Source organism: Thauera butanivorans NBRC 103042, from assembly GCF_001591165.1.
Classification (GTDB): domain Bacteria; phylum Pseudomonadota; class Gammaproteobacteria; order Burkholderiales; family Rhodocyclaceae; genus Thauera; species Thauera butanivorans.
The window spans coordinates 1-115,343 of the sequence record NZ_BCUG01000011.1 but is presented as its reverse complement, the minus strand read 5'-3'; the positions used below and the strand labels follow the sequence as shown (position 1 = coordinate 115,343).

General features: G+C 65.7%; 96 protein-coding genes and 1 pseudogene (1 of these 97 running past the window's edge). 42 read left to right on the top strand and 55 right to left on the bottom strand.

The annotated features are described in order from the left end of the window. On the bottom strand, positions 1-471 hold the 5' portion of the coding sequence (locus TBU01S_RS05905; protein ID WP_068635733.1) for a thiazole synthase. It extends 327 nt beyond the left edge of the window; only the first 471 of its 798 coding nucleotides appear in the window; its start codon is at positions 469-471; the stop codon falls past the left edge of the window. A gap of 109 nt (positions 472-580) precedes the next feature. Continuing rightward, positions 581-784, bottom strand: coding sequence for a sulfur carrier protein ThiS (gene thiS, locus TBU01S_RS05900; RefSeq protein ID WP_068635707.1), 204 nt, complete (start codon positions 782-784; stop codon positions 581-583). Between the two features lie 197 nt (positions 785-981). Between thiS and metX the strand changes: the two genes are divergently transcribed. After that, positions 982-2,109 carry a homoserine O-succinyltransferase MetX gene (gene metX, locus TBU01S_RS05895; protein WP_068635706.1) on the top strand — a complete coding sequence of 376 codons (1,128 nt, stop codon included), beginning with the start codon at positions 982-984 and terminating at the stop codon, positions 2,107-2,109. 1 nt (position 2,110) lies between these two features. Then, positions 2,111-2,701: a methionine biosynthesis protein MetW gene (gene metW, locus TBU01S_RS05890; protein WP_068635705.1), complete on the top strand. Its 591-nt coding sequence runs from the start codon at positions 2,111-2,113 to the stop codon at positions 2,699-2,701. 170 nt (positions 2,702-2,871) lie between these two features. Here metW and TBU01S_RS05885 read toward each other — a convergent pair whose 3' ends face one another. Beyond that, positions 2,872-3,189, bottom strand: coding sequence for a hypothetical protein (locus tag TBU01S_RS05885; protein ID WP_068635704.1), 318 nt, complete (start codon positions 3,187-3,189; stop codon positions 2,872-2,874). Positions 3,190-3,382: 193 nt separating this feature from the next. Between TBU01S_RS05885 and TBU01S_RS05880 the strand changes: the two genes are divergently transcribed. The 4 genes from TBU01S_RS05880 (at position 3,383) to TBU01S_RS05865 (ending at position 6,838) form a co-directional block, all read left to right on the top strand. Further along, a complete protein-coding gene (locus tag TBU01S_RS05880; RefSeq protein WP_068635703.1) occupies positions 3,383-4,912 on the top strand; it encodes an AmpG family muropeptide MFS transporter in 1,530 nt (509 codons plus the stop codon). Beyond that, positions 4,912-5,658, top strand: a complete 747-nt coding sequence (locus TBU01S_RS05875; RefSeq protein WP_068635702.1) for an AzlC family ABC transporter permease — start codon at positions 4,912-4,914, stop codon at positions 5,656-5,658. The genes TBU01S_RS05880 and TBU01S_RS05875 overlap by 1 nt, the downstream gene beginning before the upstream one ends. After that, positions 5,655-5,981, top strand: coding sequence for an AzlD domain-containing protein (locus TBU01S_RS05870; protein WP_068635701.1), 327 nt, complete (start codon positions 5,655-5,657; stop codon positions 5,979-5,981). Before TBU01S_RS05875 ends, TBU01S_RS05870 begins: the two co-directional genes overlap by 4 nt. A 92-nt stretch (positions 5,982-6,073) precedes the next feature. Further along, positions 6,074-6,838 (top strand): uracil-DNA glycosylase family protein, encoded by a 765-nt coding sequence (locus tag TBU01S_RS05865; RefSeq protein WP_068635700.1) that lies wholly within the window; start codon positions 6,074-6,076, stop codon positions 6,836-6,838. Positions 6,839-6,900: 62 nt separating this feature from the next. Here the strand turns inward: TBU01S_RS05865 and TBU01S_RS05860 are convergent, their stop codons facing one another. The 4 genes from TBU01S_RS05860 to TBU01S_RS23780 all read right to left on the bottom strand — a co-directional run bounded on the left by TBU01S_RS05860 (position 6,901) and on the right by TBU01S_RS23780 (position 9,694). Further along, positions 6,901-7,425 carry a GNAT family N-acetyltransferase gene (locus TBU01S_RS05860; protein WP_068635699.1) on the bottom strand — a complete coding sequence of 175 codons (525 nt, stop codon included), beginning with the start codon at positions 7,423-7,425 and terminating at the stop codon, positions 6,901-6,903. Then, positions 7,413-7,712 carry a type II toxin-antitoxin system TacA family antitoxin gene (locus TBU01S_RS05855; RefSeq protein WP_068635698.1) on the bottom strand — a complete coding sequence of 100 codons (300 nt, stop codon included), beginning with the start codon at positions 7,710-7,712 and terminating at the stop codon, positions 7,413-7,415. Before TBU01S_RS05855 ends, TBU01S_RS05860 begins: the two co-directional genes overlap by 13 nt. Before the next feature lie 389 nt (positions 7,713-8,101). Further along, positions 8,102-8,827, bottom strand: coding sequence for an NYN domain-containing protein (locus tag TBU01S_RS22950; RefSeq protein ID WP_083953484.1), 726 nt, complete (start codon positions 8,825-8,827; stop codon positions 8,102-8,104). A 93-nt stretch (positions 8,828-8,920) separates the two neighbouring features. Next, positions 8,921-9,694 carry a hypothetical protein gene (locus TBU01S_RS23780; RefSeq protein ID WP_157659102.1) on the bottom strand — a complete coding sequence of 258 codons (774 nt, stop codon included), beginning with the start codon at positions 9,692-9,694 and terminating at the stop codon, positions 8,921-8,923. Between the two features lie 412 nt (positions 9,695-10,106). Here TBU01S_RS23780 and can point away from each other — a divergent pair, with 412 nt between their 5' ends. From can to TBU01S_RS05825, 6 genes are all read left to right on the top strand, one after another. Beyond that, entirely contained in the window at positions 10,107-10,754 is a 648-nt protein-coding gene (can, locus tag TBU01S_RS05850; RefSeq protein WP_068635697.1) for a carbonate dehydratase, read from the top strand. A 12-nt stretch (positions 10,755-10,766) separates the two neighbouring features. Further along, positions 10,767-11,660: an ROK family protein gene (locus TBU01S_RS05845; RefSeq protein WP_068635696.1), complete on the top strand. Its 894-nt coding sequence runs from the start codon at positions 10,767-10,769 to the stop codon at positions 11,658-11,660. 379 nt (positions 11,661-12,039) lie between these two features. Further along, on the top strand, positions 12,040-13,317 hold the full coding sequence (locus TBU01S_RS05840) for an MdtA/MuxA family multidrug efflux RND transporter periplasmic adaptor subunit (RefSeq protein WP_083953483.1): 1,278 nt from the start codon (positions 12,040-12,042) through the stop codon (positions 13,315-13,317). 14 nt (positions 13,318-13,331) lie between these two features. Beyond that, a complete protein-coding gene (locus TBU01S_RS05835) occupies positions 13,332-16,457 on the top strand; it encodes an efflux RND transporter permease subunit (protein ID WP_068635695.1) in 3,126 nt (1,041 codons plus the stop codon). Next, positions 16,454-19,543: an efflux RND transporter permease subunit gene (locus TBU01S_RS05830; RefSeq protein WP_083953482.1), complete on the top strand. Its 3,090-nt coding sequence runs from the start codon at positions 16,454-16,456 to the stop codon at positions 19,541-19,543. The genes TBU01S_RS05835 and TBU01S_RS05830 overlap by 4 nt, the downstream gene beginning before the upstream one ends. A 136-nt stretch (positions 19,544-19,679) precedes the next feature. Further along, on the top strand, positions 19,680-21,062 hold the full coding sequence (locus TBU01S_RS05825) for an efflux transporter outer membrane subunit (RefSeq protein ID WP_068635694.1): 1,383 nt from the start codon (positions 19,680-19,682) through the stop codon (positions 21,060-21,062). Between the two features lie 83 nt (positions 21,063-21,145). On the opposite strand, the gene TBU01S_RS05820 is transcribed toward TBU01S_RS05825, so the two are convergent. From TBU01S_RS05820 to TBU01S_RS05775, 10 genes are all read right to left on the bottom strand, one after another. Beyond that, the gene (locus TBU01S_RS05820; protein ID WP_068635693.1) at positions 21,146-23,323 is read right to left on the bottom strand and encodes a primosomal protein N'; all 2,178 of its coding nucleotides are present in this window, start codon (positions 23,321-23,323) and stop codon (positions 21,146-21,148) included. A 483-nt stretch (positions 23,324-23,806) separates the two neighbouring features. Beyond that, entirely contained in the window at positions 23,807-24,877 is a 1,071-nt protein-coding gene (gene hemE / locus TBU01S_RS05815) for a uroporphyrinogen decarboxylase (protein ID WP_068635692.1), read from the bottom strand. A gap of 99 nt (positions 24,878-24,976) precedes the next feature. Further along, positions 24,977-26,434 carry a TrkH family potassium uptake protein gene (locus tag TBU01S_RS05810; protein ID WP_068635691.1) on the bottom strand — a complete coding sequence of 486 codons (1,458 nt, stop codon included), beginning with the start codon at positions 26,432-26,434 and terminating at the stop codon, positions 24,977-24,979. 15 nt (positions 26,435-26,449) lie between these two features. Then, positions 26,450-27,853, bottom strand: a complete 1,404-nt coding sequence (gene trkA, locus TBU01S_RS05805; protein WP_068635690.1) for a Trk system potassium transporter TrkA — start codon at positions 27,851-27,853, stop codon at positions 26,450-26,452. Between the two features lie 92 nt (positions 27,854-27,945). After that, positions 27,946-29,193 carry a sigma-54-dependent transcriptional regulator gene (locus TBU01S_RS05800; protein ID WP_068635689.1) on the bottom strand — a complete coding sequence of 416 codons (1,248 nt, stop codon included), beginning with the start codon at positions 29,191-29,193 and terminating at the stop codon, positions 27,946-27,948. Positions 29,194-29,198: 5 nt separating this feature from the next. After that, positions 29,199-31,319 carry a sensor histidine kinase gene (locus TBU01S_RS05795; protein ID WP_068635688.1) on the bottom strand — a complete coding sequence of 707 codons (2,121 nt, stop codon included), beginning with the start codon at positions 31,317-31,319 and terminating at the stop codon, positions 29,199-29,201. Next, positions 31,316-31,930 (bottom strand): DUF4390 domain-containing protein, encoded by a 615-nt coding sequence (locus TBU01S_RS05790; RefSeq protein ID WP_068635731.1) that lies wholly within the window; start codon positions 31,928-31,930, stop codon positions 31,316-31,318. Before TBU01S_RS05790 ends, TBU01S_RS05795 begins: the two co-directional genes overlap by 4 nt. Beyond that, positions 31,881-33,131 (bottom strand): 16S rRNA (cytosine(967)-C(5))-methyltransferase RsmB, encoded by a 1,251-nt coding sequence (gene rsmB, locus TBU01S_RS05785; RefSeq protein WP_068635730.1) that lies wholly within the window; start codon positions 33,129-33,131, stop codon positions 31,881-31,883. Before rsmB ends, TBU01S_RS05790 begins: the two co-directional genes overlap by 50 nt. 186 nt (positions 33,132-33,317) lie before the next feature. Beyond that, positions 33,318-34,202 carry a polyamine aminopropyltransferase gene (gene speE, locus TBU01S_RS05780; protein ID WP_068635687.1) on the bottom strand — a complete coding sequence of 295 codons (885 nt, stop codon included), beginning with the start codon at positions 34,200-34,202 and terminating at the stop codon, positions 33,318-33,320. 122 nt (positions 34,203-34,324) lie between these two features. Beyond that, positions 34,325-35,095 (bottom strand): TSUP family transporter, encoded by a 771-nt coding sequence (locus TBU01S_RS05775; RefSeq protein ID WP_068635686.1) that lies wholly within the window; start codon positions 35,093-35,095, stop codon positions 34,325-34,327. A 620-nt stretch (positions 35,096-35,715) separates the two neighbouring features. On the opposite strand from TBU01S_RS05775, the gene TBU01S_RS05770 reads away from it, so the two are divergent. After that, complete coding sequence (locus TBU01S_RS05770; protein WP_068635729.1) at positions 35,716-36,813, top strand: carboxynorspermidine decarboxylase; 1,098 nt, start codon at positions 35,716-35,718, stop codon at positions 36,811-36,813. A 36-nt stretch (positions 36,814-36,849) separates the two neighbouring features. Continuing rightward, the gene (locus tag TBU01S_RS05765; RefSeq protein ID WP_068635685.1) at positions 36,850-38,109 is read left to right on the top strand and encodes a saccharopine dehydrogenase family protein; all 1,260 of its coding nucleotides are present in this window, start codon (positions 36,850-36,852) and stop codon (positions 38,107-38,109) included. 24 nt (positions 38,110-38,133) lie between these two features. Here TBU01S_RS05765 and TBU01S_RS05760 read toward each other — a convergent pair whose 3' ends face one another. The 4 genes and pseudogenes from TBU01S_RS05760 to TBU01S_RS25080 all read right to left on the bottom strand — a co-directional run. Then, positions 38,134-40,446 carry a 2OG-Fe(II) oxygenase gene (locus tag TBU01S_RS05760; protein WP_217999575.1) on the bottom strand — a complete coding sequence of 771 codons (2,313 nt, stop codon included), beginning with the start codon at positions 40,444-40,446 and terminating at the stop codon, positions 38,134-38,136. Positions 40,447-40,466: 20 nt separating this feature from the next. Next, on the bottom strand, positions 40,467-41,126 hold the full coding sequence (locus tag TBU01S_RS24460) for an ATP-binding protein (protein ID WP_217999574.1): 660 nt from the start codon (positions 41,124-41,126) through the stop codon (positions 40,467-40,469). 87 nt (positions 41,127-41,213) lie between these two features. Beyond that, on the bottom strand, positions 41,214-41,396 hold the full coding sequence (locus tag TBU01S_RS24725) for a hypothetical protein (RefSeq protein WP_245650858.1): 183 nt from the start codon (positions 41,394-41,396) through the stop codon (positions 41,214-41,216). A 124-nt stretch (positions 41,397-41,520) separates the two neighbouring features. Continuing rightward, a pseudogene (locus TBU01S_RS25080) lies at positions 41,521-41,634 on the bottom strand (hypothetical protein); the annotation flags it as partial. Positions 41,635-41,961: 327 nt separating this feature from the next. On the opposite strand from TBU01S_RS25080, the gene TBU01S_RS05750 reads away from it, so the two are divergent. Next, positions 41,962-43,011 (top strand): Fic family protein, encoded by a 1,050-nt coding sequence (locus tag TBU01S_RS05750; protein WP_068635684.1) that lies wholly within the window; start codon positions 41,962-41,964, stop codon positions 43,009-43,011. On the opposite strand, the gene TBU01S_RS24450 is transcribed toward TBU01S_RS05750, so the two are convergent. The 6 genes from TBU01S_RS24450 to rpmH all read right to left on the bottom strand — a co-directional run bounded on the left by TBU01S_RS24450 (position 42,926) and on the right by rpmH (position 47,606). Next, positions 42,926-43,693 carry a tyrosine-type recombinase/integrase gene (locus TBU01S_RS24450; RefSeq protein ID WP_068635683.1) on the bottom strand — a complete coding sequence of 256 codons (768 nt, stop codon included), beginning with the start codon at positions 43,691-43,693 and terminating at the stop codon, positions 42,926-42,928. The genes TBU01S_RS05750 and TBU01S_RS24450 overlap by 86 nt on opposite strands. A 184-nt stretch (positions 43,694-43,877) precedes the next feature. Continuing rightward, positions 43,878-45,257, bottom strand: coding sequence for a tRNA uridine-5-carboxymethylaminomethyl(34) synthesis GTPase MnmE (mnmE, locus tag TBU01S_RS05740; protein ID WP_068635682.1), 1,380 nt, complete (start codon positions 45,255-45,257; stop codon positions 43,878-43,880). Continuing rightward, positions 45,229-46,881 (bottom strand): membrane protein insertase YidC, encoded by a 1,653-nt coding sequence (gene yidC / locus TBU01S_RS05735; RefSeq protein ID WP_068635681.1) that lies wholly within the window; start codon positions 46,879-46,881, stop codon positions 45,229-45,231. The genes mnmE and yidC overlap by 29 nt, the downstream gene beginning before the upstream one ends. A gap of 20 nt (positions 46,882-46,901) precedes the next feature. Beyond that, positions 46,902-47,111 carry a membrane protein insertion efficiency factor YidD gene (gene yidD, locus TBU01S_RS05730; protein ID WP_068635680.1) on the bottom strand — a complete coding sequence of 70 codons (210 nt, stop codon included), beginning with the start codon at positions 47,109-47,111 and terminating at the stop codon, positions 46,902-46,904. Further along, entirely contained in the window at positions 47,108-47,470 is a 363-nt protein-coding gene (rnpA, locus tag TBU01S_RS05725; RefSeq protein ID WP_088178839.1) for a ribonuclease P protein component, read from the bottom strand. The genes yidD and rnpA overlap by 4 nt, the downstream gene beginning before the upstream one ends. Before the next feature lies 1 nt (position 47,471). Next, positions 47,472-47,606 (bottom strand): 50S ribosomal protein L34, encoded by a 135-nt coding sequence (rpmH, locus tag TBU01S_RS22940; protein ID WP_002926183.1) that lies wholly within the window; start codon positions 47,604-47,606, stop codon positions 47,472-47,474. A gap of 288 nt (positions 47,607-47,894) precedes the next feature. On the opposite strand from rpmH, the gene dnaA reads away from it, so the two are divergent. The 3 genes from dnaA (at position 47,895) to gyrB (ending at position 53,312) form a co-directional block, all read left to right on the top strand. Next, positions 47,895-49,361, top strand: coding sequence for a chromosomal replication initiator protein DnaA (dnaA, locus tag TBU01S_RS05720; protein WP_068635679.1), 1,467 nt, complete (start codon positions 47,895-47,897; stop codon positions 49,359-49,361). 50 nt (positions 49,362-49,411) lie between these two features. Next, the gene (gene dnaN, locus TBU01S_RS05715) at positions 49,412-50,521 is read left to right on the top strand and encodes a DNA polymerase III subunit beta (protein ID WP_068635678.1); all 1,110 of its coding nucleotides are present in this window, start codon (positions 49,412-49,414) and stop codon (positions 50,519-50,521) included. Positions 50,522-50,816: 295 nt separating this feature from the next. Continuing rightward, on the top strand, positions 50,817-53,312 hold the full coding sequence (gene gyrB, locus TBU01S_RS05710; protein WP_068635726.1) for a DNA topoisomerase (ATP-hydrolyzing) subunit B: 2,496 nt from the start codon (positions 50,817-50,819) through the stop codon (positions 53,310-53,312). Between the two features lie 246 nt (positions 53,313-53,558). Here the strand turns inward: gyrB and TBU01S_RS23775 are convergent, their stop codons facing one another. Continuing rightward, positions 53,559-53,768, bottom strand: a complete 210-nt coding sequence (locus TBU01S_RS23775) for a hypothetical protein (RefSeq protein ID WP_157659100.1) — start codon at positions 53,766-53,768, stop codon at positions 53,559-53,561. Between the two features lie 32 nt (positions 53,769-53,800). Then, entirely contained in the window at positions 53,801-54,451 is a 651-nt protein-coding gene (locus tag TBU01S_RS05705) for an acyl carrier protein phosphodiesterase (RefSeq protein WP_068635677.1), read from the bottom strand. A gap of 169 nt (positions 54,452-54,620) precedes the next feature. Here TBU01S_RS05705 and TBU01S_RS05700 point away from each other — a divergent pair, with 169 nt between their 5' ends. After that, complete coding sequence (locus tag TBU01S_RS05700) at positions 54,621-55,148, top strand: DUF3016 domain-containing protein (protein ID WP_068635676.1); 528 nt, start codon at positions 54,621-54,623, stop codon at positions 55,146-55,148. A gap of 57 nt (positions 55,149-55,205) precedes the next feature. Here TBU01S_RS05700 and TBU01S_RS05695 read toward each other — a convergent pair whose 3' ends face one another. After that, positions 55,206-56,513, bottom strand: a complete 1,308-nt coding sequence (locus tag TBU01S_RS05695; RefSeq protein WP_369404196.1) for an MFS transporter — start codon at positions 56,511-56,513, stop codon at positions 55,206-55,208. Between the two features lie 41 nt (positions 56,514-56,554). Here TBU01S_RS05695 and TBU01S_RS05690 point away from each other — a divergent pair, with 41 nt between their 5' ends. Beyond that, positions 56,555-57,556 carry a DUF72 domain-containing protein gene (locus tag TBU01S_RS05690; protein WP_068635674.1) on the top strand — a complete coding sequence of 334 codons (1,002 nt, stop codon included), beginning with the start codon at positions 56,555-56,557 and terminating at the stop codon, positions 57,554-57,556. Positions 57,557-57,577: 21 nt separating this feature from the next. Here TBU01S_RS05690 and TBU01S_RS05685 read toward each other — a convergent pair whose 3' ends face one another. The 7 genes from TBU01S_RS05685 to TBU01S_RS05655 all read right to left on the bottom strand — a co-directional run bounded on the left by TBU01S_RS05685 (position 57,578) and on the right by TBU01S_RS05655 (position 63,374). Then, positions 57,578-58,795 carry a GGDEF domain-containing protein gene (locus TBU01S_RS05685; RefSeq protein WP_068635673.1) on the bottom strand — a complete coding sequence of 406 codons (1,218 nt, stop codon included), beginning with the start codon at positions 58,793-58,795 and terminating at the stop codon, positions 57,578-57,580. After that, positions 58,792-59,664 (bottom strand): amino acid ABC transporter substrate-binding protein, encoded by an 873-nt coding sequence (locus TBU01S_RS05680; protein WP_245650856.1) that lies wholly within the window; start codon positions 59,662-59,664, stop codon positions 58,792-58,794. The genes TBU01S_RS05685 and TBU01S_RS05680 overlap by 4 nt, the downstream gene beginning before the upstream one ends. 2 nt (positions 59,665-59,666) lie before the next feature. Continuing rightward, a complete protein-coding gene (locus tag TBU01S_RS05675; RefSeq protein ID WP_068635672.1) occupies positions 59,667-60,050 on the bottom strand; it encodes a hypothetical protein in 384 nt (127 codons plus the stop codon). A 49-nt stretch (positions 60,051-60,099) separates the two neighbouring features. Further along, a complete protein-coding gene (locus TBU01S_RS05670; protein ID WP_068635671.1) occupies positions 60,100-60,963 on the bottom strand; it encodes an SPFH domain-containing protein in 864 nt (287 codons plus the stop codon). Between the two features lie 27 nt (positions 60,964-60,990). Further along, positions 60,991-61,446: an NfeD family protein gene (locus TBU01S_RS05665; protein ID WP_068635670.1), complete on the bottom strand. Its 456-nt coding sequence runs from the start codon at positions 61,444-61,446 to the stop codon at positions 60,991-60,993. 392 nt (positions 61,447-61,838) lie between these two features. Next, entirely contained in the window at positions 61,839-62,831 is a 993-nt protein-coding gene (locus TBU01S_RS05660) for a recombination-associated protein RdgC (protein WP_068635669.1), read from the bottom strand. 69 nt (positions 62,832-62,900) lie between these two features. After that, on the bottom strand, positions 62,901-63,374 hold the full coding sequence (locus TBU01S_RS05655; protein WP_068635724.1) for an SRPBCC family protein: 474 nt from the start codon (positions 63,372-63,374) through the stop codon (positions 62,901-62,903). Positions 63,375-63,435: 61 nt separating this feature from the next. Between TBU01S_RS05655 and TBU01S_RS05650 the strand changes: the two genes are divergently transcribed. Beyond that, the gene (locus TBU01S_RS05650; RefSeq protein WP_068635668.1) at positions 63,436-64,170 is read left to right on the top strand and encodes a 16S rRNA pseudouridine(516) synthase; all 735 of its coding nucleotides are present in this window, start codon (positions 63,436-63,438) and stop codon (positions 64,168-64,170) included. A gap of 36 nt (positions 64,171-64,206) precedes the next feature. On the opposite strand, the gene TBU01S_RS05645 is transcribed toward TBU01S_RS05650, so the two are convergent. Continuing rightward, complete coding sequence (locus TBU01S_RS05645) at positions 64,207-65,049, bottom strand: hypothetical protein (protein WP_068635667.1); 843 nt, start codon at positions 65,047-65,049, stop codon at positions 64,207-64,209. Positions 65,050-65,241: 192 nt separating this feature from the next. After that, positions 65,242-65,454 (bottom strand): hypothetical protein, encoded by a 213-nt coding sequence (locus TBU01S_RS23770; RefSeq protein ID WP_157659099.1) that lies wholly within the window; start codon positions 65,452-65,454, stop codon positions 65,242-65,244. A 75-nt stretch (positions 65,455-65,529) separates the two neighbouring features. Between TBU01S_RS23770 and earP the strand changes: the two genes are divergently transcribed. Beyond that, complete coding sequence (earP, locus tag TBU01S_RS05640; protein WP_068635666.1) at positions 65,530-66,705, top strand: elongation factor P maturation arginine rhamnosyltransferase EarP; 1,176 nt, start codon at positions 65,530-65,532, stop codon at positions 66,703-66,705. 67 nt (positions 66,706-66,772) lie between these two features. Beyond that, entirely contained in the window at positions 66,773-67,330 is a 558-nt protein-coding gene (efp, locus tag TBU01S_RS05635) for an elongation factor P (protein ID WP_068635665.1), read from the top strand. Between the two features lie 387 nt (positions 67,331-67,717). On the opposite strand, the gene TBU01S_RS05630 is transcribed toward efp, so the two are convergent. Beyond that, positions 67,718-69,400 (bottom strand): magnesium transporter CorA family protein, encoded by a 1,683-nt coding sequence (locus tag TBU01S_RS05630; protein WP_068635664.1) that lies wholly within the window; start codon positions 69,398-69,400, stop codon positions 67,718-67,720. 157 nt (positions 69,401-69,557) lie between these two features. Between TBU01S_RS05630 and uvrA the strand changes: the two genes are divergently transcribed. Continuing rightward, positions 69,558-75,251, top strand: coding sequence for an excinuclease ABC subunit UvrA (uvrA, locus tag TBU01S_RS05625; protein ID WP_174524508.1), 5,694 nt, complete (start codon positions 69,558-69,560; stop codon positions 75,249-75,251). 71 nt (positions 75,252-75,322) lie between these two features. On the opposite strand, the gene TBU01S_RS05620 is transcribed toward uvrA, so the two are convergent. After that, positions 75,323-76,300 (bottom strand): SdiA-regulated domain-containing protein, encoded by a 978-nt coding sequence (locus TBU01S_RS05620; RefSeq protein ID WP_068635662.1) that lies wholly within the window; start codon positions 76,298-76,300, stop codon positions 75,323-75,325. Between the two features lie 189 nt (positions 76,301-76,489). Here TBU01S_RS05620 and TBU01S_RS05615 point away from each other — a divergent pair, with 189 nt between their 5' ends. Beyond that, the gene (locus TBU01S_RS05615; protein ID WP_068635661.1) at positions 76,490-77,185 is read left to right on the top strand and encodes a cytochrome b/b6 domain-containing protein; all 696 of its coding nucleotides are present in this window, start codon (positions 76,490-76,492) and stop codon (positions 77,183-77,185) included. Between the two features lie 106 nt (positions 77,186-77,291). Here the strand turns inward: TBU01S_RS05615 and TBU01S_RS05610 are convergent, their stop codons facing one another. Further along, complete coding sequence (locus TBU01S_RS05610; RefSeq protein WP_068635660.1) at positions 77,292-77,744, bottom strand: c-type cytochrome; 453 nt, start codon at positions 77,742-77,744, stop codon at positions 77,292-77,294. A gap of 271 nt (positions 77,745-78,015) precedes the next feature. Here TBU01S_RS05610 and TBU01S_RS05605 point away from each other — a divergent pair, with 271 nt between their 5' ends. Further along, positions 78,016-79,638: a methyl-accepting chemotaxis protein gene (locus TBU01S_RS05605; RefSeq protein ID WP_174524509.1), complete on the top strand. Its 1,623-nt coding sequence runs from the start codon at positions 78,016-78,018 to the stop codon at positions 79,636-79,638. A gap of 57 nt (positions 79,639-79,695) precedes the next feature. Here the strand turns inward: TBU01S_RS05605 and TBU01S_RS05600 are convergent, their stop codons facing one another. Next, positions 79,696-81,162: a DegQ family serine endoprotease gene (locus tag TBU01S_RS05600; RefSeq protein WP_068635658.1), complete on the bottom strand. Its 1,467-nt coding sequence runs from the start codon at positions 81,160-81,162 to the stop codon at positions 79,696-79,698. A 153-nt stretch (positions 81,163-81,315) separates the two neighbouring features. Further along, positions 81,316-83,418: a TonB-dependent receptor plug domain-containing protein gene (locus tag TBU01S_RS05595; RefSeq protein ID WP_068635657.1), complete on the bottom strand. Its 2,103-nt coding sequence runs from the start codon at positions 83,416-83,418 to the stop codon at positions 81,316-81,318. A 132-nt stretch (positions 83,419-83,550) separates the two neighbouring features. On the opposite strand from TBU01S_RS05595, the gene TBU01S_RS05590 reads away from it, so the two are divergent. Further along, positions 83,551-84,489, top strand: a complete 939-nt coding sequence (locus tag TBU01S_RS05590) for a hydrogen peroxide-inducible genes activator (protein ID WP_068635656.1) — start codon at positions 83,551-83,553, stop codon at positions 84,487-84,489. 104 nt (positions 84,490-84,593) lie between these two features. Here TBU01S_RS05590 and TBU01S_RS05585 read toward each other — a convergent pair whose 3' ends face one another. From TBU01S_RS05585 to TBU01S_RS05570, 4 genes are all read right to left on the bottom strand, one after another. Next, positions 84,594-87,191: a DNA topoisomerase III gene (locus tag TBU01S_RS05585; protein WP_068635655.1), complete on the bottom strand. Its 2,598-nt coding sequence runs from the start codon at positions 87,189-87,191 to the stop codon at positions 84,594-84,596. Positions 87,192-87,310: 119 nt separating this feature from the next. Continuing rightward, complete coding sequence (locus TBU01S_RS05580) at positions 87,311-87,781, bottom strand: Smg family protein (RefSeq protein ID WP_068635654.1); 471 nt, start codon at positions 87,779-87,781, stop codon at positions 87,311-87,313. Between the two features lie 86 nt (positions 87,782-87,867). After that, the gene (gene dprA / locus TBU01S_RS05575) at positions 87,868-88,992 is read right to left on the bottom strand and encodes a DNA-processing protein DprA (RefSeq protein WP_068635653.1); all 1,125 of its coding nucleotides are present in this window, start codon (positions 88,990-88,992) and stop codon (positions 87,868-87,870) included. Positions 88,993-89,009: 17 nt separating this feature from the next. After that, positions 89,010-90,038, bottom strand: coding sequence for a LysM peptidoglycan-binding domain-containing protein (locus TBU01S_RS05570; protein WP_068635652.1), 1,029 nt, complete (start codon positions 90,036-90,038; stop codon positions 89,010-89,012). 191 nt (positions 90,039-90,229) lie between these two features. Here TBU01S_RS05570 and def point away from each other — a divergent pair, with 191 nt between their 5' ends. The 8 genes from def to TBU01S_RS05530 all read left to right on the top strand — a co-directional run bounded on the left by def (position 90,230) and on the right by TBU01S_RS05530 (position 100,075). Further along, a complete protein-coding gene (gene def, locus TBU01S_RS05565) occupies positions 90,230-90,733 on the top strand; it encodes a peptide deformylase (RefSeq protein WP_068635651.1) in 504 nt (167 codons plus the stop codon). Then, positions 90,733-91,683, top strand: coding sequence for a methionyl-tRNA formyltransferase (gene fmt, locus TBU01S_RS05560; RefSeq protein ID WP_068635650.1), 951 nt, complete (start codon positions 90,733-90,735; stop codon positions 91,681-91,683). The genes def and fmt overlap by 1 nt, the downstream gene beginning before the upstream one ends. Positions 91,684-91,743: 60 nt before the next feature. After that, positions 91,744-92,589 (top strand): zinc metalloprotease HtpX, encoded by an 846-nt coding sequence (gene htpX / locus TBU01S_RS05555; protein ID WP_068635649.1) that lies wholly within the window; start codon positions 91,744-91,746, stop codon positions 92,587-92,589. Positions 92,590-92,789: 200 nt separating this feature from the next. Then, positions 92,790-93,290: a sigma-70 family RNA polymerase sigma factor gene (locus tag TBU01S_RS05550; protein ID WP_068635648.1), complete on the top strand. Its 501-nt coding sequence runs from the start codon at positions 92,790-92,792 to the stop codon at positions 93,288-93,290. Positions 93,291-93,297: 7 nt separating this feature from the next. Then, entirely contained in the window at positions 93,298-94,266 is a 969-nt protein-coding gene (locus TBU01S_RS05545) for a FecR domain-containing protein (RefSeq protein WP_068635647.1), read from the top strand. Between the two features lie 98 nt (positions 94,267-94,364). Further along, positions 94,365-96,848: a TonB-dependent siderophore receptor gene (locus tag TBU01S_RS05540; protein ID WP_068635646.1), complete on the top strand. Its 2,484-nt coding sequence runs from the start codon at positions 94,365-94,367 to the stop codon at positions 96,846-96,848. A 109-nt stretch (positions 96,849-96,957) separates the two neighbouring features. Then, positions 96,958-97,494, top strand: a complete 537-nt coding sequence (locus TBU01S_RS05535) for a tellurite resistance TerB family protein (RefSeq protein ID WP_083953477.1) — start codon at positions 96,958-96,960, stop codon at positions 97,492-97,494. A gap of 337 nt (positions 97,495-97,831) precedes the next feature. Next, complete coding sequence (locus TBU01S_RS05530) at positions 97,832-100,075, top strand: OsmC domain/YcaO domain-containing protein (protein ID WP_068635645.1); 2,244 nt, start codon at positions 97,832-97,834, stop codon at positions 100,073-100,075. 97 nt (positions 100,076-100,172) lie between these two features. On the opposite strand, the gene TBU01S_RS05525 is transcribed toward TBU01S_RS05530, so the two are convergent. Further along, on the bottom strand, positions 100,173-101,054 hold the full coding sequence (locus TBU01S_RS05525) for a LysR family transcriptional regulator (RefSeq protein ID WP_068635644.1): 882 nt from the start codon (positions 101,052-101,054) through the stop codon (positions 100,173-100,175). 104 nt (positions 101,055-101,158) lie between these two features. Between TBU01S_RS05525 and TBU01S_RS05520 the strand changes: the two genes are divergently transcribed. The 3 genes from TBU01S_RS05520 (at position 101,159) to TBU01S_RS05510 (ending at position 105,460) form a co-directional block, all read left to right on the top strand. Next, a complete protein-coding gene (locus TBU01S_RS05520) occupies positions 101,159-102,367 on the top strand; it encodes a YbfB/YjiJ family MFS transporter (RefSeq protein WP_068635643.1) in 1,209 nt (402 codons plus the stop codon). Positions 102,368-102,560: 193 nt separating this feature from the next. Continuing rightward, entirely contained in the window at positions 102,561-104,798 is a 2,238-nt protein-coding gene (locus TBU01S_RS05515) for an NADP-dependent isocitrate dehydrogenase (protein WP_068635642.1), read from the top strand. Between the two features lie 203 nt (positions 104,799-105,001). Then, positions 105,002-105,460 (top strand): bacteriohemerythrin, encoded by a 459-nt coding sequence (locus tag TBU01S_RS05510; RefSeq protein WP_217999572.1) that lies wholly within the window; start codon positions 105,002-105,004, stop codon positions 105,458-105,460. Positions 105,461-105,490: 30 nt separating this feature from the next. Here TBU01S_RS05510 and TBU01S_RS05505 read toward each other — a convergent pair whose 3' ends face one another. From TBU01S_RS05505 to TBU01S_RS05490, 4 genes are all read right to left on the bottom strand, one after another. Next, positions 105,491-105,874, bottom strand: a complete 384-nt coding sequence (locus TBU01S_RS05505) for a hypothetical protein (protein ID WP_418647653.1) — start codon at positions 105,872-105,874, stop codon at positions 105,491-105,493. Further along, on the bottom strand, positions 105,871-107,520 hold the full coding sequence (gpmI, locus tag TBU01S_RS05500) for a 2,3-bisphosphoglycerate-independent phosphoglycerate mutase (protein WP_068635640.1): 1,650 nt from the start codon (positions 107,518-107,520) through the stop codon (positions 105,871-105,873). The genes TBU01S_RS05505 and gpmI overlap by 4 nt, the downstream gene beginning before the upstream one ends. A 143-nt stretch (positions 107,521-107,663) precedes the next feature. After that, the gene (locus TBU01S_RS05495; RefSeq protein WP_068635639.1) at positions 107,664-108,140 is read right to left on the bottom strand and encodes a c-type cytochrome; all 477 of its coding nucleotides are present in this window, start codon (positions 108,138-108,140) and stop codon (positions 107,664-107,666) included. A gap of 103 nt (positions 108,141-108,243) precedes the next feature. Further along, on the bottom strand, positions 108,244-109,338 hold the full coding sequence (locus tag TBU01S_RS05490) for an FUSC family protein (protein ID WP_068635638.1): 1,095 nt from the start codon (positions 109,336-109,338) through the stop codon (positions 108,244-108,246). A 95-nt stretch (positions 109,339-109,433) separates the two neighbouring features. On the opposite strand from TBU01S_RS05490, the gene parA reads away from it, so the two are divergent. Both parA and TBU01S_RS05480 read left to right on the top strand, forming a co-directional pair. Next, complete coding sequence (parA, locus tag TBU01S_RS05485; RefSeq protein WP_068635637.1) at positions 109,434-110,093, top strand: ParA family partition ATPase; 660 nt, start codon at positions 109,434-109,436, stop codon at positions 110,091-110,093. A 3-nt stretch (positions 110,094-110,096) separates the two neighbouring features. Further along, entirely contained in the window at positions 110,097-110,657 is a 561-nt protein-coding gene (locus tag TBU01S_RS05480; protein ID WP_068635636.1) for a hypothetical protein, read from the top strand. Positions 110,658-110,692: 35 nt separating this feature from the next. Here the strand turns inward: TBU01S_RS05480 and TBU01S_RS05475 are convergent, their stop codons facing one another. After that, complete coding sequence (locus tag TBU01S_RS05475; RefSeq protein WP_068635635.1) at positions 110,693-111,616, bottom strand: bestrophin family protein; 924 nt, start codon at positions 111,614-111,616, stop codon at positions 110,693-110,695. Between the two features lie 298 nt (positions 111,617-111,914). On the opposite strand from TBU01S_RS05475, the gene katG reads away from it, so the two are divergent. Next, the gene (gene katG, locus TBU01S_RS05470) at positions 111,915-114,089 is read left to right on the top strand and encodes a catalase/peroxidase HPI (protein WP_068635634.1); all 2,175 of its coding nucleotides are present in this window, start codon (positions 111,915-111,917) and stop codon (positions 114,087-114,089) included. Positions 114,090-114,165: 76 nt separating this feature from the next. Beyond that, entirely contained in the window at positions 114,166-114,840 is a 675-nt protein-coding gene (locus tag TBU01S_RS05465; protein WP_068635633.1) for an alpha/beta hydrolase, read from the top strand. A 106-nt stretch (positions 114,841-114,946) separates the two neighbouring features. Here the strand turns inward: TBU01S_RS05465 and TBU01S_RS05460 are convergent. Then, the coding region (locus tag TBU01S_RS05460) for an FAD-binding protein (protein ID WP_217999571.1) at positions 114,947-115,343 on the bottom strand (397 nt) is incomplete at its 5' end.

Below are 115,343 nucleotides of genomic sequence, written 5' to 3'. Positions count from 1 at the left end.
CGCGGCGCAGCCGATGTCTTCCAGCATGCGGGCCTGGATGGGGTCGTCGGCACAGTAGACCATGACGTCGAAGCCGTCCTTGACCAGGATCTCGGCCGCCTTCAGCGTCTCAGGCATGTTGGGGAACAGGTTGCTCGGGTCGCCCAGCACTTCGAGCTTGCACAGATCATGCCGTCGAGCCTCGGTTGACAACAACTCGCGCGCCAGGCGCAGCGTGCGCACCGCGTCGTCGGCGGTGTAGCAGCCGGCGGTGTTGGGCAGGATGGTGAAGCGGTCCGGCGGCAGCACGTCGAGCAGGTTGGGCTCGTCCGGGTTCTGGCCGATGTTGGTGCGGCGGATGGCGACGGTGACGATCTCGGCGCCGCTGGCGTCGATGGCCCCGCGGGTCTCGGCGAAATCCTTGTACTTGCCGGTGCCGACCAGCAGGCGCGAGCCATAGGTCTTGCCGGCGATGACCAGGGGGTCGTTCATGGTGTGAAAGCCTGTGTTGTTCTCGATGATGGGGTGGAGCTTGCGCCGATGCATGCGCTTGCGCGAAGGCGGATTCAGCGGCCGGATCTACGGCCGGCGTGCGGCGGACTCAGCCGCCGCCGACGGCGACGACGATCTCGACCCGGTCGCCCTCGGCGAGCTGCACTTCGGCATGGCGCGCCTTGGGCACGATGTCGCCGTTGCGCTCGACCGCCAGGCGCTTGCCGACGAGGCCGCGCGCTTCGAGCAGGCCGAGGACGGTGAGACCGGGCGCCAGCGCTTGGGGCTGGCCATTGACGATGACCTGGATCATGACGGTACCGATTGGTGATGCGGAGGAAAATCTTATCATGCCGCGAGGTTTGACTTTTCCCGCGGCGGGCGCTAAGTTCGCCCGACCTAGCGCCGATTTGATCAACAGCTTGCGGGCGCTCAACAAATACGGCTAAAGCGAGGGCACCCAGTCCGCTGCTTCAGCCGGCTGGGTTTTTCGTTTTTAACGGCACGAACATGATCCAAGCTCAATCCGTCGGGGTCGTCGCACCGCAGCGGGCGGACTTCGCCGAGCCGCTCAAGCTGCGCAGCGGCGGGCAGCTCGACAACTACCATCTGGTCTACGAGACCTACGGCACGCTCAATGCCGAGCGCAGCAACGCGGTGCTGGTCTGCCACGCGCTGTCGGGCTCGCACCACCTTGCCGGCCACTATGCGGACGATCCGCACAACGTCGGCTGGTGGGACAACCTGATCGGCCCGGGCAAACCGCTGGACACGCGCAAGTTCTTCGTCATCGGGGTGAACAACCTCGGCGGCTGCTACGGCTCGTCCGGCCCCAACCAGACCAATCCGGCCACCGGCAAGCTGTGGGGCGCCGACTTCCCCTTCGTCACCGTCGAGGACTGGGTCGAATCGCAGGCGCGGCTGGCCGACCGGCTCGGCATAGCACGCTTCGCCGCGGTCGTCGGCGGCAGCCTGGGCGGCATGCAGGCGCTGTCGTGGTCGCTGCAGTTTCCCGAGCGCGTCGGCCACGTCGCGGTGATCGCCGCCGCGCCCAAGCTCACCGCGCAGAATATCGCCTTCAACGAAGTGGCGCGCCAGGCCATCCTGACCGACCCCGAGTTCCACGGCGGCCACTACTACGAGCACGGCGTGGTGCCGGCGCGCGGCCTCAAGCTGGCGCGCATGGTGGGCCACATCACCTACCTGTCCGACGATTCGATGGCGGAGAAATTCGGCCGCAGCCTGCGCCACGGCCGCAACACCTACAGCTACGACGTCGAGTTCGAGATCGAGTCCTACCTGCGCTACCAGGGCGACAAGTTCGCCGGCTACTTCGACGCCAACACCTACCTGCTGACGACCAAGGCGCTGGACTACTTCGACCCCGCCTTCGACTACGGCGGCAGCCTGCCGGCCGCGCTGGCGCGTGCCAGCGCCGATTTCCTGGTGATCTCCTTCACCACCGACTGGCGCTTCTCGCCCGAACGCTCGCGCGAGATCGTCTATGCGCTGCTGCACAACAAGCGCAACGTCAGCTACGCGGACATCGACTGCCCCGCCGGCCACGACTCATTCCTGCTCGACGAAACGCGCTACCACGCGCTGCTGTCGGCCTGGTTCGACCGCATCGAGGTATGACATGACCGCCTACCGTTACGACCATGAAGTGATCGCGCAATGGATCGAGCCCGGCGAAAAGGTGCTCGACCTCGGCTGCGGCGACGGCACGCTGCTCAGACACCTGATGGAGGTGCGCCAGGTGCAGGGCTACGGCGTCGAGAACGATCCCGACAAGCTGCAGGCCAGCGTCAGGAACGGCATCAACGTGATCCAGATGGACCTGGAGAAAGGCCTCGTCGGCCTGGAGGACGGCTTCTTCGACCACGTCATCATGAGCCTGTCGCTGCAGGCCATGCACAACACCCAGGGCATCCTGCACGAGATGCTGCGGGTCGGCCGCGAAGCGGTGGTGAGCTTTCCGAACTTCGGCTACTGGCGCCACCGCCAGAGTATCCTCAACGGCCGCATGCCGGTGTCCGAGAGCCTGCCGCACCAGTGGTTCAACACCCCCAACGTGCGCTTCTTCACCATCGCCGACTTCGACGTGCTGTGCGAGATGAACGGCATCGCGGTACGCGAGCGGCTGGCGTTCGACGAAGGCAAGCTGGTACTGGAAGAGCCGAACTTCCTTGCCAGCGTGGCGGTGTACCGCCTCGGCCGCGCCGGGTAGGATGGGTAGAGTCGACGGCGAAACCCATCAACCCCGGCCCCAGCCAAGCAGGACGGGGCCGGCCGCACAGGTAGCGCCGCAACCCATTGACCCCAACCCCGGAGTCCCCCCTGAAACGGTGGATGTCACCTGCGGCTCCACCCACCCTACCCCGCTACGAGGTTCGGAAATCAGCCGACGGTAAACGCCGCCACGTCGACGCGGACAGCCGGGCGATCGAGCGCGGCCGCCGTCACCAGCGCGAACTTCTTCGCCCACTCGCTCGCCTGCTCGAAGCGGCTCTCGCCGCCATACTTTGCGACGTTGAGGATCATGTCCAGCACCAGCACCTTGCCCATCGGGTTGGACGGGGTGCATTCGAGTTCCTCGAATTCCTGCGCCAGCCAGCTGCGCGCCTGTTCCTTGGTCGTGCCCGCCACAGCGGATTCATGCAGCGCAAATTCGTACTCGCGGTTGCCGCCGAATACCACGGTCACTGTGTACGACATGAAGGACTCCCTCCTCGAAGCTGGAAATTCTGCAGCCGAACTCGGCTGAATGGCGGCATTGTTGAGGCATCCGCCCGCGGACGCAAGCAACGTATCGAATTGTGTAGACTCGCCATACCGCTCCGTATCTGCCGGCGGGGCCTGGCCGATCTGCGATAATGCGCCGTTCCGCCACGCCGCCCGCCCACGCCTCTTGCCCGCCTCTCATCCCCTCGCTTTCGCTCGTACCTGGCGCCTGTCCGCCATCCTGGTGCTCGGCTTTGCTTCCGGCCTGCCGCTGGCGCTGACCGGCCAGGCAATGCAGGCCTGGCTGACGGTCGACGGCGTCGATCTCGCCACCATCGGCTTCTTCGGCCTGGTCGGCGTGCCCTACACCTTCAAGTTCCTGTGGGCGCCGCTGATGGACCGCTTCGAGCCGCCCTGGCTCGGCCGCCGCCGCGGCTGGCTGGCGCTGACCCAGTTCGCGCTCGCGGCGCTGCTGTGGTGGATGGCGAGCCTGTCGCCGACCACCACGCCCGGCCTGTTCGCCGCCGCCGCGGTGCTGGTCGCGTTCCTGTCGGCCTCGCAGGACGTGGTCGTCGACGCCTACCGCACCGACCTGCTGCCCGAGGACGAACGCGGCCTGGGCGCCTCGGTGCACGTCTTCGCCTACCGCCTGGCGATGATCCTGTCCGGCGGCATCGCGCTGATCTGGGCCGGCCAGTGGGCCTCGTGGCCACGGGTGTACCAGACCATGGCGCTGCTGATGCTGGGCTGCGGCATCGTCTCGCTGCTGGCGCTGCCGCGGGTGTCGGCGGCGCTGAAACCGCTCGATTCCGACCCCAGGCGCGAACTGATCGGCTTCGCCGCGATGCTGTGCGGCGTCGCCGCCGGCTACTGGATCGCCCGCCAGGCGCTGATCCTGCTCGGGCTCGACCCCGACGACGCCAACCGCTGGATCCAGCTGCTGTTCGTCCTCGCCGAGATCGCGCTGGCTCTGCCACTGGCCTGGTGGGCCGCACGCCGTGCCGGCTTCGAAACCCTGAACCGCTCGCTGTCGAGCTACTTCGCCCAACAGGGCGCGGCCGCCTTCCTGGCGCTGATCATCCTCTACAAGCTCGGCGACGCCTTCGCCGGCAGCCTGACCACGCCCTTCCTGATCAAGGGCATGGGCTTCTCGCAGGAAGAAGTCGGCATCGCCAACAAGGTCATCGGCATCTGGCTCACCATCCTCGGCGCCTTCATCGGCGGGCTGATCATGACGCGGCTGGCGCTGTACCGCTCGCTGCTGCTGTTCGGCGTGCTGCAACTGGTGTCGAACTTCGGCTTCTACCTGCTTGCGCAGCTCGGCAAAGGCGCCTGGGGCGCGGTGATGGTGCCGGCCTTCGACTGGGGCATCGTCTCGCTGGACGCCCCCGCGGCGCTCGACTTGCTGCTGCTGGCGGTGATCGCCGGCGAGAACATCAGCGGCGGCATGGGCACGGTCGCTTTCGTCGCGCTGCTGATGGGCCTGTGCAACCAGCACTTCAGCGCCACCCACTACGCCATGCTGTCGGCCTTCGCCGCGGTCGGCCGCATCTACGTCAGCCCGCTGTCCGGCGTGCTGTCGCAAAGCATCGGCTGGCCGGCCTTCTTCATCTTCTCCATCATCGTCGCCGTGCCCGGCGTGGCGATGGTATGGTGGCTGCGCGACGCGCTCCAGCGCCTGGGGCGGCCGAAGGTCGATCCGGCGATGGACGACTGATGGCAGGGAAGGCCACAAGCGCGAGCGGCGAATTCCTCGCCGGCTGCCGCGGCGAAGCACCGCTGCTGCTGGGCGTCATCCCCTTCGGCATGATCTACGGCATCGCCGCGCTCGCCGCCGGCGTACCGGCCTGGGTCGCGCAGTTGGCGTCGGCCATGGTCTTCGCCGGTGCGGCCCAGCTCGTCATCGTGCAGATGCTGGCGGCCGGTGCCGGTGCGCTGCCGATCGCACTTACTTCCGGCCTGCTCAACCTGCGCCACGTGCTGTACAGCGCCTCGATGGCCGAATACGTCCGCCACCTGCCCCGCCGCTGGCGCCTGCTGCTCGCCTATTTGCTGACCGACGAAGCCTACGCCGTGGCCGTGCTGCGCTACCAGCGGCACGCGGCCGACACCGCCCAGCGTGATGACGGCGCCGATCTGCGCCACTGGTACTTCTTCGGCGCCGGCTTCACGCTGTGGGCCGGCTGGCAGCTCTCCACCGCTGCCGGGCTGCTGTTCGGCGCCACCATCCCTGCCGAGTGGGAGCTGGACTTCGCCGTGCCGCTGACCTTCATCGCCCTGCTCACCCTGCTGTTGCGCGAACGCGCCGGCCGCGCCGCGGCACTGGTCGCCGGCCTGGGTGCGCTAGCCTTCGCCGGCCTGCCCTACAAGCTCGGCCTGGTTGCAGCGATCCTGCTCGGCCTGCTCGCCGGCGTATGGACGGTGCGCCGGCTGGAGCGCGTGAAGCAGGAGTCCGCCGCATGAGCACACCCATACTGCTCGCCCTGCTGGTCGTCGTCGGCATCCTGACCTTCCTGTACCGCTACGCGATGATCGGTTTCTTCGCCAAACACGCGTTGCCGGGCTGGCTGCATGCGCTGTGCCGACACATCGCCCCGGCCAGCTTCGCTGCGCTGACCGCCAGCGCGCTGTTCGTGCACGGCGGCGACGTCCAGTTCGCCTTCGACACGCCCCGCCCCTGGGCCGCGCTCGCCGCCGTCATCGTCGCCTGGCGCACCCGCAACGTGCTGGCGACCATCGCCGCCGGCATGGCGACGCTGTATCTGCTGAAGTTCCTGCTCCCCTGAATCGGCCACCGTCCTCATCGCTGGCCCATGGCACGCAGCGATGGGCAGTCCGCTAAACTCGACCCTTCTGCCGGCCTCCCGTTCCGATCTTCATGACTTCAAGCACCCACACCGCCCCCATCCTCATCGACGCCGCCCGCAAACTGTCGGCCGAAGTCGACGCGATGCGCTTCTCGGCGCCCGTCACCCACGTCTACAACCCGCTCGACTACGCCTGGGAAGTGCATCGCCGCTACCTGGAGCGCTACGGCGAAGGGCGCAAGCGCGTGGTCTTCGTCGGCATGAACCCGGGGCCCTTCGGCATGGCGCAGATCGGCGTGCCTTTCGGCGAGATCGCCAGCGCGCGCGACTGGCTGGAGTTGGAAGGCCCGGTCGGCCAGCCGCGCGAGACCAACCCCAAGCGCCCGGTCGAAGGCTTCGCCTGCACCCGCTCCGAAGTCAGCGGCCAACGCCTGTGGGGCCTGTTCCGCGAACGCTTCGGCACGCCGGAAGCCTTCTTCGCCGAACACTTCGTCGCCAACTACTGCCCGCTGATGTTCTTCGAAGGCGGACGCAATCTCACGCCGGACAAGCTGCTTGCGGCCGAGCAGCGTCCGCTGCTGGCCGCCTGCGACATCCACCTGCGCACGCTGATCGATGCCTTGCAGCCGGAATGGGTGATCGGCATCGGCAACTGGGCCGAGAAGCGTGCCATGGAGGCGTTGAGCGGTGCGGCGGGTATCAAGTTTGGGCGTGTGCTGCACCCGAGTCCGGCCAGCCCGGCGGCGAATCGCGGCTGGGCCGAGGCGGCGACGAAACAGCTCGTCGAACTAGGGGTGTGGCCGGATCAAGCTCCAGACGGAGCCCAATGGATGTGACGCCGGCCAGGCCTTACGGCTTCAGCGCCACACGGGACAACCCACGGTTTTCCAGCCCCGGCTCACGACAATATGCCCCGTACCGTTTCGATGGGCATCAAGAGGACATGTTCGCCCAGCGGCGAGAGGATGAAACCGTGCGCCAGATAGAACGCAGCGGCAGTGGTGTCGATCGCATGCACGATGACACCACGCACCCCGGCGATTTCGGATGCAGCAAGGCAGCGGCGCAACGCATCCGCGAGCAGCGCCGACCCCACCCCCCGGCCTTGCCATTCGGTATCGACGGCCAGCCGGGCGATGAGCAGGAGCGGCACGCGCTCCGGCATGTTCTGGCGCAATTTGGCGGAAGGTAGCGCGTTGCGCTGCTCCAGCGCGGTGGCGATGGAGAAATAGCCGACCACGCGGTCTGGTTCGGCCAGCGGGCAGACGACGTAGCTTCGGGCCGACAAACCTTCGCTGCGCCGCGCCTGATCGTGCAGCCAGTGGTCAAGCGAGGGATGACGGCCGTTGCCGAAGCGCGAAACGTCGTGATGCAGAGCAAGCGGCTCCGGCCTGCCGAGCACAGGCGCGTTTACGCTTCCCACGGTGCCTTGCGTTGCAGCCGTCGTGCCGCGTCGGCGGAAAGGGCGGGCGGAGCGTCGAGCAAGTCCAGAAAACGCGCATGGGCAGCTTCGTCGAGAAAGAAGGTGCGCTGGTCGAGCAAGGTTGCCTCGGCCTGGCGGTAGGCGCAGTCGAGCATGAATTCGGAAAGCTTCTGCCCGCGCAGGGCCGCCGCCTGGCCGAACAGCGCCTTGGCCTGCCTGGGGGCGCGAATCTGGATGACTTCGTCCTTTGTCGCGGCCTTATGCACCGCGGAGCGGGGGAGCGGCATGGCGAACCTCGTAGCCTGGAAAGGAGGTCAGTCTAGTATTTGTAGCGATATTGTCAATACACGCTCCCCGCGAATAACTACAAAGGGACTTCCCACTTCCGCCAGTACAAGCCCGAGGCGTGGCGCCAGTGGGGGTGAAGTGGCCGAGAAAGCGGTGGCCGCGCCGACGAGTGATTGAGGCCAGCCGGAGCGGTTAGTCGCATGGCCCCGGCACGTGTGTGCCGAACAAGGCCGATTGAGGAAAGGCAGTCTGTTTTGTCCTTGTCCATTGCGATGCTGGCAGTCAAGAAGCGGTCACGCCCAGGCGTGATCAGCCAGAGAAGAAGATGCGTGCATGATTAACGGTGCTGTCTGCAGAAAACAGTGACGGGAAGCCCCTTGGGGAATTGTTAGCCATTTTTGCGCCGGACATAAATATGTACGTTCGGAGAGCCATCGCCAACAGGAATGGATTTGGTTTCCAGATAAGTCTGCGCGCGCACCAACTCGCCTAGCTTCTGATAGCCATAGTTTCTAGGGTCAAACGATGGATTTGCCTTCATGATAAGAGAACCAACCGCAGATAGAGCGGCCCATCTGTCCTCACGGGCTGCTCCATTGATAGCAGAAGTGAGTAGTGGCTGAAGCGGTTCCTCTGAAGCCGGAGGTGACGCAGATTCAATGTCTTTTACTTGTGGTCGAAGGATCTCCGTAAAGACGAATTTATCACAAGCTGCAACAAAAGGGCGAGGGGTCTTTTTTTCGCCGAATCCATATACAGAGAATCCTGCTTCTCGGATTCTCGTTGCAAGACGAGTGAAATCGCTGTCGGAGGATACCAAGCAGAAACCATCTACGGTTCCGCTATGAAGGAGATCCATGGCATCGATGATTAGAGCGGAATCTGTTGCATTCTTCCCAACAGTGAATCTGAACTGCTGCACTGGCTGGATGGCGTGATTGTGAAGTGTTTCTTTCCAGCCAACTAGATTTTGAGTAGTCCAGTCGCCGTAAGCTCTTTTCACCGTCGCTGTACCGTACTGAGAAATTTCCGCTAGGAGCTCAGGCGCAATGCTTGCCTGAGCGTTATCAGCATCTATGAGAACAGCAAGTTTGTCTGATGTTTGAGATGTCATAGGACTTTGTAGGTGGCTAACGCCCGGCTCACGCGCCGGTTTGGAGCCGCGAAAGCGGCGGAAAAACGGTCGCTGTGCAGCCGATTGTTATATTCATTCTTCCGATGCCGAGCCAGATTGCGACCAGCTTTCGATAGCCAAGTTTAATTGCGAAAGTTCATTTGCAATTCTTTCTAGCTCTGAATGCGGGTATACCCCTGATACATTAAGTGAGTCAAACCCATTATTAATGGCAGCCACCATTTCATTGATATCTTCAGAAGACTGCTCTGCCTGTACCTTTTGAAACGAATAAACTTGGTATCCGTTATATATACCCATTACCCCAATTAAGAACGTTACGGCGATAGCTGACCAAGTAGTACGCTGCTGCCTTATAAATCGTAGCTCTTCGTCCGACCGGAAATCATTTTTCTCTAAATGACGAAGAGAAGGAGCTGGAACGATTTCTTTATTAACATATTCCGCGAGAAGCTTGATCAATGTTGCGTCGTTAATTGCCATTGAGAACGAAGGCATATTTACAGCCCCTGCCCCAAATTCTATTACATTCTGGTTATTCTGTGCTGGCTCAAAAAATGTTGCGAGTTCCTCTTTCTCTAGGTGCCTCAACAGAACCAAATGCACTATAAGCTTTTCGATGATGTCTTGATGCTCTTTTATTGCATACTGAATCTCACCACTAGTCGGCTGAGAACTCTGGCACTCAAATAACAATTCTGCGGACATAGATGCTTTGTTAACCTTCACTCGCACATGTGGAAGGTTCTTTATGCTCTCAAAGATGTTAATCAGGTTTCTAGCAAAGCCGTCACCGGTATTAATCTTCCGAATTATTTTCTTTTCTTCGTCTCCGAATATTCGCATCAATCGCCTCGTGGAATATAACAGTTGTAGTAGACGGAACGGGCCAGTAAATGAGTAGACAGAATCCACATATCATCCTGCTCACACTAATACTGCAGCATCCCATCTCCGTAAATTCAGCATCGTCACCAACGATGCCAATCCAGGCCCGTGACCTTCTCAAGCCATTCCGGCACGACCGTCCGTTTCCGGCATAAGTATCGAGCTATGCCTATCGAATCAGGTGTGAAGAAGTTGGCAGTGCGGCGGCTGGGGCCACATCATGGTCCTGCATTCGAGACAAAGCACGGCGCTCAGCGCCAGCATGGGATGCAGGCTTTCCGCGCGGCCGCAACACCCTGCCCACTGTTCCGATCCCGGGTTGTCCTTCACAATCGCGCCTACTGCGCAAGCGCGCGATCCAAGGATTTTCATGCCTCAATCCATCGAACACCTCTTCGCCAACAACAAGGCCTGGTCCGAACGCATGCAGGCCGAGGACCCGGAGTTCTTCTCCCGCCTGGTCAACCAGCAGTCGCCCGAGTATCTGTGGATCGGCTGTTCCGACAGCCGCGTGCCGGCGAACCAGATCATCGGGCTGGCGCCGGGCGAGGTCTTCGTCCATCGCAACGTCGCCAACGTCGTCGTCCATACTGATCTCAACGCCCTGTCGGTGATCCACTACGCGGTCGAGATGCTGCGCGTGAAGCACATCCTGGTGGTCGGCCACTACGGCTGCGGCGGGGTCAAGGCGGCGCTCAACGACAACCGCACCGGCCTTACCGACAACTGGCTGCGCCACGTACAGGACGTGCGCGACCGCCACACCGAGCGCCTGGCGCAGATCGACGACGCCGACGTCCGGCTCGACCGGCTGTGCGAACTCAATGCCATCCACCAGGTGGTCAATGTGTGCCAGACCTCGGTGCTGCGCGAAGCCTGGCAGCGCGGCCAGAACGTGACCGTGCATGCGTGGTGCTACAGCCTGGACAACGGCCTGGTGAACAACCTCGGCCTTAGCGCCGGCAGCCGCGACGAAGCGCTGGAGCTGTATCGCAGCGCGGTCGAACGGCTGATCTGAGCGCTGCGCGCCATGCGCGTCGGCATCGATCTGGGCGGCACCAAGATCGAGCTCGTCGCCCTCGACGAGCGCGGCTGCGAACGCTTTCGCCGCCGCGTGCCGACGCCGCAGGGCGACTATCCCGCCACGCTGCAGGCCATCACCGATCTGGTCAGTGAAGCCGAAGCGCACGTCGGCATGAGCGCCACGGTGGGCATCGGCACGCCGGGTTCGGCCTCACCGCGCAGCGGCCGCATGCGCAACGCCAATTCCACCTGCCTGAACGGCCAGCCGCTGCAGCAGGACCTCGAAGCCCTGCTCGGCCGCCCGATACGCATGGCCAACGACGCCAACTGCCTGGCGATGTCCGAGGCCGCCGATGGCGCCGGCGCGGGTGCGGAGGTGGTGTTCGCGGTGATCCTGGGCACCGGCGTGGGCGGCGGCATCGTCGTCCGCGGCGGGCTGCTGAATGGCGTGAACGGCGTCGCCGGCGAATGGGGGCACAACCCGCTGCCGCTGCCCACCGCCGACGAACTGCCGCTACCCGCCTGCTATTGCGGTCGCAGCGGCTGCATCGAAACCTGGCTGTCCGGCCCCGGCATGGCGGCCGACCACGCCCGGCGCCACGGCGATACGCTCGGCGCCGCCGCGATCGTCGCCGCGGCGAACCACGACCCCGACTGCGACGCCACCCTGCGGCGCTACGAACAGCGCCTGGCGCGTGCGCTGGCCGGGGTGATCAACCTGCTCGATCCGGATGTGATCGTGCTCGGCGGCGGCCTGTCGCGCATCGAGCGCCTGTATACGAACGTCCCCGCGCTGTGGGCGCCCTTCGTCTTTTCCGACTGCATCGCCACGCGGCTGGTGCCGGCCCGGCATGGCGACGCCTCGGGCGTGCGCGGCGCGGCGTGGCTGTGGCCGGCATGAAGCCATGAGATGGGTTTCGCGTTGCTCTACCCATCCTACCAACCCACGAATCGGTGACGGCAGAACGCGTTGGGTCGCGCAGGTGGAACGTGGCGAAACCCGTCAACCGCCTGACGCAGTAAGAACGGTCTGATTGAAGACCGGCTCAATAGAAAATCCCGGCTGCAAGGGAATCCGGTCACAGAAATCGCGTCAAACCCCCCGTTCAGCTTGAGAGGACGCGCCGCCCCTTTTATACTTGAGAACGAATCTCACTTGAAATCCCAATCAATTCCTTTTCAGGCAATTCCGGCGCTCCGTTCCGGGAACGCCGCCGCGCAGCACGCGCTTTCCCGAACCCATGCCTTCCACTTCGTCACCCAAGGGGCGATCGCGCCTCTTGCTGCTGGCCGCAGTCGTCGCGGCGGCCACGGCCACCTGGTACTTCCTGCGCCCCGCGGCGCAAACCTCCGCCCCTTCGGGGCCGCCACGGCCGATGATGGGCTGGGGCGGTCCGGTGCCGGTCAAGACCGTACCCGCCGAACGCGGTGAACTGGACGTGCGCCTGCGCGCGATCGGCACGGTCACGCCGCTGGCCAGCGTCACGGTGCGCAGCCGCGTCGATGGCGAGCTGATCAGGCTGGCCTTCAACGAAGGCGACCGGGTGCGCAAGGGGGCGCTGCTGGCCGAGATCGACCCCGCGCCCTACCGCGTCGGCCTCGCCCAGGCCGAAGGCCAGTTGCAGCAGAACCAGGCCCAGCTCAAGAACGCCGAAACCGAGCTCGCCCGCTACCGCCTGCTGTTCGAGCAGGATTCGATCGCCCGCCAGCAGGTCGAAGCCCAGGAAGCGCTGGTCAATCAGCTGCGCGGCACGCTGAAGTCGAACCAGGCCCAGGTCGACGATGCCCGCCTGAAGCTCGGCTGGACCCGCATCGAGGCGCCGATCGAAGGCCGCGTCGGCCTGCGCCGGGTCGATGCCGGCAACCTGATTTCCAGCGGCGACAGCGAGGGTATCGTCAGCATCGTCCAGACCCGCCCGATCGCGGTGATGTTCACCGTGCCCGAGCGCGACCTGGCGACGGTGCGCGAGGAAATGGCGCGCGGCCGCAGCCTGGAAGTGGAAGCCTGGGACCGCGACGACCGCAAGCCGATCGCCAGCGGCGTGCTGCGCACCTTCGACAACCAGATCGACACCGCCACCGGCACGGTGCGGCTGAAAGCCGAATTCGCCAATGCCGACGACGCCCTGTTCCCGAACCAGTTCGTCAATGTCCGCCTCGCGGTGCGCAGCATCCAGGATGCGGTGACGATCCCCGCCGATTCGGTGCAGTTCGGCTCCAGGGGCAGCTACGTCTACGTCATCAACGGGGGCAAGGCCAACATCCGCCCGGTGGCGCTGGGCGCCTCGGACGGCGTCAAGGTGGTGGTGGAAGACGGCCTCGAAGGCGGCGAGCAGGTCGTGCTCGAGGGGCTGGACCGCCTGCGCGAAGGCAGCAACGTGATCCTGGCCGACAGTGACGGCAGCATGGAAGGCGGCATACGGGCACCCGGCGCACCGGGAGCCGGCGGGCCGGCTGCGGGCACGAGACCATCGGGCGCACCCTCTGCTGGTGCTGGAGCCCCCGGAACGCCGGCCGCCAGCTCTGGCTCCCCCGGCGGCCCGCGCCCGGGCGGCTGAACGACTCTCCAGCGATGAACATCTCCCGCCCCTTCATCGAGCGGCCAGTGGCGACCACGCTGCTGATGCTCGCGCTCGTCATCTCCGGCCTGCTGGCGTGGCGGCTGCTGCCGGTGGCGGCGCTGCCCCAGGTCGATTACCCGATCATCCAGGTGTTCACCTTCCACCCGGGCGCCAGTCCCGAGGTGACGGCCCGCACCATCACCGCGCCGCTGGAGCGCCGCCTGGGGCAGATCCCGGGGCTCAAGCAGATGAGCTCGACCAGCTCCGGCGGCGCCTCGGCGATCACCCTGCAGTTCGGCCTCAGCGTCGATCTGGGCGTGGCCGAGCAGGAAGTGCAGGCGGCGATCAACACCGCCGCCAACCTGCTGCCGAGCGACCTGCCGACGCCGCCGATCTACCGCAAGGTCAATCCCGCCGACGCGCCGATCGTGACGCTGGCGGTGTCCTCGGCGGCGCTGCCGCTGCCCGAGGTGTACGACATGGTCGACACCCGCATGGCGCAGAAGCTGGCGCAGTTGCCCGGCGTCGGCATGGTCAGCCTGGCCGGCGGCCAGCGCCCGGCGCTGCGGGTGCAGGTCAATCCGCAGGCGCTCGCCGCCCACGGCCTGAGCATGGAGGACATCCGCAGCACGCTGGTGGCGGCCAACTCCACCCAACCCAAGGGCAGCCTGGACGGCCCGCACCGCTTCGTCATGGTCGAAGCCAACGACCAGATCAAGTCGGTCGAGGAATATCGCAATCTGATCGTCACCTGGTCGAACGGCGCGCCACTGCGCCTGGGCGACATCGCCACCATCGAACAGGGCGCGGAAGACCGCTTCCTCGCCGCCTGGGCCGGATACTGCCTGGCCAGCGATGCAGACGGCGCCTGCGCCGAACCGGTCGATGCACCGGCGGTGCTGGTCAACATCCAGCGCCAGCCGGGCGCCAACGTCATCGAAGTGGCCGACCGCGTGCGCGAGCTGCTGCCGCAGCTCACCGCGACGCTGCCGGCGGCGGTCGATGTGGCGATGCTGACCGACCGGACGCTGTCCATCCGCGCCTCGGTGCGCGACGTGCAGAAGGAGCTGGTGTTCGCCGTCGGCCTGGTGGTGCTGGTGACCTTCCTGTTCCTGCGCCGCGCGAGCGCGACGCTGATCCCGAGCGTGGCGGTGCCGCTGTCGCTGGTGGGCACTTTCGGCGTCATGTATCTCGCCGGCTTCTCGGTGAACAACCTCAGCCTGATGGCGCTGACCATCGCCACCGGCTTCGTCGTCGACGACGCCATCGTGATGCTGGAGAATATCGCCCGCCACCGCGAGGCCGGCGCCTCGCCGATGCAGGCCGCGCTGAAGGGCGCTGCCGAGATCGGCTTCACGCTGGTGTCGCTGACCATCTCGCTGATCGCGGTGCTGATCCCGCTGCTGTTCATGGGCGACGTGGTCGGCCGGCTGTTCCACGAGTTCGCCGTGACGCTGGCGGTGGCGATCATGATCTCGCTGGTGGTATCGCTGACGCTGACGCCGATGATGAGCGCGCGCATGCTCGGCGACACGGCAGGACATGAGGAAAGCGGCAATGGCTTCCTCGACCGCGTCATCGACCGCTATGCGGTATGGCTCGACTGGGTGCTGCGCCACCAGACCGCCACCTTGCTGGTCACGCTCGGCACGCTGGCGCTGACCGCACTGCTCTACGTCACCGTGCCCAAGGGCTTCTTCCCGGTGCAGGACAGCGGCGTGATCCAGGTCGTCACCGAGGCGCCGCAGACCGTGTCCTTCAGCGCCATGGCCGAACGCCAGCAGGCGCTGGCGCGGGTGGCGATGGCCGATCCGCAGGTGCAGAGCCTGTCGTCCTTCATCGGCGTCGACGGCAGCAACACCACGCTCAACAGCGGGCGCATGCTGATCAACCTGCACCCGCACGGCGAGCGCGACGGCGTGGCGGAGATCATGCAGCGGCTGGCGGAGCGCTTCACCGCAGTCGAAGGCATCGAAGCCTGGATGCAGCCGGTGCAGGAACTGTCGATCGAGGACCGCATCAGCCGCACCCAGTACCAGTTCACGCTGTCCACGCCGGACGAGGACGAACTGGCGGCCTGGGTCGACGCCATGGTGACGGCACTGCGCCAGCGCCCGGAGCTGGCTGACGTCGCTTCCGACCTGCAGCGCGGCGGCGTGCAGGCCCGGGTCGAGATCGACCGCGACGCCGCGACCCGCCTGGGCGTCAGCGCCGCGCAGGTGATCGGTGCGCTGCACACCGCCTACGGCCAGCGCCAGATCGCCACGCTGTTCACCCACGCCAACCAGTACCGCATCGTGCTCGAGGTCGATCCGCGCCACGCGGTCGGCCCCGAGGCGCTGGAGCGCACCTACATCCCGGCCGCCGGCGGGCCGGTGCCGCTGTCGACGGTGGCGCGCATCTCGCTGCGCCCGGCGGTGCTGGCGATCTCGCACCAGGGCCAGTTCCCGGCGGCGACGCTGTCCTTCAACCTGGCGCCGGGCGCCTCGCTCGGCGAAGCGGTGGCGGCGATCGAAACGGTGCGCGGCGAAATCGACCTGCCGATGGCGGTGGAAATGCGCTTCCAGGGCGCGGCCGAAGCCTTCCGCGCCTCGCTCGGCAACACCTTGTGGCTGATCCTGGCGGCGGTGGTGACGATGTACATCGTGCTCGGCGTGCTGTACGAAAGCACCATCCACCCGATCACCATCCTGTCCACGCTGCCCTCGGCCACCGTCGGCGCGCTCGCCGCGCTGCACCTGTCGGGCCGGCCGCTCGACCTGGTGGCGGTGATCGGCATCGTGCTGCTGATCGGCCTGGTCAAGAAGAACGGCATCATGATGGTCGACTTCGCCCTCGATGCGCAGCGCAAGCTCGGCATGGCGCCGCACGACGCCATCCGCCGCGCCGCGCTGCTGCGCTTCCGCCCCATCCTGATGACCACGCTGGCGGCGCTGGTCGGCGCGCTGCCGCTGATGCTGGCCGGCGGCTCGGGCGCCGAACTGCGCCAGCCGCTCGGCGTCGTCATGGTCGGCGGCCTGCTGGTCAGCCAGGTGCTGACGCTGTTCACCACGCCGGTGGTCTATCTGTTCTTCGACCGCCTGACCGGCGGACGCGCGGCACAGCCGGACACGGCCGCCGCGGACGCGCGCGCATGAACCTGGCGCGCGCCTTCATCCGCCGGCCGGTGGCGAGTTGCCTGCTCGCGATCGCGCTGGTGCTGTGCGGCCTGCTCGCCTACCGGCTGCTGCCGGTGGCGCCGCTGCCCGAGGTGGAGTTCCCGCAGATCGAGGTCACCGCCAACCTGCCCGGCGCCAGCCCGGAAAGCATGGCGGCGAACGTGGCGACACCGCTCGAACGCGCGCTCGGCAGCATCGCCGGCGTCACCGAGCTCACCTCGTCCAGCAGCCAGGGCGCCAGCCGGGTGCGGCTGCGCTTCGACCTCGACCGCGACATCAATGCCGCCGCGCGCGACGTGCAGGCGGCGATCAACGCGGTGCGCGGCCAGCTGCCGGCCGGCATGCCGGGCAACCCCGGCTACCGCAAGGTCAACTCGACCCGCTCGCCGGTGATGGTGATCGCGCTGTCCTCGCCCAGCCTGTCGCCCGGCCGGCTGTACGACCTGGCGGCGACCATCATCGCGCAGAAGATCGCCCAGATCGAAGGCGTCGGCGAAGTCGCCGTCGGCGGCTCGGCGCTGCCGGCGGTGCGAGTGCAGCTCAATCCCGGCATGCTCGCCCATCACGGCATCGCGCTCGACGACATCCGCACGGCGATCTCCGCCGCCAACGCGCTGGAGCCGCTCGGCGTGCTCGAAGAGGGTGATCTGCGCTGGCGCGTCGGCACCAGCGACAGCCTGCGCACCGCCGACGACTACCGCGAACTGATCGTGCGCTACCGCGACGGCGCAGTGCTGCGGCTGGGCGACGTCGCCACCGTCAGCGACAGCACCGAGAACCGCTACAGCAGCGGCTTCCACAACCACGACCCGGCGGTGCTGCTGCAGGTCTATCGCCAGCCCGACGCCAACATCGTCGCCACTGTCGACACCATCCGCGCACAGATGCCGATGCTGCAGGCGCTGCTGCCGGCCGACACGGCGATGCGGGTGGTGGTCGATCGCAGCCCCGGCATCCGCGCCACGCTGGCCGAAGCGCAGTTCACGCTGCTGATCGCCGCCGGACTGGTGATCGCGGTGGTGTGGGCCTTCCTCGGCGACGGCCGCGCCGCGCTGATCCCGAGCCTGGCGGTGCCGGTGTCGCTGATCGGCGCCTTCGTGGCGATGTACTTCTACGGCTTCTCGCTCAACAACCTGTCGCTGATGGCGCTGATCGTCGCCGCCGGCCTGGTGGTGGACGACGCCATCGTCGTGCTGGAGAACATCGAGCGCCACATCGCCGACGGCATGCGCCCCTACCGCGCGGCGCTGAAAGGCGCGGGCGAAGTCGGCTTCACGCTGCTGGCGATGAACGTCTCGCTGGTGGTGGTGTTCCTGTCGGTGCTGTTCATGGGCGGCGTGCTCGAGCGCCTGTTCCGCGAGTTCGTCGTCACCCTCGCCGCCGCGATCCTGGTGTCGCTCGCCGTGTCGCTGACGTTGACGCCCAGCCTGTGCGCCCATCTGCTGCGCCCGCGCGAGGAACGCGGCGGCGGGCGCCTGGCGGCCCTCAGCAGCCGCCTGTCGGCCACCCTGCAGCGCGGCTACGCGGCCAGCCTGGGCTGGGCGCTGCGCCACGGCGTCATCGTGCTGCTGCTGCTGAGCGCGGTGATCGCCTGCAACGTCTGGCTGTACGTCGCCATTCCCAAGGGCACGCTGCCGGAACAGGACACCGGCCAGCTGCGCGGCATGGTGCGCGGCGACGACGGCTTCTCCTTCCAGTTGATGCAGCCCAAGATCGACGTCTACCGCCAGCACATCCTGTCCGACCCGGCGGTCGAGGACGTCGTCGGCACCAGCGGCGGCACCGGCGGCATCAGCAACTCCTGGCTGATGGTCAAGCTCAAGCCGCGCGCCGAGCGCGACGCCAGCGCCCGCGAGGTCATCGACCGCCTGCGCGCCAGCGCGCCCAAGGTGCCGGGCGGCATGCTGTTCATGCACGTCGACCAGGACATCCAGCTCAATCCGCCCTTCAACACCAGCGACTACACGGTGCTGCTGATGTCGCCCGAGACCGAGATGCTGAAGCAGTGGGCGGTTCGCCTGACCCGGGCGATGGAGGATCTGCCCGAGCTCGTCGACGTCAACGGCTACCGCGACGAAGGCACGCAGCAGCTGAGCATCGACGTCGACCGCGAAGCCGCCCAGCGCCTGGGCGTGGACATGCGCATGATCGGCTCGGTGCTCAACAACTCCTTCTCGCAGCGCCAGGTCGCGACGCTGTACGACAGCCTCAACCAGTACCGCGTGGTGATGGAACTCGACCCGCGCTACACCGAGCACGCCGGCGTGCTCGACGAGCTGCAGGTGGTGACCGCCGACGGCCAGCGCGTGCCGCTGTCGGCCTTCACCCGCTACCGCCACAGCCTCAGCAACGACCGCGTGTCGCACAAGGAGCAGTACGCCGTCGAAGGCGTCGACTACGCGCTGGCACCCGGCGTCGGCCCGGAACAGGCGATGCAGGCGATCGACGAGGCGGTGGCGAAGCTGATGATGCCGTCCGCGCTGTTCGTCCGCCACGGCGGCTCGGCCCAGACCCTGGGGCAGACCAGCCAGTCGCAGCCGCTGCTGATCCTGGCGGTGCTGGTGACGGTGTATTTCGTCCTCGGCATCCTGTACGAAAGCACGCTGCATCCGCTGACGATCCTGTCCACGCTGCCCTCGGCCGGCATCGGCGCGTTGCTGGCGCTGATGCTGTCGGGCACCGAGTTCAGCCTGATCGCGCTGCTCGGCCTGTTCCTGCTGATCGGCGTGGTGATGAAGAACGCCATCCTGATGATCGATTTCGCCATCGACGGCGAGCGCCGGCTCGGCCTGTCGCCGCGCGCCTCGATCGAGCGCGCCGCGCTGCTGCGCCTGCGCCCCATCCTGATGACCAACCTCGCCGCCCTGCTCGGCGCCCTGCCGCTGCTGCTCGGCGTCGGCGAAGGCTCGGAGCTGCGCCAGCCGCTCGGCATCGCCATCGTCGGCGGCCTGGCGGTCAGCCAGTTGCTGACGCTGTACACCACGCCGGTGGTCTACCTCGGCCTCGACCGCCTGCGGCTGCGCGTGCTGCGCAAGCGCGCTGCGGTCGGGACGGTAACGCCATGAAGAACAGCAGCCTTTCCCGCTCCAGCCGCCTCCTCTCCCTTGGCCGGGCGCCCGACAAGGGACGCCCGGCCAAGGGGGGCGGGCGTTTCGCCGTCGCTGCCTCGGACCGCTCATCCCTTCCTCCGCCTTTCCCGCCATGCGCCTGACCACGCTCTGCTCCCTCTCCGCCGCCTTCGTCCTGACCGGCTGCGCAGTCGGGCCCGACTACCGCGCGCCGGAACTGCCCGCGATGCCGCAGACCTTCAAGCACGACGCCGGCTGGCAGACGGTGCGGACTCCGCTGCTCGAAGACGGCAACTGGTGGAAAGCCTACGGCGACGACACGCTGGACGCCCTGATCGCCGAGCTGGAAGCCGCCAATCCGGGAATGGCGCAGGCCGCCGCGCGTCTGCGCCAGGCCGAAGCCGCCTTGCGCGGCGCCCGCGCCGGCTTTTCACCGACGGTGGGCGCCGAGCTCTCGGCCCGGCGCAGCGGCACGGCCGACGGCGTGGCCAACAGCTACGACGGCGGCCTGTCGGTGAGCTGGATCCCCGACCTGTGGGGACGGGTGCGGCGCGCGGTCGAAGCCGGCGAAGCCGAACTGGCCGGCTCGGCCGCCGACCTGGCCGCGCTGCGGTTGTCGCTGCAGGCCAGCCTGGCTCAGTCCTACATCCGCCTGCGGGTGCTCGACCTGCAGCGCGAGCTGCTGCTGCAGACCGAGGCGGCCTACACCCGCTCGCTGCAGCTCACGCAGAACCAGTACGAGGCCGGCATGATCGCGCGCGCCGACGTGGTGCAGGCCGAAAACCAGCTCGAAGGCGTGCGCGCCCAGTTGCTCGAACTCGTCGACCAGCGCGCGATGGCCGAGAACGCCATCGCGGTGCTCGCCGGCCAGCCGCCCTCCAGCTTCGGCATCGAAGCCGACGGCAGCCTGCTGGCGCTACCCGCCGTGCCGTCGGCACTGCCGGGCGAACTGCTCGCCCGCCGCCCCGACCTGGTGGTGGCCGAGCGCCGCGTCGCCGCGGCCAACGCCCGCATCGGCGTCGCCCAGGCGGCCTGGCTGCCCGACCTGACCCTGGGCCTGTCCGGCGGCTACCGCTCCGGCTCCTTCGCCGACTGGTTCGAGGCGCCCAACCGGGTCTGGGCGCTCGGCCCAACGCTGGCGGCGACGCTGTTCGACGGCGGCGCCCGCGCGGCGACGCTGGACGACGCCCGCGCCGCGCACGACGCCGCCGCCGAAGCCTGGCGCGAAGCGGTGCTGGCCGCGCTGCAGGAAACCGAGGACGCCTTCGCCAGCCTGCGCGCCCTCGAGGCCCGCGCCGCCCAGCAGGCCCGCGTGGTGGCGCTGGCCGAGGAAAACGAACGCCTGGTGACCAACCGCTACCGCGCCGGCCAGGTGTCCTTCCTCGAGGTGGTGGTGGCGCAGAACGGCACCCTCGCCGCCCGCCGCAACGCGCTGGACATCACCCGCGACAGGCTGCAGGCCAGCGTGCAACTGGTTGCTGCGCTCGGCGGCGGGTGGTCGGTGCCGGCGGAGTAGCCGGCCGAACACTGGCAGATCGGATGCAGCACCCGATTTACGGGTGGTTTATGGGTGCTCCATCCACCCGTTCCGGATTGGCGTCACACTTCCAGCGGATCCACATCCAGTTGCCAGCGCAGCTCGCGCGCAGTGCGCTGGCGGTAGAGCAGTGCCATCCAGTCGGTGAGGAAAGCCTGCAGCAGGCTGCGCTGGTCGGCTTCGAGCAGTAGCTGGGCGCGTTCGCGCCGGGCCAGCCGGGTCATGCGCATCGGCACCGGGTCGTAGATGCGCAGGCCGTCCGGGGCATGCTCGGCGGCGAGGCGGCGGGCGTGGCGCAGGAACTCGACGGCGTCGTCCAGCGCCGGCGCATCGGCGCGCAGCATGGCCTGGTGGCTGAAGGGCGGAAAGCCGGCGCTGCGCCGCGCCTGCAGCTCCATGCGGGCGAAGGCGTCGAAGTCGTGGCGGGCGAGGTGCCGGTAGAGCGGATGCTCCGGGTATTCGGTCTGGATCAGTACTTCGCCGGGCAGCGCGCCCCGCCCGGCGCGGCCGCCGACCTGCATCAATTGCTGGAACAGGCGCTCGGGGGCGCGGAAGTCGGCGGCGTGCAGCGAGGCGTCGGCGCCGACGACGCCGACCAGGGTCAGGTTCGGGAAGTCGTGCCCCTTGGCCATCATCTGGGTGCCGACCAGGATGTCGGCGCCGCCTGCGGCGATGGTGTCGAGCAGCGCCTCCCATTGCCTGCGCGTGCGCGCGGCATCGCGATCGACCCGCAGCACCCGCGCCTGCGGATACAGCTCGGCCAGGCGCGCTTCGATGCGCTGCGTGCCGCGGCCGAAGGGCTTGATGTCCTGGTCGCCGCAGCTCGGGCAGGCGTGCGGGATGCCGCCCTCGCAGCCGCAGTGGTGGCAGCGCAGGCGACGGTCGGCGAGGTGGACGACGAGGTTGGCCGAACAGTGCGGGCAGCGACTGACCCAGCCGCAGGACGGGCAGGACAGTACCGGCGCGTAGCCGCGGCGGTTGAGGAACACCAGGCTCTGCTCGCCGCGTTCCAGCCGTTGTGCGATCGCCGCCTGCAGGCCGGGGCTGAGCCCTTCGTCCAGCTTCAGGCGGCGCACGTCGATACAGCGCACCGTCGGCATCGTGGCCGCCACCGCGCGCTGTTTCAGCACCTGCAGCGCGTAGCGTTCGCTGCGGGCGTGGTACCAGGTTTCCAGCGACGGCGTGGCCGAACCCAGCACCACCGGCACGCCGCGCTGGCGGGCGCGCCACACGGCGACGTCGCGTGCCGAGTAGCGCACACCTTCCTGCTGCTTGTAGGAAGCGTCGTGTTCCTCATCGACCAGGATCAGGCCCAGCCGCGGCAGCGGCGCGAACACCGCGAGCCGGGTGCCGAGCACGATGTCGGCACGGCCGCTCAGGGCCTGGACGAAGCCGCGCGAACGCGCGCCATCGGCCAGACCGGAATGCAGGCTGACGATGCGGGCCGCGGCGAAACGCTGGGCGACGCGCTGTTCGAGCTGCGGCGTCAGCGCGATCTCGGGCACCAGCATCAGCACCTGCCTGCCCCGTGCCAGCATGCGGGCGGCCAGGCGCAGATAGACCTCGGTCTTGCCGCTGCCGGTGACGCCGTGCAGCAGCCAGCTGCGGAAACCCTCGCCGGCGTCCAGGATGGCCTTCACCGTGCCGTCCTGCTCCGTGGTCAGTTCCGGCAGGACGCCGGACGCGGCGCGGCCCGGAGTATCGAGCGCGGCCTCGACCAGCCAGCCGCGGCGCAGCAGGTCGCCGACCGCTTCGCCCCCCTCTCGCTCGCGCACCGCGTTTCGCCGCCACGGCGGCGTGTCCTGCGCCAGTGCCTGCAGCAGGGCAAGCGCCTTGCTCGGGCGTCGGCCGGCCTGCAAGGCTTCGGTGCCGGCCGGGCCGATGTCGAGCAGGGGATCGTCTTCGTCGCCGCTGACGCCGTCGGCGCGGCGCAGCCCCGGCGGCAGCGCGAGCGCGACGACTTCGCCGATCGGTGCGTGGTAGTAGCGGGCGACGAAAGCGGCCAGTTCCAGCCAGTCCGGCGGCAGCGGCGGCACGTCGCGCTGGATGTGATGCACGGCCTTGAGCCGCGCCGGGTCGACGTCGGCCTCGGCAGCCAGGGCGACGATCAGGCCGTTGCGCTCGCCACGCCCGAACGGCACCTTGACGCAGCGCCCGACGTCGGCTTCGGAGGCATCCGGGGCAAGATAATCAAACACTTGCGGCAGCGGAACCGGCAGGGCGGCACGGACGATGGGCATGCGACAGCAGTGAGGATCCGAAAAATCGTTGTGCTTCAGTAGCTTGAGTATGGTTCGTGAGAATGAACCACGAAAATGCCGGGCAAACCATTGGCGGGAAAACCAGCCTTGCGCTTGTCCACAAAACCTGTGGATAAGTTTGTGGGAAAGATGGGTGAATCGGCCTCAAACCGGCGCCAGATCAGGCTTTCCGTCACATTGCCTTAACATTGTGCTTTTTGAATTTTCTTTGTTTTCAATTACTTATGAAAACAGCGAAATAAAACCGAAATCTGATGCTCATCCGCCCGGCGGAACGAGGCGATGTGTATAAGTCAAGCCTCCGAATGCTGATTTAATGCTTGACAGCACGCGGCGGCGGCCATCCTCTTGGCCCCACTGCTGTCCATTTCCCTCTTGGCGTAGGAGCGGCTTCAGCCGCGAAGTGCTTTTCGCGGCTGAAGCCGCTCCTACGTGCTCAAACGAACGGTATTGCCCTTACCCTTAGCCCTGCGCGCGCAGCTTGCGGCTGTGCTCGTGCACGGTATCGACCAGCACCGTGACGTTGTCGGGCGGGGTGAACTGCGAGATGCCGTGGCCGAGGTTGAAGATGTGGCCCGGATGATTGCCGAAGGAATCCAGCACGCGACGGGTTTCGGCGGCCACGGTCTCGGGCGGGGCGAACAGCACGTTGGGGTCGAGATTGCCCTGCAGCGCGACCTTGTCGCCCACGAGCTGGCGGGCGCGGCCGATGTCCATGGTCCAGTCCAGGCCGACCGCGTCGCAGCCGATGGCGGCGATGGATTCCAGCCACAAGCCGCCGCCCTTGGTGAACACGATGCTGGGCACGCACTGGCCGTCGCGCTCGCGGATCAGGCCGGCCACCACCTGCTCCAGGTAGCGCAGCGAGAACTCGCGGTAGGCCGCTTCGGACAGCACGCCACCCCAGGAGTCGAACACCATCACCGCCTGGGCGCCGGCTTCGATCTGGGCGTTGAGGTACTTCACCACCGCCTGCGCGGTGACGTCGAGGATGTGGTGCATCAGGTCGGGGCGGCTGTAGGCCAGGCTCTTGACCTTGCGGTAGTCGCTCGACGAACCGCCTTCGACCATGTAGCAGGCCAGCGTCCATGGGCTGCCGGAGAAGCCGATCAGCGGCACGCTGCCGTCGAGCGCGCGGCGGATCTCGCTGACGGCGTCCATGACGTACTGCAACTCGGCGTGCGGATCGGGCGCGCTGAGATTGCGGATCTCCCATTCGTCCTTCAGCGGGCGCTCGAAGCGCGGCCCCTCGCCTTCGGCGAAGTACAGGCCGAGGCCCATCGCGTCCGGCACGGTGAGGATGTCGGAGAACAGGATCGCGGCGTCGAGCTCGTAGCGCGCCAGCGGCTGCAGCGTGACTTCGCAGGCCATCGCCGGGCTCTTGCACAGCTGCAGGAAGCTGCCGGCGCGCTTGCGCGTCTCGCAGTATTCCGGCAGGTAGCGGCCGGCCTGGCGCATCAGCCAGACGGGGGTGTATTCGGTGGGCTGGCGCAGCAGAGCGCGCAGGAAGGTGTCGTTCTTGAGACGGCTCACGTCGAGTCCTCATGGCGGTCGTTCGGGCACAAGCCGCGATTATCGCCCGTCGACCGCCCGGATGGGCTTGTTGCGTGTCAAACAGGCAGGGGAATCGCCTCAGCGCCGCCAGAAAGCCGGTGTCAGCACCACCAGCACGGTGAAGATCTCGAGCCGGCCGAGGATCATCGTGAACGCCAGCACCCATTTGTGGAACATCGACAGGGCCTGGTAGTTGCCGCCCGGCCCGACCGCTTCCAGGCCGGGGCCGGTGTTGTTGAGGCAGGCGATCACGGCCGAGAAGGCGGTGAGCAGTTCCAGCCCGGTGGCGGAGAGGATCAGCGTCAGGCAGGCGATCGACACCATGTAGGTGAAGCTGAAGCCGAGAATGGCGTGCAGGATGTTGTCGGGCACGGACTGCTTGCCGATGCGCACCGGCTGCACCGCGTTGGGATGCAGCGAGCGCACGATCTCGCGCAGCACCTGCTTGTACAGGATGATCGCCCGCATCATCTTGATGCCGCCGCCGGTGGAGCCGGAACAGGCGATGAAGCTGCCGAGGAACAGCATCCAGACCTGGGCGAACATCGGCCAGGCGGAATAGTCCTCGATCACCAGGCCGAGCGAAGTCGAGATCGACACCACGTGGAAAGCCACGCTGCGCAGGGTGTGGAGCGGATCGTCGTGGCTCTGCCAGTACAGCAGGTAGATCGTCAGCATCGCGATGCTGAACGCCAGCGCGCCGAAGTAGAACGGAATCTCCGGATCGCGCGAGTAGGGCCGCAGCGAACCGCGCACCAGGGCAAGATAGTGGGTGGCGTAGTTGAGGCCGGCCAGCAGCGCGAACAGCATCGCCACGAGCTCGACGTTCAGGTTGGCGAAATGGCCGAGCGAGGCGTCCTTGCTCGAGAAGCCGCCCAGGCCGGTGATCGAGAAGGCATGGATCAGCGCATCCCAGCCGTCCATCCCTGCCCCCCACAGGCTGAAGCCGCAGGCGACGGTCAGCAGCATGTAGGTCAGCCACAGCCCCTTGGCGGTCTCGGTGATGCGCGGCGTGAGGCTGGAGTCCTTCATCGGCGTCGGCACTTCGGCCTTGTAGACCTGCCGGCCGCCGATGCCCAGCAGCGGCAGGATCGCCACCACCAGCACGATGATGCCCATGCCGCCGATCCAGTGCATCTGGGTGCGCCAGACGTTGATCGATATCGGCAGGTCGTCGACGCCGGACAGCACCGTCGCGCCGGTGGCGGTGAGCCCGGACACCGCCTCGAAGTAGGCATCGGTGAAACCCAGCGCCGGCATGTAGCCCATCAGCGGCAGCGCGCCGAACAGCGGCAGGATCACCCAGGTGGCGACGACGAGGAAGAAGCCGTCATGCACCCGCAGGTCGCGGCGCACGCCGCGCGTGGCCAGCCACAGTGCCAGCCCGGCGGCGACGGTGACCAGGATCGCCTTGTCGTAGGCCAGCGCCGCGCCGTCGTCGAGCCACAGCGAGACGCCGAGCGGGAAGCCCATCAACAGGCCGAAGATCATGATGATCAGGCCGAGCGCGTTCAGCGCGGGACGGTAGGCGCGCATGCCGGATCACCCTTGTCAGAGGAAGTGGAAGCCCACCTGGAAGACCTTCTCGACCTTGCGCACCAGGTTCTTGTGGGTACAGAACACGATGACGTGGTCGTTCTCCTCGATCACGGTGTCGTGGTGCGGCATGATCACCTCGCGCCGCAGCAGGCGGCCGTCGTCGCGCCTGACGTCGCGCACGATGGCGCCGATGGTCGCGCCCTTGGGGAAGGGAATCTCTTCGATCGGCCGCCCCACCACCTTGGAGTCCTTGCGGCTGCCGTGGGCGATGATCTCCAGCGCTTCGGCGGCGCCGCGCCGCAGGCTGTGCACCGCCACCACGTCGCCGCGGCGCACGTGCGCGAGCAGGGTACCGATCGAGGTGTGGGCAGGCGAGATGGCGATGTCGATCGGCCCGCCCTGTACCAGGTCGACGTAGCTCCGGCGGTTGATCAGCGCCAGCGTGCGGCGCGCGCCCATGCGCTTGGCGAGCGAGGCCGACATGATGTTGTCTTCCTCGTCGTTGGTCAGGGCGACGAACAGGTCGGTCTCGTCGATACCTTCGTTCTCGAGCAGCTTCTCGTCGGTCGAATCGCCGCGCAGCACCAGCGCGCGCGAAAGCTGGCCGGCCAGCAGTTCGGCACGCTCCTGCCGCGTCTCGATGATCTTGACGTGGTAGTTTTCCTCGATCGACTGCGCCAGGCGGAAGCCGATGTTGCCGCCGCCGGCGATGATGATCCGGCGCATCGGCTTGTCCGAACGGCGCAGCTCACGCATCACCTGGCGCACATGCACGGTGGCGGCGAGGCAGAAGACTTCGTCGTCCGGCACGATGATGGTATCGCCCTGCGGAATGATCGGCACGCCGTTGCGATAGATCGCGGCGATGCGGACTTCGACGTTGGGCAGGTGGAACTTGAGCGCCTTCAGCGGATGCCCCACCAGCGGTCCACCTTCGAAGGCGCGCACGCAGATCAGGCTGAGCACGCCGTCGGCGAATTCCAGCACCTGCAATGCCTCGGGGAAGGCGATCAGGCGCTCGATGTAGTCGGTGACGACCTGCTCGGGGCAGATCGAGAAATCGACGGCGAAATTGTCCTCGTCGAGCAGTTCGGGGTGATCGACGTAATCGGTCGAGCGCAGCCGCGCGATGCGCGTCGGCAGGTTGAACAGCGCCTTGGCGATGCGACAGGCGCACAGGTTGGTCTGGTCGGACTGGGTGACGGCGATCAGCAGGTCGGCATCGTCGGCGCCGGCTTCGCGCAGCACCCTGGGTGATGCTGCATTGCCGCACACGGTACGCACCTCGAGCCGGTCGCGCAGCACCCCGAGGCTATCGGGGCTGGTGTCGACGAGGGTGATGTCGTTGGCTTCGGAAGCCAGGTTTTCCGCCACCGAGGCGCCAACCTGGCCGGCACCGAGAATGATGATCTTCACCGCACGCTTCCGCAGGACGTATCGGCGGGGATTCTACGCTGCTCTGCACAATCGCGGAACAGGATTGTTGCAGCGCAGCATCCGCTGGCGGCTCAGTTCTCCTCGTGCCGTCGCCCCGCCTGCAGGCCGAGTTGCTTGAGTTTGCGGTAGAGGTGGGTGCGTTCCAGCCCGGTCTTCTCGGCCAGGCGCGTCATGTTGCCGGCCTCCAGCCGCAGGTGGTGCTCGAAATACAGGCGCTCGAATGCTTCGCGCGCCTCGCGCAGCGGCTGGTCGAACGATACCCCGATCGAACTGGCCGCGGCATCGGGCGGCAGCAGGCGGCGCACGTCGCCGGCACCGATCTCCTCTTCCAGCGTGCCGAGCGCGAGCGACTTCACTGCGGCGCGCAGCTCGGCATAACCGCCCGGCCACTGCAGGTTGCGCATCTGGTTGAGCGCGGCGGTGGAGAAGTTGCGCAGCGGCACTTCGCCGCCTTCGACCAGGTGCAGCAGGATCTGGCTGGCGAGTTCGGGCAGGTCATCGCGTACGTCGGCAATCGACGGCGGCGCCAGGCTGACTTCGAACAGCCGCGACACCAGCGCTTCTTCCCAGCCTTCGGCGAGCAGCGCTTCGGCACTGCGGTCGGTGGCGGCCACCAGGCGCAGATCGTAGCGGTCGAGCCGATCGACGGCGAAAGCCAGGTTCTTCTGCTGTGCGCGCGACAGGCGTGCCAGTTCGCCGACGAACAGCACGCCGCCCTGGGTCGCCTGCAGTTGGCTGATGTCGAGCGGCGCCGAGATCGCGGCGAGGTCGAGCCAGGCGGCCCGGCCGTTGTTGACGCTGCGCGCGACCAGTTCGGCGAGGCTGCCCGCGCCCACCCGCAGCAGCAGCAGGCGCGAGCTGCTGGCGATCTGTTCCACGCGGCGGCGCAGTTCGCGCAGCGGCACCGAGCGGGTGAAGGCGGCCAGCGTCAGCGGCGCCGGCGCGCCGGGCGCGAGCGGACGCTGCAGCCCGCGCTTGACCGCAGCCAGCAGCTTCTGCAGCGCAATCGGCTTTTCCAGGTAGTCGATCGCGCCGATGCGCGTCGCTTCGACCGCAGTGTCGATGGTACCGTGGCCCGACATCATCACCACCGGCATGTTGAGCTGGCCGTTCGCCGCCCATTCCTTCAGCAGCGTGATGCCATCGGTATCAGGCATCCAGATGTCGAGCAGCACGATGTCGGGCCGTCCGGCATTGCGCATCGCCCGCGCCACCGTGGCATTCTCGGCGAGCAGGATGTCGTAGCCCTCGTCGCGCAGGATCTCCGACAGGAGTTCGCGGATGCCGATTTCGTCGTCAACGATGAGTATCTTTGCCATTGTGTTCAGTCTTCGTCATTCGTTTCGGCCGGGCGCAGCCGGATGCGGATCTCCGCCCCGCCGCCGTCGAGATTGGCCAGGCGGACATCGCCGCCGTGTTCATCCACGATCTTCTTGACCATCGCCAGGCCCAGCCCGGTGCCGCGCGACTTGGTGGTGAAATAGGGCTCGAAGGCATGCGCCAGCACTTCGGCCGGGAAGCCCGGGCCATTGTCGCGGAACATCAGCACCACGCGCTCGCCCTCGCGCCGGGTGATCACCCTCACCTTGCCGCCATCGACGCCGGCCAGCGCATCCTGCGCATTCTGCAGCAAGTTGTGGATGACCTGCCGGAGCTGGCTGGCATCGCCGCGCACGCGCGGCAGGTCGGCAGCCAGCTGCGGCCGGATCAGCGACGCGGCGCTCTCGTACAGGTGCAGCACCTCGCGGATCAGCGCATTGAGGTCGATCATCGCCAGCTGCGGCGCCGGCAGGCGCGCATAGTCGCGGAAGGCGTTGACCAGGTTCTTCATCGCCTCGACCTGGTTGACGATCGTCGTCGTGCCGCGCTCCAGCATCTCGCGGCCGCTGTCGTCGAGCTTGTCGGCGAGCTTGAAGGCCAGCCGCTCGGCCGAGAGCTGGATCGGCGTCAGCGGGTTCTTGATCTCGTGCGCCAGGCGCCGCGCCACTTCGCCCCAGGCCGCGGTGCGCTGCGCGGCGATCAGGTGCGAGATGTCGTCGAACACCACCACCAGCCCGCCGCCACTGCCCTCGGGCAGGCGCGAGCCATGGATCAGCAGCGTCAGCGGCGTGCTGTCCTTCACCGGCAATTCGATCTGTGCCTGCCAGTCGCTCTCGTGGGCGGCAAAACCATCGAGCAAGGCATCGCGGAAGCGTTCCAGGCGCGGCCATTCGGCCAGCGTGATGTCCTCGAAGCCGGCCAGGGCGTCGTCCAGGATCTGCTCCGCGCCATGGTTGGCCGCCCGCAGCCTGCCGTCGGGAGAAAAGGCGAGCACGCCGGTCGACAGGTTGGCGAGCACGCTTTCCAGGTAGGCACGTGCCGACTCCACCGCGGCGCGGTTGCGTTCGGCCGCCTCCCGGGCTTCTTCGAGCTGGCGCGTCATGCGGTTGAAGGACTGGGTCAGCACCCCGAGCTCGTCGCGCGCCGGCAGCGCCTGGCGCGGGCTGAAGTCACCCTGCGCCACCGCCTGCGTGCCTTCGGCCAGGATCAGCAGCGGCGCCGCCAGGCGGCGGGCAATGATGAAGGCGGCAGCCACCGCCGTCAGCAGTGCCAGCAGCAGCGTCATCGTCAGGGTCAGGGTGTAGATGCGGTTCAGGCCCTCGCGGCCGAGCGTGAGCTGCTGGTATTCGCGGTAAGCGTCCTGCACCGCCTCGGCGTGACGGCCGAAAGTCTCGGGCACGGCCTGAGTCAGTTGCAGCAGCTTTGGTTCCCCCGCCAGCGTGCGCAGCGGAATCTGCGTGATCACGCGAATCACCAGGCGGCCGTCGGGCTGGCTCTCGACGGCATGGAACACGCGCACTCCGCGCGCCTGGCGCAACTGGTTGGCGCTGGGCAGGTCGGGGATCAACCCGGCCGAGGCATCGGCCGCCATCGCCAGGATCTGGCCGTTGGCCGTCAGCACGGTGGCACCACCGACCACCGCCCGTTCGCGCAGGCGGTTCAGCAGCGCCGGCGAAACCCGCTCCACGCCTTCCAGTTCCAGCACCATGTCGGACGCCTTGTCGCTGACCTGGCCGACGAGATAGTCGAGCGCGTTCTGGCCGAGCGCGATGCCGCCTTCCAGCGCGGACTCCACCCGCACGTCGAACCAGCTCTGGATGCTGCGCACGACGAACTGCAGCGATACCGCATACACGACCACGCCGGGCACCACGCCCATCAGCGCGAACATCAGCACCAGGCGGTACTTGAGCCGTGAGCCGAACTGGCGCGTGCGGTACTCGCGCCACAGCTGGCGCAACTGCACGCCGACCAGGCCGGCCAGGGAGACGACCAGCACGCCGTTGAGCGCGAACAGATAGGGATAGCTGCTGACGAAGAGTTCGGTGTTCGAACTGGCCGAGGTCAGCAGGAAGAGCGAGATCGCAGCCAGTGCTGCCGCAACGATGAGCAGGAAGCGCTTCATCGCTGGCCCGCCACCCCGGGCAGGAAGGTCCAGGTGGCCCAATCCGTGCCCAGGTTCCAGTCGCGGCCGCCGATCACCGTCACCTGGAAAGGCTTGGGCAACTGGCTGGTATCGAGCCGGAAGCGCAGTGCCACCTCGTGCGACTGGCCGGCAGCAAGCTGCGAGGTGTCGGCGATCTGCCAGTTGCGCACGCGCTGCATGGTGCGCACGGCGGCGTCGAGGTCGTCGAAGCTCTGGTGGAAGCTGCCGATCGACAGCCGGTAGCTGCGGGTGATCGCATGATAGGACAGGCGGTAGTGCAGGCTGCGATCGACGACGACTTCGTTCAGCCAGTACCAGCGTGGCCGCTCGATGCGCAGCTCGGTGACGAAGTACAGCGACACGCCGCGCGCCACCGCATCGGCGAGGCGGGAGTTGAGCTCGATGTCGATGTCGGCATTGAGCACGTAGCCGCCGTCGCCTCGCACGATCTCCGCACTGCGGATGCGGGCGTCGTCGGCATGCACGGCGGGCACGAAGGCGAGCAGCACCAGCAGCGTGCAGCAGGCACGCAGCAGGCGCTCAAGCCTTCTTGCGCAGGCGGGCGAAATAGAAGCCGTCATGATCGGCATCGGGCAGCAACTGGCAATCGGGAAAACCGTCGATGGGATCGGATTCGGCATCGGCGTGGTGGCGGAGGAAAGCGGCAAGCTGCGCAGCGTTCTCCTGCCCGAACACCGAGCACGTGACGTAGAGCATTGTGCCACCCGGAGCCAGGGTATGCCAAAGCGCATCGACGATGCGGGCCTGCTGGGCGGCGAAGCCGGCGATGTCCTCGTCGCGGCGCAGCCACTTGATGTCGGGATGGCGGCGCACCACGCCCGACGCCGAGCACGGCACGTCGGCCAGGATGCGGTCGAACGGACGCCCGTCCCACCAGGTCTCCAGCCTGGCGCAGTCGGCCACCTGGATGCGCGCCTCCAGGCCGAGGCGGTCGAGGTTGGCGCGGATGCGCTGGGCACGCAGCGGGTCGAGCTCGAGCGCCGACAGCTCGATGTCGGCCAGTTCCAGCAGATGGGCCGTCTTGCCGCCGGGCGCGGCGCAGGCGTCGAGCACCCGCTCGCCGGCCTGCGGCGCCAGCAGCAAGGCAGCGCGCTGGGCACCGGCATCCTGCACCGACACCCTGCCCTCGGCGAAGCCCGGCAGGCGCGCGACCGGCAGCGGCTGGGCCAGCAGCACGGTCTGACCGCTGACCGCCCGCAGCGCGATGCCTGCTGCTTCCAGCTCGGCGACGACCGCGTCCACCTCCGCCCGCCGCCGATTCACCCGCAGCGCCATCGGCGGACGCTGCCTGCCTGCTTCCAGGATGGAACGCCAATGCTCGGAATGATCCGCCCTCACCCGCGTGATCCACCAGCGCGGATGCGTGTGGCGCGCCTCCTCGTCCGCTTCGACCCAGGATGTCCATAGCTGTCGCTGGCGCAGGGCGTTGCGCAGCACGCCGTTGACCATGCCCTTCAGCCCCGGCATCGCCACCGCCGCGGCCTGCACCGTCTGGTCCACGACAGTGTGTGCCTGTTCGGGCCGCTGTTCGAGCCGCGTCAGCGCGACCAGCAGCAAACCATGGATGAGCACGGCCGGCGGACTGTGCAGGAACTGCTGCAGGACGGCATCGCCCGTCCCGTAGTCCCTCAGCGTCGACCAGGCCAGATCGCGCACCGCACCGCGGGTGGCATCCGGCCACGCGGCGTGATCTGCAGCCATACGTTCGAAAGCATCGGTCAGATTGCCGCCTTCCATCACGCCGGCAACGAGTTCGGCCGCGCGCAGCATGGCGTAGCCGAGGCTGTCTTCGGGCAGCACCGGGCGTGGAGCGGGAGCGCTACTGCGCCCCGACGAAGAAGGATGGGCATTGGCCGTACTGCGGGGGCGGGAATGCGGGGGCGCCGCACGCGAGCGCCTGGACGGGGGAGAACTCACTGGATGTCGAAGCCTTGCGGCGCGCGGCGCCGGCCTTCGTCAGGCCAGCAATGCGCGCAGATGATTGGGGAGCGCGAACTGCGCGTGATGTACCGCGCCATTGTAATGTTGAAGCCCGCCGATTCGCCGCTTCACGATGCGGCGATCGATCTCATCGGCATTCACTGAAAGCGGATCGAGCCGATCGGAAGCGGTCGCCAATCCCCACAGACTGCCATACAAGGGAATGTGGACGAAATAAGGCCGCACGCAGGCAAATACCTGTCTCAGGCGCCGTACCAGGCTGCCGACCCGTTCGGACTGGAAGAAAGCTGCGCCCAGATGCAGGCTGAGCGCGCCATCTTCTGCGAGCAAGGCACGGCAAGCACGGAAGAAGTCCTCGCCATACAGCGCTTCGGCCAGGCCTTCCGGATCGGTCAGGTCGAGCACGATCAGATCGTAGCGACCGGCGATCGCAGAAGCGTCGATGGTGACGTAGCGCAGACCATCACCAATGCAGAGTTCGACGCGCGGATCGTCGAGAGCGCCGTGATGCACGTCCTGCAGGTAGCGGCGCGAGATGTCGACGACCTTTTCGTCCAGTTCGACGATCTTCACATGCTCGATCGTCGGGTGCTTCAGCAACTCCTCGGCCGAGCCACCGTCGCCGCCACCGATGACCAGCGCCCGGCGCAAGCCATCGTGTGCCATGCCCGGCACGTGTATCAGGTTTTCGTGGTAAAGGAACTCGTCGCGCTCCGAACTCATGAAACAGCCGTCGAGCCGGAACAAACGACCGAGGCGCGGAGTTTCCCAGACTTCGTAGTGCTGGAAACGAGATTCGCCCGCCTCCAGCAGGCGTCCAGCCTTGAGGAAATATCCGGCGTCCTCGCTCAACCACTCGGATAACAGCCCTGCCGGCAGCAGAGGTTTCGTATCAGTCATGCTGCTGATCTCCCCGGCGCTCGGCCAATCACACGAGCGCCCGATGTCATCGATCCGAAGGCAGCCAATCCGAGCATTCTCGGGTAGCTGCCATCACTTGTTCCACGTGAAACAAAGTGCTGTCAGCGAAGGAAGGTATCGTAGGCAAGCCGCGCGATCAGCACCGTCACCACCGCCAGGAACATCCTGCGCACGAAGCCGGAGCCACGCTTCAGTGCCATGCGCGAACCGATCAAGGCACCGCAAAGATTGCACAGCGCCATCACCAAGCCCAGCTTCCACATCAATTCGACCGTGCTGGCAAAGTAGGCGATCGCCGCGAGATTGGTCGATACATTCAGGACTTTCGCCGATACCGAAGCCCGCAGGAAGTCCATGCCCAGCAGGCGGATGAACAGGAAGATCAGGAAACTGCCCGTCCCCGGCCCGAAGAAGCCGTCGTAGAAACCGATCACCGCGCCGATGCCCAGCGCCAGCGCAATCGAGCGCCGGCCATGCGCCGGTTCGGTGGAAACCGTACCCAGATCCTTGCGCACGAAGGTATAGAGCGCAACGAGGATCAGCAACACCAGTATCAGCGGCCGCAGCACAGCCGGATCGAGAAACACCACCGCCTTGGCGCCGTACCAGGAACCCAGCAGCGCTGCGGCTGCTCCCGGTCCGACCACCCGCCAGGGTATCTCCACTCGCCGGCTGTACTGGACTGCCGCACTCGTGGTGCCGACGATGCTGGCGATCTTGTTGGTGCCGAACAGGTTTGCCGGTGCGCTGGCGGGGAAAGCCGCGAGCAAGGCAGGTATCTGGATCAGCCCGCCACCGCCGACGACTGCATCCACGAAGCCGGCAAACATGGCGGCAAGGCCCAGCGCTACGAAAAGAAGTTCGGTATCCATCATTTGTTTCACGTGGAACACATCGGAGTGTCGGCAATGCGAGGATGCCGGCACGCAACGCAAGCGCCCGTTTCTCCTTCGGCAGTTGCGCTACCAGGGCGCTTGAACATGCGTCGCGCGCAGCGATCTTACCCGGAACGGCAGCTTCCGCACGCCGTGCGTGCACACCCTCGGGGCCATCTGTGGATATCACACAGAGAGCCAATGGAAACAATGGCTTGAGACTCCGGGGCAGTTGACTTAGAATGGCGCGTCCGGCACCCCGCCGGGCCATCTGCTGGTTGGAGAGGACGCCATGTCAATAGACGCCCTGTTCCAATTGGGGATCGTATCAGTTCGTCTGAACACCTCCCAAACGGAAAACAGCCCAAGACCGCGATCATCGCAAGGGTCTGGGCAGCGCCTGCCCGTCGTGCGCATCAGTTGTCATCGCACGCCGCTCGATCTCAGGCCATTCAGTCGCAGACCTTGCCAGGCTCTGCACCACCGCCGAATACCCCATTGAATCTGGCCTTTTCGGCCAGTGCCTCTACGACACACCCGCGGCATGGCACAGCACGCCGCGGCCCGATTCATTTGCACCCGGCTTTGGATAGGTGCAGTTTGGCCATTGCGACATCGTGATTCAGACACCCTACTACCTGATCGACAAATCCCGCCTGCTACAGAATCTGCAGCGCATCGACCTCGTCCGCAAGCAGTCCGGCGCCAAGATCCTGCTCGCGCTCAAGTGCTTCGCGACCTGGTCGGTCTTCGATCTGATGCGTGAATACATGGACGGCACCACCTCGTCCTCGCTGTACGAAGTGCGGCTCGGGCACGAGAAGTTTGGCGGTGAAACCCACGCCTACAGCGTGGCCTACGCCGACCATGAAATTAACGAAGTCGTCTCCCATGCCGACAAGATCATCTTCAACAGCCTGAGCCAGTTCGAACGCCACGCCGGTCGCGCCGCCGGCAAGCCAATCGGCCTGCGCCTGAATCCGGGCGTCAGCAGCTCCGGCTACGATCTCGCCGATCCGGCCCGGCCCTTCAGCCGCCTGGGCGAAGTCGATCCTGCGCGCGTCGCGCCCTTCATCGGCCAGATCAGCGGCTTCATGATCCACAACAACTGCGAGAACCGCGACTTTGCCCGTTTCGACGCCCTGCTCGGCGAAATCGAAACGCGCTTCGGCGCCCTGCTCCCGCAGGTCGAATGGGTGAGCCTGGGCGGCGGCATCCACTTCACCGCCGACGACTACCCGCTGGACGCCTTCTGCGCCCGCCTGCGCAGCTTCTCGGAACGCTACGGCGTGCAGGTCTACCTGGAGCCGGGCGAGGCCGCGATCAGCGACAGCGCCAGCCTGGAAGTCAGCGTGCTCGATACCTTGTACAACGGCAAGCAACTGGCCGTGGTGGACGCCTCGATCGAGGCCCACATGCTGGACCTCCTGATCTACCGGCTGCAGGCCCGCGTCGAACCCAATGCGGGCCCGCACCGCTACCTGATCTACGGAAAGTCCTGCCTGGCCGGCGACATCTTCGGCGAATTCGATTTCCCACAAGCACTCGAAATCGGCCAGCGGCTGTCGATCCGCGATGCCGCCGGCTACACGATGGTCAAGAAGAACTGGTTCAACGGTCTGACCATGCCCTCCATCGCCGTGCGCGAGCTCGACGGCACGGAACGGGTGGTACGCCAGTTCGGCTACCACGACTACGCAGACAGCCTGTCCTGAGCGCAAGCCAGGCATTCCATCGCAAGGAGCTGACAGATGAAACCCAATGTCCTCATCATCGGTGCCGGCGGCGTGGCCCATGTGGTCGCGCACAAATGCGCACAGAGCAACAAGCAGTTCGGCGACATCCACCTCGCCTCCCGCACGCTCGGCAAATGCCAGGCGATCATCGATTCGGTACACGCCAAGGGGAGCCTGCAACGCCCCGGTGCGCTGCACGCCCATGCGCTCGATGCGCTGGATGTGGCCGCCACCGAGGCACTGATCCGCGACACCGATGCCCGCATCGTCATCAACGTCGGTTCGGCCTTCCTGAACATGTCGGTGCTGCAAGCCTGCCTGCAGACCGGCGCGGCCTACATCGACACCGCCATCCACGAGGAGCCGGACAAGATCTGCGAAGCGCCCCCGTGGTACGGCAACTACGAATGGAAACGGCGTGAGGCCTGCGAAGCGGCCGGCGTGACGGCGATCCTGGGCGCCGGCTTCGACCCCGGCGTGGTCAACGCCTACGCCCGCCTGGCCTGCGACGAATACTTCGACCGCGTCGACGCCATCGACATCATCGACATCAACGCCGGCCGCCACGACCGCTACTTCGCCACCAACTTCGACCCCGAAGTGAATTTCCGCGAATTCACCGGCACCGTCTGGTCCTGGCAGGACAAGCAATGGACGCCCTCGAAGATGTTCGAGTACCGCAAGGACTGGAACCTGCCCGTGGTCGGCAAGCAGACCGCCTACCTCACCGGCCACGACGAGCTGCACTCGCTGTCGCAGAACCTCGACGTGCCCAACATCCGCTTCTGGATGGGCTTCAGCGAGCATTACATCAACGTGTTCACCGTGCTCAAGAACATCGGCATGCTGTCTGAAAAGCCGGTGCGCACCGCCGAAGGCCAGGAAGTCATCCCCCTCAAGGTGCTCAAGGCCGTCCTCCCCGACCCCGCCTCACTCGCCCCCGCCTACACCGGCAAGACCTGCATCGGCAACATGATGCGCGGTGAAAAGGACGGCAGGGAACGCACGGTATTCATCTACAACATCTGCGATCATGCAGAGAACTACCGCGAAATCGGCAGCCAGGCGATCTCCTACACCGCCGGCGTCCCCGCTGTCGCCGCCGCGCTGCTGATCGCCGACGGCACCTGGGACGTGCGCCGCATGGTCAACGTCGAAGAACTGCCGCCCCGCCCCTTCCTCGCGCTGATGGCGAAGATGGGCTTGACGACCTGGGTGCGGGAAGGGGAACGCGACGTGCTGCTGGAGGAGCAGGCGGAGACGGTGGGGGTGTAGGGTCGAGCCCGGACATGGACAGCTTCACTGGACGAAGCTGTCCTCCACCTGCCGCAGCCAGGCCAGATCCTTTGCCCATTGTTTTCGCGCTGCAGCTTCGCGCTCGAACAAGGCCTTGGTCTTTTCCAGCACCAGGGTGTAAGGCCGGCCGATACGCCGGGTTTCGTACCTGACCGGCAACTCGTGGCGGCCGATGAATTGCTCGACGAGCTGGCGCTTCTCCTGGGCCAGCGGCCACTCCAGGCTTTGCTGCGACGAGGATTCCAGGAAGTTCGCCAGGTTCTTGCCCAAGTCGCCCGCAAAAATCGCGGGCATCAGGATGGCCCAATCGCCCCTCGCACGCTCGGGCAGCGCCAGGCTTGCGGCCAGCAGTTGCAGGCAGCGCGCATGCACCGGCCCCAAGCCGAGACCGGGCACGTCCGCCAGCCCGGCAGCAGCCGCGCGCAGTACCCCAAGCGGCACCGCCACGGGCAAGTCAGCGGACAGCAAGGTATCGATGATCGGCTGCCGCAGATCCGGGCGGCAGCCATCGCGGCTGCCCCGGATCAATGCCAGCAAGGCCGGGCCGGTTTTTTCCAGCGCCCGCATCCTGGCGCTGCCGGTACTGTGCGCCAGCACTTGTCCGATATGCTTCTGCAGCCAGTTCCAGCGCTCCTCCACCAAAGCAGCGGCCAGCGCCGGACCATTCATGTTCGCCGCCGCACCGAAGGCCGCGGTCAATCCCGGCAGCGTATGCGCCAGCCAGGCGAGCTGGCAGTCGGGATCCTGATACGGCGCGGCCCACTGGCGCAGGCGCCCGGCACACCAGGCCAGGCCATGCCGTTTCATCAGCCGCAACAGGCACGGCGCCATTTGTCGCGTCAGCTCCCGCAAGGAGAATGGCGCCAGCAACATGTCGGCAATGTCCGCGTCCTCGATCAGCGCCGCCACCGGCAAAGTGGCGTCGAGCAAGGCAGCATCGGCCCTGTGTGCCGCCCGCTTCCAGAAAGGCTGCAGGCGCCGCGCCCACACCAATGCCTGTGCTGCATCGCCGGCTTCCAGCCTGTCGGCGATCTGCTCGATGGCCCAGTGCGGCGACTGCCGGGCACGGATGACAAACGCGTTCTCGCGCGACCACATCACCACGGCAGCACGGTGGTACCAGCGATCGAGCGTGTTGCCGTAGTTGCCCATGTAGCCCTGATACTCGGACTCGAACGGCGTGCAGTCGGACGATGGACGGGTGAAACATAGCTCATGGCGGGCAACGAAGCTGGCCTCGGAGTCCAGTTCGCTGCCATCGAGGGCAAGCCAGTGGCGCAGTTCGATGTCGCTGTCGATCAGTTCCCCCAGAACCGGCTCGGCAGCGACATCGTCGTCGTCGGCCATTTCTTCTTCATCGTCCGCGTAGTCCCAATGCCCGTATTCCCCGGGGTCGTCCTCGGCCGACCAGATTTCGTGCACATCGGCCAAAGCCAGAAAGATCTCCGCATCCAGTCGTTCCGCCACCTTGCGCAGAGCGGCCACACGCACCGCATCCGCCCCCTTCAGCCGTGTCCAGGACAGGCCGCTCTGCGTGTATTCGTGGTCGAGCAGATAGACCAGCCGGTCCGGCGGCTCGCTCTCGTCATCATCCCCCCGGCCTGGCTGCGGCGGCTGCCAGAAGGCGTTCACAGCATCGGCCAGCGCGGCGAGCGTCTGCGCCGACACCTCGGCCGGCTTCGCGCCGCCTCGCGCGATCAGGTTCCAGGTCAGCACGACACGGTAGCCCTGCTTCACCGGACGGACTTCATGGTGGCAATCGGCGTAGAAGGCGACCATGCTCAGCCGACTGGCCGAGCCGCGTGCACGCAGCGTCCGGCCCTGGTGGGAGACCACGAAATCACCCCCGGTGAAACGCGACGGCAGCGTCACGACCAGCGTACCCAGCATTCCATCCGTCTTTTCCGAATCCTGATGCACGGCGAAGAACTGGCCCGGCGCATACACCAGCAGGTTGTGCAGCTCGGCGTCGAGCTGAACGTCGGACGGCAGCCCCAGCTCGCGGGCAATGCGCGCCAGCGCGCGGCCGAGCACGGATGGCCATTGCCACGAATCGAAGCGGATGGCGCTGGCGGGAATCTCCCAGGTGTCGCGCACGCGCGGATCGAGCCGCGTCTGATCCTTGTAGCCGTGATGCGCCGGTCGCGCCACCGCGCACAGGCGATGCGCGCTGTGGATCGTCACCGGCAAGGGCACATCGCCCACGCCTTCGACATGCAACTGCGGATCGGCTTCGACGGTGAAGCGCGTGGCGAAATCGCCGCTGCTGCCAAGCTCGGCCAGCAATAGCGAGAGTGTCTCGGCGGTAGTGCGCATCCGGAATATCCCTTCATTCATCAGGCATCGCCCGCCCCCACCCAATGCACTACCGGCTGCACCACGAAATCCACTTCATGCTTGCGTTCGCGCCAGTAATGCAGGGAGCAATCATCCGCCATCGCGGCATTGGCCAAGTCTACTGCATCCCACTCCATCAGCTTGAGGTCGTGAAACAGTCGGGCAAGATGCTCGTTACGGCGTACGGTCGTGTGCAGGACGTTCTGCGGTGTGACACCCAAGGGAAGCAAGCCGGGATTGACGACTTCAAGCCGGTCGGGGTGCAGGTTCAAGAAGATGTCGCCCCGCTGAGTGTGGGGGCGATGCGCAAGGGCATTGACCAGCAGTTCACGCACCACGATCTCATCGAATGCGGGCAGGTTCTGGCGATACAGGTTATCGGGCAATCCGTAACGCTCACGAAAATCGGGCACGTCCTGCCAAACGGCTTCGATCAGTTCCATCGGGTTCAAGGTATGGTCGTCCCAGACCAGCTTGTTGACCTTCTGGGCATGCTCGTCGTATTTGATGAACTGGATGACCGGAGCGGTCGCCAGTTGCGCCCGGCGCTGCTGCTTGCCGATGCAGAGGAGACCAAGATGGGTCAGGTACTGGCCCTGGGCAAGCTGGTAGTGATCAAGCAGTTCCTCGTCATCCTTTTCCTTGACGGACGCCTTCACACGGTCGGATGCGCGCAGGGCGTCCAGCAGGCGGTGGAGCTTGCCGGAGTCGCGCTCCGTGCGTGAGATATGCAGGGTTGTCTGGGTCTACCAGGGCAGCGCACTGCGCTCGGTAGCCAGACGCATCACCTCGTCACCAGTGACCGGTTTGCTCTGGTCTGCGACGCGCAGAAAGTAGCGGCCATCGGTGATCGAAGCGACAGCCGTGGCACGCGGAATGCTCAGGTCGATGTATTGGCCGCCATTGGCGGCCGTCAGAATGTTGGGCAACACCACCCACATTGACCGTACGCTCGGCAAGCTTGCGCCGCAATGTGTCCGGCAGGTCGACAGGAATCTGCTGATCCGCAGGCGGAATGCTGTGATCATCTTCGATACCGATCAGAAGATGGCCGCCCGTCGCGTTCGCGAAGGCCACACAATCCTTGACCAGTTCTCCCCAATCGGCTGTCTTGCCCAACACGGCACGCAGCGATTTCCTGTCGAGCAGCTGTCCCTCCTGGCTCATCGGCAGGATCTCCTCATATCTGTGGCCATCAACAAACCGAAGTCGCACCAACCGCAAAATTACCTGACGACACAGGTTGTGATCGACTCACTTCCCGATACAGAAGGGTTGATTGAGTCGTATCTTATTGACTTATAAGTATTTATTGTGACCGCCTAGTGTCGCTTGGGCCTATTCTTGGACCCTTCAGTGCATCCCTCGCCGGACTTCCAGGGCACGCGGCCCTTAGCTTTGGAGCACTATGCCTGCTCTGACAGAAATGGGTGTAAATGGGGGTGAGAATGGCTGGAATTATAATTGGGTGTAAATGGGTGTACTATTGGTTCCATGATCCGCACAGACTCCCTCCAGATCACCACCGACATCCTGGGCCTGATCGCCGGGATAGACGAATTCAAGGGCGCGTGGCGTGCACTTGGCACGCTGGCACCGGATCGGCTGTCGGCACTTCGGCGGGTGGCCACGATCGAGAGCATCGGCTCCTCGACCCGTATCGAGGGCAGCAAGCTGTCGGATCGCGAAGTCGAGCGCTTGTTGTCCAACCTGCAGATCAAGCCGTTCGAGACGCGCGATGAGCAGGAAGTCGCTGGTTATGCCGAAATCATGGAACTGGTGTTTACGTCTTGGCAAGACATCTCGCTGACTGAAAACCACATCCGGCAATTGCACCGCGACCTGCTGACCTACAGCGAAAAGGATGCCTGGCATCGCGGCAATTACAAGACCACCAGCAACAGCGTGGCTGCCTTCGATGAACACGGCAAGCCGTTGGGCGTTGTCTTCGAGACTGCCACGCCTTTCGATACACCACATCTGATGACCGAATTGGTAACTTGGTTCAACGAGGAGCGCAGTCACGGACGCTTGCATCCACTGCTACTCATCGGCATCTGGGTGGTGGTGTTTCTGGAGATTCACCCTTTCCAAGATGGCAACGGTCGCCTGAGCCGGGTGTTGACCACGTTGCTGCTGTTGCAGGCCGGCTATGCCTACGTGCCCTACAGCTCGCTGGAAAGCGTGATCGAGCAGAACAAGGAAGCCTACTACCTGGCGCTGCGCCAGACACAAGGCAGCATCCGCACCGATGCGCCGAATTGGCAGCCTTGGCTGGTGTTCTTCCTGCGCGCGCTGTCCCAGCAGGTACGTCGCCTGGAACGCAAGGTCGAGCGCGAGAAGCTGGTGCTAGCCAAGCTGCCGGACCTGGCGCTGCAGATCGTCGAATTCACGCGCGAGCATGGCAGAATCACCATGGCCGAAGCCATTCGCCTGACCGGCGGCAACCGCAATACGCTCAAACAGCACTTCCGTACGCTGGTGGAACAGGGGCATTTGGTCCAGCAGGGGGGCGGGCGTGGGACGTGGTACGAGTTGCGCTAGTGGTGGGCAACGGGTGGGGTGAGCCTGCACGCGTGGAGACAGTATGACGGACCACCGCGATGAGATCGCCCGCCTTCGTGCCGAGAATGCCCGTCTGGTCGGCCTGCTCGAAGCGCACGGCATCGTTTGGCAAACACCTGCCCCAGCTCCCAAGTCTCCGGCAACTTTTGCGCACGCGGAACTCGGAAAACAGCGGCTCATCGCCGACGTTGTCGAGCACAAACGCCTGCTCCCGCCCGAATTGCCGCCACAGCATGCGCTGCCACTCACGGACCGGCTTGCTGCCGATGTGCGGCAGGATGTCCTTTTCCAAGTAGCGGCGCGGCATGGTCACGTCCTTGCGATCGCGTGACTGGATGTCCTTGAAGAAGCGTTCGGCGAAGTCGGCCACGGTGGCGTCTTCTGCCCCAGCCACTTTTTCCTGCTGCTTCTTCTTTGCCGGCGACTCCCCCATCGCCACCTGGTGGGCCGCCTCGTCCCGCTTCAGGCGGGCGTTCTTCAGCGTCAGTGCGGGGTACTTGCCCAGCGTCAGCTTCTCGTACTTGCCATTCAGCCAGTAGCGGTAGCGCCAGACGACGCCACCGGTGGGGAAGACCTCCACATACAGCCCCCGATCATCGGTGACCGTATAGGTCTTGTCCTTGGGCTTGAGTGCCTTGAGAGCAGTGTCGGTCAGTGCCATCTCATCCTCCGTATGTCCAATTAGAGGGATGGAAGACAAGAATCCAGCTACTTGGAACCAAACTTGGACATAAAAACGAGTGGCTTTGACTGTATCACCGAATCACTCTGTAGACAAAAACTCCTTTATTTACAATATATTCTGTCAAATCAGAAGACATCAGTGGATGTCCCTGGACTCCACATCACTTCCCGATGCAAAACCTCGAAAAGATCACCCCCAGTAGATCGTCCGCCGTGAACTCCCCGGTGATCTCCCCCAGGCTTTCCTGCGCCAGGCGCAGTTCCTCGGCGAAGAGTTCGAGCGCAGCCGATTGAGCGGCGGCGGATTCGACGTGGGCGAGGGCGGCGCGCAGGGCGTGGAGGTGGCGTTCGCGGGCGAGGATGACGTCTTCGCCGTGGGCGTGCCAGCCGGCGATGCGCAGCAGTTCGGCGCGGACGAGGTCGATGCCGGTGCCGCGCTTGGCCGAGACTTGCAGGCGGATGCGGCCGCCTGGTTCCCCGGGCTCCTCGATCCGCCCGGCCGCCAGGCCCGCGAGGTCGATCTTGTTGACGACGGTGATGCGTTCCACCCCCCGCGGCAGGCGGGCGTCGATGGATTCGCTGGCTTCGGGCGTGGTGTCCGTCGCGGCGGCGCTGGCGTCGACGAGGCGCAGGATGACGTCGGCGCGTTCGATTTCGCGCCAGGTGCGTTCGATGCCGATGCGTTCGACGGTGTCGGCGGTTTCACGCAGGCCAGCGGTGTCGATGATGTGCAGCGGAATGCCTTCGATCTGGATCGTCTCGCGCAGTGCGTCGCGGGTGGTGCCGGCGATGTCGGTGACGATGGCGCGGTCTTCACCGGCGAGCTGGTTGAGCAGGCTGGATTTGCCGACATTGGGTTCGCCGACCAGCACGACGTTGAGGCCGCTGCGCAACAGCGCACCCTGGCGGGCGCGGTCGAGCACGCTTTCGAGCTTGTCGCGGATTTCTTCCAGACGCGGCATCGCGCGCGCGCGTTCGAGGAATTCGATTTCCTCTTCGGGGAAGTCCAGCGTCGCTTCGACCAGCATGCGCAGATCGATCAGCGCATCGACGATGCGGTGGATTTCTTCCGAGAAGCGGCCGGACAGCGAACGCACGGCGGAGCGGGCGGCGGCGGCGGTCGAGGCTTCGATGAGGTCGGCGACGCTTTCGGCCTGGGCGAGGTCGAGCTTGCCGTTGAGGAAGGCACGGCGGGTGAACTCGCCCGGTTCGGCGAGCCGCGCGCCGAGTTCGAGGCAGCGCGCCAGCAGCATCTGCATGACCACCGGGCCGCCGTGGCCTTGCAGTTCGAGCACGTCCTCGCCGGTGAAGGAGGCGGGCGCGGGGAAATGGAGCAGGATGCCTTCGTCGATGGCTTCGCCGGCGGCATCGACGAAGGCGGAGAACATCGCCCGGCGCGGCTGCGGCACGCGGCCGCAGAGTGCGGCGGCGAATTCGCTCAGGCTGGCGCCCGAGACGCGAACGACACCGATGCCTCCCCGGCCCGGTGCCGTCGCGATGGCGGCAATGACGTCAGGCGTCCTTGCTGCCGGGTTTTGCACTTTCGATCATCCGCGTGATCTGCCATTGCTGGGCGATCGACAGGATGTTGTTGACCACCCAGTACAGCACCAAGCCGGACGGGAACCACAGGAACATGAAGGTGAACACGATCGGCATCGCCATCATGACCTTGGCCTGGATCGGGTCGGGCGGCGTCGGGTTCAGCTTCATCTGGATCAGCATGGATGCGCCCATGATGATCGGCAGGATGAAGTAGGGATCCTTCGCCGACAGATCCTGGATCCAGCCCAGCCACGGCGCGTGGCGCATCTCGACGCTGCCCAGCAGCACCCAGTACAGCGCGATGAACACCGGGATCTGCACCAGGATGGGCAGGCAGCCGCCGAGCGGGTTGATCTTCTCGGTGCGGTAGAGATTCATCATCTCCTGCTGCATCTTGGCCTTGTCGTTGCCGTACAGCTCCTTCATGCGCTGCAGGCGCGGGCCGAGCACGCGCATCTTGGCCATCGACTTGTAGCTGGCCGCCGACAGCGGGAAGAAAATGATCTTGAGCAGCACGGTGACGAGGATGATGGCCCAGCCCCAGTTGCCGGTCAGCTTGTGCAGCCACGACAGCACCCAGAACAGCGGCGCGGCGATCACCGTCAGCCAGCCGTAGTCGACCACCAGGTCGAGCCCCGGGGCGATGCCTTCGAGCTTGTCCTGCTCCTGCGGGCCGGCGTAGAGGCGGCTGCCCACCGTGGCTTGCGCGCCCGGTTCGATCGAGGCCACCGGCATGATCAGGCCGGCCGAGAACAGGTTGTTGCCCAGCGGGCGGGCGAAGTATTCACGCTGCGCGCCCTGCTCCGGCAGCCAGGCGCTGACGAAGTAGTGCTGCACCATCGCCACCCAGCCGTCGCTGGCGTTCTTGACGAACTTGGCCTTGCCTTCGGTGATGTCGTCGAAATGCACCTTCTGGAACTTCTCGGCGTCGGTGAAGAAGGCCGGGCCGGTGAAGGTGTTCACGCCGAAGGCTTCGACCTGCTCGGCGGGGTTGCCGTCGCGGGTGAGCTGGAAGTAGGCGTGCGGAGCGATGGCCTGGCCGCTGCCGTTGTTGATTTCGTAGCTGACGTCGATCAGGTAGCTGCCGCGCTGGAAGCGCATCACCTTGGTGACCTGCAGGCCGTTCTGCTCGGGCGCCTGCAGGCGCAGCTCGACCTGATCCTCGCCGTCCTTCAGCGCCAGCTCGGAAGCCGGCAGCACGAACAGCGTCTTGTGCGTCGGCAGGCCTTCGCCGATCAGGCCGGACTGGGCGAAATACTGGTGGCGGACCGAGCCGTCGTCCAGCAGCACGAAGTTGGCGTCGCTCTCGCCGCTGGCCTGGTGCTGCTTGAGTTCGAGGCGGACGATGTCGCCGCCCTCGGCGGACACTTCGGCACGCAGCAGGTCGGTCTCGACCACCACGCGCGGCGCCGTGGCGGTGGCGGCCTGCCCGCCGGGCACGGCGCTCTGGCTCGCAGCCAGACCGGCCGACGGCGTCGGCACCGAACCGTCGGCCGCTGCGCCGGCAGCCGTCGTCGCCTGGACCGCCGGAGCGGGGTTGTTATGCTTGATCCAGCCTTCCCACAGCATCACCAGCGAGAAGGAGAAAACCAGGAAGAGGATGAGGCGGCGTTGATCCATCGGATTCGTTCTGTCTCAGGTCAGGGAACGGGATCATACCCGCCCGGATTGAAAGGGTGACAACGCCCCACCCGTCTTGCCGCGAGCCAGCCGCCGCGCAGGGCGCCGTGGCGCTGGATGGCTTCGATCGCGTACTCGGAGCAGGTCGGATGAAAACGGCAGTTGCGCCCCAGCATGGGGCTGATCGCATAGCGGTAGAAGCGCAGCAGGGCGATCAACAAGGTTTTCATGGCCGGGGCAGCTTTTGCAGCAAGGCGAGCAGGTCCTGGTTCATCTCGGCCCGTGTCGCCTTGGCGACCGGTGCATGCAGGCGGACGACCATGTCGACCGCGGGCAAGGATTCACGATTGCGGCGAAAGATCTCGCGCGCGATGCGCTTCACCAGGTTGCGGGTGTTGGCGCGCTTGGCGAGCTTCTTGGCCACCACCACGCCCAGCCGGGCCGTATCGAGGCCATTGGGGCGATAGTGCAGCATGTAGAAGCGCCCGCGCAGTGCCCGCCGAAAAGCAAAAACGGATGAATACTCATCCGTTTTGTGCAATCTGTGAGCGCTGCGGAAACCCTGGTCAGCGCCCGGGGGCAACGTCACCTCAGACGGCGAGGCGATGACGGCCCTTGGCACGACGTGCGCGGATGACCGCACGGCCGCCACGGGTCTTCATCCGGACCAGGAAACCATGGGTGCGCTTGCGACGGACGACGGAGGGCTGGTAGGTGCGTTTCATGATCGACTGCCAATGTTAGGTCAAACGCGAGAGTTAAATGGATAATCCCATGTTTGTCAATAACAATTTTTATCCGGCCCTGTGGATAAGTCCTGCCCGCAAGGTTAGAATAGCCGGTCCATGAGCTTCGCCGACGGGGCAGGCGCCGACGTCGAACGCCCGGCCGCCAAGAAGCCGCCCATGCAGTGCTCCCCTGCCCGTGCCCGCCAGTGCGCCACTTGGCCGCGCATGCCGCACAGTTGTACACCACCCATAAACGAACCGTCCGCGAACACCCAAGAACCCGCCGTGACCGAAGAATTCTGGCCTTTCTGCCTGTCGCGCCTTGAACAGGAGTTGCCGCAGCAGCAGTTCAACACCTGGATCAAGACCCTGCGGGCCGAATCCGGCGAGGACGGCGTATTCAAGCTGATCGCACCCAACCGATTCGTGCTGCAATGGGTGCGCGAGCGCTACCTGCGCCGCATCCACGAACTGGGCGAGGAGCTCGGCGGCAGCCCGCTGCAGGTCGAACTCCAGTTGCCGCCGGTCGGCGCCGCGCGTGCCAGCCGCCCGACCGCTGCCGCTGCACCAGCCCGCGCCGCCGCGGCTGAACCGGCAGCCGATACCGCCCCGGCACCGGTTGCGGCCGAAGCTGCACCTGCCCGCGCCACGCGCGCACCGGCCGCTGCCAGCCGCGACAAGGACGCCGCCGCTGCGCCGGCTGCATCGTCCGGCCTCGAGCTGGCCTATGAGAAGACCCGCCTCAACCCGGACTTCACTTTCGACACCCTGGTCACCGGCCGCGCCAACGACCTGGCCCGCGCCGCGGCGATGCAGGTGTCGCAGAACCCGGGCACCTCGTACAACCCGCTGTTCGTCTACGGCGGCGTCGGCCTCGGCAAGACCCACCTGGTGCACGCCATCGGCAACGCGGTGTTCAGGCACAACCCGCGCGCGGTGATCCGCTACGTGCACGTCGAGGATTACTACGCCGACGTCGTGCGCGCCTACCAGCAGAAGAGCTTCGACGCCTTCAAGCGCTACTACCGCTCGCTGGACATGCTGATCATCGACGACATCCAGTTCTTCAACAACAAGAACCGGACGCAGGAAGAATTCTTCCACGCCTTCAACGCCCTCACCGAAGCGCGCAAGCAGATCGTCATCACCTGCGACACCTATCCCAAGGACATCCAAGGCCTGGAAGACCGCCTGATCTCCCGCTTCGACTGGGGCCTGACGGTGCAGATCGAGCCGCCCGAGCTGGAAATGCGCGTCGCCATCCTGAAGAAGAAGGCCGAGGCGCTGCGCGTGGCGGTGGACGACGACGTCGCCTTCCTGATCGCCAAGAACCTGCGCTCCAACGTGCGCGAACTGGAAGGCGCGCTCAACAAGGTCGTCGCCTACGCCCGCTTCCACGGCCGCCAGATCGGCCTCGAAGTGGCCAAGGAAGCGCTGAAAGACCTGCTGCACGCACACAACCGCCAGCTTTCCATCGAGCACATCCAGAAGACCGTCGCCGACTACTACAAGATCAAGGTCGCCGACATGCATTCCAAGAAGCGCACCCGCGTCATCGCCCGGCCGCGCCAGGTGGCGATGTGGCTGGCCAAGGAACTGACGCCGATGAGCCTGCCGGCGATCGGCGAAGCCTTCGGCGGCCGCGACCACACGACGGTGCTGCACGCCTGCCGTACCATTGCCGAGCTGCGCCTCGGCGACCACCAGCTCAACCACGACGTCCACGTGCTCACCCAGGTGCTGCGCGGCTGAACCCGAACACTCGATTCCTTCCGATCAACCCAACGACCCGATCTGACGCCATGCTCCTGCTCACCACCACCCGCGATGCGCTCCTGGCCCCGCTGCAGTCGGTTGCCGGCATCGTCGAAAAGCGCCACACGCTCCCGATCCTGTCCAACGTGCTGATCGAGAAGCGCGGCGACCAGCTCACGATGCTGGCCACCGACATCGAAATCCAGATCCGCACCACCACCGCCGGCCACATCGGCGGCGAAGACGCCGCGATCACCGTCGGCGCGCGCAAGCTGCAGGACATCCTGCGCGCGCTGCCCGACGGCGTCGACATCAACCTGACCCTCGACGACAAGCGCCTCACCGTCAAGGCCGGCCGCAGCCGCTTCCAGCTCCAGACCCTGCCCGCCGCCGACTACCCGCGCCTGTCGCCGCCGGACGAAGCCGCCGCGCGCATCACCATCAGCCAGCGCAGCTTCAAGCGCCTGCTCGCCCAGGTGTCGTACTCGATGGCGCAGCAGGACATCCGCTACTACCTCAACGGCCTGCTCATCATTGCCGACGGCGGCGAACTGCGCATGGTCGCCACTGACGGCCATCGCCTGGCCTATGCCGCCGCCGACCTCGACGCGCCGGTGGAGCAGCGCACCGAAGCCATCCTGCCGCGCAAGACCGTGCTCGAACTCGCCCGCCAGCTCGCCGACAGCGACGACCCGCTGGAAATCGTCCTCGCCGGCAACCAGGCGGTGTTCCGCTTCGGCCCGATCGAGCTCGTCACCAAGCTGATCGACGGCAAGTTCCCCGACTACGAGCGCGTGATCCCGCAGGCCCACCCCAAGCTGATCAACTTCGCCCGCCAGCCGCTGCTGGCCGCGCTGCAGCGCGCTGCGATCCTGACCAACGAAAAATTCCGCGGCGTGCGCATGGTCCTCGAGGACGGCCTGCTCAAGATCGTGTCGACCAACGCCGAGCAGGAAGAGGCGATGGAAGAGCTCGAAACCGACTACCAGGGCGACAAGCTCGACATCGGCTTCAACGTCACCTACCTGCTCGACGTACTCAACAACCTGTCGTCCGAGACGGTCGACTGGCGCTTCAACGACGGCAATTCCAGCGCCCTGATCACCCTGCCCGGCAACGACAAGTTCAAATACGTCGTGATGCCGATGCGCATCTAGTGGAGAGCGAAGAAACCATTACTGCGCGGCCCTGCGCCGCTGCGATGCTCGCCATACGGCAGTATGGCTGTGTTTCTCGCACCGGCGCAGGCCCACTCGCCACGGCTTCTTCGCTCTCCACTGTGGCAATTTTGTTTCTTAGGCAGGTAGGATGGGTAGAGCGTAGCGAAACCCATCATTCGCCGTGCGACACCCCACCGATGCTGGTGGGTTTCGCCTACGGCTCTACCCATCCTACGCGTAAGCAGCAGTTTTGTTTTCAAGCAGCAGCGTTCTTTGAATCACCGAGATGACCATGTCCGAACCGCAAAACACGCCGGCCCCGCAAGGGGGCAACGACTACGACGAATCCAGCATCCAGCAGCTCGAAGGGCTGGAAGCCGTGCGCAAGCGCCCCGGCATGTACATCGGCGACACCTCCGACGGCACCGGCCTGCACCACATGGTGTTCGAAGTCGTGGACAACTCCATCGACGAGGCCCTGGCCGGCCACTGTGACGACATCGTCATCACCATCCACGCCGACAACTCGATCTCGGTGACCGACAACGGCCGCGGCATCCCGGTCGGCGTCAAGATGGACGACAAGCACGAGCCCAAGCGCTCGGCGGCCGAAATCGTCATGTGCGTGCTGCACGCCGGCGGCAAGTTCAACCAGAACAGCTACAAGGTCTCCGGCGGCCTGCACGGCGTGGGCGTGTCCTGCGTCAATGCGCTGTCGAAGTGGATGCAGGTCACCGTCTCGCGCGACGGCAAGAAGCACCAGCTCGAATTCGAGCGCGGCAAGCCTCAGAACCGCGTCATCGAAGTCGTCGACGGCGTCGAGATCAGCCCCGCGCGCATCGTCGGCGACACCAGCAAGCGCGGCACCAAGGTGCACTATCTGGCCGACGACGAAATCTTCGGCACCGTCGAATACCACTACGACATCCTCGCCAAGCGCCTGCGCGAACTGTCCTTCCTCAACAACGGCGTCAAGATCCGCCTCGTCGACCAGCGCACCGGCAAGGAAGAGGACTTCGCCTTCGCCGGCGGCGTCAAGGGTTTCGTCGAATACATCAACCGCGCCAAGTCGGTGCTGCACCCCAACGTCTTCTACGCCACCGGCACCACCCGCATCCCCACCGGCCAGGGCCACGATGCCGAACTGGCGGTCGAAGTCGCCATGCAATGGAACGACAGCTACCAGGAACAGGTGCTGTGCTACACCAACAACATCCCGCAGGCCGATGGCGGCACCCACCTCACCGGCCTGCGCGCGGCAATGACCCGCGTCATCAACAAGTACATCGAAGAAAACGAGATCGCCAAGAAGGCCAAGGTCGACATCACCGGTGACGACATGCGCGAAGGCCTCGCCTGCGTGCTGTCGGTCAAGATGCCCGACCCCAAGTTCGCCAGCCAGACCAAGATGAAGCTGGTGTCCAGCGAGGCCCGTCCGGCGGTGGAAGAAGTCGTCGCCAGCAAGCTCGCCGACTTCCTGCTCGAAAACCCGATCGACGCCAAGACCATCTGCAACAAGATCGTCGAAGCCGCGCGCGCCCGCGACGCCGCCCGCAAGGCGCGCGAAATGACCCGCCGCAAGGGCGTGCTCGACGGCGTCGGCCTGCCCGGCAAGCTCGCCGACTGCCAGGAAAAAGACCCCGCGCTGTGCGAACTCTACCTGGTCGAGGGCGACTCCGCCGGCGGCTCGGCCAAGCAGGGCCGCGATCGCAAGTTCCAGGCCATCCTGCCGCTCAAGGGCAAGATCCTCAACGTCGAGAAGGCCCGCTTCGACAAGCTGCTGCAAAGCCAGGAAATCGCCACGCTGATCACCGCGCTCGGCACCAGCATCGGCAAGGACGACTACAAGCCCGAAAAGCTGCGCTACCACCGCATCATCCTGATGACCGACGCCGACGTCGACGGCGCCCACATCCGTACCCTGCTGCTCACCTTCTTCTACCGCCAGATGCCTGAACTGGTCGAGCGCGGCCACATCTACATCGCCCAGCCGCCGCTGTACAAGATCAAGCACGGCAAGACCGAGATCTACATCAAGGACGATCACGAACTCAACGGCCACCTGCTCAAGCTCGCCCTCGACGGCGCCAGCCTGACCCCACGCGAAGGCGCCACCCCCATCGTCGACGAAGCCCTCGGCGGCCTCGCCCGCAGCTACCTGCTGGCCGAAGCCGTCATCAAGCGCCTGGCCAACTACATCGACCCCGAAGTCCTGCAAGTCATGCTCGCGCACGACCTGCAGGTCAACCTCGACGACGAAGCCGCCGCCCGCAGCTCGGCCGAACGCATCCAGGCCCACCTCCCCGAAGGCCTCAGCATCTACCCCGAGTACCACGACGAAACCGAAGCCTGGCGCCTCGTCATCGAGCGCCTGCACCACGGCAACCTCAAGTACGGCTGGGTCGAGCAGGACTTCCTCGTCTCCGGCGACTACCGCAGCATCCGCAACGCCGCCGAAGCCATCGCCGGCCTGATCGGCCCCGGCGCCGAAATCCGCCGCGGCGAAAAGCGCCAGCCCGTCACCCGCTTCGCCGAATCCATCGGCTGGCTGCTGCGCGAAGTCGAGCGCGGCCTCACCAAGCAGCGCTACAAGGGCTTGGGCGAGATGAACCCCGAGCAACTGTGGGAAACCACCATGGACCCCGCCGTCCGCCGCCTGTTGCGCGTACAGATCGACGACGCCATCGCCGCGGACGAGATCTTCACCACGCTGATGGGCGACAACGTGGAGCCGAGAAGGGCGTTCATCGAGGGGAATGCGCTGTATGCGCAGAATATTGATGTGTGAGTTTTGCGCTACCGAAGCTTTTCCGCTCTGTCTGTAACCAGCTTCAAGCATTCCCATGGCGAGAGGCTTCTTTCAAAGCCTTTCGCTCATGTCACTCAAGGCACAAGAGATCCCTGCCTCTCTTCGCCATGCTCATCCAATATCTTTCTGATGTCTTTCGCCTCGCACCAGCCGAGAAAATAGCGAAAGCAAGCAATCAGGAACAATAACGACACTGCAATGAGAATGCCGTACAGCCAGCGCTGTTCACGTACGGACTTCTTCGCCAAAGCCGGAAGCTGGGCCTCTCGCGTCGGCTTCGCAGAGAAGCGCGAGATCCGCCTGCGATATGCGCTCGAAAATGGTGTTCATCGAACCTGCCCACCACAGATAGAACACGCAAAGAAAAACGAGTGCAGCCACAGACGCCAGTTTCAGCACGAGAGGACTCCCGGCCAGGGCAGCAATATCGTTCACATGCCTCTCCAATCGAACGTCACACTGATGAGTTATGCATCTGTAGCCCGATTTCCGACACCGGCGTTTTCTTCACGCCCCCGCTGCACCGACCCCGCAAACGCCAGCGCATCCGGCAGGAACGCCATGAAATCCTCTTCGAAACCCGCGTAATTCTCCAGCAGCTCCTCCCCCGCGCCTTTCAACTGGTTGGGCTGGCGCAGGCGGTATTCGCCGATGCGGTCGAGCGCCAGGGCCACTGAAGCCGGATCGCGGTAGCTGACCAGCCAGTCCTGTGCGGCCATGCGGGTGAACACCTCACGGAACGCCGGCGGCAAGGGCTCTGAATGCGTGGCGATGAGCCGATAGGTGTTGGCCGTGAAGCATTCCAGCTCGCTTTCCCCAGACAAATCCTTCGCCAGCTCCGTCCAATGCACGGCGAGGAAATGGTCGTAGAACAGGTCGACCATGATGCCGCCGACGCGGCGGCGTCGGGCGCTGACCCGGGCGCGGCTACGCTGGAAAGCGGGGTGGGTGTCGGCGTAGGCGTCGATGCGGCGGTGCAGGACGAGGCCGGCGCCAAGCAGGGGGCCGATGCCGGGCGGCAGCGGGTCGAGCGGGCCTCTGACGAAATCGCCGGCAATGCCGCCGACGCGGTCCGAGGACAAGGGGCCGGCCAGGAAGGCGTGGGCTAGGTAGTTCATGGCGCTGGAGCCGGGAAGTGGAAAGATGTGCAAGCGTCGCGCATACCGTCCTTGCACGCATCGGATTCTTCATTGCGGGCGGAAGCTGAAACACCCATCGGCACCGCCGCGCCTGCACTTTTCCCGCCGCAGCCTTGTCGAAGGATTATATGGGCAACGGAGAACAGCCATGCTCCGCAAACACCTTCTCGCCACGGCAGCCATCCTGCTGGCCTTCCCGGTCGCAGCCATGGCAGAGCTTCCGCCCCAGGTCACGGTGGAATTCGTCGAGCCGGAAGGCTACATCGACATCGGCCGCTACGGCTACGACCGGGAACGCAACTTGAAGGCGCTGGAACGTCATTTTGCTACCGAAGCCAGACGTTGCCTGAAATCGGACGAACGCCTCGAAGTACGGATTCTCGACGTCGACCTTGCCGGGCGCCAGGAATGGTGGCACCACGGCAACGACAACCTGCGGGTGATGACCGACATCACATGGCCACGGCTGGAGTTCGAATTCACCAGGCACGCGGCCGATGGCACCGTGCTGGAGAGCGGCCACGAACGGCTGAGGGACATGGACTATCTGCGTCGCAGCGCCTGGGTGCGCCACGACAGCAAGCCACTGCCCTACGAACACGCCATTCTGCGCGACTGGTTCGACAAGCGCTTCTGCCGTCCCCAAAGCGACAACCTGGCGTCACACCGTTCGTAATAATCTGGGAGACGCCAACTGATCGGCCACAAAGAGTGTGATCCGACAGTTCCCCGCCTACGGTGCTCCGTTCTTGCGCTCCCCGGCCTCCGCCGCCAGCAGATGCGGGAACACGTCCATCCTCGCCAGCACCGGAAACAGCTTCATCCATCCGCCGGCCACCGCGAGCGTCGCCGCACCGCCGAACACGACCGCCGGCACCAGCCCGAGCAGGCGTGCGGCGACACCGGATTCGAAGTCACCGAGCTGGTTCGAGGCACCGATGAACACCGAATTGACCGCACTGACACGGCCGCGGATTTCGTCCGGCGTCTCGTGCTGCACCAGGATCTGGCGCACATAGACGCTGACCATGTCACCCGCGCCGCTCAGCGCCAGCGCGATGACGGACAGCAGCAGGCTGGTGGACAGGCCGAACACCACCATCGAGGCGCCGAACAGGGCTACGCCGCCGAACATCCAGGGTCCGACATTACGGCGGATGGGCCGCCATACCAGCATCGCCGCGGCCAGCGCGGCACCGACCGCCGTTGCTGCGCGCAGCAAACCGAGCCCGGCGGCATCGGTGTGCAGCACGTCGGTCGCCATGGCCGGCAGCAGCGCCACGGCACCGCCGAACAGCACCGCGAACAGGTCGAGTGATACCGCACCCAGCACCACCGGGCGCGAGAAGACGAAGCGCAAGCCCTCGAACACCGCACCGGCACCACGATCACCTTCCTGCGCGGCGACGTGGCGCAGGCCGCTGCGTACCCGGCTCATCAGCAGCACTGCGCAGAAGAACAGCGTGGTCGAAGCGATATAAACCGCATGCGGCCCGCCGAGATAGACCACGCCACCCAGCACCGGGCCGACGATCACCGCAACGTGGAAGGACGAGGAATGCAGCGCCACCGCCTGCGCGAAGCGCGGCGCCGACACCAGGTTGATCAGCACCGCCTGGCTGGCCGGCATCATGAACGCCCGCGCGCAGCCGAGCAGCACCAGCACCGCGTAGATCAAGCCGACCTCGCGCCAGCCCGACAGCGTAATCGCCAGCAGCGCCGCCGATGCCAGCCCTTGCAGCGCGAAGCACACGGCGATGATGCGGCTGCGCTCCTTGCGATCCGCCACCTGGCCAGCAGGCAGGATCAGCACCACGAACGGCAGGAACTGCGCCAGCCCGACCAGGCCGAGCGCGAGCAGGTCGCCGGTCAGTTCATAGACCTGCATGCCGACCGCGACACTGACCATTTCGGCGGCCAGCGTGACCAGGATCTTTGCGCTCAGGAAGAAGACGAAATCCCGCTCCTGCAGTACTTCCAGCCGCTCGCGCATGCTCAATTTCGTCTCCACGGGTGTTTCGAGCGGGCGATTATGGCGCATCGGCTTAGAATTCCGCTCATTGCGCCTGCCTCTCACCAGCCATGCAGAACTCGCTTTTCGCCGATGACGGCGCCGGCCTGCCGCCGGTGGTCGAAGCCGCAGCGCCCGATCCGGCGCTGGTCGAGCTGGCCGCCGCGCTGCCGTCCCGGCTGCGCTTCGGCACCTCGTCGTGGAACTATCCCGGTTGGGTCGGGATGGTGTGGAAGCGCGATTACCCGGATGCGGTGCTGTCCAGCCACGGCCTGCCGGCCTATGCGCAGCATCCGCTGTTTCGCACGGTCGGGCTCGATCGCAGCTTCTACCGGCCATTGAGTGCAGCTCAGTACGCCGACTATGCGGCACAGGTGCCGGAGGATTTCCGCTTCGTGGTCAAGGCGCCGGGTGCGGTGACCGACGCCTGGCTGCGCGACTCGTCCGGCCGCGGGCGGCAGCCGAATCCCGATTTCCTCGCCGCCGGGCCGGCGCTGCGCGATTTCATCGAGCCCGTGCTGACCGGCCTGGGAGCGAAGGCCGGCGCGCTGGTGTTCCAGATCAGCCCGCTGCCGACCGACTGGCTGACTCGGATACCGGAATTGATCGCACGCCTGCATGCGATGCTGGCTGCCATCCCCGATCTACGCGCCACCGCAGCCGACGCCGTGGTGGCGGTGGAAGTGCGCGATCCGCAGTGGCTGGTGCCGGCTTTCACCCAGGCGCTGCGCGACACCGGCGCGACCTATTGCATGGGCCTGCATGCCAAGATGCCGCGCATCGCCGAGCAGATTCCGATCCTGCGTGCATTGTGGCCGGGGCCGCTGGTATGCCGCTGGAACCTCAACCCGCTGCACGGCGCCTTCGGCTACGAGGAGGCGCGCCGCGTGTATGCGCACTACGACAAGCTGGTCGATCCGGACCTGGACACCCGCGCCATGTTGGCACGGGTCATCGCCGGCACGGTCGGCGCTGGCCAGAACGCTTATGTCACGCTCAGCAACAAGGCCGAAGGCAGTTCGCCGCTGTCGGTGAGGGCCCTGGCCGAAACCGTCCACGCACTGCAGCGCTGAACGCGCAGGCCAAGCCGCCTTTCATTGCTCGCGCTTCTTGTTGGCGTACATGGCGTGGTCTGCGTGGGCGAGCAGGGTCACGCTGTTCGTGCCGTCAGCGGGGAAACAGGCCGCACCGATGCTGGCGCCGACCCTGAAAACATGCCCGTCGTACTCCAGCGGCGCAGAAATGGCCCTGTACAGCTTATCGATCAGGACCTGGGGTTCGTAGGGCCGCTGCAGGTTCTCGGCAATGACGACGAATTCGTCGCCGCCGAGGCGGACAACGGTGTCGGAGCGGCGCACGCTGCTCGACAGGCGGCGTGCCATTTCCTTTAGTACGGCGTCCCCCGCCGCGTGTCCATAGGTGTCGTTGATCGGCTTGAAACGATTCAGGTCGATCAGCATCACGCAGCCGATCGTCTGCTGCCGCTCGGCGCGCGCCACCGCGCCCGACAGCTCTTCTTCCAGCACCAACCGGTTGCCGAGCTTGGTCAGCGGGTCGAGGCGGGCGATCTCCATCAGCGCCCGTTCGTTGTCGCGCAGCCTGTCGATCACGCTGGCAAGCTCGACCATCAATTCATCATAGGCGCGCATGACGTCGCCAAGCTCGTCGTTGTGCTTGCGGATCTCGTCGTCGAGTCGGGGCAGATCGTCGCCGCCAAAGCCCACGCCGGTGCGGATCGCTGCCTGGAAGCGCGCCAGCGGCTGGCTGATGGTGCGTCTGAAGACCAGGATCGCGCCCACCATCATCACGCCGAGCATGACGAAGAACAGCACCAGATAGCGCCACATCATGTCGAGTGCGGCATTGGCGATGGAAGCCGGATGGAAGTCCACCGTCAGCTCGCCGACGGTGTACTGCCGCCCCTGCTGGTCGACGTAGATCACATGCTGGCTGTATTGCTGCTGCTCCGTCTGTACGGAGGCGCCCTCACCCGCCTTCAGCGACAGGTTGTTGCACAAATCCTGCACCTGGGCGCCCGATACCGTCGGCAGCGAGGCCAGCGCATCGACCACGCCCTGCGAAGTCATGCTGTCGCAATCCCACAGCGGCTTCACCAGGGCATGCGAGAAGACGCGGACGAGCTCCTGCCGATGCGAGACCTGTGCCGCGAGTTCGACCCGATAGCCGATGAACACCGTGCCGGCGGCGGCCAGCAGGAAGGCGATGACCAGCGGCACGAACAACTGGCCGATGAACTGGCGATACAGCGGCCGGCGGGGCCGGGTGTCGCTCCACGGGGGTTCAGCCGTCACCTTGCCCCGTCCTCGAAAAGAAGATGGCGGTATTTCGGCGGCACCAGGTCGTAGCCGTAGAACGGATTGGGAATGTCGATCACGACGCGGCCGGCGAACACCCCGCGCGGCGGCGGCTTGCGGTACTGTCGCCAGATCCGCAGGAAGCGGCCGTTGGCGACCATCTTGTCGAAGCCGCGCTGCAGCGCATCGAAGACCTCGTCGGCCTCGGGCTTCGGTGACACCCACACGAAACGGAACCAGGGATAGCGTACGATCACGTGCGGATCGATGGTCAATTGCGGATACTTTCCGCGGAAATGCGGCAGGAAATGGGTGAGCGTCTCTTCCAGCCCGAGCGGAAAGAGGTCGAGGAAGCCGGCCTCCATCTGCAACGCAAACTCGCCGTCGGCCCAATCCTTGATTTCCTTGGTCGGAATGCCGGCCGCACGGTAGATCTCGACGTCCATCCAGCCGACGTTCTGCCCCAGGCTGAAGGCCCGCAGGTCTTCCGCGGTCCGGACGCCGGCAAGCATGTCGCGCCGGCTCTCCAGCAGCAGATTGACCCGGTATCCCAGCAGGCCGCGATCGAGCGGAATCGGGATCATCCTCAGCTTGCCGTTGCGTACCAGCTCGAGACGGGTGGGCGTGGCCGGCATCATGTCGATGTGGGTCAGCCCCTCGCTGATCAAGGCCACATTGCGCCGCTCGTTGGCCTTCGGCGAATCGACCATGTCGACCGCCAGCCCGCCGACGCGCAGAGCCTCCTGCACCAAGGCGCGGGCCTGCGCGAGATGGGGTTCGTTCTGCACCGTCAGCGTCATCGCACCGGCGCCGGCGGCCACGAACAGGCCGCAGACAAGCAGGCAGAAACGGATCGGCAGGGCCATGCTCACCTGCTGGTCAGGATGCCTTCCGAAACCTTCTTGCCCTTGGAATACAACGCGATCTGGCCGTCCTCGAATTCGACTTCCATGCAGCCGGAGTTGCCCTTGAGCTTGCCGTCCAGCCATTCACGGCAGTAGCGCCCTTGGTCATCCACCCACCAGCGGCCGTTGGCGCCGGTGGCGTCGGTCAGTTTGCCGTCGGTGCCGAAACTGAGCGTATAGGCGGACTCGGTGCGCAGATAGACGCCGATGAAGGTCGCGCCGCTCAGCATCTTCTCGACTTCGGTCTTGTCGGTGATGAAATTCTGCGCCATCGCGCCGCCTGCAGCGGCAGACAGGGCCGTGGCGGCCAGCAATACGCGTCCTGCATTGTGGATTTCGAGTTTCATGGTTCCCTTCCTGTTGCCTGGTTTGGTCGGATTCATGCAGCCGCGGCTTTCAGCCGCGCACCCCCAGCCTGCCGACGAGACCGCGCAGGGTTTCCTGCAGATCGGCCGGCATCACCACCACCTTGGAGCCGCTGCCTTCACCCAGCTTCTCCAGCGCGGCGATGTACTTCTCGCCCAGCAGATAGAGCATCGGCGTGGTCTGGTCGCCGATGCTCGCCGTCACGCGACGGATGGATTCGGCCGAAGCCTCGGCCAGCATCACCTGGGCATTGGCGTCGCGCTTGGCCGCTTCCAGCCGCGCCTCGGCTTCGAGGATCGCGGCCTGCTTGGCGCCTTCGGCCTTGGTCACCGCGGCCTTGCGCTCGCGTTCGGCGGCAGCCTGCAATTCCATCGCCTTCTGCATCGACGGCGACGGCTTGATGTCCTGGATCTCGACCGACTTCACCGTCAGGCCCCAATCCACCGCTTCGTCGGCAATGCTCTCGCGCAGCCTGGCCTTGATCTTGTCGCGCGACGAAAGTGCCTCATCCAGCTCCATTTCGCCGACGATCGAGCGCAATGTCGTCATGATCAGGTTGCGGATCGCTTCGGAGAAATCGGTCACGCCATACACGGCCTTGACCGGATCGGTCACTTTCACGAAGGCGATGGCGTTGGTCAGGATCACCGCGTTGTCGCGGGTGATCACTTCCTGCTCCTGCACGTCGAGGATGATGTCCTTGGTCACCAGCTTGTAGGCGACCCTGTCGAGATAGGGAATCAGGATGTTGAGGCCGGGGCGCAGCGTGGCATGGTACTTGCCGAGCCGTTCCACCACCCATTCCTCGCCCTGGGAAACGAGCCGCACGCCCTTGGCGATGGTGACGACGATGAAGATCAGGACGGCGAGCGCAATGGCGAGGCCTTCGGTCATGAACGTATTTTCCGTGTATTGAAGCGATCAGGCTTTCGCCACCTTGACGAAGCTGCCTTCGACGCTGACGACGCGCACCCGCTCGCCGGCCGCGATCGGACTTTCGGCCATGCAGGCCCATTCCTCCGCACCCAGCACCGGGCGCTGGAAGCGCACCTTGCCGCGCTCGAATGGCGCCACCGCGCTGACCAGCAGCCCCACTTCACCGATGACTTCACCCGCCGCGGTGCCAATCAGGGTCTTGTGCTGCGAGCGCTTGAACACCCGGAACCACAGCACCGCCATCGCCACCGACGCCACCGTCCAGGCGGCGATCTGCGTGGGCAGGGACAGCTCCGGCATCGCCAGCAGCAGCAAGCCGACCAGCAGCGCGCCGAGGCCGAACCAGATGACGAAAAAGGCCGGAATCACCAACTCGAGCAGCACCAGCCCGACGCCGACGATTTCCCAATGCCACCATTCGATGAGCGATGTGTAGTCCATGGCGCGACTTTAGCGCAGCTCGACGGCAGCGGGTTCGATCTTGCAGCATTCCCGAGTATACGGCGCAGTGGAAAAACTGTGACCAGGAAGGGGAAGAAACTGTGGACAAGACAGGCTGCGCGACGCACGGCGTTTTTCATCAACAAAGCATCCAGTGCTTCCAGGGGAATCATGCACGCCTTTATACAGGCCGCAAGTTGCTGTTTTAAAAATTCTAAAACGGCTTATCCACAGAAATGGGCGATACATGATGTTTACAGTCTTTTAAATATATAAAACCTGTGTACACCCAAAAGAAACAGCCTTCGGCTGCATGAGCACCTGTTTTTCCCCTCCCCCTCACGGGGGAAGGGAGAAGCCCGGTCAGAGGTTTCCAGGAAAAGACATCTGCATCAGAACGGCGGATCGTCCGCCACCACGCTGGCCGCTGCTTCGGAAGGCGCTGTTTTCACTGCAGGTCCGGTTTCCGCTTTTGCCTCGGCCGGTGCCGCCACGACTTCGCCGCCCAGCGCCTGCACCACCGCCGGCAGCAACTGCGCCAATTCGCCGGTCATCAACGCAAACTCGGCATTGAACAGCGCCTCGGCATCGCCTTTCTCGCCGTCGATCTGGTCGCGCACCACATCGAGGAAGTCCAGGCGCTTGATCTCCAGCTTCTCGGTCAGTACGAAGCTGATGCGATCGTCGAAGGTCAGCGCCAGCCGGGTCGGCAGCTTGCCGGCTTCCAGATGGCCTTTCACCTCGTCGCCTTCCAGCGTATGGCGCACGTAGCGCACCGCCGCCTTGTCCTCGCCGATCGAGCGCAGCTCGCAGTCCTGGTCGATCGTGAAGCCGTCCGGCGCCTCGCCGCCGGCCAGCCAGTCGGCCATCGCCGACACCGGCGAGCGCTCGGTGCGCAGCAGCGTCAGCGGGAAGCTGTCGAGCGTGTGGCGCAGGTGTTCGAGCACGTCCTCGGCCTTGCTCTGGCTGGCCGCATCGATCACCAGCCAGCCGTTGACCGGGTCGATCCAGGCAAACATGCGCCGGCGGCGGGTGAAGGCGCGCGGCAGCAGTTCCTGCGTGACCTGCTCGCGCAGCTCCTTCATCTGCTTGCGGCCCAGCTTGTAGCCCTGCTGCTCGGCCATTTCTTCCGCACGCTCGTCGGCCTCCTGCTTGACCACCGCCGAAGGCAGCAGGCGGTGCTCGAAGCCCAGCGACACCAGCCACTGGCCGCCGACCGCATGCACCAGCACCTCGTTGTTCAGCGGCGACAGCCAGCCGCGGCTTTCCATGTCCTGGCTGCCGCAGGGGTGGAAGGGCTTCTTCGCCAGTTGCTCTTCGAGGCGCTCGGCACTCATGTCCCAGTTGGCGGGCAGGCGGTAGATCTGCAGATTCTTGAACCACATAAGTGTGTTTTCCTTGTCGTGAACGAAAGCACGCCCGCCGCGATCGCGACGGGCGCGATGTTGGATGGCTTACTGCTGCAAGCCGCCGGATGCGGCAATCATGCGGATGACGCGGACGGTATCGACGTCGGACTGGTGATAGGCCGAGCGCACGAACTCGGCATAGCGGCCGTCTTCGCTGCCGGCGCCTTCCGGCAGCGTGGTGCGATAGCGGAAGCGCAGGAACAGCGAGCCGGCCTCCGGCTCCTCGATGCTGATCGTCAGACTGCCGCCGGCGTGTTCGTCGTTGGCTTCGGATTCGAAGCAGACCCACTCCATCGCCTTGAAGCTCACGCGGTCGCGGACGATCGCATGACCGAAGTGCAGGTCGCGCACCAGCTCGCCATCCCTGCGCTCGACGATGTTGCAGGCTTCCAGCCCCGGCAGGAAGGCACGTGCGTCTTCCGCCCTGCACAGCAGGCCGAACCACAGTTCCTCGCGTGTCAGCACGTCCTGCTGCGGATCGGCGAAGTCATTGACTTCGACCAGGTGTTCGAAATTCACGGGCATCTCCTGAACGGCGAGCGCCACAGTTTACCCCGAGGCCTGCCATGGCCGGGATAACATGCGCCCCATGCAGATCGAACGACTCCTCCATTCCCAGGGATTCGGCAGCCGCAAGGAATGCCGCGCCCTGATCCGTGCCGGCCATGTCAGCGTCGCCGGCGTTCCGTGTGACGACCCTTTCGCCGATTTCGACCCCGGCAGCAGCGACGGCTCGGCCGGCCTCGAATTCAGCGTCGGCGACGAACGCTGGCGCTACCGGGCCAAGGCCTACCTGATGCTGCACAAGCCTGCCGGCTACGAGTGCTCGCACAAACCGACCTTCCACCCCTCCGTATTCACCCTGCTGCCGCAGCAGATGCTGCTGCGCGGCGTGCAGTGCGTCGGCCGGCTGGACCAGGACACCACCGGATTGCTGCTGCTGTCGGACGACGGCCAGTTCATCCACCAATGGAGTTCCGGCAAGAAGCGCACACCGAAAGTGTATGAGGTGGCGCTGAAGCATCCGGTGGATGAAAGCTTCACCGCCCGCCTGCTTGCCGGGGTCGAATTGCACGACGAACCGGCACCGATCGCTGCAGCCGCCTGTGCGCTGACATCGCCGACGCAATTGCAACTGACCATCTGTGAAGGCAAGTACCACCAGGTCAAGCGCATGATCGGTGCCGCCGGCAACCGGGTGGAAACCCTGCAGCGCAGCCGGATCGGCGGTTTGACGCTCGATCCCGCGCTCGCGCCGGGACAATGGCGCTGGCTGGAAGTTGCCGATCTGGCGGCGCTGGCCGATCATTCCTGAACCGGAATTTCGCTTCCTGCGGCCGCGCGCCGCATCTCAGAAGCGCATTTCCAGCCCCGCGCCGACCGCCCAGCTCCGTCCGCGGTCGGCACTGTCCTCGTCCCGGGGCCAGAAATGGCCCACGATCAATTCGGCCAGCAGCCATTCGCGGTAGACCGGCTGTTCCCACTTCATGCGAATGCCGTATTCGCCGACTTCGGCGTCCGCCCCTGTCTCGCCACTGGCCAGGGCTTCGAGTGACAGCAGCCTGCTGTCGCCAAAGGCCTTGAATGCACCCACACTGCTCGACCAGGCGAAGCCGTCGGTTTCCTTGGTGACGGTCGCGGCGTTCTGCCATCTGAACGACAACGAGGGCGAACGGACATGCTCCAGGTTGAGCACCGTGGTCGAGCCGAAGCCGTCGCTGATGCGCCAGAACACCGTCTCCCTGAATTCGAGCCGGTTCGCCGCCGACAGCGCCCATTCACGCTGGTAGCGAGCCTGCACATAGGGCTTGAGACCACCCCTCACGCCGGCACGCAGGTCGATGTGGTCGCGCAGGTTGAAGCCCAGGCCGAGAAAGCCGGTCTGGTCGCTCTTGCGGCTTTCTGCCAGAAGCTGCTCACGCGAAAAGGTTTCGGGCTGGTCGGACACCAGCTCCCTTTCGTTTTCCTGACCGAAGAAGATGTAGGCCTTGTCTTCGAGGTTGGGCAACTTGAAACGCGCCCGAAAGCGCACGCTGGTGCTGCTGCTTTCGTCTTCCTGCCAGCGCGTGCGTACGCTCAGGCGACCGCGCGACACTTTGCCGCCTTCCGAGAAAGGCTTGTCGCCGAACCAGTCGTTGACCTCTTCCCCCAGCCAGTGGGCGAAGCCGCGCACCTTGCGCCGTGCCGTATCCATGAATCCGTCGTGGGCGGCCTCCTTGACGAGGGGAGTGCCGCTGGCCTGCGGCTCCGGCGCCCCGTTTTCAGGATCGGATACGGAAGTGCCCGAAGTGCTCGCACATCCCGCAAGCACCAGAACCACGGCACATTGGACTGAAAGCAATCGGTGCATGGCCGCTTCTCCCTGTGAGTGTCCGACGCAAACCATTCAACGTACTTGGTCTGGATCTCTGCTTGGCCAAGTGTGAGTGAAAAAGACCGAGGTTTGTTTGTTCTGTTTTTCTTTTAATTTAAAAGATAAAGATGTAAACAGCAGGGCGAAAACTGTGGATAAGCCTCCAAAGCTCTTTGCAGCTAATGCTTCCAGCACTGGAAAACTGAGGGGACAAGGACAGGCGATAGCTGTGTGCAGATTGTCCATGGTTTTTGCGTGTGGCCGTTTTTTCGCCTTTGTTCACAAGCTTTCCGCCCTTTTTACGCAGAGATATCCACATCGATGACTTCCACCAGCTCAACGTCTACGCCCGCATGGGAGATCTTCTGCCTGGTTGTGGATAATTTTGGGGATATCGGCGTGTGCTGGCGGCTGGCGCGCGATCTGGCCGCGCGCACGGGTGCGGGCGTCCGCCTGTGGGTGGATGACTGGGCGGTGCTGCTGCGCATCTGTCCGGCAGCCGGAGGCATCGATCCGGTCGCGGGTGGCGTCATTGCAGGCGTGGAACTGCGGCAGTGGGCCGAGCCCTTTCCTGCAGTCGAACCGGCCGCTGTCGTCATCGAGGCCTTCGCCTGCGAGATTCCGGAAACGCATCTGCAGGCCATGGCGCGGCGGCAGCCGGCGCCGGTGTGGATCAACCTCGAATATCTGTCGGCCGAGGATTGGGTGGCGGGCTGCCACGGCATGGCTTCGCCGCATCCGCGTCTGCCGCTGACCAAGCATTTCTTCTTTCCGGGGCTCGGCGGTGGAACGGGGGGCCTGCTGCGCGAGCCGGGGCTGCTGGCGCGCCGCGACGCCTTCCTGGGCGACCGGCGCGGACGTGGGGAATGGCTTGCGCGCAGAGGTGTGCGGCTCGGGACGGACGAAACATGCGTGTCCTTGTTCGCCTACGAACAGCCTTTCCTGCCTGCTCTGCTGCAGGCCTGGATGCAGGGCCCGCGGCGGATGCATCTGTTCGTTCCCGAAGGGCGGGTGCTGGCGGACGTGGCGCGCGCCTTCGGACGCGGCGGGCTCGGCGTGGGCGATGCCGTGCGCAACGGGGCGCTGGAGCTGCATGTGCTGCCCTTCACCGACCAGGATGGCTACGACGAACTGCTGTGGGCCTGCGATCTGAACTTCGTCCGCGGCGAGGACTCCTTCGTCCGCGCCCAGTGGGCCGGCCGGCCTTTCGCCTGGCACATCTATCCGCAGCAGGACGAGGCCCACTTCGACAAGCTCGAAGCCTTCATCGCGCGCTACACCGCCGGCCTGCCGGTGCCGGAGAAGACTGCACTGAGCGCTTTCTGGCGGGCCTGGAACGGCCGTGGAGATCCGGCTGCGGCCTGGCCGGCATTCGCCGCCGTACTGCCGGCGCTGGGCCGCCATGCGGCCGAATGGAGCGTTTCGCACGCCGCACAACCGGACCTGGCGACGCGCCTGGTGGAATTCTGCTCGCACAGCAGGGCGTCGGCGGGTTAGAATCCCGCGGCTAGATTTTTCAAGGACATGCGGCAGCTGCGCCGCATCGACTCAATCAGGATACAGCATGAAAACCGCTCAGGAACTCCGCTCGGGCAACGTCATCATGGTCGGCAGCGACCCGCTGGTGGTGCAGAAGACCGAATACAACAAGTCCGGCCGCAATGCCGCGGTCGTGAAGATGAAGCTCAAGAACCTGCTCACCGGCGCGCCGTCCGAGTCGGTTTACAAGGCCGACGACAAGTTCGAAGTCGTGGTGCTCGACCGCAAGGAAGTCACCTACTCCTACTTCGCCGATCCGATGTACGTGTTCATGGACGCCGACTACGAGCAGTACGAAGTCGAAGCCGAGAACATGACCGACGCGCTGAAGTACCTCGAAGACGGCCTGCAGTGCGAAGTCGTGTTCTACAACGGCAAGGCGATCTCGGTCGAACTGCCCAACAGCGTCGTGCGCGAAGTGGTCTATACCGAGCCGGCCGTCAAGGGCGACACCTCGGGCAAGGTCATGAAGCCGGCCCGTATCGGCACCGGTTTCGAGCTGCCGGTTCCGGCCTTCGTCGAGATCGGCGACAAGATCGAAATCGACACCCGTACCGACGAGTACAAGAACCGCGTCAAGTAATTCCGCGCTTCAAGGTACGACGAAAGGCCCTGCGGGGCTTTTTGTCGTTTACGCGCTCTGCCAGGGCGCGTTACGTCATGTGCCCGCAGGCGATGGCGGAGCCAGCCCCGGGCAGTTGATCAATCGCGCCATAATCGCGCCACCTGCCCGCGTGTCATCCGTCGACGAACTCATCGGACTCATCCGCGCCGCCCCTGACGGCATCTCGATCACCGCCCTCCTGGAACGGCGTCCCAAGCTTGCCCGTCGCACCGGTCAGCGCTGGATCAACGAACTGGTGGCGCAAGGAAGGGGATGGATTGCGACCTTCCGAGTTTGTCGAATGGCAGTCGAGACAATGGGCCAGATGATGATCGGTGCGTTCGAAGTCGTGAAGATTTTTCCGCTTCACTCGCGCCCAGGCCGCCATACCGCGGTGAAGGCCTTGAACTTGTTCCAGGCCGACAAGCGTTCGTCCGACACTGCATCGAGGAAATCCGACAGGCGCTTCGATTTCACCATCGTGTAGATCGTCAGCCCACCGAAGACGGCGACAGTCACTACGAAAAAGAGCAGCCGCCGGGACAGCGGCGAATTCGCTTCCGCCAGCAGGTTCATGCCGAGAAAGCCGGTGGTCATCGAGCCGATCAGGCCGAAGATCGTCACCACCGTCAATCGCACCACCGTGTTGGCCTGGCGGCGCAGGCCGTCGGCGTCGAGGTAGCTGTTCATGTCGGCGGTGCGCTCCTTGACTTCGGCGTACAGCGAATCGGTCTGCAGGTGCTCGGTGGTCATGCGGAACAGCGCGCGCGTCTGCGCCTGCTCGGCGATGTCGTGGAACCAGTAGCGGTGCGTGAAACGCAGGAAGCGCTCGAAGCTGGCGCGGATCGCGCGCTTGAAGCGGCGCACGCTCGCCGGGTCGCTGACCCGCAGCGGCTTCAGGGCTTCCACCAGGCATTCGGAGAAGGTCAGCAAGGCCGCTTTCTGGAAGTGGGCGATCAGGAACAGCAGGAAATGCTGGTGGCGGAACTGTGCCAGCACGCCGCGCTGGCGGTCGGTGAAGAAGGCCGAGCGGGCATCGCCCACCACGATCAGCGCATGGCCGCTGCACAGGTAGCGGGTATGGGGCGCGGCGCCGCCGGCGCTCCAGAAGCGGTCGTAGCAGTAGCGGCGCTCGAAGTCCGCGAGATGGAGTTCGGCATAGGGCGGCGCGGCAGCGTCACCATCGGTGGCGGATGCGGTTGAAGGCTTGTGCGGCCCGGCGCCGGTCACCAGACCGAGGCGGATGAAGTCGTTGCGTGTCAGCGCACTCGGATCGTCGAGTGCCAGATAGGCGGCCAGCGGCATGCGGTGGTATTCGATCTGGCGGTAGCGTAGCGCGCCTTCCTCGTCGGCATGGGCGCTGACCAGCGGACGCATCAGGAAAGCCCAGTTCGCCGCGATGCGCGGCGAGCGGTGGCGGCTGACGTGGGTCAGGAAAGCCTGCTTGTCGTGGGCGTCGGAGCGTGCCAGCACCGTGCCGTCGGCGGCCAGCCATTCGGATTGCGCCAGGCCGTGCAGCGCCTTGCCGTGCTCGTCCCAGCCCGACGGATAAGCGCGGCCGATGCGGTACATCAGGTCCTGCACCTGCGGCAGCGGCATGTCCTCGCCCTTGACCTCGACGTTGAGGATCACCACATCGACGTCGAAGAAGAAATACAGATGCACATGCACGACGTCCAGCGTCACCGGTTCGTCGTGTTCGTGCGCGGCGAGGCGCATCCTGGTCACGTCGCGGCGCTTGAAGACCCGCATCGGCGCGCCTGCGCCGGGTTCGCCGCCAGCCGCCGAGCGGCCTTCGCCGTACAGGAACTGCTGCACGTAGGGCAGGAAGGTGACGAACTCGCTGTAGTGGCGTTCCTCGAAAAAGCCGCCTTCGCGCTCGATGTCGTGCTCCACTTCGCGCCACGGCGAGGCTTCGCCCATGTCGCGCAGCACCTCCCAGGGTCGCAGCTGCGCTTCCGCCATGCCGGGCGCCGGCAACAGGCGCAGCGGCCACAGCAGGGCCAGGCGGAATTGGGACACCCTCGGTGCGGCGGCGGATTCGTCCATCGCCCGTCTCCTGTCGATCGTTTTTTTTATGCAGCGGGGCCTTCGCAGTGCAGTTTAGCGGTCTCGCAGCTTCACTGCTGGCCCGCGGCTGGTAAGGGATTCGGTCCGGCGCGGGCCAAGCCTTAGAATGTCGCCTTGTGCGACTTTCCCGCGAGCCATGTCCGCCGCCGACCACGATCCCGCCGCCATCCGCATCCGCGGCGCGCGCCAGAACAACCTGCGCAACCTCTCGCTCGACCTGCCGCTGAACCGCCTGACCGTCGTTACCGGCGTGTCCGGCTCGGGCAAATCCTCGCTGGTGTTCGACACCTTGTACGCCGAGGGCCAGCGCCGCTATGTCGAGACCTTCTCGCCCTACGCGCGCCAGTTCCTCGACCGCATGGACAAGCCGCAGGTCGACCGCATCGAAGGCGTGCCGCCGGCGATCGCGATCGACCAGACCAACCCGGTGCGCACCTCGCGCTCGACGGTCGGCACCATGACCGAGCTGGCCGACCACTTCAAGCTGCTGTACGCGCGCGCGGCGCATCTGCACTGCCGTTGCTGCGGCAAGCCGGTGCGGCGCGATTCGGCCGCCAGCATCGCCGCCGACCTCAGGGCGCGCGCCGAGGCAGAGGGTGATCCGCGCCTGGTGGTGTGCTTCCCGGTGCCGGTGCCGGCCAACTTCAGCGAGGAAGAAGTCGCCGGCCTGCTCAATGCGCAGGGCTACACCCGCATCCAGCAACGCATCGCCGGCAAGGGCGGCGAGGGCGACATGCTGATGGTGGTGCAGGATCGCTTCCGTGCCTCGAACGCCGATGAAGCCCGTCTGGCCGAAGCGCTGGAAACCGCGCTGCTGCGCGGCAATGGCCGCATGTCGGTTCATGCCTCGGGCGAGGGCGTGAAGCCGGATTCCGCTTCGGCGGACGGCGAGGCCGTATGGCGCTACTCCTCCGGCCTGCACTGCGCCGAATGCGACATCCACTATGCCGAGGCCACCCCCGGCCTGTTCTCGTTCAATTCGCCGATCGGCGCCTGCGAGACCTGCCGCGGCTTCGGCCGCGTGATCGGTGTCGATTACAGCCTGGTGGTGCCGGATGAGTCGAAGACGCTTGCCGAGGGCGCGGTCAAGCCCTGGCAGACCGAAAGCTTCCGCGAATGCCAGGACGACCTGGCGAAGATGGCGAAGAAGTACGGCGTGGCGATGAACATCCCGGTGCGCGACCTGCCGCCCGAGCATCGCCAGTGGCTGTTCGAAGGCGATCCGAAGTGGAAGAGCTGGGACAGCTCCTGGCCGCGCCTGTGGTACGGCGTGCGTCACTTCTTCGACTGGCTGGAGAGCAAGGCCTACAAGATGCACATCCGCGTGCTGCTGTCGCGTTACCGCAGCTACACGGAATGCCCGGCCTGCCACGGCGCGCGGCTGAAGCCGGATGCCTTGCTGTGGCGCCTGCCGGTCAAGGTCGAAGGCGCCGGCGATGCGCGCGGGTTGGCGATCCACGAGTTGATGGCGCTGCCGGTCGATCGCGTGCGCGACGCGGTGGCGGCGCTCGGCCTGCCCGGCGCCGCCGACGAGGCCACCGAACTGGTGCTGGGCGAGATCCGCAGCCGGATGGACTATCTTGCCGACGTCGGTCTGGGCTACCTGACGCTGGACCGCCAGTCGCGCACGCTGTCGGGCGGCGAGGTGCAGCGCATCAACCTGACGACCGCGCTCGGCACCTCGCTGGTCAATACCCTGTTCGTGCTCGACGAGCCGTCGATCGGCCTGCACCCGCGCGACATCGGCCGCATCCTCGGCGTGATGACGCGCCTGCGCGATGCCGGCAACACGCTGGTGGTGGTGGAGCACGACCCGCAGGTGATGGTCGCTGCCGACGAACTGCTCGAGATCGGTCCCGGCCCCGGCGAACGCGGCGGCAACATCGTCGCGCGCGGCACGCCGGCCGAGATCGCCGCCGATCCCGGTTCGGTGACCGGCCCCTGGCTGGCCGGCCGCAAGCGCATCGACATCGACCGCCCGCCGCGTCCTGTCGATGCCGCCACGCCGCGGCTGAAGCTGATGGGCGCCCGGCAGCACAACCTGCGCAACATCGACGTCGCCTTCCCGCTAGGCCGGCTGAGCTGCCTGACCGGCGTGTCCGGCTCGGGCAAATCCACGCTGATCCAGGATGTGCTGTACCCGGCGCTGGCCAAGCATTTCGGCGAGTCGATCAGCGAAGCGCCGGGCGATTTCGATCGCCTGGAAAATGTGGATAACTTGCGCGGCGTGGTCATGGTCGACCAGTCGCCGATCGGCAAGAGCTCGCGCTCCAACCCGGTCAGCTACGTCGGCGCCTGGGACCCCATCCGGGCCTTGTTCGCCACCCTGCCGGAGGCCAGGCAGCGCGGCTACACCCCGGGAACCTTCAGCTTCAATGCTGGCCACGGCCGCTGCCCGACCTGTACCGGTTCGGGTTTCGAGCACGTCGAAATGCAGTTCCTGTCCGACGTCTGGCTGCGCTGCCCGGACTGCGATGGCAAGCGATACCGGCCGGAAGTGCTTGAATTGAAATGGAATGGCCTGTCGGTCGCGGACGTGCTCGAACTCACCGTGCATGAGGCGTTGGACGTCTTCCGCGAGCATCCCAAGGCGCTCGCCGCGCTGGCGCCGCTGGCCGACGTCGGCCTCGACTACCTGTGCCTCGGCCAGCCGGTGCCGACGCTGTCCGGCGGCGAAGCCCAGCGCCTGAAGCTCGCCGGCCATCTTGCCGGGGCGGCGCAGAAGAAGACTGTACGCAAAGCCAGGCCTGTGGATAACTTTGGGGAAAAAACAGGGGACAGCGCCAGACCCGGAACCGAACCCGGCCTGCTCTTCCTGTTCGACGAACCCACCACCGGCCTGCATTTCGAGGATGTCGCCAAGCTGCTAGGCGCCTTCGACAAGCTGTTGCAGGCCGGCCATTCGCTGATCGTCATCGAGCACAACCTGGACGTGATCGCTGCCGCTGACTGGATCATCGACCTCGGCCCCGAAGGTGGCGAGGGCGGCGGCATGATCGTGGCCGAAGGCCCGCCGAACGTGGTGCGTGGCCACGAAACCTCCCATACCGGCGCTGCGTTGCGCGAATACGCTGAAGCGCTCGAGCGCACGCGCAGCGAAGCGGCCGGCCAGGCTTCCGGTAAGGCGCTGCTGGCTGCCGAACCGGCGGTGCGCTACCGCGCGATCGCGGCGCCGGCGATCGAGATCCGCCATGCGCGCGAACACAACCTGAAGAACGTCAGCCTGAGCATTCCGCGCGACCGCTTCAGCGTCATCACCGGCTTGTCGGGCTCGGGCAAATCGACGCTGGCCTTCGACATCGTCTTCGGCGAAGGCCAGCGCCGCTACCTGGAATCGCTCAACGCCTATGCGCGCCAGTTCGTGCAGCCGGCGAGCCGGCCCGATGTCGATGGCCTGTTCGGCATTCCGCCGACGGTGGCGATCGAGCAGCGCACCAGCCGCGGCGGGCGCAAGAGCACGGTGGCGACGCTGACCGAGATCCACCCCTTCCTGCGCCTGATGTACGTGAAGCTGGGCACCCAGTTCTGCCCGGACTGCAATGTGCCGGTGACGCCGCAGAGCTTCGAGGCCATCGTCGCGCAGATCCAGCGCGAGTTGCGCGGCGCTTCGGTCGAAGTGCTGGCGCCGCTGGTGGTCAATCGCAAGGGCTTGTACACCGACCTCGCCAAATGGGCGCGCAGCAAGGGCCACACGCAGCTGCGCGTCGATGGCGAATACCTGCCGACGGCGAAGTGGCCGCGGCTCGACCGCTACAAGGAACACAACATCGAGCTGCCCACCGGCATGGTGGTGGTCGAACCGGAGCACGAAGCCACGCTGCGCGAGTTCGTCCGGCAGGCCCTGGAGATCGGCAAGGGCGTGATCAAGGTGCTCGCGCTCGGCAAGCTGGGCGCGGAACCGATCACCTTCTCCACGCTGCGCGCCTGCCCGAGCTGCGGCACCGGCTTCCCCGAGCCCGATCCGCGCCTGTTCTCGTACAACGCCAAGCACGGCTGGTGTCCGAAGTGCTTCGGCACCGGGCTGAAGACCGCGCCGCGCATCGAAGACCCGGATGCGCTCGATCTCGGCGATGCCGAAGGCGTCATCGTCAGCGACGAGCCCTGCCCGGCCTGCCACGGCGCGCGGCTGAATCCGGTGGCGCGGGCGGTGCGCTTCCGTGAGCTCGGCCTGCACCAGCTCGCGGCCTGGCCGGTGGATAAAGCTGCCGTCTTCTTCGGCGATCTGACGCTGAACGAGCGCGAAACCGACATCGCGCGCGACCTCGTCGCCGAAATCCGCGGCCGCCTGGCCTTCCTGCAGCACGTCGGCCTGGGCTACCTCGCGCTCGACCGCGCCGCGCCCACGCTGTCGGGCGGCGAGGCGCAGCGCATCCGGCTGGCGGCGCAGCTCGGTTCCAACCTGCGCGGCGTCTGCTACATCCTCGACGAACCGACGATCGGCCTGCATCCGCGCGACAACCGCCTGCTGCTCGATACCCTGGAAGCCCTGCGCGACCGCGGCAACACGCTGCTGGTGGTCGAGCACGACGAGGACACCATCCGCCGCGCCGACCACGTCATCGACCTCGGCCCCGGCGCCGGTGTGCGCGGCGGCCAGGTGGTGGCCGAAGGCGGCATCGCCGATCTGCTCGCCGCACCCGCGTCGGCGACCGGCGAGTGCTTTCGCCATCCGCTGCAGCACCCGCTGCGGCCGCGCCGGCCGGTGCTCAAGGATCATCCTTCGATCCGCGTCGAAGGTGCAAGGCTGCACAACCTGCAGGACGTCTCGGTGCGCATTCCGCTCGCCCGCCTGAGCGTGGTCACCGGCGTGTCCGGCTCGGGCAAGTCCAGCCTGGCGCGCGACGTCATCCACGCCAACCTGCGCGCCCGCCTCGGCGATCCCGAAGCCACCCGCGCCCGCCGCCGCGGCCAGGCCCAGCCGGCCGAAGTGAATCAGCCGCTGGTCGGCTGCAAGGCCATGCACGGCTGGCAGCAGGTCGGCCGCGTGCTGGAAGTCGACCAGACCCCGATCGGCAAGACACCGCGTTCCTGCCCGGCGACCTACGTCGGCTTCTGGGACGCGATCCGCAAGCTGTTCGCCGACACCTTCGAGGCCCGCACGCGCGGCTGGAGCGCATCGCGCTTCTCCTTCAACACCGGCGCCGGCCGCTGCCCGGTATGCGACGGCGCCGGCCAGACCACGGTCGAGATGAACTTCCTGCCCGACGTGAAGACGCCGTGCGAGGGCTGCGGCGGCGCCCGCTTCAACCCCGAGACGCTAGCGGTGCGCTGGAAGGAGCGGACGGTGGCCGAAGTGCTGGCGATGCCGGTGGACGAAGCGGTCGATTTCTTCGCCGCCCATCCGACCATCGCCCATCCGCTGCAACTGTTGCAGGACGTCGGCCTCGGCTACCTGACCCTGGGCCAGCCCAGCCCGACGCTGTCCGGCGGCGAATCCCAGCGCATCAAGCTGGTCACCGAGCTGGCCAAGGTGCGCCGCCGCCCCGGCGATGCCGAGGACACCGGCGGCGTGCCGCTGCCGGCCGACAAGCACAGCCTGTACGTACTCGACGAGCCGACCGTGGGCCTGCACATGGCCGACGTCGACAAGCTGATCCGCGTGTTGCACCGCCTCGCCGATGCCGGCCATACCGTGCTGGTGATCGAACACGATCTGGACGTGATGGCCGAAGCCGACTGGCTGATCGATCTCGGCCCGGAAGGCGGCGACGGCGGCGGCCGGGTGGTGGCTGAAGGCCCGCCGGAAACGGCGATGGCGACGGAGGGCTCGCACACCGGCCGCTATCTGCGGGAATTCCTCGCCAGCCGCGCAAAGGGCGCAGGCCAGTAGCAGGGTGGGTCGGGCCACGTAGGCAGAGCGAAGCGAGACCCGCCCGTCAAGCCTCGGGCGAAATCCACCCATCATCGAGATCGGTGGGTTTCGCCTGAGGTTCTACCCACTCTGCGGGCTGATCCTTCGGCCCACTGCGGCCGTGGTTCCCGCTCGAAGCGGTAGAACAGGTTGGGTTCCGACAGTACGTAGATGGCGCCGTCCGGCCCGGTCGTGAGCCCTTCGGCCTGCGGCACCATCGATGACAGGCCGTGCCAGCCTTTCCACATCGGCAGCATGCTGACCGGGCTGCCGTCCGGCGCGTATTCGACGATCAGCGCCGATTCGTCGCTCAGCAGCAGCATGTTGCCGGTCGGTTCGTGAACGGTCAGCGAGGACAGGTCGGTCATGAACAGCGCGGATGCTTTCGACGACGTCCATTCGCTGATCTGCAGGTCGAAGGCGCTGCCCTTCAGCAGTCCGGGCAGACCGGCGATGGCGAACACCCGCAGCGGTGCCTTTTCCTTGACGACGAACAGGCGCTGGGTGGTGGAATCCCACGACACGCCCTCGAATCCGCGATTCTTGTACAGATCGATCGCCAGCCCCAGGCGCGGCACGCCGCGCAGGTCGATGCTGTCGGTGTCGGCGCCGATGATGACGCGGTAGAGTTGCTGGTCCGGCTCGTCGGCGATGACGAAGACGTCGCCGTCGATGTGGGCGATACCTTCCGGATCCTGGCCGCCGTGGATCGGAATCCGCCGCAGCAGGCGGCCCTCGGTATCGAGTTCGATCACTTCCTGCGGCGCATTGGTGACGGAGAACAGCGTGCCGGTCGCGGGGTTGAAGGTCAGCCCCGAGGCATTGCGTTCGATGCCCTCGATCGGCCGGGCCTCGACCGCGACACGGTAGAAGGGCAGCCAGACGCCCTTCTCCTGCCACTCGGCCGAGTGGCTCTTCATCGTCATCCAGTAATATGCGAACGGAACGACCTTGAAATGCCAGATGCCGAACGCCAGGATGGCGAGCAGGGCGGTCAGGCAGAAAATGCGTCTTTTTTTCTTGGTCATCGCGGGGGTTTGCGCAGGAGGGTGGGGTGGCCGGGAAGCTGATTCTAGCGGTCCTCGCCGACGAGCGGCGACCGGCCTTTGCTACAGTCTGTACTGCCGCTTGCGATGCTGCGCTGCGGAACTCTGGCCGGCCGGATTTGTCGTTCTCCAGATCACCGAGCATTCCGGACCATCCAACAGGAACAATCCATGAACATCCGCAAGATACTTGTGTGGGATATCCCCACGCGCATTTTCCACTGGACGCTGGTGCTGCTCGTCGTCGCGGCCTACTGTACGGCACTGATCGGCGGCAACCTGATCGTCTGGCATGGCTGGCTGGGCATTGCGATCGGCGGGCTGCTGGTCTTCCGCCTGATGTGGGGCGTGATCGGCTCGACCTACGCGCGTTTCGCCAACTTCGTGCCGGGGCCGGGCGGCATCGTCGCCTATCTGCGCGGGCAATGGCGCGGCGTCGGGCATAACCCGCTCGGCGCGCTGTCGGTGCTGGTGCTGCTGGCGATCCTGGGCTTCCAGGTGGTCAGTGGCTTGGTGGCGAACGACGACATCGCTTTCGAGGGGCCGCTCTACGCGCTGGTGAGCAAGGACACCAGCGACTGGCTCAGTGGCCTGCACCGGCAGAATTTCTGGATCACCATCGCGCTGGTTGCGCTGCACGTGCTGGCGGTTCTTTTCTACGCGCACGTGAAGAAGGACAACCTGGTGAAGCCGATGATCACCGGCTTCAAGGAAGTGTCCGATCCCGAGCTGAAATCGGCGCAAGGTGGCGGCACGGTCGCTTTCATCCTGGCACTGGCAGTGGCAGGTTTCGCGGTGTGGGCGGCAATGGGCGGGCTGCTGCCACCGCCGCCGCCGCCTCCGGCCCAGGCCGTTCCCGCCTGGTGATCGCGGGCGGCAAGCCTGCCGCATGGGTGCCCGTCTGCGGGCGGGCGTACGAAAATGAAAAAAGCCGCGAATCTGCGGCTTTTTTCATGTCGGTCACGGGTGTGTTTCAGTCCGCGCGATACTTGTCGTGGCAGGCCTTACAGGTGCCGCCGGTGTCGCCGAAGGCCTTCTGCACCGCAGCCTTGTCGCCGGTGGCGGCGGCGGCAACCAGATTGTTCGAGGCGGTATTCAGGTCGGTGGCGAGCTTGGCGACATCGTCCATGTTCTGGAAGAACTCGGGCTTCACGCGCGTCCTGACGTTGCCGATGTCCTTTTCGGTGCCGGGGCCGAACAGCGCGCCCATGCCCGAGCCGGAGATGGCGGCGATGGCGTTGGCGGCGGCCTGGACCTGCTGGGCGTTGAATTCGCCTTCGAGGTTGGCCTTGATCTTGCCCATGTTCCAGGACATGAAGCTGTAGCCGGCCTGGCGGTACTTGATCTGGTCTTCGGGCTTCACCTGGGCGGATGCGGTGCCGGCGACGGAAAGGGCAAGGATGCCGAGTGCGATGATCTTCTTCATTGTTACCTCGTTGCTGCTTTGGAGTGTGGTTGAAAAAATGACGCCAAGGAGGGCGACGGGTTCGTCCTGGAACCGGACCGCCCTGCGACAGCGTGGCTTCCGCGTTGGTTCAATGCATCTTATATCAGCGCATAATGATATTCTGTTTGCACGGTAGCGATCAAACCCCGCGATGCCGGCTCAAGAATGCGGGCTTTCCGGCCGTTGATGGGAGACGGGCCCGCCGATGGAGTGTTTGGGCCCGCCATCGTAGTTGTGGAGAGAGGGAATGATGCGCCGCTTTGCGGATACTCCGATCTGGTTCAGGTTGACCGCCGCGATCTGGCTGATGCTGGTGCTTGCCTGGGGAAGCATGATCGTGTGGGAAACGCGCGTGACCCGCGACATGGCGATCGGGCAGGCGAGGGATTTCGCCGCCACGGTCAACGAAATGACCATGGCCGGGCTGACCGGCATGATGATCACCGGCACCGTGGCCCAGCGCGACGTGTTTCTCGACCAGATCAAGGAATTGTCGGTGGTGCGCGACCTGAAGGTGATCCGCGGCGAGGAGACCAGCCGGATTTTCGGCCCGGGCGAGGCCGGCGAAGTTCCGCTCGACGAGGCCGAGCGCCGGGCGCTGGCCGACGGCCGGACCCACATGGCGGTGGAGCACGGCGCGGAACATGGCGAGCATCTGCGCGTGGTCATACCGGCGCTGGCGTCGAAGGACTGGCTGGGCAAGGACTGCATCACCTGCCATCAGGTTGCCGAAGGGGTGCCGCTGGGTGCGGTCAGCATGCGCGTCTCGCTCGACCGGGCGGAGGCGGCAGTGACCGAGTTTCGCAACAAGAGCATCGTCTTCGCCGCGCTGGCGTCGCTGCCGCTACTGGGCTTCGTGTTCTTCTTCATCCGCCGCTTCGTTGCCCGCCCCCTGTCCGGTCTGGCTGCCGGCCTCGCCGAAATCGCGCAAGGCGGCGGCGACCTGACGCGCCGTCTCGAACGGGCCGGCAAGGACGAGATCGGCCGTACCGCGGATTCATTCAACGACATGATGGCCGTCATCGCGGTGCTCGTGCGCGAGGTCGGCGCGGCGGCCGACGAAGTGGCACGGGCGGCGCGGCATCTGGCGGAGGGCGCCGATGATCTCGGCCAGCGCTCGCACCGGCAGAACGAACGTTCGGCAACGGCCAGCGCCGCAGTCGAGCAGATGAGCGGCAGCATCACGCACATTGCCGACAATGCGGCCGAGGTACGCGAACGTTCGCATGCCAGCCTGGCGCATTCGCGCGAAGGCGAGCAGAGCGTGCGGCAACTGATCGGCGAGATGGAGCAGGTCGAGTCGGCAGTGCGCCAGATGGCGGGCACGGTCGGTGATTTCATCGAATCGACGCAAGCCATTTCACGCATGACGCAGGAGATGCGCGAGATTGCCGAGCAGACCAACCTGCTGGCGCTGAATGCCGCGATCGAAGCGGCACGCGCCGGCGAGCAGGGGCGCGGCTTTGCGGTGGTTGCCGACGAAGTGCGCAAGCTGGCCGAGAAGTCGGCGCGCTCGGCGGGCGAGATCGACGGCATCACGCACGAGATCGGGCAGCGTTCGGATTCGGTGAGAGGGGCGATCGAGAGCGGCCTGGCCCACCTCGAATCGAGCCGAGTGGTGGCGGATGGTGTTTCGCAGGTGCTGGGTGCGGCAAACCTGCTGGTCGCCGAAGTAGGCGAAGGGCTGGACCGCATTGCCACCGCAACGGCCGAGCAGCGCCGCTCCAGCGCATCGGTGGCATCCGGCATCGACGACATCGCCGGCATGGCGAGCGAGAACGATCTCGCCATCGGGCAGACGGTGCAGGCGGCGCGCGAGCTGGAACGGCTGGCGGCACGGCTGCAGGAATCGGTCGGGCGCTTCCGGGTGTGAGGTGCCGGGCCTGAACGGATTCGTGGGGGCCGGGGCGGGGCCGGCCCCCGTCTTGCGTCACTCCAGCCGCAGCGGCACGTAGATGCGCGATTCACCGCGCTGGATCAGCAGTGCGAAGCGTTTGCCGGCCGCCCGGACCAGCTTGCGGAAGTCGGCGACGTTGGTGACGGCATTGTTGTTGAGCGCGATGATGACGTCGCCGTTGCGCAGGCCGGCGCGTGCGGCGGCACCATCCACGCTTTCCACCACCAGGCCGCCGCGCAACTGCAGCTGGGCCGCCTCCTGCGAAGTCAGTGTCCGCACGCTGAGGCCGAGACCGGCATCGATGTTTTCGACCTGGCTCGGCACCGGGGCGGCGGCGATGTTGTCGTTCGTCATTTCGTCCAGCGTCGCCACCACGTCGCGGCTGCGGCCGTCGCGCCAGATTTCCATGCGGATGCGGGTGCCGGGGCGCTTCTCGCCGACTGCGCGCGGCAGGTCGGCCATGTCGTCGATGCGCTTGCCGTCCAGGCTCAGCACCACGTCACCGGCCTGGATGCCGGCCTTGTCGGCGGCGCTGCCCGGCTCCACGCTGGCCACCAGGGCGCCGCGCGCGTCAGGCAGGCCGAAGGACTGGGCGAGATCCTTGTCGACGCTCTGGATGCCGATGCCGAGGCGGCCGCGCTGCACGCGGCCATGGGTGGCGAGCTGATCCTTGACGTTCATGGCGACGTCGATCGGGATCGCGAACGAAATGCCCATGAAGCCGCCCGAGCGCGAATAGATCTGCGAGTTGATGCCGATGACCTCGCCGGCGAGGTTGAACAGCGGCCCGCCCGAGTTGCCGGGGTTGATTGCGACGTCGGTCTGGATGAAGGGTACGTAGGTCTCGTCCGGCAGGCGGCGCGCCTTGGCCGAGATGATGCCGGCGGTGACGGTGTTGTCGAAGCCGAAGGGCGAGCCCATCGCCACCACCCATTCGCCGACGCGGGCTTCGTCGGCCTTGCCGATCTTCACCACCGGCAGGTCCCTGGCCTCGATCTTCAGCAGCGCGACGTCGGTGCGGCGGTCGATGCCGACGACCTTGGCCTTGAACTCGCGCTTGTCGATCAGCGTCACGGTGACTTCGGACAGCGCCGCGTCGCCATCCTCGCCGGCGACGACGTGGGCATTGGTCAGCACGTAGCCGTCGTGGCTGACGATGAAGCCCGAACCGATGCCCTGCCGGGCGCGCGGCCCCATGCCGGGCTGGCCGGGGAAACCCGGCATCGGTACGCCGAAGCGGCGCAGGAAGTCGTAGAAAGGATCGTTGGCGAACGGATTCTGGCCGCCCGCCGTCTGTTGCTGCTGCACGACGCTGATATTCACCACCGCCGGGCCGACCTGTTCGACCAGATCGCCGAAGTCCGGCAGGCCGTAGCGGTTCGGCGACACCAGCGAGGCCGCTGGCGCGGCCTGGGCATGGACGGCGGGAATCAGGGCCGTGCCGGGCAGCGCGGCAGCGATGGAGAGAGCGAGAACAGTGGTCACAAGATGTTTGCGCATGATCGATTCCGTAGTTGTTCAGTGCCGACGACAGCAGTGGACGTCGATTCGCCGAGACTGTTCCACTGCACACATCTGATTGCAAATTTGGGATGAAGCAGGCCGGGATCAAGCCTTCCGGACGATTTTTCCGCCGCAGGATCCCGGCTTGCCTCAGAGAGGCATGCTCACGGTCAGGAAGACCTGCCTATCCGCCTTGTTGGGTTCGCGATGCCGGTGCTGCGGCATCGACTGCAGCGGCTTGTGCGCCAGTTCCTGGTGCCTGCCGAGGAGGTTGATGGCCGTCAGGCGCACATCCATCGAACGGTCGCCGATGCGCAGGCCGCGGGCGATGCTCCAGTCCAGGCTGGTGTAGGAGGACACGGTGTAATGCAGGCCGGGAACGTCGCCGGTCGTGGCCGCGAGCGGCCCCATGCGCAGCAGGCTCATCGTCGATCGCCAGTTGCCGAGCCGCTCCACCCAGGTCAGCGTCGCCGTGTAGGGCGGGACGCTGCCCCGCACGGCCTTGTCGTCGGCCCGGCGCTGGATGAGGGTATGGGTGAACGACAGCGTCGTGGCTGCCCGCGGCTGTAGTGAAAGCTGGTATTCCAGGCCGCGGAGGCGAATGCTGCCGGGTGCATTGGACCACTGCGTGGAACCCATGATGCGATGGATCAGGAAGGGGTCGCCATCGGTTGCATCCTTCAGGGTTTCGCTCGGGTCGAAAGGGTGCGGGAGCCTGACGGGCCTGCGCTGGATGTAGTCCCTGACGTGTTCGTCGAATGCGCGGACATCGAGCAGGCCGCCCCACGGGGTGCTGCCGAGGTAGCCGATTTCCCAGGTATCCAGCCGTTGCGGACGAAGATGGGGGTTGGGGGTGTAGCGTTGGTTGACCACGCCGAGCCCATCGACCGATATCCGCACGTTGGTCCACAGCTCGTGCAGCGTGGGCTGGCGCCAGGCGCGCGAATAGCCCACGCGCCACGTCATGTCGTCCCGCGGCTGCCAGTTCAGGAATACGCGCGGTGCGAAGCGGACGCGGTCGCCTTCGACCTGCTCGGCCATGGCGCCGAGGTTCCACAGCCATTCGGATGCGGAGCGCCATTCGGCATTGCCGAACAGCCGCCATTCTTCCCGTGTGCGGCGGCGGCTGTCATAGAGGAAATCCGAATCGATGCGGTCGTAGCGCCATTCGCTACCCCACAGCAGGCGCAGCGCGTCCGTTGCGGCGAAGCGATGCTGCAGCGAGACGTTGTCGCGCAGGGTGTCGCGGTTGTTATTGACGTTGCCGCGATAGCGCGGCATTTGCAGCAGCCTCGAGCAGAGGTGTCCCACGCGGACGTCGTGGACGGGGCAGTTGGCCCAGGAGTCGACCCACCAGTCGTCCCGGGTGTGTTCACGGTTGCGGTACCACGATACGGTCCATTCTTCATCGGATGAGGGCAGATGCCGCCAGCTTGCGTGGATCGTGTAGTCCTGCTGCCTGAGCTTGCGGATGCCGCTGCCGTCGAACAAGGTGTCCGGATAACCTTCGTCCTGCGTGGCCGTGGCGTAGCTGGCGGAGAACTCCAGCGTGTCGGTGGTTCCGAGGTCCAGATCGCCGCGGAGGTTGAACGAACGCAGGTGCTGGCCGTCGTGCAGCCCGGACCAGCCGTCGTCGCGCTGCTCCTGCGCGCTCAGCCGCAGGCCGAGCGCGCCGCTGCGCAACAGCGCCCGTCCGCTGACGTCGGCGATGCCGCGGCTGCCGATGCGCGCGCTGACGGAATGGCCGGCTTCGGCGCCGGTATGGCGGGTGACCAGATTGACCACGCCGAGAAAGGCGTTCGAGCCGTAGCTCGCGGAATTGGAGCCGCGCACGATCTCGATGCGCTCGATGTCCTCGAGCACGACCGGAAGGGCGCGCCAGTTGGCGCCGCCGGAGTAGTGGGGAGAATAGACCGAGCGGCCGTCGATCAGCACCTGCATCTGGTTCGGATGGTCTGCGCTGAGACCATGGTAGGTCACCCACTGCTGGTTGCCGCGTTCCTGTGCGACCATCATGCCGGGCACGAGCCGGAACAGCCGGGCGAGTTCGCGGTAGCCGGTGGCTGCGATCATGTCGGCGTCGATGACGGTGACGGCACCGGGTGTATCCTGCAGGGGCTGCGGCAGGCGCGATGCGCTCAGCACCACCGGCAGCGGCTGGAAGAAGGCATCCTCGGCAACGGCATCGCCTGCCAGCGTGAAGGCGAGCAGAGGCGGCATCATCGCGCTGGCATGGTGCAGGCGGAGCGGCATGCGTGTCCGTCGAATGATTCCAGAACGTCGAAGTATAAGCGGGCGGCCATCGAAGCACGCAGGGGCGTGATGGGCAAGGTAACATCGACAGCCCATCCGGAGGGTTAAAACCATTTCAAGCGGGAGCAGACCATGACCTTGACCGATCTGCGCTATCTCGTCGCGCTCGCCCATGAGCGCCATTTCGGCCGCGCTGCGGAGAAATGCCACGTCTCCCAGCCGACCTTGTCGGTGGCAGTGAAGAAGGTCGAGGAAGAACTCGGCATCCAGCTCTTCGAGCGCAGCGCGACCGAAGTCAAGATCACCGAAACCGGCCGCCGCATCGTCGCCCAGGCCGAGAAGGTGCTGATGGAGGCGAGCCAGATCCAGGAGATCGCCGCCGCGGGCAAGGACCCGCTGGCCGGCCCGCTGCGCCTCGGTGTGATCTACACGATCGGCCCCTACCTGCTGCCGCGGCTGATTCCGCGCATGCATCAACTGGCACCGCGGATGCCGCTGATCATCCAGGAAAACTACACCGCCCGGCTGGCCGAAGCGCTCAAGCGCGGCGAACTGGACGTCATCATCATCAGCCTGCCGTTCGAGGAGGCCGGCATCGTCGCCCAGCCGGTGTATGACGAACCTTTCCGCATCCTGATGCCGGCCGATCATGAATGGACGCAGGAGGCGGCGGTCGATGCCCGCCTGCTGGCCGAGGACCAGTTGCTGCTGCTCGGTGCGGGCAACTGCTTCCGCGACCAGGTGCTGGAAGTCTGTCCGAGCTGCCGCAACGTCGGCGGCCTGCAGCGCACGCTGGAGGGCAGTTCGCTGGAAACGATCCGCCACATGGTCGCCACCGGCCTCGGCGTCACCGTGCTGCCGAGTTCCGCGGCGGACGATGCGACGATGCAGTATCCGCTGGTGGCGGTGCGTCCGTTCTCGCAGCCCGAGCCGGCGCGCCGGGTTGCGCTGGCGTGGCGCGTCACCTATCCGCGCAGCGGCGCGATCGACATCCTGCGTACCGCGATCCTCGAGAGCGGCTTGCCCGGCGTGCGCCCGGTCGGCCGGGTGCCGGTGAAAGAGCCCGTCTGAGCGGCAGCGGCGATCGTCCCGGACCGAAAACGGCAGGCCGCCGCTCGCGCGCGGCGGCCGACGCTGCCAGGCCGGTCTGAGGCGGTATCGAGGGTCGGGCCGGCTCAGCCGGTCTTGCGGGTCGTGCGCTTCCTGGCGGGGGCTTCGGGCTTGGCAGCCGGGGCTTCCTCGTCGGTATTCACCGCGGTCTTCCCGGCTTTTGCCCCGGCGGCCTTGGCGCCGGCTTTCGGCGTCTTGGCCTCGAACTCGAAGCCGACCTTGCCGTCCTTGCCGCGCACCAGGAAGGCCGAGAACTTGCGCCGCGTGCGGGCCGAGACGAAGCCCTTCAGCAGTTCGGTCCTGCCTTCGGCCAGCAGCCTGGCCATCTGTTCGCGCTCGATCGGCTGCTGCAGGATGATCTTGCCGGAACGGAAGTCGCAGCTCTTGCCCGGGCCGACCGATTTCTCGCAGACGTAGGCCATGCCGTGCTCGAACACCCGGCTGCTGCACTTCGGGCAGGCGCCGACGCTCTGCTGGCCGGAGAAATCGACCGCTTCGGCTTCCTCGCCTTCCTTCGGCTGGCCGAAGTCGAAGGCGGGCTGCTTGTCCTCGTTGAGCACGATCTCGGCGTTGAACAGGCGGCCCATCTTGTTGCGGAAGCCGAGCAGCGGGCCGACCTTGCCTTCGCGCAACAGGGTTTCGATCTCGTCGTATTCGAACTGGCGGCCGGCGACGATCTTCCAGGTGCTCCAGTCGCAGCGCTGGCAGGCGAACTTCTTGTAGTTCTCCTTCACCACGCCGCCGCACTTCGGGCAGGGCGTCTTCAGCGTGACGAAGTCGCCCGGCACGGTGTCGGATTCGTAGCGCTTGGCGCGTTCCACCACTTCGCGCGCCATGTCGGCGATTTCCTGCATGAAGGCTTCGCGGCTCAGTTCTCCCCGCTCCATGCGCGACAGCTTGTATTCCCAGCCGCCGGTCAGCTCGGGCGAAGTCAGCGCGTTCACACCCAGGCCCTTCAGCAGCGTGATCAGCGAGAAGGCCTTGGCGCTGGGGATCAGTTCGCGGCCTTCGCGGTGGATGTACTGCTCGGTGATCAGCCCTTCGATGATCTGCGCGCGCGTGGCCGGCGTGCCGAGGCCGCGTTCGGCCATCGCCGCGCGCAGTTCCTCATCGTCCACCATCTTGCCCGCGCCTTCCATCGCCGACAGCAGCGTGGCTTCGTTGAAGCGCGCCGGTGGCTTGGTCTGCAGCGACTTGAGCAGGATGTCCTCGGTGGCCACCGTCTCGCCCTGCTTCACCGGCACCAGCTGCGGGCCGCCGTCCTTGCCGTCGCCTGCCTTGCCATCCTTGTCGTCGCTGGCGGCTTCCTTGCCGTAGATCGCCAGCCAGCCCGGATTGACCAGCACCTTGCCCTCGGTCTTGAAGGCTTCGCCTTCGACGCGGGTGATGCGGGTGGTGATCTGGTATTCGGCCGCCGGATAGAACACCGCCAGGAAGCGCTTGGTAACCAGGTCGTAGATCTTGTGCTCGGCCTCGGACAGGCTCTTGGGCAGCGTGCCGGTCGGGATGATGGCGAAGTGGTCGGAAATCTTGGCGTTGTTGAAGATGCGCTTGTTCGGCTTCACCCAGCCTTGCCTGGCGATCTCGGCAGCGAAGGGAGCGTACTGCTCGGGCAGGTTGCGCATGACTTCGCCGACCGTGCCGAGGTAGTCCTCGGGCAGCGCGCGCGAATCGGTACGCGGGTAGGTCAGCACCTTGTGCTTTTCGTACAGCGCCTGTGCCAGCTGCAGCGTGACGCGGGCGGAGAAGCCGAAGCGGCCGTTGGCTTCGCGCTGCAGGCTGGTGAGGTCGAACAGCAGCGGCGACAACTGCGTGGAGGGCTTGGATTCCTCGCTGACCACGCCCGGTTTGCCGTCGCACTTGGCGCGGATGGCCTCGGCCCGGGCCTTGTCCCAGATGCGGTAGGCGGTGGCGTGCTCGTCGCCTTCCGGCTTCTTGAACTTCTCGTCGAACCAGCGCCCGGGGTAATGCCCGGCCGCAGCGGCGAAGTCGGCTTCCAGCTCCCAGTAGTCGCGCGGCTTGAACTTGCGGATCTTTTCCTCGCGCTCCACCACCAGCGCCAGCGTCGGCGTCTGCACGCGGCCGACGGTGGTGAGATGGAAGCCGCCGGTCTTGGAGTTGAACGCAGTCATCGCCCGCGTGCCGTTAATACCGATCAGCCAGTCGGATTCGGCACGGCAGATCGCGGCATTGCGCAGGCCTTCGACTTCCTGCGCGGCGCGCAGGTGGGCAAAGCCGTCGCGGATCGCCTGCGCCGTCATCGACTGCAGCCACAGGCGCTGCATCGGCTTTTTGGTGCCGGCGTGCTGGGCGATGAAATTGAAGATCAACTCGCCTTCGCGCCCCGCGTCACAGGCGTTGATCAGGCCGGTGACGTCCTTGCGCTTGATCAGCCGGGTCAACAGCTTCAGGCGGTCCTCGGTCTTCTCGATCGGCTTGACTGCGAAGTGAGGCGGGATGACCGGCAGGTGGGCGAAGGTCCATTTGCCGCGCTTGACCTCGAATTCCTCCGGCACCGCGAGTTCGAGCAGGTGGCCGACGGCCGAGGACAGCACGTATTCGTCGGACTCGTAGTAGTCCTTTTCCTTGGTGAAGCCGCCGAGCGCACGGGCGATGTCCTGTGCGACGGAAGGTTTTTCCGCGATGATCAGTTGCTTGCTCATGCTCTCTGGCTGTCGGGCGGGCCGGCATATGCCGGCTTGGGGGGGTCGGGAGGCTGGAGCCGCGGATGATAAAGAGGCCGCGCCGCGCCTTGCAAGCAGTCGGGACTGCCGTATTTTGCCTAATGTATCGTGGGACTGTAATCCCAGTCTTCATCGACACTCAGCAGTTCATCGACCATCAGCGTGTCGATCGGTTGCTCCTGCTGCCACAGCACCATCAGCACGATGACCTTCAGGCGGTCGAGCGTGATGTCGACACTCTCCAGCGCGAGCGCGCGTTCGATGATCAGTTCGCGATGCACGCCGTCCAGCACGCCGGCGCTTTCCATCAGCGCCAGGAAGCCGCGACAGTCGGCATTCAGGTGAAGCTGTTCGTCCTCGGTGTAGATGCGGACCGAGCGCTCGTCGGGCGCACCGGCCGGATGGGTTTCGCGCGCCACGTGCTGCAGCCCGGCCAGCCATTCCAGCGCGCTGGCGATTTCTGTTTCCTCGAAGCCGGCAGCGGACAGCTTGCGCGCAAGCTGGTCGGATTCCGGGCAGGCGTCGGCGTGGATGTAGCTTTCGTAGAGATAGACGAGGATGTCGAACAAAACGGTCTCTCAATGGAACGGCAAGGGGAGCGGCGGTGACGCGGGCAAGGCTGTCGTGGCGCGGGTGAAAGGGAGAACGATGTGGTTCAGCGCCCGACTCTCTGGATGCGGCCGCCGGGAAGGCTGGCGACCTGCCCGTCCAGCTCGAGCGGCAGCAGGATGGCGTACAGGGCATCGACCGTCAAGCTGCAGCGTTGCGCGAGCGTGTCGAGGGCGACGGTATCGTGGCCGATCGCCTCCATCACTCGGGCGGCATCGCCGTCGAGTGCCAGGCTGGCCTGCGGTGCGGCGACGCGTTTCGCCGCGTGCGCCGGCAGCCGCGTGCCGAGCCGGCCGCGCAGCTCCTCGACCACGTCCTCGGCGGTTTCCACCAGCTTGGCGCCGTCGCGGATCAGGCGGTGGCAGCCGCGCGACAGCGGCGAATGGATGGAGCCGGGGATGGCGAAGACCTCGCGTCCGCTTTCGGCTGCCAGCCGCGCGGTGATCAGCGAGCCGCTGTTGAGCGCCGCCTCGACCACCAGCACGCCCTGCGCCAGGCCGGCGATGACCCGGTTGCGGCGCGGGAAGTTGTGCTGCAGCGGCGGCGTGCCGAGCGGAAACTCGCTGACGATGGCGCCGCAGGCGGCAATTTCCCTTGCCAGCGCCGCATTGCGGGCCGGGTAGATGCGGTCGATGCCGGTGCCGACGACGGCCACCGTGCCGGCGCCTGCCGCACCCGCCGCCAGGGCGCCGCGGTGGGCGGCGGTGTCGATGCCTGCCGCCAGGCCGCTGACGATGGTGAAGCCCCGGGCGGCCAGATGGCGGGCGAAGGCTTCGGCGTTCGAGCCGCCCTGCGGCGTGGCGCTGCGGGCGCCGACGATGGCGAGCGCCGGTCGCTGCAGCAGCGCCGGATCGCCCTTGACGTAGAGCAGCACCGGCGGATCGGCGATGTCGAGCAGGGTGCGCGGATAGGCTTCGTCGGCCAGGGTCAGGATGTGGCTGCCGTCCTCGGCAGCCCATGCCCGGGCGCGTTCGATCCAGTCCTGCCGGGGTTCGGCGAGCAAGGCATCGGCCGCGGCACTGCCGACGACGCTTGTGATGGCGCTGCGCCCGGCGGCGAAGATGTGCCGCGGCAGGCCGAAGGCGGCGAGCAGGCTGCGTTGCCGGTCGGCACCCAGTCCGGGCGTGGCGGCCAGCCGCAGCCAGTCGATGAGGTCGTCGTCCTCGGTCAATGGTGGCAGCGGGCGCGTCAGGGTTTGCGGACGGCGTCGCCGACCGTCACCGGCCCGTCGGTTTCCATCACCAGCGCGTAGGACACGCGATCGAACACGCGGAACACGAACAGCAGGCCGTAGCGCTTTTCCGGCAGAACGAAGGTTTCCTTGCCGTTGTCGCCGCGATAGACGGCGGTGCCGCGGTTGCGGAACAGGCTCAGCACGTGGCCCGGCTCGACGCCGTCGCGGGCACCGGTGTCGAGGGCGACGACGTGCAGGCGGCCGGTTTCCTGCACGCCGCGATGGATCGACACCACATGGCCGTCGACGGCGTGCTCGGGCGCATGGGGCACGTAGGAGAACACCTTGGGCGCTTCGCTGGGCAGCAGCAGGTCGCCGGCGCCCACTTCCTCGATCGCCGACAGGATCTCGAGCGTTGCCGGCTCGCCATGCGCGGTGACGCGGGCGCTGCCCAGGTTGTCGGCCTCGTAGGCGATCAGTTCGCCAGTCAGCGGGTGCTTCAGCGGGCGGGCCGGGCGCATGATCTGCCAGACTTCGATGGCGGGATCGAGGTTCTTGGCGAACACGGTGTCGCCGGCGCCGGTCATCACGCGGCTGGTTTCGGTGGCGACGATGGTCGCCGCGCCTTCGAGATTGGCCTGGTCGATGACCAGCGGTTTGTTCAGGAACGGCTCGATGACATGCACCGGGATGCTCGGCACGGCGTTTTCGAGCGTTTCCTCATACACCTTCGGCTGCAGCTTGCCGCTGCCGCCGATGCGACGACCGATGCTCAGCCAGGGCCCGCTGCGGTCGAGCAGCACGACCTGGCCGGGGTAGATCAGGTGCGGGTTGCGGATCTGGTCGCGGTTCATGCGCCAGACTTCCGGCCAGCGCCAGGGCTCGCTCAGGAAGCGGCCCGAGATGTCCCACAGCGTGTCGCCCTTGACGACGGTGTAGCTGTCGGGCGCGTTGTCGGCAAGCCGGACGTTGGACTGGGCGATCGAGGCGCTGCTGAACAGCGCCGAGATGCCGACGAGGAGAGGGAATATAATTCGGATCATCGATCGCTTCCGGTTGGGTGGGGCACTTCGGTCAAAGGCCGGAACGCCCGCGGCCTGGCTGGGTCGAATCACGGTGGGCGCAGGGTGCCGAAACGCCCGCGTGACCGCCCCGGGATTATCGTGCATTACGTGTGCATATGCGCGAAATCACTTGAAATTCTGCACTCAAAGGTTTATTGCGGCAAGCATTCATGGCTTTACTACCTATCCTCCGCTATCCCGATCCCCGGCTCCACACCATTGCGCAGCCGGTCGAGTCGGTCGACGACGAAATCCGCCAACTGGTCGCCGACATGGCCGAAACCATGTACGAAGCGCCCGGCATCGGACTGGCCGCGACCCAGGTCAATGTCCATGAGCGCGTCGTCGTCATCGACGTGTCCGAGGACAGGACCGACCTGATCGCGCTGATCAACCCCGAGATCCTCGAACGCTCCGGCGAACAGGTGTGCGAGGAAGGCTGCCTGTCCGTACCCGGAATCTACGAGAAAGTGACCCGTGCCGAGCGTGTGAAGGTTCGCGCTCAGGACGAAAAAGGCCAATGGCGCGAGATCGAGGCCGACGGCCTGCTCGCGGTCTGCATTCAGCACGAGATCGATCACCTGGACGGCAAGGTCTTCGTCGAATACCTGTCTTCGCTCAAGCTCAGCCGCATCAAGAGCAAGCTGGCCAAGAAGGCCCGGATCACCGCCTGATGGCCGCCCCGCTCCGCGTGGCGTTCGCCGGCACGCCCGAATTCGCCGCCTGCGCGCTCGACGCCATCCTGGCCGCCAGCCACGAGGTGGCGCTGGTGCTGACCCAGCCCGACCGCCCGGCCGGCCGCGGCATGAAGCTCACGCCCAGCCCGGTCAAGCAGCTTGCACTGGCGCGCGGCATCGAGGTCGACCAGCCCGAGCGGCTGCGCACCGACGAACAGCGCGCCCGCCTCGCCGCCTGTGCGCCCGACGTGCTGGTGGTGGCCGCTTACGGGCTGATCCTGCCCAGGGCGGTGCTCGAGCTGCCCCGACGCGGCTGCATCAACATCCACGCCTCGCTGCTGCCGCGCTGGCGCGGCGCGGCGCCGATCCACCGCGCGATCGAGGCCGGCGACGCCGAGACAGGCATCACCATCATGCAGATGGACGAAGGCCTGGATACCGGCGCGATGCTGCTCAAGCGCAGCCTGCCGATCCTGCCCACCGACACCACCGCGACGCTGCACGACCGCCTGGCGGTGCTGGGCGGCGAATGCATCGTCGCCGCGCTGGCCGGGCTGGATGAACTGAAGCCGGTGCCGCAGCCTGCCGAAGGCGTCAGCTATGCCGCCAAGATCGGCCGTGCCGAGGCCACCGTCGACTGGCGCCGGCCGGCGGCCGAGCTGGAACGCGCGATGCGTGCCTTCGACCCCTTCCCCGGCCTCGCCTCCACGTTGCGCGATACGGTGGTCAAGTTCTGGTCGGCCGAAGTGATCGATGCCGCAGGCGAACCCGGCACGGTGCTGGCCGCCGACGAGGCCGGCGTCGTCATCGCCTGCGGCCGGGGTGCGCTGCGTTGCACGGTGTTGCAGCGCCCGGGTAGCCGGCGCCTGCCTGCCGGGGAATTCCTGCGCGGCTTTGCGGTCTCTGTCGGCGAACGCTTCGCTTCCGGCGAAGCCGATCCGGCTTGATGCAGGGCGGCTCCGCCCCCATCTACCGCATCGAAGCGAATCTTTACGAAGGAACCCACAATGCTTGGAAACTGGATCAAGACTTCCATCCTGATGGCCGGCATCGTCGCCCTGTTCGGCGCGATGGGCGCGGCCATCGGCGGCCGTGAAGGCATGATGATGGCGCTGGTGCTCGGCGGCGCGATGAATTTCTGGGCCTACTGGTTCTCCGACAAGGCCGTGCTGAAGATGTACAAGGCACGCCAGGTCGATGCCAGCACTTCGCCCTACCTGTACAACATGGTCAGCGAACTGGCGCAACGGGCCCAGTTGCCGATGCCCAAGGTCTACATCATCGACGAGGACCAGCCCAACGCCTTCGCCACCGGCCGCAACCCGGAGAACGCCGCGGTGGCCGCCACCACCGGCATCATGCGCATGCTGTCCGAGCGCGAACTGCGCGGCGTGATGGCGCACGAGCTGGCCCACGTCAAGAACCGCGACATCCTGATCTCGACGATCTCGGCGACGGTCGCCGGCGCGATCTCGATGCTGGCCAACTTCGGCATGTTCTTCGGCGGCCGCGACGGCGAGAGCCGCCCCAATCCGATCGTGTCGATCGCGATGATGATCCTCGCGCCGATGGCCGGCATGATCATCCAGATGGCGATCAGCCGCACGCGCGAGTTCGGTGCCGACCGCGGCGGCGCCGAGATCTCCGGCGACCCCGAGGCGCTCGCCAGCGCGCTGGCCAAGATCGACGCCTACGCCCGCGGCATCCCGATGCACACTGCCGAGCAGCACCCGGAGACGGCGCAGATGATGATCATGAACCCGCTGTCCGGCGGCGGCCTGCGCGGCCTGTTCTCGACCCACCCGTCGACCCAGGAGCGCATCGCCCGCCTGCGCGAGATGGTCGGGCGCTGAGCTGCCGGACGCGCCGGCTTCAGTTTTGCTCCGAGCCGCCCCGCCACCGCTGACAGGTGGCGGGGCGGTTTCTTTTTGGCGTCGTGCGCAATGCCGATTTGACGCTACGTATCAAATCCACAAAAATATGAACGATTCTCAATAACAGGCGCACGCAGTCTTGCCCGCAGTGGCCGGCGGTGCTTTCCCCGGAGATTTGCGTGAGCAGCGCGGCGACCCCCGAATCGATTTCCACGCTCTACCAGGAACACCACGGCTGGCTGTGCGCCTGGCTGCGGCGCAAGACCGGTTGCTCGCAGCAGGCTGCTGATCTTGCCCAGGACACTTTCCTGCGCTTGCTGAGCGTTCGCGAACAGGAGGCCTTCCGCGTGCCGCGCGCCTATCTGCGCACGGTCGCCCACGGCCTGATGGTCGACCAGATCCGCCGCCGCACGCTGGAACACGCCTATCTCGAGGCCCTCGCCATGCAGCCCGAGCCGCTGGCGCCTTCGCCGGAGGAACGCCTGCTCGTCATCGAGGCGCTCCTTCGCATCGACACCCTGCTCGATGCCTTGCCCGACAAAACCCGGCGGGTGTTCCTGCTGTCGCAGATCGAGGGCCTTGCCTACGCCGACATCGGCGATCGCCTCGGCCTCTCGCTGCGCACGGTCAAGCGCCACATGCACACCGCTTTCGCCCAATGCCTGCGGGCGCTGATGTGAGCCGGCAATGAGCGCAGCCCCGTATTCCGTCGATGAGGTCGCGGACCAGGCCGCCGTCTGGCTGGTGCGTCTGCACGCCGGAGAGCTCGACGCTGCTGGACGCAAGGCGCTGAATGCCTGGCGCGTCCAGCACCCCGAACACGAACGGGCCTGGCAGGCTGCCGAAACCCTGGCCGGCACCCTTGGTGCCATCCCCGCCGGCATCGGCATGGAGGCGCTCGGCCGCAGTCGCCAGGCCCAGCGCCGGCGAGCCGCCAAAACCATCGCCGTGCTGCTGGCCGCGCCTGCTGCCGGCTGGCTGGGCTGGCGCCGGTGGGGCGGCGAACTCGCCGCGGACCATCGCACGGCCACCGGCGAGCGCCGCGAACTGCAACTGGCCGACGGCAGCCATCTCCACCTCAACACCGCCAGCGCGGCAGACGTTCGTTTCGACGCCATGCAGCGCCGCATCGTACTGCAAGCCGGCGAGATTCTCGTCCAGACTGTGCCGGACACCATCCAGCCGCCTCGTCCCTTTCTGGTGCAGACCGAACACGGCAGCATCCGCGCGCTCGGCACCCGCTTCATCGTCCATCGGCAAGACAGTCGCCATACCCGCATCACCGTGCTCGAACGCGCAGTGGAAATCCGCCCTGTCTCCGGCGATGCCGTGCTGAGGCTGGACGCCGGCCGGAGCGCCCGATTCTCGGCCCGGGACATCGGCCCGATCCTGGCTGCACCGGCCGGCAGCGACGGCTGGCACCAGGGCAGCCTGGTTGCCGACAAGCAGCGCCTGGAAGACTTTCTCGCCGAACTCTCCCGCTACCGCCCCGGCATCCTGCGCTGCGCGCCGGAAGTGGCCGATCTGCGCATCTCCGGCGTATTCCAACTCGACGATACCGACCGCATCCTTGCCGTCCTTCAGGAGAACCTTCCCATCGCCGTGCACCGCCATACGCGCTACTGGGTGAATGTGCACCCCAGGGAAGCAGGCTGAAGTGCGGCCGGAAAGCGGCATCGGAAGAAATCTGGCCCCTTTTGCCGTGTCGTTCGACAAGTCAGGAGAACACCTTCTGATTGTCGCAAGGAGCCACCGTGCATACCCCGTCGTTTTCCGCCCTTCCATTTTCCGCTGAAACGCCCCGGCTGCGGCCCCTGGCCACGCATCTGCGCATCGCCTTGCTTGGTCTGGCTTGCTTCGCATGTCTACCAGCCGATCCGGCCAGCGCAGCAGGGACCGCCACGACAGTCAGCGCTACGCAGCATTACGCTCTGCCCGCCGGCCCGCTGAGCATGACCCTCTACCGTTTCGCTGCCCAGGCCGGCATCACGCTGACCTTCGATGCCGCGCTCACCGACGGCCGGCGCTCTGCCGGCCTCAACGGTAGCTATGGTGCGGAGGCCGGCCTGAGCAAGCTGCTCGCCGGCAGCGGCCTGGAAGCGGTACGGGGAGAGAATGGCGGCTACAGGCTGCGCAGACTGCCGGCAGCGAATATGGGCGAGGCACGGCTTGCGCCGGTTACGGTGTCTGCCTCGGCCGCTCGTGACGGAACAACCGAAGGTAGCGGCAGCTATGCCCCTGGTCCAAGCACGACAGCTGCCGGGTTGAACATGAGCCTGCGCGAAACCCCTCAATCCGTCAGTGTCGTGACGCGTCAGCAGATCGAAGATCAGAATCTGAACGATGTTACTGAAGTGCTGGAACAAACGGCAGGTATCGTCATCAACTCGATGGGACCCGCGGGCAGCGACAGCAACCAGATTTATGTTCGCGGTTTCAATGTAAGGAACAGCATCCAAGTCGACGGAACGAATCGCTCCAGAGATTATGGTTTTGGCGATGATTTGGCAGACATGGTGACCTATGACCGGGTCGAGGTAGTACGCGGTGCGACAGGTCTGATGTCCGGCATGGGCGACCCAGGTGCGACGATCAATATGATCCGTAAAAAGCCGACCCGTGAAACGCAGCGTTCGTTTACCTTGAAAGCAGGCTCATGGGATAACTATCGCTCCGAGCTGGATGTGTCCGGCAGTCTGTCGGAAAGCGGCCATGTGCGCGGCCGTTTTGTCGCCGCCTGGCAGGACGGTCAGAGCCACATAGACCGTCAGACGATGGAAAGGAAAGTGGCCTACGGCATCATTGAATGGGACATTACCGCTCAGACCATGCTGACCCTGGGGGCTGAGTACCAGGATATGGACAACGAGGCGGCAGGCAACCATGGTTTTCCGTTGTTCAACGCGGATGGCAGTCATTTCAAGCCTTCACGCTCGTTCAATTCTGCGGCTGACTGGAGCTACCACAAGCGTGATGTCAGCACCGTGTTCGGCAGTCTGGAGCATGCTTTCGATGACGGCTGGCTGCTGAAATTCAATGCCGAGCATAGCCGCCGTTCCTATGATGACGCGTTCGCCACGGCAGCCAGCGGTACCGTCAACCCGGATGGCAGCGGAATTTCCACCTGGACCGGGCGATGGGCCGGGGAACCAAGGCAAAGCTCATTTGATTTGTCGGCCTCGGGAAAGATCAATGTGTCCGGCAGAGAACATGATCTGTATCTGGGCGCAAGCCATTACAAGGCCTATTACCGCAGTAATGGCTATCCGCTGTGGACGATACAGTCCATTGAAAATATCTTCACATGGGACGGCTCATTGCCTGTTCCGGGCGCGATTCATGCCAAATCCAGCGAATCCGCGTTTGATGAAAGACAAACGGCGGTTTTCGCGTCTGCCAGATGGAATGTATCGGATGTCGTTTCGTTGATTACCGGGGCTCGTGTCATCGATTGGCAGCGTGACAAGACGTCGCGCAGTTTCGCATCGGGTAAAGTGACCCGCAACAGTCGTGAAGAGAATGGCGTGATCACACCATATCTCGGGTTGGTGTATGACCTTGCCGACAATTGGTCCGCTTATGCCAGCTATACCACGATATTCAATCCTCAAGACAGGATGGATGTGAATGGCAGTTATCTGGATCCTGAAGAAGGTGAGAACTACGAACTCGGGATTAAAAGTGAGTTCTGGGACCAGCGCTTGACTGCTGCCTTCAGCGTCTTCGAGGTTCACCAGGATAATCTGGCTGTGTTGGATGGTGATCAATACGCACCGGATGGTACGCGGGCGTATCGGGCAGAGTCCGGTACCAGAACACGCGGCTTTGAAGTCGAAGTGGCAGGTGAAGTGTTGCCCGACTGGCAGCTTGCAGCAAGCTATACCTATTCCGAAATCAAGGACTCTGACGATGAACGCATGCTCACGGAGGTTCCGCGTGATACGTTCAAACTGTTTACCAGTTACCGTGTTCCTTCGCTTGGCGGCATGAAAGTGGGTGGCAGTATTCGCTGGCAGGGTTCGGAGTATTACAGGGACTCAGGTCCCAATGGCGAAACTTTCAGACAGGGAAACTACACCATCGTGGATCTGATGGCGCAGTACAACTTGACGCCTGATCTGACTGTCGCTTTGAACCTGAACAATTTGTTTGATGAGCATTACTATACGGCGATCGGCATGCGTGGATGGTATGGCACACCGCGTAATGCCACAGTAACGCTGAAATACGATTTTTAGCCGGTCCGCGAAGGGGAGCCAGGGGTGGAATCCATCATCCGGGGCGGAACTTTTCCGCCCCGGCGCCGATCATCCGATACTCGTGCTTTGCCGTACAGCTCCGCTCATCATGCTCCGTACCCTCAAGGAACTCTTTGGCTTTCTTGCCGAACCCGTGCCCGCCGGCCAGCCGGGTGATGCCGAACATCGCCTGCAACTGGCGACCGCCGTATTGCTGGTGGAGGTCATGCGTGCCGATGACGAAGCCGGCGAGGCCGAGCGCGAAGCCATTCTGGCATCGCTGCGCACCCAGTTCGATCTCCATGCCGACGAACTGGAGCGCTTGTACGAACTGGCCCACGCCGCCTCGCGCGATGCGCCCGATCTGTACGGCTTCACGTCGCAGCTCAACAAGGGCTACAGCGCGGCGGAGAAGGCCCGCATCGTCGAATACCTGTGGCGGGTGGCCTACGCCGACGGCTGCCTGAGTCACTACGAGAACCATCTGATGCTCAAGCTCGGCGACCTGCTGTACATCCCGCGCGGTGATTTCGTCGCCGCCAAGCAGCGCGCCCGCGAGGCTGCCCCTCGGGTGGCGGAGCGGCTTTCTTCTTTTGTCGACGGCCAGTTGCCGGCTCGGCGCCACGGTAGCGAGAAAGGCTCCTAGTCGGGGGGTACTCCGGCTGGAAGCGCGCATAGGCTTGGCCGTCCTGGCCGAACGAATTCCGTGTCGGGTCCGCGTCTACCGCGATCCACCGGCTCTCCTGCGGATGCCCTGCCCGAGGGGGCGGTGATCGGGGCCGGGACAACGCATGGCGGGTGGCAACGCAGGTTGTGCCGCGCGCAAGGCAGCGAGTGTCTGCCGGGTGGCCAGCGTTGGCAATGGATCGTGTTACGCTCGTCCATATTCGATTGCTCGTAGATTCTTTCCACGCATATACCTTTTCTGGATAAAGGTATTGCATTTCAGTCCGGTGTCTGCCGCGCTGTTTCAGGATTCCCGTATGGAAATCAAGGTCAATTTCCTCGACAAGCTTCGCCTCGAGGCCAAGTTCGATGACTTCACGGTGGTGGCCGATCAGCCCATCCGCTACAAGGGCGACGGCTCGGCGCCCGGTCCGTTCGACTATTTTCTGGCGTCATCGGCGTTGTGCGCGGCTTACTTCGTGAAGCTGTACTGCGAAACGCGCAGCATCCCCACCGATAACATCCGCCTGTCGCAGAACAACATCGTCGATCCCGAAAACCGCTACAAGCAGATTTTCAAGATCCAGGTCGAATTGCCGGCGGATATTTCCGCGGCGGACCGGCAAGGCATCTTGCGTTCCATCGAGCGCTGCACGGTGAAGAAGGTGGTGCAGACCGGGCCCGAGTTCGTGATCGAGGAAGTGGAGAATCTGGATGCCGATGCGCAGGCCTTGCTGACGCTGAATCCGGATGCCGGGGCAAGCACCTACATCACGGGAAAGGATCTGCCGCTGGAGCAGACCATCGCCAACATGTCGGGGGTTCTGGCGGACCTGGGCATCAAGATCGAAATCGCGTCATGGCGCAACCTGGTGCCCAACGTCTGGTCGCTGCACATCCGCGACGCGCACTCGCCGATGTGCTTCACCAACGGCAAGGGCGCGACCAAGGAGAGCGCCCTGGCGTCGGCGCTGGGCGAATTCATCGAGCGGATGAATTGCAATCATTTCTACAACGACCAGTTCTGGGGACAGGACATTGCCGGCGCGGCGTTCGTGCATTACCCGGACGAGCGCTGGTTCAAGCCCGGCCCTGGAGATGCGCTGCCGGCTGAAATACTCGATGAATACTGCCTGCGGATCTACGACGCCGATGGCGAGCTGCGCGGCTCGCATCTGTACGACACCAATTCAGGCAATGTGCAGCGTGGCATCTGTTCGCTGCCCTACGTGCGCCAGTCGGACGGCGAGGTGGTGTATTTTCCCTCCAACCTGATCGACAATCTGTTTCTCAGCAATGGCATGAGCGCCGGCAATACGCTGGCCGAAGCGCAGGTGCAATGCCTGTCGGAAATCTTCGAGCGGGCGGTGAAACGCGAAATCCTGGAAGGTGAAATCGCACTGCCCGACGTGCCGCACGAAGTGCTGGCGAAGTACCCCGGCATTCTGGCCGGCATCGATGCGCTGGAAAAACAGGGTTTTCCCGTGCTGGTGAAGGATGCGTCGCTGGGCGGGGCGTTTCCCGTCATGTGCGTCACCCTGATGAACCCGCGCACTGGCGGCGTGTATGCGTCGTTCGGGGCGCATCCGAGCCTGGAGGTGGCGCTGGAGCGCAGTCTCACCGAGCTGCTGCAGGGGCGCAGTTTCGAAGGCCTGAACGATCTGCCGCGGCCGACCTTCGAAAGCAAGGCCGTGACCGAGCCGAACAACTACGTCGAACATTTCATCGATTCCAGCGGCGTGGTGTCGTGGCGCTTCTTCAGTGCCAAGGCCGGTTTCGATTTCGTCGAGTGGGATTTTTCCGGTCAGGGTGAAAACTCCAATGCCGACGAAGCCGCAGCCTTGTTCGGCATTCTCGAGGGCATGGGCAAGGAAGTGTACATGGCGGTGTACGACCAACTCGGCGCAACGGCCTGCCGCATCCTGGTGCCGGGTTATTCGGAAGTCTATCCGGTGGAAGACCTGATCTGGGACAACACCAACAAGGCACTGTCGTTCCGCACCGATATCCTGAACCTGCATCGCCTCGACGATGCCAGCCTGGAGGCGCTGCTTGAACGCCTGGAGGACAGCGAGCTCGATGATTACACCGACATCATCACGCTGATCGGTATCGAGTTCGACGAAAACACGGCCTGGGGTCAGTTGACGATTCTGGAGTTGAAGCTGCTGATCAATCTCGCCTTGCACCAACTCGAAGCGGCGCACGAACGGGTGAAGGCTTTCCTGCAGTACAACGAGAACACGCTCGAACGCGGATTGTTCTACCAGGCCCTGGATGTGGTGCTGGAAGTCGTGCTGGATGACAGCCTGGAACTGGACGATTACGAGGCCAACTTCCGCCGCATGTTCGGCAATCCGCGGATGGATGCGGCGATGGGGTCGGTGGACGGCAGCGTGCGCTTCTTCGGCTTGACGCCGACGAGCATGGCGCTGGAAGGGCTCGACAGGCACCAGCGTCTGATCGACAGCCTCAGGAAACTGCACATGGCGCGGGCCAGGGTGGCGGCTTCATCCAGCCAGGGGGCCCGTTCCAGCTGCTTGCGCGAGGTATCGAGCTGATACCGGCTGTTCTCGGCATCCGTGAGACGGGCGAGGGCTTGCCGCAGGCCTTGCCGGGCCGCGATGTCGCGAGTGTCCGGCGCGGGAACTGCAGTTTTTAGCCGTGTGCCGGGCGATCCGGCAGCGCGGTGCCGCCGGCGATGCGGGCGACGGCCTGCGCCAGCGTGTCGCGCAGCCGCGGCGGCATGTCGGCTTTCCGATAGACCATGCCGGTCGGCACCATGCCGATGTCGGTCGGCACTTCACGAAGCGCCAGGCGCTCGGCGTGGGACGACTGCTGCACGATGCGGCGCGGCATCAGCGTCCAGCCGAGGCCGACCGAGACGCAGCCGAGGATGCCTTCGAGCGTGCCGAACTCCATTGCCTCATTGTGCATGTGGCCGAGCGTGCGCTGCAGCGCGAGCGCGCGTGCGCGGTAGGCGCAGCCCTCGCGGAACAGGATCAGCGGGCAGCGCGCCGGGTCGGTGTCGGGGGCGAAGACCTGGACCAGCTCCTCCCTGGTCAACTCGTCGAACTGCAGCGCCGGATGCCGCAGCGGGCCGGCAATGAAGGCGCAGTCCAGTTTGCGGGACAGCACCTTGTCGATCAGCACGGCGCTGGTGTCCGTCCTGATGTGCAATTCCAGCGTGTTGTGGGCGTGGCGCAGGTCGCGCAGTACGGCCGGCAGATAGAGCGCGGTGAAGGTCTCCATGGCGCCGATGCGCAGCTCTCCGGCGTCCTCGCCCGCCTGCCGCACTGCGGCCACGGTCTGGCGTTCGAGGCTCAGCATGCGGCGGGCGTAGTCGAGCAGCACGCGGCCGGCCGGGGCGAGTTCCACGCCCCGGCCGGAGCGGAAGAACAGTTTGGTGCCGAGTTCTTCCTCGAGCCGGCGGATGCGGTTGGTGACGTTGGATTGCACGGTGTTGAGCTTGCGTGAGGCGGCGAGGATGCCGCCTTCGTCGACGACGGCCTCGAAGGTGCGCAGGGCGAGGAGTTCCATTGGCGTATCTCTGAAACAGAACGGTCTATTCTGAAATAATCGCTTGAAGGGATATCTTACGCCGACTATCTTTCCGGCTCCAGCAGGAGACAGGACACAAGAACATGGATTATCAGATCCAGCGGATGAAAGTACTGGGTGCGGGCATCTTCAGCCTGATCCTGGCGATGGGGGTGGCGCGCTTCGCCTATACCCCGCTGCTGCCGGTGATGCAGGCCCAGGCCGGGCTGGGCCTGGCCGAAGGAGGCTGGCTGGCGGCGATCAACTATGCCGGCTACCTCACCGGGGCACTGATCGCGGCGTCGATCAGCGATCTGGTGCTGAAGGACCGGCTGTATCGCGTTGGCATGGTGCTGGCGGTGCTGACCACGGCGATGATGGGGTTGTCGGACAGCCTGGTGGTCTGGGCGGTGTCGCGCTATCTGGCTGGACTGGCGACTTCGGGGGCGATGCTGCTGGGGACCGGCCTGATCCTGAACTGGCTGATCCGCCACGGCCACCGCAGCGAACTGGGCATCCATTTCGGCGGCATCGGTGTCGGCATCGCCGCGTGCTCGATGGCCGTGGCGCTGATGAGCAGCGTGCTGGACTGGCGTGAACAGTGGTTCGTGTTCACCGCCATCGGCTGCCTGCTGCTGGTGCCTGCGCTGGGCTGGCTGCCGGCGCCGGATACCAGTTCCTTGACCAGAAGCGGTGCGCCGATGCACGACAATCCGCCGAGCCCGCTGTTCCTGCGCCTGTTCATGGTCTCGTATTTCTGCGCCGGGATCGGCTACGTCGTCAGCGCCACCTTCATCGTCGCCATCGTCAATGATCTGCCCGGGCTCGAAGGCAAGGGCAACTGGACTTTCTTCGCCATCGGCCTGGCGGCGGCGCCGACCTGCATCGTGTGGGATCTGATCGCCCGCCGTACTGGCGAACTCAATGCCCTGATCCTGGCGGCGCTGCTGCAGATCGTCGGCATCCTGCTGCCGGTGGCGCTGGGAGGCGTGGCCGGCACGGTGGCGGGGGCGTTGCTGTTCGGTGGCACTTTCGTCGGCCTGGTCAGCCTGGTGCTGACGATGGCGGGACGCTACTACCCGACGCGGCCGGCGAAGATGATGGGCAAGATGACGATTTCCTACGGCGTGGCGCAGATCGTCGGCCCGGCGGTGACCGGCTGGCTGGGGGAGAGCTTCGGCAGCTATGCCGGCGGGCTTTATTTCGCCGCCGCCATGATGGCGCAGGGCTGCGTGCTGCTGCTGGTGCTGAAGGCGGTGGAGCGGCGCGACGCCGCCGCGCGCGAAGCCGCCGAGCCCTGCATGCAGGGATGAGGGCCGGACACCCCGCCGGGGGCGGAGCCGCCCCCGGCGAGAATTAGGGGCGCTTTTGATGTTTACGGTCCCCGGGGGCGGCGTTGCGTGGTATTTTCCTGCCGACATGCGCAAGCATGCCCATGCGTCGCGCAAGGCGACCGGGTGCCGCCATCGGCTTGGCGGCGAGAGACTAGAACCATAGGGGAAAAGAATGGCTGAGGGGAAATCCAAGATCATCTACACGCTCACCGACGAAGCGCCGCTGCTGGCCACGTCCGCGTTCCTGCCGATCATCCGTACTTTCACCGGCCCTGCAGGCATCGACATCGAAGAGGCCGACATCTCGGTGTCGGGCCGCGTGCTGGCGGAGTTCCCGGAATTCCTGACCGAAGAGCAGCGCGTGCCGGATACGCTGGCCGAGCTCGGCCGCCTGACCCTGCTGCCTGACACCAACATCATCAAGCTGCCCAACGTCAGCGCTTCGGTGGCGCAGCTGAAGGCATGCATCAAGGAACTGCAGGCCAAGGGCTACGCGGTTCCCGATTATCCCGAAGATCCCAAGACCGACGAGGAAAAGGCCATCCGCACGCGCTACGGCAAGTGCCTGGGCTCGGCGGTCAACCCGGTGCTGCGCGAGGGCAACTCCGACCGCCGCGCGCCGGCCGCGGTCAAGAACTACGCCAAGAAGAACCCGCACTCGATGGGTGAATGGAAGCAGTGGTCGCAGTCCCACGTCTCCCACATGCACCATGGCGATTTCTACCATGGCGAGAAGTCGATGACGCTGGACAAGGCGCGCGACGTCAAGATGGAGCTGATCACCAAGTCCGGCAAGACCATCGTGCTCAAGCCCAAGGTTTCGCTGCTGGACGGCGAGATCATCGACTCGATGTTCATGAGCAAGAAGGCGCTGTGCGAGTTCTACGAGCGCGAGCTGGACGATTGCCGCGAAGCCGGCATCCTGTTCTCGCTGCACGTGAAGGCGACGATGATGAAGGTCTCGCACCCGATCGTGTTCGGCCACTGCGTCAAGATCTATTACAAGGATGCGTTCGAGAAGCACGGCAAGCTGTTCGAGGAGCTGGGCATCAACGTCAACAACGGCATGGTCGATCTGTACGAGAAGATCAAGACCCTGCCCGAATCCAAGCACGACGAGATCATCCGCGACCTGCACGCCTGCCAGGAGCACCGCCCGGCGCTGGCGATGGTCGACTCGGCCAAGGGCATCACCAACTTCCATTCGCCCAACGACATCATCGTCGACGCCTCGATGCCGGCGATGATCCGCCAGGGCGGCAAGATGTGGGGTTCCGACGGCAAGCAGTACGACAGCAAGTGCGTGATGCCGGAATCGACCTTTGCCCGCATCTACCAGGAGATGATCAACTTCTGCAAATGGCACGGCAACTTCGACCCGCGCACGATGGGCACGGTGCCGAACGTCGGCCTGATGGCGCAGAAGGCCGAGGAATACGGTTCGCACGACAAGACCTTCGAGATCACCGAAGCCGGTGTCGCCAACATCACCGACCTCGCCACCGGTGAAGTGCTGCTGACCCAGAACGTGGAAGAAGGCGACATCTGGCGCATGTGCCAGGTCAAGGACGCGCCGATCCGCGACTGGGTGAAGCTGGCCGTGACCCGCGCGCGCAATTCGGGCATGCCGGCGATCTTCTGGCTCGATCCCTATCGCCCGCACGAGAACGAGCTGATCAAGAAGGTGAAGACCTACCTGAAGGACTACGACACCGAGGGTCTGGACATCCAGATCATGTCGCAGGTCCGCGCCATGCGCTACACGCTGGAGCGGGTGATCCGCGGCCTCGACACCATCTCGGTGACCGGCAACATCCTGCGCGACTACCTGACCGACCTGTTCCCGATCATGGAACTGGGCACCAGTGCCAAGATGCTGTCGATCGTGCCGCTAATGAACGGCGGCGGCATGTACGAGACCGGCGCCGGCGGCTCCGCGCCCAAGCACGTTCAGCAACTGACGCAGGAAAACCACCTGCGCTGGGACTCGCTGGGCGAGTTCCTGGCGCTGGCGGTATCGATGGAAGACCTCGGCATCAAGACCGGCAACGCCAGGGCGAAGATTCTCGCCAAGACGCTCGATCTGGCCACCGGCAAGCTGCTCGACGAGAACAAGTCGCCGTCGCCCAAGACCGGCCAGCTCGACAACCGCGGCAGCCAGTACTACCTCGCCACGTTCTGGGCCCAGGCCCTGGCCGAGCAGACCGAGGACGCCGAGCTGGCGCAGCATTTCGCGCCGATCGCCAAGGCCCTGGCGGAGAACGAGCAGAAGATCATCGCCGAGCTCACCGAGGTGCAGGGCAAGCCGGCCGACATCGGCGGCTACTACAAGGTCGATCCGGCCAAGTGCGGTGCGGTGATGCGACCGAGCGCCACCTTCAACAGCATCCTGGAGACGGCGAACGCCTGATCCCGACGGCCCTGGGGCGTTGCCCTCCAGGCCCGGAATCGACGCCGGTGCTTCCGCAAGGGGGCACCGGCGTCTCGACGTTTACGGCTGCTGCCGTGCATGCCGGCTTGCCGGCCGGTCATCCCGGATCGATAAGCTCACGTGTATACTGCCGTCCTCATTGCCCAGAATGGGTTGTCATGGCATCACGGAGGAAGCTCAGCGTGCCCTTCATCTGGAGTTCCGATCTCGATACCGGCATCGACGTGATCGACCAGCATCATCGCCGCATCGCCGATTACATCAACGCACTCGAAATCGCCAATGCTTCCGGCAACAGGGCCGAGGTCGGGCGCACGCTCGATGATCTGGTCGACTACACGGTGTCGCACTTCGCCTTTGAGGAAAGCCTGCAGGAAGAAGCCGGCTATGCCTTCTGCAAGCCGCACAAGCGGGTGCATGAGCTGTTCGTGCGGCGGGTCAACGAGTACGTCGAGCGGCATCGCCTCGGCGAGGACATCGGCGCGGAACTGTACAAGCTGCTGTCCACCTGGCTGGTCAACCACATCAAGCGCGACGATGCCGATTACGTCGCGGCGGTCAGGACCAACATGCTCGGCATCATCGCCGAGAAGCGCGAGCGCAAGGATACCGGCTGGTTCAGCCGCTTCTTCCGCCGTTAGGCGGCGGGGTTTCGCCGCCGCCCATACGGATCAGGCTGCCGTGCAGTCGTTGGCGAGCGGTGCGTGAGTGCGCCCGTCGAGCAGCAGCCCCTTCCACGGCAGGTCGATCCAGACCAGGCCGCTGGCCACGTCCTCGAAGCGCGGCAGGCCCGATTCGGAAAAGTCGCGCTCGAGCTGATAGCGGCGCCCCCTCCAGTCCAGCTGCAGGCGGTGGTTGACCTTGCCCTGCATCTCGCGCTGCAGCCCGACCTGTTGGCCCTCGCCGCAGCGGTAGTCACCGCTGGGCAGGGCGAAGTGGAACTGCCCGCTCTGGCTGGAAATGCCGTCGTCCTGTTCGATCACCGGCGGCGGCAGGCCGCAGGCGGAAAGCAGCAGCGCGAGGCTGGCAAGGAGGGCGCGCAGTGTCATGGTCATTTCACCTCCAGCAGGCTGTCGTCCCATTTGTCGTGCTTCTGCAGGCCGAGCAGGTTCGCCACCGTCGCGGCGATGTTGGACAGGCCGGCGGTTTCGCTCTGCTTCAGCCCCAGTCTGCCGCCGCTGACGTTGTCGTACAGGATCAGCGGCACCGGGTTCAGCGTGTGGGCGGTCTTGGCCTTGTAGGAGCCGTCCTTGTTGACTGCCGGCTCCCTGGTCTTCTTGTCGAGTTCGAACATTTCGTCGGCGTTGCCATGGTCGGCGGTGACGAGGGCGACGCCGCCGGCCTTGTCCACTGCCTTCAGCAGGCGGCCGAGCGCCAGGTCGACCGCTTCGATCGCCATCGTCGCGGCGCGGAAGTTGCCGGTGTGGCCGACCATGTCGCCGTTGGCGTAGTTGCAGCGCAGCACCTTGTACTGGCCGGACTGCAGCGCGGCGATCATCGCATCGGTGATCTCGGCCGCCTTCATCCACGGGCGCTGCTCGAAGGGGACGACGTCGCTGGGGACTTCCTGCCAGGTTTCGCCGTCGAACCTGCTCGAGCGGTTGCCGTTCCAGAAATAGGTGACGTGGCCGAACTTCTGCGTCTCGGAGCAGGCGAACTGCGCCAGCCCGGTCTTGCTGAACCATTCGCCCGAAGTGTCGCGGATCGCCGGCGGCGGCACCAGGAAGCGGCTGGGCAGCTGCAGGTCGCCGTCGTACTGCAGCATGCCGGCGTAAGTGACGCGCGGATGGCGCACGCGGTCGAACTCGCTGAAATCGTCCTCGACGAAGGCCCGGGTGATCTCGATCGCACGGTCGCCGCGGAAGTTGTAGAGCACCACCGCGTCGCCGTCCTCGATGGTGCCGATCGGCTTGCCATTGCCGTTTTCGTCGAACTCGGCAATGACGAATTCCGGCAGGTCCTGGTCGATGGTGCCGGGATGGCTTGCGCGCAGGCCTTCGACGGCCGCCGTGGCATTGGCGAACTGCGGGCCTTCGCCCAGCACGTGGGTGCGCCAGCCGCGCGCCACCATCGGCCAGTTGGCGTCGTAGCGGTCCATCGTGATGTACTGGCGGCCGCCGCCCGAGGCGATGCGGGCATCGAAGCCGTCGGTGCTGATCTCGCCCAGGAAGGCTTCGAAAGGCACGACGTAGTCCAGCGCACTGGTCTCGGGCACGTCGCGGCCGTCGAGCAGCGCATGGATGCGCACCGTCTTCACGCCTTCGGCCTTGGCCTGCACCACCATCGCCTTCAGGTGGTCGATGTGGCTATGCACGTTGCCGTCCGAGAACAGGCCGATGAAGTGCAGCGCGCCGGTCTTGGCGGCGGCGACGACCTCCTGCCAGGCCTGGCCTTGCCAGATCGTGCCTTCCGCGATGGCGTTGGCGACCAGCGCCGCGCCCTGCGCGTAGACCTGGCCGGCGCCGATGGCGTTGTGGCCGACTTCGGAGTTGCCCATGTCGTCGTCCGAGGGCATGCCGACCGCGGTGCCGTGGGCACGCAGCGTGATGTTCGGATAGCGGGCGAACAGGCGGTCCAGCGTCGGCTTGCGGGCAGCCTCGATGGCGCTGCCGACGGTGTGCTTGGGAATGCCGTAGCCGTCCATGACGATCACGACGACAGGGCCCGGGACGCCGGCGAAGGCGGAGTTCTTTTGCAGCATGCTCGTTTCCTGAAGATGAAATCCAGCGCCGGCGCGGCGTGCCGCGCTCGGCCAAGCTGCTATTTTCCTTCAAATCGGCGCCGTAGTCGCATGGGCGTATTCAATCCTTGCAATCGATCCGGCGCCGTTCCGATGCCGGCGGCCTACTTCCTGAAGTCGCGATGGCAGGATTTACAGCTTGCATGAACCTTGTCATAGGCTGCCTGGGCGCGGCTCCTGTCATGCGTTTGCGCGGCCTGGGCGAGTGCGTCGGTGGCGTCGTAGAAGGCCTGCCGTTCGTGCTCGAAATCCTGTGGGCGTTCCCACACCGCGGCCTTGGCCTTGGTGGGTGGCTGGAGCGTGTCGGGCGTGAAGTACGGCCACGGACCTTCGCGCACGGTGACGAGCTCGGCGGCCAGGCGGGCGAATTCATCGGCCTGGTAGCGGTCGTCGCGCAGCATCTTGCCCATCGGCTCGAAGCTGCGCAGCATGGCCTTGAAGGCCTCCTGGCGATGCTTGATCGGCTGCCCGGGCAAGGTGTCCTCCACCGGGCCGCCACAGCCGGCGAGGGCCAGCAGCAGCATGGAGGAGGAGAGGACGAAGGAAGAGCGGGCGAGGGACGGCAAGCGGGTTCGGGACATGTGGGTGTGGACTGCGGAGGTTTCAAGGACTGGGAAAGTACGCGCTCGGCGCGGTGCAGTCGGTTCCGACCGTGCCGGCGGCAAGTCGTTCAGGGCCGGCGTTTCAGTCACGCAGCCGCGCGGGCGTGAGCCTGCGCAACTGGCGGCCGACGATGGCGCGGAAGCGCACGTTGTGCAGGCAGAGGCCGCCCGCCAGCCCGATCAGGCAGCCGAGCACGGTGTCGATGAAGCGGCTCTGGAGCAGTTCCACGGCAGGCAGCTGCCCCAGCGTGGGGGCTTCGGCGAGTACGATCGTCAGTGGCGTGATGAAGATGACGGCGAGGCCGTAGTGCCGCACCACGGTGCTTTCGATGATGAAGGTGAGCGCGATGACGATCGGCGCGATGCTCCATGGCGAAAGCGGCAGCGAGATGATGCCCCAGGCCAGCAGCATGCCGATGGCGGTGCCCAGTACGCGGTGCAGCTGCCGGTTCCACACCGCGCGCAGCGACACGCCCTGGATCACCGCCACGCAGCTGATCGGCACCCAGTAGGGACGGTCGAGCTGCAGCGCCTGGGCGATGGCGAGCGACAGGCAGACGCAGGCGCCGATCACGATGGAGTCCAGCACGATGAAATCGAAGTCCGCCGGCGGCAGGGGTGCGATCGCTTCGGGCGCTTCAAGGCGCAGGATGTGCAGGCTGTAGCAGAAGGCGATCAGGCTCGCCAGCAGCGTGCCCATGGTCAGCAGGCCGACCCTGAGCGGAATTTCCTCGACGGTGCCGGGCGAGTAGGCAGCGATCGCCGCAACCATGACGAAGAACAGGCTGCCCGGCGGCCCGACGCGGTAGAAGCGCGCCACCATCGACACCAGCACGGTGATGAAGCCCAGCATCACCGCCTTCGCCAATGGCAGGAAATGGACGATCGCTCCCAGCGTGTAGCTCGCCGACATGCCGAAGGCACAGGCCATCAGCCAGGTCATGCGGTGCGACAGCGGCGTGTTGGGCTGGTACAGGAACACCAGGCCGCCGAGCGAGGAGATCAGGCCGTATTCCAGATGGCCGAAGTAGGCCCCCACCACCAGCGGCAGGCCGGTCGCCAGCGCCGCGGCGAAGGGCATCTGCCAGCGGCGCTTGCTGGGGGTGAGGGCAGTGAGCTGCTGCCATTCGTTGCGGATCAGCGCCTCGAGTCGGTGCAGCAAGGATGGATGGTTCATGGTTCGGTGCCGGTGACGTGTCCGGATGTGTAACACACCCCCGGCGGTGCTTGCGATAGCATCCTGCCGTATCAACTTTTCTTTCCGGATCTCACATGAGTGCTCCCACGCTGATTGCCCTGATTTCGCAGAAAGGCGGGTCGGGCAAGACCACGGTGGCGATGCAGCTGGCTGCGGGCTTGGCGCTGGCCGGCTACCGCGTCGCGCTGGCCGATCTCGATCCGCAGGAAAGCGCATCGCGCTGGGCCGAATCGGCACCGCCCGATGCGCCTTTCCCGGCCCAACTGGTGCGTCTGCAGGGCAAGGCGAAGGACATGGCCAAGACCCTGAAGCCGGTCGCCAACGGCGTCGATGTGGTGGTGATGGACTGCCCGCCGTCCATCGAACATCCCCATGCGATGAGCGCGCTGGAGCTGTGCGATCTCGCCCTGGTGCCGGTGGTGCCCAGCCCGACCGATCTGTGGGCGACGCGCGGCATCGAGCGCCTGATCCTCGATCGCCAGCGCAAGCGCCCTGCCCTGCGTGGCGCGCTGCTGCCCAACCGCGTCATGCGCACTTCGCTGGCGGGGGACGTACTCGACGTACTGCAGGATTTCGAGCTGCCGGTGCTCGATGCCGCCCTGTCGCAGCGCAGTGCATATGCGCTCAGTGCCGTGCGAGGCACCTCGGTGTTCGGGCTCGGGCGCGCCGCCGCCGCGGCCCAGGAAGAAGTCGAGCAATTGGTTGCGGCCGTTCTCAAACTGATCGAAGGATGAGCGATGTCGACGTCCAGAAGCACCTTGTCGAAGCTGCGTGAAACCTTGAAGCAGGAAGACAGCGCGCTGTCCGAACGCCTGCCGGCGGTGGCGGTGCCGCCGGCCGTCCGCGCAAAGGCGGCGCAGTCCGGGAGTACCGCGGCCGGGAAGCCGGCGGCCGCACGCAAGGGCGCAAGGCCTGCTGCGGCGCCAAAACCGGAACCGAGGCCGGAACCCGGACTCGAGGCGAAGCGCTCGGCCGAGGCAGTGCCGCCGCGCGCCAGGCCCGACAGGAAGCGACCGGCCCGAACGGCGGCCATCGCGGACGGGAAGGTCAGCGCCGGCAAGGAAAAGCCGGCCAGGCCGGAAAAGGTCGAACGCGACTCCTTCTCGATGCCCGCAGGTGAACACAAGCGCATCAAGGCGCTGCGTGCCGCGCTGGCCAAGGCGGGATGCAAGGCGAGCAAATCCGAAGTGCTGCGCGCCGGCCTGGCCTTGCTGGCGGCGCGGGACCTGAGCGAAGTGATCCGGGTCATCGCTGCCCTGCCCAAGGTGGCGAAGGGCAAGCGCGGCAAGAAAGCCTGAGTTTCCCTTGCGCCCGGCCTTCGTGCCGGCCGGTTTCAACGCAGCACGAAGTTCTTGTCGGGCTGCGGCGCCGGCGGCGGCGTCTCGCCCAGCAGTTCGCGCAGGCTGGCGTCGATGCCGGCAACGATGGCATCGAGCGCGAGGTCGTTGGGCATGGTGCCGAAGGGCTCCTCGATTTCGTCGCTGAGCGCTTCGAGGGCGAAGAAGGTGTAGGCGACGAAGACCACCACCAGCGGCATCATCAGGCCGATCGAGTCCACCAGGCCGAAGGGCAGCAGCATGCAGTAGCAGTAGGAACTGCGGTGCAGGATCACCGAATAGGTGAAGGGCAGCGGCGTATTGGCGATGCGCTCGCAACTGCCCAGCGCGGTGGACAATTCGTCCAGTCCCGCTTCCATGTGCTGGGCGAGAATGGGGGGCAGGGCGTCGTTCTCGCGCCGTTCCCGCAGCCACTCGGCCAGCCACAGCAGGATCAGCGCGGGGGCCGAGCGCGTGCCCGCGAGGCGGGCGACGAGTGCGTCCGGCAGCAGGCCGGCGAGGCCGGCGTCGCAGGGCCGATGGCGCAACTGGTTGCGCATCGCCGCGGCGAAGCCGATCAGCCCGAGAATGAAGGGCCGCGTCGCGTCAGGCCCTGCGCCGCCGCGTGCGGTCAGTGTCAGCGCCTGGCGCGCCAGGTTGCGGGACACGATCAGCACGCTGCCCCACATCGTGCGGGCTTCCCAGTAGCGATCGTAGCTGGCGTTGATGCGGAAGCCGAGAAAGATGGCCAGCGCCACTCCCATCAGCGAGAACGGCGCGGCCGTCAGCGTGACCTTCCAGTCGAAGAGCCGGCCGTGCGCCACCAGCACCGTGCAGGACAGCAGGAAGACGAACAGCAGCTGCCAGAAAATGAGGGGCATCAGCGAGCCGCGGCGGACGAACAGCAAGCGGAGCCAGTGCGGGCGGGGTCGGACGATCATGATGGGGGTTCATGGGCGCAAAGTGGAATTCTGGCATCGTTTGCACTGCAGCAAGCGTGTTTGCCGTTCGTTCATGGGGTGTTCCACCCTTGCGAACCGGGGCCTTCCCGGGTCTGGCGGGACAATCGGCAGCTTGTGGTATTCGCTGCGCACTATCCCGCATAGCCTGCATCAATGAGATGGATTGCTTAAACCCCGGGCAGTCTTTGCTAGGCTGAAAGCGTCGATGGCGCGCGGACGGGCGAGACTCGCCGATGTCCGCGATTTTCGGCTTGCTTGGCGAATACAGGAGGCAGACATGGGCGCACATGAAATGAAGGCCGGCGGCAAATGCCCGGTGATGCACGGCGGCATGACGGCCGCGGGCCGTTCCAACATGGACTGGTGGCCGAATGCGTTGAACCTCGACATTCTCCACCAGCACGACAGCAAGACCAACCCGATGGGGCCGGGCTTCGACTACCGCGAAGAACTGAAGAAGCTCGACTTTGCCGCGCTCAAGCGGGATCTCACCGCCCTGATGACCGACAGCCAGGAATGGTGGCCGGCCGACTGGGGGCATTACGGCGGCCTGATGATCCGCCTGTCCTGGCACGCCGCGGGCACCTATCGCATCGCCGACGGCCGGGGTGGCGCCGGTACCGGAAGCCAGCGCTTCGCGCCGCTGAATTCGTGGCCGGACAATGCGAGCCTGGACAAGGCACGCCGGCTGCTGTGGCCGATCAAGAAAAAATACGGCAACAAGCTCAGCTGGGCGGATCTGGTCGCTCTTGCCGGCACCATCGCCTATGAGTCGATGGGTTTGAAGACCTACGGCTTCGCCTTTGGCCGCGAGGACGTCTGGCATCCGGAAAAGGACATCTACTGGGGTTCGGAGAAGGAATGGCTCGCCCCCACCGACAACCCCGACAGCCGCTACTCCGGCGAGCGCGATCTGGACAATCCGCTTGCCGCGGTGATGATGGGCCTGATCTATGTGAACCCGGAAGGCGTGGATGGCAAGCCCGACCCGCTCAAGACCGCGCAGGACGTGCGGGTGACCTTTGCGCGCATGGCCATGAACGACGAGGAAACCGTCGCCCTGACTGCGGGCGGCCATACGATCGGCAAATGCCACGGCAATGGCAACGCGGCCGATCTGGGGCCGGCGCCCGAGGCCGCCGACGTCGAGGACCAGGGCCTGGGCTGGATCAACAAGGTCGGCCGCGGCGTGGGCCGCGAGGCCGTCACCAGCGGCCTCGAGGGCGCCTGGACCACCCATCCGACCCAATGGGACAACGGCTACTTCGACATGCTGCTCAACCACGACTGGGAACTGAAGAAGAGCCCGGCCGGCGCCTGGCAATGGGAGCCGGTCGCCATCCTGGAAGAGGACAAGCCGGTCGACATCGAGGACCCGTCGGTCCGCCACAACCCGATCATGACCGACGCCGACATGGCGATGAAGATGGATCCGGAGTACCGCAGGATCGCGGAGCGCTTCCACAAGGATCCGGCCTACTTCGCGGAAGTGTTCGCGCGCACCTGGTTCAAGCTCACGCACCGCGACATGGGGCCGAAGACGCGCTACCTCGGCCCCGACGTACCGGCCGAGGATCTGATCTGGCAGGACCCGGTTCCCGCCGGCCCGCGCGGCTACGACCTTGCCGCGGTGAAGGCGAAGATCGCCGCCAGCGGCCTGAGCGTGAGCGACATGGTCGCCACCGCCTGGGACAGCGCCCGTACTTTCCGCGGTTCGGACAAGCGCGGCGGCGCCAATGGCGCCCGCATCCGCCTCGCTCCGCAGAAGGATTGGGAGGGCAACGAGCCTGCGCGCCTGGCGAGGGTGCTCGCGGTGCTCGAAGGCATTGCGGCGGAAACCGGCGCGAGCGTGGCGGACGTCATCGTGCTGGCCGGCAACGTCGGTGTCGAGCAGGCGGCGAAGGCGGCGGGTTTCGACATCGCGATCCCCTTTGCGCCTGGCCGCGGCGATGCCACGCAGGAGATGACGGACGTCGAATCCTTCGAGGTGCTCGAACCCCTGCATGACGGCTACCGCAACTGGCTGAAGGCGGATTACGTCGTCGGCGCCGAAGAGCTCCTGCTCGACCGCACGCAGCTGATGGGGCTGACTGCGCCTGAAATGACCGTGCTGGTCGGCGGCATGCGCGTACTGGGTGCCAATCATGGCGGCAGCAGGCACGGCGTCTTCACCGATCGCGTCGGCGTGCTGACGAACGACTTTTTCGTCAATCTGACCGACATGGCCTACACCTGGAAGCCGGTGGGCGGGAACCTGTACGAAATCCGCGAGCGCAAGAGCGGCGCGCTCAGGTGGACGGCGACTCGGGTGGACCTGGTGTTCGGTTCCAACTCCGTCCTGCGCGCCTATGCCGAAGTCTATGCGCAGGACGACAACCGCGAGAAGTTCGTGAAGGATTTCGTCGCAGCCTGGACCAAGGTCATGAATGCCGACCGTTTCGATCTGAGATAAGCTTCGCCGTGATCGCCCACACCGCGCACCGGCGCGGTGTGGGCTTTTGCCGTGCGAACGCCACACCGGAGCCTGCATGCCCGAAATCAGTTTTCTCGAACTCGAAACCGCGCCCGAACCGGGCGTGGCCGTGATCTGGCTGCACGGCCTGGGCGCCGACGGCCACGACTTCGAACCCATCGTCCCCGAGCTTGCGCTGGCGCCCGCGCCCGCCGTGCGCTTCATCTTCCCGCATGCGCCCTACCAGCCGGTGAGTTGCAACGGCGGCTACGTCATGCGCGCCTGGTACGACATCATCTCGCTGGCGCCGGACAGCCGCGAGATCGACGAAGCCGGCCTGCTCGCCTCGCGCGACGTCGTCCGCGCCTTGATCGCACGCGAAGTGGAGCGCGGCATCCCGAGCCAGCGCATCTTCCTCGCCGGCTTCTCGCAGGGCGGCGCGGTCGCCTACCTGAGCGCGCTGACCCACCCCGAGCCGCTGGCGGGCGTGATCGCGCTATCGACCTACATCCCCGCCGCCGGTCTGATCATGCGCGAGCTTTCCGCGGCCAACCGCGGCATTCCGCTGTTCGTCGCGCACGGCACGGAAGACGAGGTCGTGCCGCCCGTAATGGGCAGGCAGGCGCTCGAACTGCTGCAAGGCCTGGGCCTGCGGCCCGAATGGCGCAGCTATGCGATGCCGCATGCGGTCTGCGCGCAGGAAATCGACGACATCGGGGTATGGCTGCGGGCGCGGATCGCGGCGCTGTAGCCGCTATCCATCGTGTTCACACCCTCGGATGGCCGGCGCTCTGCTACGCGCGCCCCACCGGAAATGGCGAGCATGAGATGCGAATGCCGCCCGCTGCCGACCAAGCTCAGATGACCGCGGTCAGTTCCGGCACGACCTCGAACAGATCGCCCACCAGGCCGTAATCGGCCACCTGGAAGATCGGCGCCTCCGGGTCCTTGTTGATCGCCACGATCACCTTCGAGTCCTTCATCCCCGCCAGGTGCTGGATCGCCCCCGAGATGCCCACCGCGATGTACAGCTGCGGCGCGACGATCTTGCCCGTCTGGCCCACCTGGTAATCGTTGGGCACGAAGCCCGCATCGACCGCCGCACGGCTCGCGCCCAGTGCCGCGCCCAGCTTGTCCGCCAGCGGCTCGAGCAGCGTGTGGTAGTTCTCCCCGCTGCCCACGCCCCGGCCGCCCGAGACGATGACCTTGGCCGCACCCAGTTCAGGGCGCTCGCTCTTGGTCAGCTCGCGGCCG

Excerpts from the sequence above, each read along its gene's own strand:
- TBU01S_RS05585 (WP_068635655.1), bottom strand. The coding sequence starts at position 87,191 with ATGAGCAAGCAACTGATCATCGCGGAAAAACCTTCCGTCGCACAGGAC.
- TBU01S_RS23770 (WP_157659099.1), bottom strand. The coding sequence starts at position 65,454 with ATGGACAATCTGCACACAGCTATCGCCTGTCCTTGTCCCCTCAGTTTT.
- gpmI (WP_068635640.1), bottom strand. The coding sequence starts at position 107,520 with ATGCTGCAAAAGAACTCCGCCTTCGCCGGCGTCCCGGGCCCTGTCGTC.
- TBU01S_RS05835 (WP_068635695.1), top strand. The coding sequence starts at position 13,332 with ATGAACATCTCCCGCCCCTTCATCGAGCGGCCAGTGGCGACCACGCTG.
- TBU01S_RS05570 (WP_068635652.1), bottom strand. The coding sequence starts at position 90,038 with ATGATCCGAATTATATTCCCTCTCCTCGTCGGCATCTCGGCGCTGTTC.
- TBU01S_RS05490 (WP_068635638.1), bottom strand. The coding sequence starts at position 109,338 with ATGAACCATCCATCCTTGCTGCACCGACTCGAGGCGCTGATCCGCAAC.
- TBU01S_RS05775 (WP_068635686.1), bottom strand. The coding sequence starts at position 35,095 with ATGGATACCGAACTTCTTTTCGTAGCGCTGGGCCTTGCCGCCATGTTT.
- TBU01S_RS05885 (WP_068635704.1), bottom strand. The coding sequence starts at position 3,189 with ATGTCGTACACAGTGACCGTGGTATTCGGCGGCAACCGCGAGTACGAA.
- TBU01S_RS05465 (WP_068635633.1), top strand. The coding sequence starts at position 114,166 with ATGCCCGAAATCAGTTTTCTCGAACTCGAAACCGCGCCCGAACCGGGC.
- TBU01S_RS05765 (WP_068635685.1), top strand. The coding sequence starts at position 36,850 with ATGAAACCCAATGTCCTCATCATCGGTGCCGGCGGCGTGGCCCATGTG.
- TBU01S_RS05825 (WP_068635694.1), top strand. The coding sequence starts at position 19,680 with ATGCGCCTGACCACGCTCTGCTCCCTCTCCGCCGCCTTCGTCCTGACC.
- TBU01S_RS05750 (WP_068635684.1), top strand. The coding sequence starts at position 41,962 with ATGATCCGCACAGACTCCCTCCAGATCACCACCGACATCCTGGGCCTG.
- rsmB (WP_068635730.1), bottom strand. The coding sequence starts at position 33,131 with ATGCTGCGCGCGGCCGAACTCGTTGCCGGCGTGATGGAAGGCGGCAAT.
- fmt (WP_068635650.1), top strand. The coding sequence starts at position 90,733 with ATGGCCGCCCCGCTCCGCGTGGCGTTCGCCGGCACGCCCGAATTCGCC.
- can (WP_068635697.1), top strand. The coding sequence starts at position 10,107 with ATGCCTCAATCCATCGAACACCTCTTCGCCAACAACAAGGCCTGGTCC.
- yidD (WP_068635680.1), bottom strand. The coding sequence starts at position 47,111 with ATGAAAACCTTGTTGATCGCCCTGCTGCGCTTCTACCGCTATGCGATC.
- TBU01S_RS05615 (WP_068635661.1), top strand. The coding sequence starts at position 76,490 with ATGAACATCCGCAAGATACTTGTGTGGGATATCCCCACGCGCATTTTC.
- dnaN (WP_068635678.1), top strand. The coding sequence starts at position 49,412 with ATGCTCCTGCTCACCACCACCCGCGATGCGCTCCTGGCCCCGCTGCAG.
- TBU01S_RS05690 (WP_068635674.1), top strand. The coding sequence starts at position 56,555 with ATGCAGAACTCGCTTTTCGCCGATGACGGCGCCGGCCTGCCGCCGGTG.
- metX (WP_068635706.1), top strand. The coding sequence starts at position 982 with ATGATCCAAGCTCAATCCGTCGGGGTCGTCGCACCGCAGCGGGCGGAC.
- TBU01S_RS05845 (WP_068635696.1), top strand. The coding sequence starts at position 10,767 with ATGCGCGTCGGCATCGATCTGGGCGGCACCAAGATCGAGCTCGTCGCC.
- TBU01S_RS05645 (WP_068635667.1), bottom strand. The coding sequence starts at position 65,049 with ATGGATACGGCACGGCGCAAGGTGCGCGGCTTCGCCCACTGGCTGGGG.
- TBU01S_RS05515 (WP_068635642.1), top strand. The coding sequence starts at position 102,561 with ATGGCTGAGGGGAAATCCAAGATCATCTACACGCTCACCGACGAAGCG.
- TBU01S_RS23780 (WP_157659102.1), bottom strand. The coding sequence starts at position 9,694 with ATGCGAATATTCGGAGACGAAGAAAAGAAAATAATTCGGAAGATTAAT.
- yidC (WP_068635681.1), bottom strand. The coding sequence starts at position 46,881 with ATGGATCAACGCCGCCTCATCCTCTTCCTGGTTTTCTCCTTCTCGCTG.
- TBU01S_RS05665 (WP_068635670.1), bottom strand. The coding sequence starts at position 61,446 with ATGGACTACACATCGCTCATCGAATGGTGGCATTGGGAAATCGTCGGC.
- TBU01S_RS05630 (WP_068635664.1), bottom strand. The coding sequence starts at position 69,400 with ATGGACGAATCCGCCGCCGCACCGAGGGTGTCCCAATTCCGCCTGGCC.
- TBU01S_RS24450 (WP_068635683.1), bottom strand. The coding sequence starts at position 43,693 with ATGGCACTGACCGACACTGCTCTCAAGGCACTCAAGCCCAAGGACAAG.
- TBU01S_RS05590 (WP_068635656.1), top strand. The coding sequence starts at position 83,551 with ATGACCTTGACCGATCTGCGCTATCTCGTCGCGCTCGCCCATGAGCGC.
- TBU01S_RS05600 (WP_068635658.1), bottom strand. The coding sequence starts at position 81,162 with ATGCGCAAACATCTTGTGACCACTGTTCTCGCTCTCTCCATCGCTGCC.
- uvrA (WP_174524508.1), top strand. The coding sequence starts at position 69,558 with ATGTCCGCCGCCGACCACGATCCCGCCGCCATCCGCATCCGCGGCGCG.
- speE (WP_068635687.1), bottom strand. The coding sequence starts at position 34,202 with ATGACTGATACGAAACCTCTGCTGCCGGCAGGGCTGTTATCCGAGTGG.
- TBU01S_RS05660 (WP_068635669.1), bottom strand. The coding sequence starts at position 62,831 with ATGTGGTTCAAGAATCTGCAGATCTACCGCCTGCCCGCCAACTGGGAC.
- metW (WP_068635705.1), top strand. The coding sequence starts at position 2,111 with ATGACCGCCTACCGTTACGACCATGAAGTGATCGCGCAATGGATCGAG.
- TBU01S_RS05705 (WP_068635677.1), bottom strand. The coding sequence starts at position 54,451 with ATGAACTACCTAGCCCACGCCTTCCTGGCCGGCCCCTTGTCCTCGGAC.
- gyrB (WP_068635726.1), top strand. The coding sequence starts at position 50,817 with ATGTCCGAACCGCAAAACACGCCGGCCCCGCAAGGGGGCAACGACTAC.
- TBU01S_RS05700 (WP_068635676.1), top strand. The coding sequence starts at position 54,621 with ATGCTCCGCAAACACCTTCTCGCCACGGCAGCCATCCTGCTGGCCTTC.
- parA (WP_068635637.1), top strand. The coding sequence starts at position 109,434 with ATGAGTGCTCCCACGCTGATTGCCCTGATTTCGCAGAAAGGCGGGTCG.
- efp (WP_068635665.1), top strand. The coding sequence starts at position 66,773 with ATGAAAACCGCTCAGGAACTCCGCTCGGGCAACGTCATCATGGTCGGC.
- katG (WP_068635634.1), top strand. The coding sequence starts at position 111,915 with ATGGGCGCACATGAAATGAAGGCCGGCGGCAAATGCCCGGTGATGCAC.
- TBU01S_RS05800 (WP_068635689.1), bottom strand. The coding sequence starts at position 29,193 with ATGGCAAAGATACTCATCGTTGACGACGAAATCGGCATCCGCGAACTC.
- TBU01S_RS05545 (WP_068635647.1), top strand. The coding sequence starts at position 93,298 with ATGAGCGCAGCCCCGTATTCCGTCGATGAGGTCGCGGACCAGGCCGCC.
- TBU01S_RS05610 (WP_068635660.1), bottom strand. The coding sequence starts at position 77,744 with ATGAAGAAGATCATCGCACTCGGCATCCTTGCCCTTTCCGTCGCCGGC.
- TBU01S_RS05875 (WP_068635702.1), top strand. The coding sequence starts at position 4,912 with ATGGCAGGGAAGGCCACAAGCGCGAGCGGCGAATTCCTCGCCGGCTGC.
- TBU01S_RS05650 (WP_068635668.1), top strand. The coding sequence starts at position 63,436 with ATGCGCCCCATGCAGATCGAACGACTCCTCCATTCCCAGGGATTCGGC.
- TBU01S_RS05475 (WP_068635635.1), bottom strand. The coding sequence starts at position 111,616 with ATGATCGTCCGACCCCGCCCGCACTGGCTCCGCTTGCTGTTCGTCCGC.
- TBU01S_RS05520 (WP_068635643.1), top strand. The coding sequence starts at position 101,159 with ATGGATTATCAGATCCAGCGGATGAAAGTACTGGGTGCGGGCATCTTC.
- htpX (WP_068635649.1), top strand. The coding sequence starts at position 91,744 with ATGCTTGGAAACTGGATCAAGACTTCCATCCTGATGGCCGGCATCGTC.
- TBU01S_RS22950 (WP_083953484.1), bottom strand. The coding sequence starts at position 8,827 with ATGACATCTCAAACATCAGACAAACTTGCTGTTCTCATAGATGCTGAT.
- TBU01S_RS05865 (WP_068635700.1), top strand. The coding sequence starts at position 6,074 with ATGACTTCAAGCACCCACACCGCCCCCATCCTCATCGACGCCGCCCGC.
- rpmH (WP_002926183.1), bottom strand. The coding sequence starts at position 47,606 with ATGAAACGCACCTACCAGCCCTCCGTCGTCCGTCGCAAGCGCACCCAT.
- TBU01S_RS05675 (WP_068635672.1), bottom strand. The coding sequence starts at position 60,050 with ATGAAACTCGAAATCCACAATGCAGGACGCGTATTGCTGGCCGCCACG.
- TBU01S_RS05530 (WP_068635645.1), top strand. The coding sequence starts at position 97,832 with ATGGAAATCAAGGTCAATTTCCTCGACAAGCTTCGCCTCGAGGCCAAG.
- thiS (WP_068635707.1), bottom strand. The coding sequence starts at position 784 with ATGATCCAGGTCATCGTCAATGGCCAGCCCCAAGCGCTGGCGCCCGGT.
- TBU01S_RS05670 (WP_068635671.1), bottom strand. The coding sequence starts at position 60,963 with ATGACCGAAGGCCTCGCCATTGCGCTCGCCGTCCTGATCTTCATCGTC.
- TBU01S_RS05505 (WP_418647653.1), bottom strand. The coding sequence starts at position 105,874 with ATGACCATGACACTGCGCGCCCTCCTTGCCAGCCTCGCGCTGCTGCTT.
- earP (WP_068635666.1), top strand. The coding sequence starts at position 65,530 with ATGACTTCCACCAGCTCAACGTCTACGCCCGCATGGGAGATCTTCTGC.
- TBU01S_RS05495 (WP_068635639.1), bottom strand. The coding sequence starts at position 108,140 with ATGTCCCGAACCCGCTTGCCGTCCCTCGCCCGCTCTTCCTTCGTCCTC.
- TBU01S_RS05620 (WP_068635662.1), bottom strand. The coding sequence starts at position 76,300 with ATGACCAAGAAAAAAAGACGCATTTTCTGCCTGACCGCCCTGCTCGCC.
- TBU01S_RS05680 (WP_245650856.1), bottom strand. The coding sequence starts at position 59,664 with ATGGCCCTGCCGATCCGTTTCTGCCTGCTTGTCTGCGGCCTGTTCGTG.
- TBU01S_RS05535 (WP_083953477.1), top strand. The coding sequence starts at position 96,958 with ATGCTCCGTACCCTCAAGGAACTCTTTGGCTTTCTTGCCGAACCCGTG.
- TBU01S_RS05870 (WP_068635701.1), top strand. The coding sequence starts at position 5,655 with ATGAGCACACCCATACTGCTCGCCCTGCTGGTCGTCGTCGGCATCCTG.
- TBU01S_RS05605 (WP_174524509.1), top strand. The coding sequence starts at position 78,016 with ATGCGCCGCTTTGCGGATACTCCGATCTGGTTCAGGTTGACCGCCGCG.
- TBU01S_RS05810 (WP_068635691.1), bottom strand. The coding sequence starts at position 26,434 with ATGCGCGCCTACCGTCCCGCGCTGAACGCGCTCGGCCTGATCATCATG.
- TBU01S_RS05855 (WP_068635698.1), bottom strand. The coding sequence starts at position 7,712 with ATGCCGCTCCCCCGCTCCGCGGTGCATAAGGCCGCGACAAAGGACGAA.
- TBU01S_RS05830 (WP_083953482.1), top strand. The coding sequence starts at position 16,454 with ATGAACCTGGCGCGCGCCTTCATCCGCCGGCCGGTGGCGAGTTGCCTG.
- TBU01S_RS05760 (WP_217999575.1), bottom strand. The coding sequence starts at position 40,446 with ATGCGCACTACCGCCGAGACACTCTCGCTATTGCTGGCCGAGCTTGGC.
- def (WP_068635651.1), top strand. The coding sequence starts at position 90,230 with ATGGCTTTACTACCTATCCTCCGCTATCCCGATCCCCGGCTCCACACC.
- TBU01S_RS05695 (WP_369404196.1), bottom strand. The coding sequence starts at position 56,513 with ATGCGCCATAATCGCCCGCTCGAAACACCCGTGGAGACGAAATTGAGC.
- TBU01S_RS05480 (WP_068635636.1), top strand. The coding sequence starts at position 110,097 with ATGTCGACGTCCAGAAGCACCTTGTCGAAGCTGCGTGAAACCTTGAAG.
- TBU01S_RS05595 (WP_068635657.1), bottom strand. The coding sequence starts at position 83,418 with ATGCCGCTCCGCCTGCACCATGCCAGCGCGATGATGCCGCCTCTGCTC.
- TBU01S_RS05790 (WP_068635731.1), bottom strand. The coding sequence starts at position 31,930 with ATGCCGATCATGACGGCTTCTATTTCGCCCGCCTGCGCAAGAAGGCTT.
- TBU01S_RS05525 (WP_068635644.1), bottom strand. The coding sequence starts at position 101,054 with ATGGAACTCCTCGCCCTGCGCACCTTCGAGGCCGTCGTCGACGAAGGC.
- TBU01S_RS05820 (WP_068635693.1), bottom strand. The coding sequence starts at position 23,323 with ATGCCCATCGTCCGTGCCGCCCTGCCGGTTCCGCTGCCGCAAGTGTTT.
- TBU01S_RS05795 (WP_068635688.1), bottom strand. The coding sequence starts at position 31,319 with ATGAAGCGCTTCCTGCTCATCGTTGCGGCAGCACTGGCTGCGATCTCG.